The sequence below is a fragment of the Saccharothrix sp. DSM 118769 genome, from assembly GCF_052936295.1.
Genome location: NZ_CP193627.1, coordinates 3,935,973 through 4,050,803 on the forward strand (window position 1 = coordinate 3,935,973; position 114,831 = coordinate 4,050,803).

Annotated in this window: 98 protein-coding genes, 1 pseudogene and 1 riboswitch (2 of these 100 running past the window's edge); of the genes and pseudogenes, 59 read left to right on the forward strand and 40 right to left on the reverse strand. The window is 74.9% G+C overall.

The features are described from left to right. Together ACRAKJ_RS17150 and ACRAKJ_RS17155 are read right to left on the reverse strand one after the other, a co-directional pair. On the reverse strand, positions 1-1,436 hold the 5' portion of the coding sequence (locus ACRAKJ_RS17150; protein WP_438926801.1) for a family 43 glycosylhydrolase. The gene continues 10 nt to the left of window position 1, outside the view; only the first 1,436 of its 1,446 coding nucleotides appear in the window; the start codon lies at positions 1,434-1,436; its stop codon lies beyond the left edge, outside the window. 156 nt (positions 1,437-1,592) lie between these two features. Further along, complete coding sequence (locus tag ACRAKJ_RS17155) at positions 1,593-2,426, reverse strand: PaaX family transcriptional regulator C-terminal domain-containing protein (RefSeq protein ID WP_438926800.1); 834 nt, start codon at positions 2,424-2,426, stop codon at positions 1,593-1,595. A gap of 75 nt (positions 2,427-2,501) precedes the next feature. Here ACRAKJ_RS17155 and ACRAKJ_RS17160 point away from each other — a divergent pair, with 75 nt between their 5' ends. The 8 genes from ACRAKJ_RS17160 (at position 2,502) to ACRAKJ_RS17195 (ending at position 11,193) form a co-directional block, all read left to right on the forward strand. Next, on the forward strand, positions 2,502-3,824 hold the full coding sequence (locus ACRAKJ_RS17160) for an MFS transporter (protein WP_438926799.1): 1,323 nt from the start codon (positions 2,502-2,504) through the stop codon (positions 3,822-3,824). Positions 3,825-3,950: 126 nt separating this feature from the next. Then, positions 3,951-5,078, forward strand: a complete 1,128-nt coding sequence (locus ACRAKJ_RS17165; protein WP_438926798.1) for an endo-1,4-beta-xylanase — start codon at positions 3,951-3,953, stop codon at positions 5,076-5,078. A 164-nt stretch (positions 5,079-5,242) separates the two neighbouring features. Continuing rightward, positions 5,243-5,941 (forward strand): polysaccharide deacetylase family protein, encoded by a 699-nt coding sequence (locus tag ACRAKJ_RS17170; RefSeq protein WP_438926797.1) that lies wholly within the window; start codon positions 5,243-5,245, stop codon positions 5,939-5,941. 13 nt (positions 5,942-5,954) lie between these two features. Further along, positions 5,955-7,208 carry an SGNH/GDSL hydrolase family protein gene (locus ACRAKJ_RS17175; protein WP_447009035.1) on the forward strand — a complete coding sequence of 418 codons (1,254 nt, stop codon included), beginning with the start codon at positions 5,955-5,957 and terminating at the stop codon, positions 7,206-7,208. Positions 7,209-7,557: 349 nt separating this feature from the next. After that, positions 7,558-8,346: an SDR family oxidoreductase gene (locus ACRAKJ_RS17180; RefSeq protein ID WP_438919659.1), complete on the forward strand. Its 789-nt coding sequence runs from the start codon at positions 7,558-7,560 to the stop codon at positions 8,344-8,346. Further along, the gene (locus ACRAKJ_RS17185) at positions 8,346-9,593 is read left to right on the forward strand and encodes an aminotransferase class I/II-fold pyridoxal phosphate-dependent enzyme (RefSeq protein ID WP_438919660.1); all 1,248 of its coding nucleotides are present in this window, start codon (positions 8,346-8,348) and stop codon (positions 9,591-9,593) included. Before ACRAKJ_RS17180 ends, ACRAKJ_RS17185 begins: the two co-directional genes overlap by 1 nt. Further along, positions 9,590-10,522, forward strand: a complete 933-nt coding sequence (locus ACRAKJ_RS17190; protein ID WP_438919661.1) for a diiron oxygenase — start codon at positions 9,590-9,592, stop codon at positions 10,520-10,522. Before ACRAKJ_RS17185 ends, ACRAKJ_RS17190 begins: the two co-directional genes overlap by 4 nt. Positions 10,523-10,533: 11 nt before the next feature. Then, the gene (locus ACRAKJ_RS17195; protein WP_438919662.1) at positions 10,534-11,193 is read left to right on the forward strand and encodes a tryptophan 2,3-dioxygenase family protein; all 660 of its coding nucleotides are present in this window, start codon (positions 10,534-10,536) and stop codon (positions 11,191-11,193) included. A 125-nt stretch (positions 11,194-11,318) separates the two neighbouring features. On the opposite strand, the gene ACRAKJ_RS17200 is transcribed toward ACRAKJ_RS17195, so the two are convergent. Further along, on the reverse strand, positions 11,319-13,118 hold the full coding sequence (locus ACRAKJ_RS17200; protein WP_438919663.1) for a bifunctional sugar phosphate isomerase/epimerase/4-hydroxyphenylpyruvate dioxygenase family protein: 1,800 nt from the start codon (positions 13,116-13,118) through the stop codon (positions 11,319-11,321). Then, a complete protein-coding gene (locus ACRAKJ_RS17205; RefSeq protein WP_438919664.1) occupies positions 13,108-13,974 on the reverse strand; it encodes a shikimate dehydrogenase in 867 nt (288 codons plus the stop codon). Before ACRAKJ_RS17205 ends, ACRAKJ_RS17200 begins: the two co-directional genes overlap by 11 nt. 126 nt (positions 13,975-14,100) lie before the next feature. Between ACRAKJ_RS17205 and ACRAKJ_RS17210 the strand changes: the two genes are divergently transcribed. Next, a complete protein-coding gene (locus ACRAKJ_RS17210; RefSeq protein WP_438919665.1) occupies positions 14,101-14,754 on the forward strand; it encodes a TetR family transcriptional regulator in 654 nt (217 codons plus the stop codon). A 134-nt stretch (positions 14,755-14,888) separates the two neighbouring features. Next, positions 14,889-16,214 (forward strand): MFS transporter, encoded by a 1,326-nt coding sequence (locus ACRAKJ_RS17215; RefSeq protein ID WP_438919666.1) that lies wholly within the window; start codon positions 14,889-14,891, stop codon positions 16,212-16,214. Here ACRAKJ_RS17215 and ACRAKJ_RS17220 read toward each other — a convergent pair. Then, a complete protein-coding gene (locus ACRAKJ_RS17220; RefSeq protein ID WP_438919667.1) occupies positions 16,211-19,024 on the reverse strand; it encodes a BTAD domain-containing putative transcriptional regulator in 2,814 nt (937 codons plus the stop codon). The genes ACRAKJ_RS17215 and ACRAKJ_RS17220 overlap by 4 nt on opposite strands. 125 nt (positions 19,025-19,149) lie before the next feature. Here ACRAKJ_RS17220 and ACRAKJ_RS17225 point away from each other — a divergent pair, with 125 nt between their 5' ends. The 5 genes from ACRAKJ_RS17225 (at position 19,150) to ACRAKJ_RS17245 (ending at position 22,981) form a co-directional block, all read left to right on the forward strand. Further along, positions 19,150-19,929: an MOSC domain-containing protein gene (locus tag ACRAKJ_RS17225; protein ID WP_438919668.1), complete on the forward strand. Its 780-nt coding sequence runs from the start codon at positions 19,150-19,152 to the stop codon at positions 19,927-19,929. Continuing rightward, positions 19,922-20,842, forward strand: a complete 921-nt coding sequence (locus tag ACRAKJ_RS17230) for a 2Fe-2S iron-sulfur cluster-binding protein (protein WP_438919669.1) — start codon at positions 19,922-19,924, stop codon at positions 20,840-20,842. Before ACRAKJ_RS17225 ends, ACRAKJ_RS17230 begins: the two co-directional genes overlap by 8 nt. Positions 20,843-20,915: 73 nt before the next feature. Further along, positions 20,916-21,065, forward strand: coding sequence for a hypothetical protein (locus tag ACRAKJ_RS17235; RefSeq protein ID WP_438919670.1), 150 nt, complete (start codon positions 20,916-20,918; stop codon positions 21,063-21,065). Between the two features lie 66 nt (positions 21,066-21,131). Then, a complete protein-coding gene (locus tag ACRAKJ_RS17240; protein WP_438919671.1) occupies positions 21,132-21,779 on the forward strand; it encodes a hypothetical protein in 648 nt (215 codons plus the stop codon). A 32-nt stretch (positions 21,780-21,811) separates the two neighbouring features. Beyond that, the gene (locus tag ACRAKJ_RS17245) at positions 21,812-22,981 is read left to right on the forward strand and encodes an RtcB family protein (RefSeq protein WP_438919672.1); all 1,170 of its coding nucleotides are present in this window, start codon (positions 21,812-21,814) and stop codon (positions 22,979-22,981) included. On the opposite strand, the gene ACRAKJ_RS17250 is transcribed toward ACRAKJ_RS17245, so the two are convergent. The 4 genes from ACRAKJ_RS17250 to ACRAKJ_RS17265 form a co-directional block, all read right to left on the reverse strand. After that, the gene (locus ACRAKJ_RS17250) at positions 22,968-23,438 is read right to left on the reverse strand and encodes a MarR family transcriptional regulator (RefSeq protein ID WP_438919673.1); all 471 of its coding nucleotides are present in this window, start codon (positions 23,436-23,438) and stop codon (positions 22,968-22,970) included. The genes ACRAKJ_RS17245 and ACRAKJ_RS17250 overlap by 14 nt on opposite strands. Continuing rightward, complete coding sequence (locus tag ACRAKJ_RS17255) at positions 23,435-24,328, reverse strand: DODA-type extradiol aromatic ring-opening family dioxygenase (protein ID WP_438919674.1); 894 nt, start codon at positions 24,326-24,328, stop codon at positions 23,435-23,437. Before ACRAKJ_RS17255 ends, ACRAKJ_RS17250 begins: the two co-directional genes overlap by 4 nt. After that, the gene (locus tag ACRAKJ_RS17260; protein WP_438919675.1) at positions 24,325-25,023 is read right to left on the reverse strand and encodes a GTP cyclohydrolase II RibA; all 699 of its coding nucleotides are present in this window, start codon (positions 25,021-25,023) and stop codon (positions 24,325-24,327) included. Before ACRAKJ_RS17260 ends, ACRAKJ_RS17255 begins: the two co-directional genes overlap by 4 nt. 143 nt (positions 25,024-25,166) lie before the next feature. Further along, entirely contained in the window at positions 25,167-25,910 is a 744-nt protein-coding gene (locus ACRAKJ_RS17265) for a DUF3800 domain-containing protein (RefSeq protein WP_438919676.1), read from the reverse strand. 120 nt (positions 25,911-26,030) lie between these two features. Here ACRAKJ_RS17265 and ACRAKJ_RS17270 point away from each other — a divergent pair, with 120 nt between their 5' ends. Continuing rightward, positions 26,031-26,270, forward strand: coding sequence for a hypothetical protein (locus tag ACRAKJ_RS17270; RefSeq protein ID WP_438919677.1), 240 nt, complete (start codon positions 26,031-26,033; stop codon positions 26,268-26,270). A gap of 5 nt (positions 26,271-26,275) precedes the next feature. On the opposite strand, the gene ACRAKJ_RS17275 is transcribed toward ACRAKJ_RS17270, so the two are convergent. Genes ACRAKJ_RS17275 through ACRAKJ_RS17285 form a run of 3 tightly spaced genes read right to left on the reverse strand, consistent with a single transcriptional unit; the run spans position 26,276 to position 28,926 of the window. After that, positions 26,276-27,031 carry an inositol monophosphatase family protein gene (locus ACRAKJ_RS17275; RefSeq protein WP_438919678.1) on the reverse strand — a complete coding sequence of 252 codons (756 nt, stop codon included), beginning with the start codon at positions 27,029-27,031 and terminating at the stop codon, positions 26,276-26,278. Between the two features lie 3 nt (positions 27,032-27,034). Further along, positions 27,035-27,688 (reverse strand): HAD-IA family hydrolase, encoded by a 654-nt coding sequence (locus tag ACRAKJ_RS17280; protein ID WP_438919679.1) that lies wholly within the window; start codon positions 27,686-27,688, stop codon positions 27,035-27,037. Positions 27,689-27,729: 41 nt separating this feature from the next. After that, a complete protein-coding gene (locus ACRAKJ_RS17285) occupies positions 27,730-28,926 on the reverse strand; it encodes an MFS transporter (RefSeq protein WP_438919680.1) in 1,197 nt (398 codons plus the stop codon). A 321-nt stretch (positions 28,927-29,247) separates the two neighbouring features. Here ACRAKJ_RS17285 and ACRAKJ_RS17290 point away from each other — a divergent pair, with 321 nt between their 5' ends. From ACRAKJ_RS17290 to ACRAKJ_RS17360, 15 genes and pseudogenes are all read left to right on the forward strand, one after another. Next, complete coding sequence (locus tag ACRAKJ_RS17290; RefSeq protein ID WP_438919681.1) at positions 29,248-32,097, forward strand: LuxR C-terminal-related transcriptional regulator; 2,850 nt, start codon at positions 29,248-29,250, stop codon at positions 32,095-32,097. 286 nt (positions 32,098-32,383) lie between these two features. Then, entirely contained in the window at positions 32,384-33,646 is a 1,263-nt protein-coding gene (locus tag ACRAKJ_RS17295; RefSeq protein WP_438919682.1) for an aspartate kinase, read from the forward strand. A gap of 26 nt (positions 33,647-33,672) precedes the next feature. Further along, the gene (locus ACRAKJ_RS17300) at positions 33,673-34,461 is read left to right on the forward strand and encodes a 2-amino-3,7-dideoxy-D-threo-hept-6-ulosonate synthase (RefSeq protein WP_438919683.1); all 789 of its coding nucleotides are present in this window, start codon (positions 33,673-33,675) and stop codon (positions 34,459-34,461) included. A 40-nt stretch (positions 34,462-34,501) separates the two neighbouring features. After that, positions 34,502-35,407, forward strand: coding sequence for a family 3 encapsulin nanocompartment shell protein (locus tag ACRAKJ_RS17305; protein WP_438919684.1), 906 nt, complete (start codon positions 34,502-34,504; stop codon positions 35,405-35,407). After that, positions 35,404-36,324 (forward strand): sulfotransferase, encoded by a 921-nt coding sequence (locus tag ACRAKJ_RS17310; RefSeq protein ID WP_438919685.1) that lies wholly within the window; start codon positions 35,404-35,406, stop codon positions 36,322-36,324. Before ACRAKJ_RS17305 ends, ACRAKJ_RS17310 begins: the two co-directional genes overlap by 4 nt. Then, on the forward strand, positions 36,324-37,082 hold the full coding sequence (locus ACRAKJ_RS17315; protein ID WP_438919686.1) for an SDR family oxidoreductase: 759 nt from the start codon (positions 36,324-36,326) through the stop codon (positions 37,080-37,082). Before ACRAKJ_RS17310 ends, ACRAKJ_RS17315 begins: the two co-directional genes overlap by 1 nt. A 32-nt stretch (positions 37,083-37,114) precedes the next feature. Further along, positions 37,115-38,770 (forward strand): AMP-binding protein, encoded by a 1,656-nt coding sequence (locus ACRAKJ_RS17320; protein WP_438919687.1) that lies wholly within the window; start codon positions 37,115-37,117, stop codon positions 38,768-38,770. 12 nt (positions 38,771-38,782) lie between these two features. Further along, positions 38,783-39,928, forward strand: coding sequence for an acyl-CoA dehydrogenase family protein (locus ACRAKJ_RS17325; RefSeq protein ID WP_438919688.1), 1,146 nt, complete (start codon positions 38,783-38,785; stop codon positions 39,926-39,928). 42 nt (positions 39,929-39,970) lie between these two features. Beyond that, positions 39,971-40,537: pseudogene (gene cysC / locus ACRAKJ_RS17330) on the forward strand (adenylyl-sulfate kinase); the annotation flags it as partial. After that, positions 40,534-41,448 carry a sulfate adenylyltransferase subunit CysD gene (gene cysD, locus ACRAKJ_RS17335; RefSeq protein WP_438919689.1) on the forward strand — a complete coding sequence of 305 codons (915 nt, stop codon included), beginning with the start codon at positions 40,534-40,536 and terminating at the stop codon, positions 41,446-41,448. The pseudogene cysC and the gene cysD, both read left to right, overlap by 4 nt. After that, positions 41,448-42,737, forward strand: coding sequence for a GTP-binding protein (locus ACRAKJ_RS17340; RefSeq protein WP_438919690.1), 1,290 nt, complete (start codon positions 41,448-41,450; stop codon positions 42,735-42,737). Before cysD ends, ACRAKJ_RS17340 begins: the two co-directional genes overlap by 1 nt. Before the next feature lie 7 nt (positions 42,738-42,744). Then, a complete protein-coding gene (locus ACRAKJ_RS17345) occupies positions 42,745-44,142 on the forward strand; it encodes an FAD/NAD(P)-binding protein (RefSeq protein ID WP_438919691.1) in 1,398 nt (465 codons plus the stop codon). Beyond that, entirely contained in the window at positions 44,139-45,725 is a 1,587-nt protein-coding gene (locus tag ACRAKJ_RS17350; RefSeq protein ID WP_438919692.1) for an aldehyde dehydrogenase family protein, read from the forward strand. Before ACRAKJ_RS17345 ends, ACRAKJ_RS17350 begins: the two co-directional genes overlap by 4 nt. Further along, positions 45,722-46,189, forward strand: a complete 468-nt coding sequence (locus tag ACRAKJ_RS17355) for an SRPBCC family protein (RefSeq protein ID WP_438919693.1) — start codon at positions 45,722-45,724, stop codon at positions 46,187-46,189. Before ACRAKJ_RS17350 ends, ACRAKJ_RS17355 begins: the two co-directional genes overlap by 4 nt. Before the next feature lie 91 nt (positions 46,190-46,280). After that, a complete protein-coding gene (locus ACRAKJ_RS17360; RefSeq protein ID WP_438919694.1) occupies positions 46,281-47,171 on the forward strand; it encodes an alpha/beta fold hydrolase in 891 nt (296 codons plus the stop codon). Positions 47,172-47,224: 53 nt separating this feature from the next. On the opposite strand, the gene ACRAKJ_RS17365 is transcribed toward ACRAKJ_RS17360, so the two are convergent. Beyond that, positions 47,225-47,683 carry a hotdog domain-containing protein gene (locus ACRAKJ_RS17365; RefSeq protein WP_438919695.1) on the reverse strand — a complete coding sequence of 153 codons (459 nt, stop codon included), beginning with the start codon at positions 47,681-47,683 and terminating at the stop codon, positions 47,225-47,227. A 145-nt stretch (positions 47,684-47,828) separates the two neighbouring features. Between ACRAKJ_RS17365 and ACRAKJ_RS17370 the strand changes: the two genes are divergently transcribed. Continuing rightward, on the forward strand, positions 47,829-48,071 hold the full coding sequence (locus ACRAKJ_RS17370; RefSeq protein ID WP_438919696.1) for an acyl carrier protein: 243 nt from the start codon (positions 47,829-47,831) through the stop codon (positions 48,069-48,071). 51 nt (positions 48,072-48,122) lie between these two features. Here ACRAKJ_RS17370 and ACRAKJ_RS17375 read toward each other — a convergent pair whose 3' ends face one another. Further along, on the reverse strand, positions 48,123-48,530 hold the full coding sequence (locus ACRAKJ_RS17375) for a hypothetical protein (protein WP_438919697.1): 408 nt from the start codon (positions 48,528-48,530) through the stop codon (positions 48,123-48,125). Between the two features lie 71 nt (positions 48,531-48,601). Between ACRAKJ_RS17375 and ACRAKJ_RS17380 the strand changes: the two genes are divergently transcribed. Beyond that, positions 48,602-49,636: an AsnC family transcriptional regulator gene (locus ACRAKJ_RS17380; protein ID WP_438919698.1), complete on the forward strand. Its 1,035-nt coding sequence runs from the start codon at positions 48,602-48,604 to the stop codon at positions 49,634-49,636. A gap of 133 nt (positions 49,637-49,769) precedes the next feature. Here the strand turns inward: ACRAKJ_RS17380 and ACRAKJ_RS17385 are convergent, their stop codons facing one another. Next, complete coding sequence (locus ACRAKJ_RS17385) at positions 49,770-51,152, reverse strand: cellulase family glycosylhydrolase (RefSeq protein WP_438919699.1); 1,383 nt, start codon at positions 51,150-51,152, stop codon at positions 49,770-49,772. A 130-nt stretch (positions 51,153-51,282) separates the two neighbouring features. On the opposite strand from ACRAKJ_RS17385, the gene ACRAKJ_RS17390 reads away from it, so the two are divergent. The 7 genes from ACRAKJ_RS17390 to ACRAKJ_RS17420 all read left to right on the forward strand — a co-directional run bounded on the left by ACRAKJ_RS17390 (position 51,283) and on the right by ACRAKJ_RS17420 (position 61,699). Beyond that, a complete protein-coding gene (locus tag ACRAKJ_RS17390) occupies positions 51,283-52,188 on the forward strand; it encodes an ABC transporter permease subunit (RefSeq protein ID WP_438919700.1) in 906 nt (301 codons plus the stop codon). Positions 52,189-52,228: 40 nt separating this feature from the next. Further along, positions 52,229-53,065, forward strand: coding sequence for an ABC transporter permease subunit (locus tag ACRAKJ_RS17395; RefSeq protein ID WP_438919701.1), 837 nt, complete (start codon positions 52,229-52,231; stop codon positions 53,063-53,065). A gap of 10 nt (positions 53,066-53,075) precedes the next feature. Next, positions 53,076-54,353 (forward strand): extracellular solute-binding protein, encoded by a 1,278-nt coding sequence (locus ACRAKJ_RS17400; protein WP_438919702.1) that lies wholly within the window; start codon positions 53,076-53,078, stop codon positions 54,351-54,353. A 7-nt stretch (positions 54,354-54,360) separates the two neighbouring features. After that, the gene (locus ACRAKJ_RS17405) at positions 54,361-56,376 is read left to right on the forward strand and encodes a hypothetical protein (RefSeq protein WP_438919703.1); all 2,016 of its coding nucleotides are present in this window, start codon (positions 54,361-54,363) and stop codon (positions 56,374-56,376) included. A gap of 11 nt (positions 56,377-56,387) precedes the next feature. Next, positions 56,388-57,788: a Gfo/Idh/MocA family oxidoreductase gene (locus tag ACRAKJ_RS17410; protein ID WP_438919704.1), complete on the forward strand. Its 1,401-nt coding sequence runs from the start codon at positions 56,388-56,390 to the stop codon at positions 57,786-57,788. Positions 57,789-58,015: 227 nt separating this feature from the next. Beyond that, positions 58,016-58,816 (forward strand): hypothetical protein, encoded by an 801-nt coding sequence (locus ACRAKJ_RS17415; RefSeq protein WP_438919705.1) that lies wholly within the window; start codon positions 58,016-58,018, stop codon positions 58,814-58,816. 60 nt (positions 58,817-58,876) lie between these two features. Beyond that, the gene (locus ACRAKJ_RS17420; protein WP_438919706.1) at positions 58,877-61,699 is read left to right on the forward strand and encodes a BTAD domain-containing putative transcriptional regulator; all 2,823 of its coding nucleotides are present in this window, start codon (positions 58,877-58,879) and stop codon (positions 61,697-61,699) included. Here the strand turns inward: ACRAKJ_RS17420 and ACRAKJ_RS17425 are convergent. Beyond that, complete coding sequence (locus tag ACRAKJ_RS17425; protein WP_438919707.1) at positions 61,647-63,035, reverse strand: FAD-dependent monooxygenase; 1,389 nt, start codon at positions 63,033-63,035, stop codon at positions 61,647-61,649. The genes ACRAKJ_RS17420 and ACRAKJ_RS17425 overlap by 53 nt on opposite strands. 251 nt (positions 63,036-63,286) lie before the next feature. Beyond that, positions 63,287-63,351: riboswitch (guanidine-III (ykkC-III) riboswitch) on the forward strand. 10 nt (positions 63,352-63,361) lie between these two features. Here ACRAKJ_RS17425 and ACRAKJ_RS17430 point away from each other — a divergent pair. The 3 genes from ACRAKJ_RS17430 to ACRAKJ_RS17440 are packed head-to-tail and all read left to right on the forward strand — an operon-like array spanning position 63,362 to position 65,348. Beyond that, complete coding sequence (locus ACRAKJ_RS17430; protein ID WP_438919708.1) at positions 63,362-63,676, forward strand: SMR family transporter; 315 nt, start codon at positions 63,362-63,364, stop codon at positions 63,674-63,676. Between the two features lie 47 nt (positions 63,677-63,723). Next, complete coding sequence (locus ACRAKJ_RS17435) at positions 63,724-64,803, forward strand: DNA polymerase III subunit beta family protein (RefSeq protein WP_438919709.1); 1,080 nt, start codon at positions 63,724-63,726, stop codon at positions 64,801-64,803. Beyond that, positions 64,800-65,348, forward strand: a complete 549-nt coding sequence (locus ACRAKJ_RS17440; protein ID WP_438919710.1) for a hypothetical protein — start codon at positions 64,800-64,802, stop codon at positions 65,346-65,348. The genes ACRAKJ_RS17435 and ACRAKJ_RS17440 overlap by 4 nt, the downstream gene beginning before the upstream one ends. Positions 65,349-65,384: 36 nt before the next feature. Here the strand turns inward: ACRAKJ_RS17440 and ACRAKJ_RS17445 are convergent, their stop codons facing one another. After that, positions 65,385-70,580: an NACHT domain-containing protein gene (locus ACRAKJ_RS17445; protein WP_438919711.1), complete on the reverse strand. Its 5,196-nt coding sequence runs from the start codon at positions 70,578-70,580 to the stop codon at positions 65,385-65,387. Positions 70,581-70,720: 140 nt separating this feature from the next. Beyond that, complete coding sequence (locus ACRAKJ_RS17450; RefSeq protein ID WP_438919712.1) at positions 70,721-71,419, reverse strand: phosphatase PAP2 family protein; 699 nt, start codon at positions 71,417-71,419, stop codon at positions 70,721-70,723. A gap of 290 nt (positions 71,420-71,709) precedes the next feature. Here ACRAKJ_RS17450 and ACRAKJ_RS17455 point away from each other — a divergent pair, with 290 nt between their 5' ends. The 3 genes from ACRAKJ_RS17455 to ACRAKJ_RS17465 are packed head-to-tail and all read left to right on the forward strand — an operon-like array spanning position 71,710 to position 80,869. Further along, positions 71,710-79,482 carry an RHS repeat-associated core domain-containing protein gene (locus ACRAKJ_RS17455; RefSeq protein ID WP_438919713.1) on the forward strand — a complete coding sequence of 2,591 codons (7,773 nt, stop codon included), beginning with the start codon at positions 71,710-71,712 and terminating at the stop codon, positions 79,480-79,482. After that, positions 79,479-79,958 (forward strand): Imm26 family immunity protein, encoded by a 480-nt coding sequence (locus ACRAKJ_RS17460; RefSeq protein ID WP_438919714.1) that lies wholly within the window; start codon positions 79,479-79,481, stop codon positions 79,956-79,958. Before ACRAKJ_RS17455 ends, ACRAKJ_RS17460 begins: the two co-directional genes overlap by 4 nt. Beyond that, positions 79,955-80,869: a Dyp-type peroxidase gene (locus ACRAKJ_RS17465; RefSeq protein WP_438919715.1), complete on the forward strand. Its 915-nt coding sequence runs from the start codon at positions 79,955-79,957 to the stop codon at positions 80,867-80,869. The genes ACRAKJ_RS17460 and ACRAKJ_RS17465 overlap by 4 nt, the downstream gene beginning before the upstream one ends. Here the strand turns inward: ACRAKJ_RS17465 and ACRAKJ_RS17470 are convergent. The 7 genes from ACRAKJ_RS17470 to ACRAKJ_RS17500 all read right to left on the reverse strand — a co-directional run bounded on the left by ACRAKJ_RS17470 (position 80,842) and on the right by ACRAKJ_RS17500 (position 87,925). After that, the gene (locus ACRAKJ_RS17470; RefSeq protein WP_438919716.1) at positions 80,842-81,576 is read right to left on the reverse strand and encodes a TetR/AcrR family transcriptional regulator C-terminal ligand-binding domain-containing protein; all 735 of its coding nucleotides are present in this window, start codon (positions 81,574-81,576) and stop codon (positions 80,842-80,844) included. The two genes, ACRAKJ_RS17465 and ACRAKJ_RS17470, sit on opposite strands and share 28 nt — an antisense overlap. Further along, complete coding sequence (locus ACRAKJ_RS17475; RefSeq protein WP_438919717.1) at positions 81,573-82,400, reverse strand: NAD(P)H-binding protein; 828 nt, start codon at positions 82,398-82,400, stop codon at positions 81,573-81,575. The genes ACRAKJ_RS17470 and ACRAKJ_RS17475 overlap by 4 nt, the downstream gene beginning before the upstream one ends. Continuing rightward, positions 82,397-82,804, reverse strand: coding sequence for a nuclear transport factor 2 family protein (locus ACRAKJ_RS17480; RefSeq protein WP_438919718.1), 408 nt, complete (start codon positions 82,802-82,804; stop codon positions 82,397-82,399). Before ACRAKJ_RS17480 ends, ACRAKJ_RS17475 begins: the two co-directional genes overlap by 4 nt. A 126-nt stretch (positions 82,805-82,930) precedes the next feature. Next, on the reverse strand, positions 82,931-83,119 hold the full coding sequence (locus ACRAKJ_RS17485) for a hypothetical protein (RefSeq protein WP_438919719.1): 189 nt from the start codon (positions 83,117-83,119) through the stop codon (positions 82,931-82,933). A gap of 113 nt (positions 83,120-83,232) precedes the next feature. Then, positions 83,233-85,428, reverse strand: a complete 2,196-nt coding sequence (helR, locus tag ACRAKJ_RS17490) for an RNA polymerase recycling motor ATPase HelR (protein WP_438919720.1) — start codon at positions 85,426-85,428, stop codon at positions 83,233-83,235. 103 nt (positions 85,429-85,531) lie between these two features. After that, on the reverse strand, positions 85,532-86,770 hold the full coding sequence (locus ACRAKJ_RS17495; protein WP_438919721.1) for a nucleotide disphospho-sugar-binding domain-containing protein: 1,239 nt from the start codon (positions 86,768-86,770) through the stop codon (positions 85,532-85,534). Between the two features lie 168 nt (positions 86,771-86,938). Then, positions 86,939-87,925, reverse strand: coding sequence for an EamA family transporter (locus ACRAKJ_RS17500; protein ID WP_438919722.1), 987 nt, complete (start codon positions 87,923-87,925; stop codon positions 86,939-86,941). Between the two features lie 28 nt (positions 87,926-87,953). On the opposite strand from ACRAKJ_RS17500, the gene pdxR reads away from it, so the two are divergent. After that, the gene (gene pdxR / locus ACRAKJ_RS17505) at positions 87,954-89,468 is read left to right on the forward strand and encodes a MocR-like pyridoxine biosynthesis transcription factor PdxR (RefSeq protein ID WP_438919723.1); all 1,515 of its coding nucleotides are present in this window, start codon (positions 87,954-87,956) and stop codon (positions 89,466-89,468) included. A gap of 10 nt (positions 89,469-89,478) precedes the next feature. Here pdxR and ACRAKJ_RS17510 read toward each other — a convergent pair whose 3' ends face one another. Beyond that, positions 89,479-90,009: a CGNR zinc finger domain-containing protein gene (locus ACRAKJ_RS17510; RefSeq protein ID WP_438919724.1), complete on the reverse strand. Its 531-nt coding sequence runs from the start codon at positions 90,007-90,009 to the stop codon at positions 89,479-89,481. Between the two features lie 39 nt (positions 90,010-90,048). On the opposite strand from ACRAKJ_RS17510, the gene ACRAKJ_RS17515 reads away from it, so the two are divergent. Beyond that, the gene (locus tag ACRAKJ_RS17515; protein WP_438919725.1) at positions 90,049-90,981 is read left to right on the forward strand and encodes an EamA family transporter; all 933 of its coding nucleotides are present in this window, start codon (positions 90,049-90,051) and stop codon (positions 90,979-90,981) included. Between the two features lie 38 nt (positions 90,982-91,019). On the opposite strand, the gene ACRAKJ_RS17520 is transcribed toward ACRAKJ_RS17515, so the two are convergent. Further along, complete coding sequence (locus ACRAKJ_RS17520) at positions 91,020-91,406, reverse strand: STAS domain-containing protein (RefSeq protein WP_438919726.1); 387 nt, start codon at positions 91,404-91,406, stop codon at positions 91,020-91,022. Positions 91,407-91,491: 85 nt separating this feature from the next. After that, a complete protein-coding gene (locus ACRAKJ_RS17525; protein WP_438919727.1) occupies positions 91,492-91,956 on the reverse strand; it encodes an ATP-binding protein in 465 nt (154 codons plus the stop codon). A 295-nt stretch (positions 91,957-92,251) separates the two neighbouring features. Between ACRAKJ_RS17525 and ACRAKJ_RS17530 the strand changes: the two genes are divergently transcribed. Together ACRAKJ_RS17530 and ACRAKJ_RS17535 are read left to right on the forward strand one after the other, a co-directional pair. Next, positions 92,252-92,620 carry a hypothetical protein gene (locus ACRAKJ_RS17530; protein WP_438919728.1) on the forward strand — a complete coding sequence of 123 codons (369 nt, stop codon included), beginning with the start codon at positions 92,252-92,254 and terminating at the stop codon, positions 92,618-92,620. Further along, complete coding sequence (locus ACRAKJ_RS17535; RefSeq protein ID WP_438919729.1) at positions 92,617-93,030, forward strand: roadblock/LC7 domain-containing protein; 414 nt, start codon at positions 92,617-92,619, stop codon at positions 93,028-93,030. The genes ACRAKJ_RS17530 and ACRAKJ_RS17535 overlap by 4 nt, the downstream gene beginning before the upstream one ends. Before the next feature lie 63 nt (positions 93,031-93,093). Here the strand turns inward: ACRAKJ_RS17535 and ACRAKJ_RS17540 are convergent, their stop codons facing one another. Genes ACRAKJ_RS17540 through ACRAKJ_RS17565 form a run of 6 tightly spaced genes read right to left on the reverse strand, consistent with a single transcriptional unit; the run spans position 93,094 to position 98,636 of the window. Beyond that, the gene (locus tag ACRAKJ_RS17540) at positions 93,094-96,210 is read right to left on the reverse strand and encodes a S8 family serine peptidase (protein WP_438919730.1); all 3,117 of its coding nucleotides are present in this window, start codon (positions 96,208-96,210) and stop codon (positions 93,094-93,096) included. 36 nt (positions 96,211-96,246) lie between these two features. Further along, positions 96,247-96,789, reverse strand: a complete 543-nt coding sequence (locus ACRAKJ_RS17545; protein WP_438919731.1) for a hypothetical protein — start codon at positions 96,787-96,789, stop codon at positions 96,247-96,249. Positions 96,790-96,807: 18 nt separating this feature from the next. Next, positions 96,808-96,930 (reverse strand): hypothetical protein, encoded by a 123-nt coding sequence (locus tag ACRAKJ_RS17550; RefSeq protein ID WP_438919732.1) that lies wholly within the window; start codon positions 96,928-96,930, stop codon positions 96,808-96,810. Beyond that, entirely contained in the window at positions 96,930-97,475 is a 546-nt protein-coding gene (locus ACRAKJ_RS17555) for a hypothetical protein (protein ID WP_438919733.1), read from the reverse strand. The genes ACRAKJ_RS17550 and ACRAKJ_RS17555 overlap by 1 nt, the downstream gene beginning before the upstream one ends. Next, positions 97,450-97,926, reverse strand: coding sequence for a hypothetical protein (locus ACRAKJ_RS17560; RefSeq protein WP_438919734.1), 477 nt, complete (start codon positions 97,924-97,926; stop codon positions 97,450-97,452). Before ACRAKJ_RS17560 ends, ACRAKJ_RS17555 begins: the two co-directional genes overlap by 26 nt. Continuing rightward, complete coding sequence (locus tag ACRAKJ_RS17565; protein ID WP_438919735.1) at positions 97,923-98,636, reverse strand: hypothetical protein; 714 nt, start codon at positions 98,634-98,636, stop codon at positions 97,923-97,925. Before ACRAKJ_RS17565 ends, ACRAKJ_RS17560 begins: the two co-directional genes overlap by 4 nt. A 300-nt stretch (positions 98,637-98,936) precedes the next feature. On the opposite strand from ACRAKJ_RS17565, the gene ACRAKJ_RS17570 reads away from it, so the two are divergent. Continuing rightward, a complete protein-coding gene (locus tag ACRAKJ_RS17570; RefSeq protein WP_438919736.1) occupies positions 98,937-99,584 on the forward strand; it encodes a superoxide dismutase family protein in 648 nt (215 codons plus the stop codon). 106 nt (positions 99,585-99,690) lie between these two features. After that, positions 99,691-100,425, forward strand: coding sequence for a VOC family protein (locus ACRAKJ_RS17575; protein ID WP_438919737.1), 735 nt, complete (start codon positions 99,691-99,693; stop codon positions 100,423-100,425). Between the two features lie 54 nt (positions 100,426-100,479). Here the strand turns inward: ACRAKJ_RS17575 and ACRAKJ_RS17580 are convergent, their stop codons facing one another. From ACRAKJ_RS17580 to ACRAKJ_RS17590, 3 genes are all read right to left on the reverse strand, one after another. Then, positions 100,480-101,706, reverse strand: a complete 1,227-nt coding sequence (locus ACRAKJ_RS17580) for a GDSL-type esterase/lipase family protein (protein WP_438919738.1) — start codon at positions 101,704-101,706, stop codon at positions 100,480-100,482. A 180-nt stretch (positions 101,707-101,886) separates the two neighbouring features. Then, on the reverse strand, positions 101,887-102,666 hold the full coding sequence (locus ACRAKJ_RS17585) for a hypothetical protein (protein WP_438919739.1): 780 nt from the start codon (positions 102,664-102,666) through the stop codon (positions 101,887-101,889). A gap of 11 nt (positions 102,667-102,677) precedes the next feature. Continuing rightward, positions 102,678-103,730 (reverse strand): PA2928 family protein, encoded by a 1,053-nt coding sequence (locus tag ACRAKJ_RS17590; protein WP_438919740.1) that lies wholly within the window; start codon positions 103,728-103,730, stop codon positions 102,678-102,680. 82 nt (positions 103,731-103,812) lie between these two features. Here ACRAKJ_RS17590 and ACRAKJ_RS17595 point away from each other — a divergent pair, with 82 nt between their 5' ends. The 4 genes from ACRAKJ_RS17595 to ACRAKJ_RS17610 are packed head-to-tail and all read left to right on the forward strand — an operon-like array spanning position 103,813 to position 109,239. Then, the gene (locus ACRAKJ_RS17595; protein ID WP_438919741.1) at positions 103,813-105,066 is read left to right on the forward strand and encodes a hypothetical protein; all 1,254 of its coding nucleotides are present in this window, start codon (positions 103,813-103,815) and stop codon (positions 105,064-105,066) included. After that, the gene (locus ACRAKJ_RS17600) at positions 105,063-106,052 is read left to right on the forward strand and encodes a hypothetical protein (protein WP_438919742.1); all 990 of its coding nucleotides are present in this window, start codon (positions 105,063-105,065) and stop codon (positions 106,050-106,052) included. The genes ACRAKJ_RS17595 and ACRAKJ_RS17600 overlap by 4 nt, the downstream gene beginning before the upstream one ends. Next, positions 106,049-108,100, forward strand: coding sequence for a hypothetical protein (locus ACRAKJ_RS17605; RefSeq protein ID WP_438919743.1), 2,052 nt, complete (start codon positions 106,049-106,051; stop codon positions 108,098-108,100). The genes ACRAKJ_RS17600 and ACRAKJ_RS17605 overlap by 4 nt, the downstream gene beginning before the upstream one ends. Continuing rightward, positions 108,094-109,239: a CHAT domain-containing protein gene (locus tag ACRAKJ_RS17610; RefSeq protein ID WP_438919744.1), complete on the forward strand. Its 1,146-nt coding sequence runs from the start codon at positions 108,094-108,096 to the stop codon at positions 109,237-109,239. The genes ACRAKJ_RS17605 and ACRAKJ_RS17610 overlap by 7 nt, the downstream gene beginning before the upstream one ends. 9 nt (positions 109,240-109,248) lie before the next feature. On the opposite strand, the gene ACRAKJ_RS17615 is transcribed toward ACRAKJ_RS17610, so the two are convergent. Beyond that, on the reverse strand, positions 109,249-110,031 hold the full coding sequence (locus ACRAKJ_RS17615; RefSeq protein WP_438919745.1) for an alpha/beta fold hydrolase: 783 nt from the start codon (positions 110,029-110,031) through the stop codon (positions 109,249-109,251). 255 nt (positions 110,032-110,286) lie between these two features. Here ACRAKJ_RS17615 and ACRAKJ_RS17620 point away from each other — a divergent pair, with 255 nt between their 5' ends. The 3 genes from ACRAKJ_RS17620 to ACRAKJ_RS17630 all read left to right on the forward strand — a co-directional run bounded on the left by ACRAKJ_RS17620 (position 110,287) and on the right by ACRAKJ_RS17630 (position 113,311). Next, positions 110,287-111,597, forward strand: a complete 1,311-nt coding sequence (locus ACRAKJ_RS17620) for a histidine kinase (RefSeq protein ID WP_438919746.1) — start codon at positions 110,287-110,289, stop codon at positions 111,595-111,597. Beyond that, positions 111,594-112,286, forward strand: a complete 693-nt coding sequence (locus ACRAKJ_RS17625; protein WP_438919747.1) for a response regulator — start codon at positions 111,594-111,596, stop codon at positions 112,284-112,286. The genes ACRAKJ_RS17620 and ACRAKJ_RS17625 overlap by 4 nt, the downstream gene beginning before the upstream one ends. Positions 112,287-112,348: 62 nt before the next feature. Further along, the gene (locus ACRAKJ_RS17630; protein WP_438919748.1) at positions 112,349-113,311 is read left to right on the forward strand and encodes an alpha/beta hydrolase fold domain-containing protein; all 963 of its coding nucleotides are present in this window, start codon (positions 112,349-112,351) and stop codon (positions 113,309-113,311) included. Here ACRAKJ_RS17630 and ACRAKJ_RS17635 read toward each other — a convergent pair. Then, positions 113,300-114,517 (reverse strand): amidohydrolase family protein, encoded by a 1,218-nt coding sequence (locus ACRAKJ_RS17635; protein ID WP_438919749.1) that lies wholly within the window; start codon positions 114,515-114,517, stop codon positions 113,300-113,302. The genes ACRAKJ_RS17630 and ACRAKJ_RS17635 overlap by 12 nt on opposite strands. Then, positions 114,514-114,831, reverse strand: the 3' portion of a protein-coding gene (locus tag ACRAKJ_RS17640; protein WP_438919750.1) for a GAF domain-containing protein. It continues 126 nt past the right edge of the window; the window shows 318 of its 444 coding nt (coding positions 127-444); its start codon lies off the right edge, out of view; the stop codon is at positions 114,514-114,516. Before ACRAKJ_RS17640 ends, ACRAKJ_RS17635 begins: the two co-directional genes overlap by 4 nt.

The following is a 114,831-nucleotide window of genomic DNA, read 5'->3' on the forward strand; positions in this document are numbered from 1 at the left end:
ACGAAGGTGGCGTCGGCGCGCCCGAGCGCGTCGGACACCTGGTTGAGCACGACCCGCGAGTTCGCGTGCCGCAGGTAGTGGCCGGGGTGGTTCTGCGCCTCGAACGACACGGCCGCGCCGTTCGCCAGGCCCGCCCGGCGGGTGAAGCTCGCGTCGCCCCGGAACGACGCCGAGCCGTCGTTGCGCTCCACGTGCACCTGGAAGTCGCGGTGCCGCAGGTAGTACCCCGGGAAGTTCGCGGACTCCAGCGACACCGTGCCCGACCCGGCCAGGCCGGTCACGAGCCGGAACTGCGAGTCCGCCAACGGCGACACGTTCGCGTCCAACCGGGCCGCGTAGTCGTAGTGCCGGACGAACGCGTCGGCCACGTTGGACGCCTTGAGCCGCACGGGCGTCGGGCCGTCCGCGACCGGGATGCCGAAGTCCGGCGTGCCGTCGGCCCTCCAGTAGACCTTCTGCACGCGGGTGCGGCGGTTGGGGTCGTTCAGCGGGTCGCCGGAGATGTCCCGGTAGCTCCGGTCGTGGTAGACCATGATGTCGCTCTGGCCGTCCTCGGACACCGTGAACGAGTTGTGCCCGGGGCCGTACTGGCTCGTCGCCGCGTTGCTCTGGAACACCGGGTTGGCGCTCTTGGTCCACGACGCCGGGTCGAGCAGGTTCGCCGACGCCGACGCGCTGAGCATCCCCAGGCAGTAGTTGGCGTCCGTCGCGCTCGCCGAGTAGGTGAGGAACACCCGCCCGCCGCGCTGCACCACGGCCGGTCCCTCGGCGACCTTGTGCCCGCGGGTCTCCCAGGCGAGGGTCGGCACGACCAGCCGCGCGACGGTGCCGGTGACCTGCCACGGGTTCGCGCCCATCCGGGCGAGGTAGACGTTGGAGTTGGTGGAGATCCCCGGTTCGGCCTGCGCCCAGGTCAGGTAGCGCGTGCCGTTGACCGCGAAGGTGGACATGTCCAGGGAGAAGGTGTCCCACGGGACGTTGACCCTGCCGCGCTCGGTCCACGTTCCGGTGAGCGGGTTGGCGCTGCTGTTCTCCAGCACGTAGGGCCGGATGCGCCACACGTCGTCGGTGCGGCCGGCGGCGAAGTAGACGTACCACCTGCCGTTGACGTGGTGGATCTCCGGCGCCCAGATGTGCGCCCCCATCTCGCCGCCGGAGTGCTTGCGCCAGATCACCGACTCGGGCGCGGAGGCCAGGCCCTGGAGGGTTGTGGCGCGGCGCAGCACGATCCGGTCGTACTCGGGCGCGGTGGCGGTGAAGTAGTAGTAGCCGTCGGTGTGCTTGAAGACGTGCGGGTCGGCGCGGTTGTTCGCCACCGGGTTGGTGAACTGCGTCGCGGGTGACGCCGACGCGGCGGGCGTGCCGACCGCGACCAGCGCGGCGAGCAGGACCACGACGGCGGTCAGGGCACGGGTGAGCTGCGGGCGAGTGGGCACCATTGCCTCCTCTGGACAAGCCGGTCTGTTAACGCTAACAGCGACGTTTGCTCTGCTCAACCACTGTTCGTCGGAGAAATTGCCCCTTGACGCCGCCTGCTTGTTAGCGATAACAGGCTTGTTCCGGCTGGCCTTCGACGGGCGTTCAGCGGGCGTTCAGCGGGCGGCGGGGACCTCGTCCACCACGTCGGCCGCGATCGAGGCCGCCGCGTCCCCGTAGCGGGCGTCGAGGTCGTGGAACAGCTCCTCGGCGCGGATCGCGGGCCAGTCCTCGTCCAGGAGCTCGGCCGGCAGGTGCGGGTCCCGGCGCACCAGCCCGAGCCAGTCGGTGTGCAGGACGAGCTGGCGGGCCAGGTCATCGGGCAGCGCGGGCAGCGGGTCGGCTCGGCCCCAGCGGGCGATGAAGGCGCGGTAGCGGTCCGCGATGGACCCGGTGTCGAACACGCGGTGCACCAGGTCGGTCGAGTCGGTCGGCTTGGCGTGCCGCGCGCTGAACACGGTGACGTGGTCCGCGAGGCCGAGGCGGTCGACGATGCCGGCGGCGTCGCGCGCGCCCGAGGCGATCCACAGGCCGTTCTGGAGCATCCCGAACCCGGCCCACAGCAGGTGCGAGCGCAGCTCGTGCCGGTCGCCGCGGCGGCTGTCGGGCAGCGAGAAGCCGACCAGCGTCCAGGTTCCGTCCCAGGCCCGGTCGACCGCGCCGGTCTCCCGGACCCGCCGCCTGCCGTCGCGCAGCACCTCGGTGGCGTGGTCGGTGAGGCCGAAGTAGACGCGCCTGCCGTGCCGCTGCCGGGTGAGCAGGCCGCGCGCGGCCATCCTGGTGAGCGTCGAGCGCACCGCCTCCTCGGAGACGCCGACCCGGGAGAACACGTCGATGACGCCGCCGGAGTACACCGCCGTGCCGCGGTCGAGCACGTAGAGGCCGAGGAAGGCCAGCATCAGCGACTGCGGGCGCGCGGGCGGCGGCGCGTCCCCGGGGCTCACGGTCACGGGGTCCAGGGTAATCGGGGGCAATTACGTTGGGCAGCGTCTAGACGGCCGTCACGAAACTGCCGTAGCTTCGGCGTGCGCCATGAACCGGAACTACGCCTGGACGCGAGGTCCGCCGTGCCGAACACCCAACTCCGCCGCGCCGTCGCGTCGAGCTTCGTCGGCAGCGTGATCGAGTACTACGACTTCCTCCTCTACGCCACCGCGTCCGCCGTGGTGTTCAACAAGGTGTTCTTCTCCTCGCTCGACCCGCTGGTCGGCACGATCGCCAGCTTCGGCACGTTCGCCACCGGCTACCTCGCCCGCCCGCTGGGCGGCGTCCTGTTCGGGCACTTCGGCGACCTGTTCGGCCGCAAGCGGGTCCTGGTGCTGACCATGGTGCTGATGGGCGTGTCGAGCACCCTGATCGGCCTGCTGCCCACCTACGCCCAGGCGGGCTGGCTCGCGCCGGCCGGGCTGGTCCTGCTGCGCGTGCTCCAGGGCGTCGCCGTCGGCGGCGAGTGGGGCGGGGCGGTGCTGATGTCGGCCGAGCACGCCACGAGCAGGCGGGGCCTGTGGGCGTCGTTCACCAACGCGGGCGCGCCCTGCGGCATGGTGCTGTCCACCGCCGCGCTCACCGCGACCGGCGCGGTCGTCGGCGAACGCGCGCTGCTCGACTGGGGCTGGCGCGTCCCGTTCCTGCTCAGCGTCGTGCTGCTGGGCGTGGGCCTGTTCATCCGCCACCGGGTCGAGGAGACGCCGGCGTTCCGGGCGCTGGACGCCCCGCGCCGCCGCGTGCCGCTGCTGGAGGTGCTCCGCGACCGACCGCGCGTGCTGCTGCTGGGCATCGGCCTCGGCCTGGCCGCGTTCGTCGTGCAGTCGACGCTGACGACGTTCGTGCTGGCGCACGGCGTGCAGGTCGGTCACGCCCGGCAGACCGTGCTCAACGCGCTGACGCTGTCCTCGGCGTGCGCCGTCGTCGGCATCCTGTCCTGGGCCGCGGTGTCCGACCGGTTCGGCCGGCGGCCCGTGCTGCTGGCGGGCGCGGCGTCGCTGGGGGTCTTCGGCTTCGCGCTGTTCCCGATGGTCGACGCCCGCGACACGACCCTGCTGGTGATCGCGCTGGTGCTGGGCCAGGGCGTGCTGCACCCCATGCTCTACGGGCCGCTCGCCGCGGTCTACAGCGAACTGTTCAGCACCGGGAACCGCTACACGGGGGCGTCGCTCGTCTACCAGGTGGCCGGCCTGGGCGCGGGGTTCGCGCCGCTGCTGTTCGCGGAGGTGCAGCGCGCCACCGGGGGGCGCGGCCTGGTGCTCGTCTCGTCCGTCATCGCCGCGTTCTGCCTGCTGAGCACGGGGTGCGCGCTGGCGCTGCGGGAGACCGGAACGCGCGAACTCCACCCGGCCGCCGTCGCCTGACGCGGCCGACCCGCTCTTGACGTTGGCGTGACTGCCATTTTAGGGTCCGGCATCTCGAAAACTTTCATCAAGGCTTTCGAAAGTTTCGGATACCCCACGCCGTCGTGAGGAAGCGAGACCTCCCTGATGAAGCCGACCCGCCTGGCCACCGCGGCACTCGCCGCCGTGGCCCTGTCGGTCCCGTTGGCGCTCGTGGCCTCGGCCGCGCCGAGCGTCGACCACCGGCCCCCCGGCCACGCCAAGAAGGACACCCTGCGCGAGGCCGCGCCCAAGGGGTTCCGCATCGGCACCGCCGTCGCCGGTGGCGGTCACCACGAGGACCAGCCGTACCCCGACCCCTTCTCCTCGGACCAGCCCTACCGCAAGGTCCTCGCCGCCGAGTTCAGCTCCGTCTCGGCCGAGAACCAGATGAAGTGGGAGTACGTCCACCCGGAGCGCGACCGCTACGACTTCGGCGCCGCGGACGCGATCGTCAGGTTCGCCAAGCGCAACGGCCAGGTCGTGCGCGGCCACACCCTGCTGTGGCACAGCCAGAACCCGGAGTGGCTGGAGCAGGGGAACTTCTCGAAGGAGGAGCTGCGCGCCATCCTGCGCGACCACGTCAAGACCGTCGTGGGCCGCTACCGGGGCGACATCCAGCAGTGGGACGTGGCCAACGAGATCTTCACCGAGACCGGTGAGCTGCGCACCACCGACAACATCTGGATCAGGGAGCTGGGCCCCGGCATCATCGCCGACGCGTTCCGCTGGGCGCACCAGGCCGACCCGAAGGCCAAGCTGTTCTTCAACGACTACGGCGTGGAGGGCGTGAACGCCAAGAGCGACGCCTACCTCGCGCTGATCAAGCAGCTCAAGGCGCAGCGCGTGCCCGTGCACGGCTTCTCCGCGCAGGCCCACCTGAGCACCCGCTACGGCTTCCCCGGTGACCTGGAGGCCAACCTGGACCGGTTCTCCGCGCTGGGCCTGGAGACCGCCATCACCGAGCTGGACGTGCGGATGGACCTGCCCGAGAGCGGCGTGCCGACCGAGGCTCAGCTCGCGCAGCAGGCCGACTACTACAACCGCACGCTCGTCGCCTGCCTGAACGTGGACGGCTGCGACTCGTTCACGATCTGGGGCTTCACCGACAAGTACTCCTGGGTCCCGGTGTTCTTCGAGGGCGAGGGCGCCGCGACGGTGATGTGGGACGACTTCTCCCGCAAGCCCGCGTACCACGCCCTGCGCGACACGCTCGCCAAGGCGGGCCGTCGCTGACCGTCCCCTGTGGACGCGCGGGGGCCGGTCGCCGACCGTCCCCCGCTCCGTCGTGCCCGGCCCCGGCCCAGTTGAGACCCGAAACATCCGCGAAACCCTTGGCCCGGGGGTGAACCCGGCAGATAGTTGTCGCCGCGCCCGCCGTCGGACGAAGGGGTTTCACGATGAGGTGGAGAACGGTGCTCCTGACCACCGGCCTGGTCCTGGGCCTGGCCGTGCCGGGCCAGGCCGCCGCCGGTCCGGTCGACAGCGGCCGGCCCGGCGTCGAGCCGACCATCGTCGACTCGACCCGGCACGGCGGGCGGACGGTGTCGTTCACGTTCGACGACGGCCCCAACCCGGTCGACACGCCGCGCCTGCTGCGGGTGCTGCGCAAGCACCACGTGAAGGCCGTGTTCTGCCTGTGGGGCGACCAGGTCGAGGCCAACCCGCGGCTGGTCCGCGCGATCGTCGCCGGCGGGCACACCCTGTGCAACCACGGCATGCACCACGACGACATGGGCACGTGGACGCCCGAGCAGGTCGAGGCCGACCTGAGGCAGACCGGCGCCGCGATCCGCCGCGCCGCCCCCGGCGCGCCCATCCGCTACTTCCGCGCGCCCTACGGCAGTTGGGGGCAGACGCCCGGCGTCGCCGCGAAGCTCGGCATGGTCCCGCTCGGCTGGCGGCTGGCCATCGCCGACTGGGAGCCGCCGGGCACCGACGTGCTGGTCCAGCGCCTGCTCGACGGCGTCACCGAGGGTGCCGTGGTGCTGATGCACGACGGGCCGAACGACCGCGCCCAGACGGTGGACGCCGTCGACCGGGTCGTCCCGCTGCTGCGCGCCGACGGCTGGCGCTTCGACCGCCCCGCCCGCGGCTGACCCGGAGGTACCCGTGCTGAAGCGTTCCCTCGGGGCGGTCGCGACCGCCCTGCTGCTCCTGGGCACGCCCCAGGCGTCCGCCGCGCCGCGCCCGACGTGGGTGGGGGCGTGGGCCACCTCGCCGACCACCGTGCCCGCGTCGGACACCACGTCGTTCGAGGACCAGACCCTGCGCCAGGTCGTGCGCCTGTCGGTCGGCGGGGGCGGCGTGCGGGTGCGGCTGTCCAACGAGTTCGGCACGCAGCCGCTCGTCATCGGCGAGGCGCACGTGGCGCGGCGGGCCGGGACGGGCGCGGCGATCGACCCGCGCAGCGACCGGCGGCTCACGTTCGGCGGGCGCACCTCGGTCACCGTGCCGCCGGGCGCGCCGCTGCTCAGCGACCCGGTGGCGCTGCCCGTGGCCGCCGACACCGACCTGGTGGTCAGCGTCCACCTGCCCCGGCGCACGCCCGCGACCACCGTGCACGCCTTCCCGTACCAGGACGGGTACGTGCTGGCGGGCAACGCCACCGGCCACGCCGACCCCGCGTCGACCGCCGTGCTGGGCAAGTGGCATTTCCTCACCGGCGTCGGCGTCACCGGTCCGCGCGGCGGCACCGTGGTGGCGTTCGGCGACTCGATCACCGACGGCGCGGAGACCACGCGCGGCGCGAACCGGCGCTGGCCCGACGTGCTGGCCCGGCGGTTCCAGGCCGACCGCGGCCTGCGGCACCTCGGCGTGGTCAACGCGGGCATCAGCGGCAACCGCCTGCTGCACGACCCGAACCCGCCCGCCGGCCACCCGGCGGAGGGCTACGCGAACTACTTCGGCCAGGCCGCCCTGCGCCGCTTCGACCGGGACGTGCTCGCCCAGCCCGGTGCCCGGCACGTCGTCGTGCTCCTCGGCGTGAACGACCTCGGCCACCCGGGCACCAGCGCCCCGCTGTCGGAGAAGGTGACCGCGCGGGACATCATCGACGCGCACCGCCGGCTCATCGCCCGTGCCCACGCGCAGGGGCTGCGCGCCTACGGCGGCACGATCACGCCGTTCAAGAACGACACGTTCGGCTTCTTCAGCCCGGAGAACGAGGCCGCGCGCCAGACCGTGAACCGGTGGATCAGGACCGGCGGCGAGTACGACGGTGTGGTCGACTTCGACCGCGCGGTCCGCGACCCGCGCGACCCGGAACGCCTGCTGCCCGTCTACGACAGCGGCGACCACCTGCACCCGAACGACGCCGGCATGGCCGCGATGGCCGACGCCGTGCCGCTGCGCCTGTTCCGCTGACGACCCGTTCCGGGACCCGGGGCCGCCCACGACGTCGTGGGCGGCCCCTTCGCCGTCCGCCCGATGTCCGTCCGACGCCCGTCCGCCGCCCCTTCGCCGTCCGCTCGGCCCCGTCCGGTGCGCCCGTTCGGTTCTTCGGCTCACCGAAGGGTCTCGCGCCGCCGTCCGGCCACCGCGCTTACCCGCGGCGACCGGCGGTTATCCGGGGACGGGCCGGTCCACCCGCGACCGTCCACCGCGGCACCGCGGTGTTGGCGCGCCGGCGGCGGGGTCAGCAAGATCACGACGTGCCGCGCGCCCACCACCACCGCCGTCCCGCGCGGCGCGCCACCCGGAGAGGACTTCGCCCATGCGCACAGTGCTGATCACAGGAGGGTCCGACGGCATCGGCCGCGCCGCGGTCGCGCGGTTCGCCGCCGCGGGCGACCGGGTGTGGTTCACCTACCGCTCCGGCCGCGAACGGGCCGAGAAGATCGTCGCCGAGCACGACGGGGCCGACGTCGCCGCGTTCCCGTTCGACCAGGGCGACCGGCCCTCGCACGAACGGCTGTTATCGGCGCTGCCCGGGCCGGTGGACGTCCTCGTCAACAACGCCGCCGTGGGCTCGCGCACCGTCGAGTGGCAGGTCGAGGGCGGTGACGCGGAGCGCGCGGAGGCGTTCCTGCGCATCAACTGCGTCGGACCGCTGTGGCTGGTCCAGCAGCTGCTGCCCGACATGCGCCGGCGCGGCGGTGTCGTGGTCAACGTGTCGAGCGTGGGCGGCGGGGTGGCGTTGTTCCCCGACTTCCACGTCGCCGACGGCATGAGCAAGGCCGCCCTGGCCTACATGACCCGGCACCTGGCCGCGGAGCTGGCGCACGAGCCGGTGCGCGTGATCGCGGTCTGCCCCGGCGCGGTGGACACCACGATGTTCCGCGCCAGCACCCTGTCCGCCCTGGACGACCACGCGCGGTCGGGCCTGGTCGCCGGGCTGCCGGGCGGCAGGCTGATCGAGGCCGACGAGGTCGCCGAGCTGGTCCACTGGCTGACCCTGCCCGCGGCCGAACTGCTGCACGGCGCGGTCATCGACGCCTCGATGGGCCTGGGCGTGCACCCCGCCCTGCTGGGCGGTCACCCGCAGCCGCAGGGCGTGGCCTGATGGTGTCGCGCACCGCCGCCCGGCTCGCCGCCGACGTCCCGGTGATCGCCGCCGCGCACTTCGCGGCCGAGGCCGACCCCTTCCACCCGGTCGACAACCCGCGCGGCTACGTCAACCTGGGCACCGCCGAGAACCACCTGCTGTGGGACCTCGTCGGCCCGGTGCTGTCCGGGGTGCGCCCCCGACGCGCCGCGGACTCGCACTACGGCCCGCCGCACGGCGCGCCCGCCCTGCGCGAGGCCGTCGCCGCCCTGCTCGGCCGCACCTGGCGCACCGCCGTCGACCCGGAGGACCTGGTCGTGGTCGCCGGCGCGACCGCCGCGCTGGACGTCGCGGCCACCGTCCTGTGCGACCCGGGCGACGTCGTGCTGGTGCCCACGCCGTACTACTCGGCGTTCGACACGGACCTGACCGGCCGCTCCGGCGCCCGGCTGGTGCCCGTGCCGCCCGGTGACGGCTTCGCCCTCGACCCGGACGCGGTCGCCCGCGCGGCGGTGTCCCTGCGCGCCGACGGCGTGCCGGTGCGGGCGGTGGCCATCACCTCGCCCGCGAACCCGCACGGCACCACGCACCCCGCCGAGGTGCTGCGCGACCTGCTGCGGGTCGCCGCCGAGCACGACCTCGACCTGATCTCCGACGAGGTGTACGCGCACTCGGCGTTCGGCCCGGAGGGGTTCACCGGCGTGCTCGACCCGGACGTGCTGGGCGCGGTGCCCGAGGCCGACCCGGACCGCGTGCACGTCGTCTGGGGGTTCGCCAAGGACTTCGGGCTCTCCGGGCTCAAGGTGGGCGTCCTGCGCACGTCGGGACCGACCCGCGCCGCCGCCCGCGCGCTGGCCTACTTCGCGACCGTGTCCACCGACACGCAGGCGCTGCTGGTGGACCTGCTGGCCGACCGGGCGCGCGTCGACCTGCTGCTGGCCGAGAACCAGCGGCGGCTGCTGCGGTCCTACGCGCACGTGGCGGCCAGGCTCGACGAGCGCGGCGTCCCGCACCTGCCGGCCACCGCCGGGTTCAGCGTGTGGCTCGACCTGCGCGAGCGCCTGGCCGCGCCGGACTTCGCCGCCGAGCGGCGGCTGTGGCGGCACGTCCTGGACGCGGGCCGCGTCAACGTCCTGCCCGGCGGCGCGTTCGCCTCGCCCGAACCGGGCTGGTTCCGGCTGTGCCACGCCGTGGAACCCGGGCTGGTCGCCGTCGGCGTCGACCGGCTCGCCGAGGTCACCGCACCCGCGGGGGGCGACCGGTGAGCGAGGCGTTCCGCGGCTGGTACGAGACGTCCGGGGTGCGGTCCGGGCCGCGCAGGCTGTTCCACGACGAGACCGACCAGGGCAAGGTGTTCTACCCGGCCGACCAGGTGCCGGTGCTGGGGCACGAGGCCGTGCTGGCGCTGCCCGACCGGGCGCGGCGCGACGTGACGATCCGCCACCTGTACCAGTTCCTGCTCTCCACCGCGCACCTGGAGACCCGGGTGGTGAACCGGGCGTCCGAGCTGATCGCCAACGGGCGCTCGGGCGTGGACCTGCCCGGCTCGGCGAAGCTGGACGCGTTCAAGGTCTACTGCGACGAGGGCTACCACTCCCTCTACAGCCTCGACCTGGCGCAGCAGATCGCCGCGGAGACCGGCGTCCCCGTGCCGGACGTCGACTACGGCGGGTTCGTGGACGCCCTGGAGTCGGCCGCCGCCCGGCTGCTGCCGGACTCGCCCGCGCTCGTGCCGCTGCTGCAGGCCGTGGTGTTCGAGACGCTGGTGACGGCGGTGCTCAACGAGATCCCCAACGACCCGACCGTGCTCACCGTGGTGCGCGACCTGACCCGTGACCACGCCAAGGACGAGGGGCACCACCACCGGTTCTTCGCGGACTTCTTCCACCGGCTGTGGGCGCAGCTCGACCCGGGGCTGCGCGGACCGGTCGCCCACGCGCTGCCCGAACTGGTGCTGGCGTGCCTGAACTGGGACGTGGCGCCGATCGTGGGCTCGCTGGAGCTGGCGGGGCTGAGCCGGGACGCGGCGCGCGGCGTCGTGGCCGACACCTACGGCGGTGACGCCGGGGCCGACCGGGTCGCGCACATCTGCCGCGCCACCGTGCGGGTGTTCCGCTCGGCCGGCGTGCTCGACGTGCCGGGCGCGGAGGAGGTCTTCGCGAGACACCGCCTGCTGCCCGCCACCTCCTCCTGAAGGGACCAGCGATGAACCCCGTCGTCGACGAGGACCTGGACTACCGGCGGTACCTGGAGCTGGACGCGCTGCTGTCGTTGCAGCGGCCCAGGGTCGCGGGCCGGGAGACCGACCGGGTGCGCCTGGCGGAGCACTTCTTCATCGTCGTGCACCAGACCAGCGAGCTGTGGCTGCGGCAGCTCCTGCTCGACCTGGACCTGGGGGTCGACGCGCTGCGCGCCGCCCGGCCGCGCCTGGCCGCCGAGCACCTGCTGCGCGTCGGCCGCGTGTTCGACCTGCTGCGCTCGCACATCGACGTGCTGGACCGGCTGCCCGCCGACTGCTTCGCCCGCTTCCGCCCCTACCTGGGCACGGCCAGCGGCGCGCAGTCCGAGCAGTTCGCCGACGTGGAGCGCGCGCTGGGCTTCGGCCGGGGCCCGGCGCCGGTCCTGGAGGCCCTGCACGCCGCCACCGCCGGCACCACCCTCGCCGAAGCGTGCCGCCGCGACCCCGCCTACCGCCAGGTGGTCGACGCCCTGCACGACATCGCCGCCTGCTACCGGCGCTGGAAGACCGCCCACCTGGAGTGCGTGCACCGCCTGGTGGGCGCCCACCGCGGCACCGGCGGCACCACGGGCGCGGACTACCTGGCCGCCCGCGTCCGCTCCCCGTTCCCCGACCTCCCCACCTGACCGCGAGTCATGCCCTCCCACCCCGCGTGTCATGCCCTCCCACCCCGCGTGTCATGCGTTCCCGACCCGAGAGTCCAACGTCCAGACCCCGAGAGTCCAACGCCCAGGACCCCTGAGTTCTACGTTCAGGCGTCGGATGCGCTGGTCGCGGCCAGCCTGAGCCTGCGGTGCGCGGCCATCCGGACCGGGGCCACCGCCTCACCGCACGCCGCGTACCCGCCGACCCGCTGCACGACCGCGAAGAACACCCGACCGCCGAACACCTCGGTGCACAGCAGGTAGCAGTCGCCGTGCTCGTCGCGGTCGTGCAGCACGCCGTGCTCCCGCATCCGCGCCACCAGCTCCGGCCCCACCCCGAGCCGCGCGTCGAGGTCCTCGTAGTAGTTGTCCGGGTAGGTCGGCACGACGACCCCCTCGCGCCGCAACGCCGCCGCGGCGGCGAACACGTCGTCCGTCGAGAACGCCACGCACTGCGGGTCGGGCACGCCGGGCGCCCAGTCGCCCCGGCGCAGCAGCGACGACGACAGCACGACCCGCGCCGTGCCGTCCGAAGTGGACATCACGCGGCTGCGCACCAGGCCGTACGGCGCGGCGTACTCCGTCGAGCGGTCGATGTCCACGCCCAGCACGGCGCGGTGGAACAGGGTGGCCTCGTCGAACCGGTCGAACGGCTGCGTCAGCGCCACGTGGTCCACGCCCGTGAGGTGGTCGTCCACCGCCGTCGCCCCGGTCGGCAGGAAGTCCGCCAGCCACCCGGCCCCCGCGTCGCAGAACAGCACGGAGGTGCCGTCGGGGGCGCTCACCGACGGCAGGTCGGCCTCACCCTCACCGCGGGCACGGGGCAGCACGGGCGCGTGCAACGCCTCCGCGTGCGCCGCCGACGCCACCGGGTCGGTGCTGACCAGCCCGATCCCGCTCACCGACGCGCCCGGCCCGGTCACCGCCGAGTTCACCACGACCCGCGCCCGCCCCTGCTGCCACAGCTGCACGGGCTTGGAGCGGTGCTGCCCGGTGTGCGCGAACCCCATGGCGGCCAGCGCGCCCGCCAGCCGCGGCCCGGCCTCGCCGTCCGCCGAGATCTCGGTGAACGCGTGGCCGAGCAGCGGGGGAGCGGTCGGGTCGACCAGGTGGCGCAGCGAGCGCACGGCGTCCACGGCCGTCCGCGCCGGGTCGGACTGCCGGAACACGTCGTTGAACACCTCCAGCGACAGCGGGCCGGTGTACCCGGCGGCCCGCACGTGCCCGAGGAACGCGGTGAGGTCGAACGAGCCCTGCCCGGGGAACAGCCGGTGGTGCCTGCTCCACGGCAGCACCTCCATGCCGAGGTCCAGCGCGTCGGCCAGTTGCAGGAAGAACAGCTTCTCGCCCGGGATGTCGCGGATGCCCGCCGGGTCCGAGCCGACCGACAGGACGTGGAAGCTGTCGAGGCACACGCCGAGCGCCGGGTGGTCGGCGCGCCGCACGACCTCCCACGAGTGCTGGTAGGTGCGCACGAACCGGCCCCACGCCAACGCCTCGTAGGCGACCCGAACCCCGTGCTCGGCGGCCAGGTCGGCCAGCCGGCGCAGCTGGTCGGCGGCCAGGCCGTCGTCGTCCACGGCGTGCGGCGACACCGACGAGCACACCAGCACGGTGTCCGCGCCCAACCGCCGCACCACGTCGAACTTCCGCCCGGCGCGGCGCAGGTTGGCTCGCAGCACCTCCTCGGGCACCGCCTCGAAGTCGCGGAACGGCTGGTACAGGTCGATCGCCAGGCCCAGGTCGGCGCAGCGCGCGCGGACGTCCTCCGGGCTCGACGCGGACGCGACCAGGTCGTTCTCGAACAGCTCCACGCCGTCGAAGCCCGCGGCCGCGGCGGCGTCCAGCTTCTCCTCCAGCGTCCCGGACAGGCACACGGTCGCGATCGCGGTCCGCTCAGCCGACATCGGCGGTCACCCCCACCAGTTCCGTGAAGTGTCTCGTCATCCGGTCGGCGTCGGGTTCGACGCCGGTGAACAGGGCGAACGCGTCGACGGCCTGGAACACGGCCATGCCGCCGCCGTCGAGCACCCGGCAGCCGCGCGCCCGTGCCGCGCGGACGAGGCCGGTGGCCAGCGGGCGGTACACCAGGTCCGCCACCCACAGGTCGGGTCGCAGCAGGTCGGCGGGGACGGGCAGCCCGGGGTGCCCGGCCATGCCGGTGGGCGTGGCGTGCACGAGGCCGTCCGCGCCGCGCAGCCGCGCCTCCAGCTCGTCGACGCCGCCCGCGACGGCCCGGCCCGCGCCGAACCGGTCCGCGAGCGCCGCCGCGAGGTCCGCCGCGCGCCCCGGGTCGACGTCGAGCACGTCCACCCGCCCCGCGCCCAGGGTGAGCAGCGCGTGGCCGACCGCCGCGCCCGCGCCGCCCGCGCCCACCAGCACCGCGGAACCCAGCGCGGCGTCGGGCAGGCCGCGGCGCAGGCTGCGGGCGAACCCGGACCAGTCGGTGTTGTGGCCGACCGCCCGGCCGTCGCGCAGCACCACGGTGTTGACCGCGCCGATCGCCTCCGCGTCGGGGGACAGCGCGTCGAGGTGGGGGAGGACGAGCTGCTTGCACGGGTGGGTGAGGTTGAGGCCGTCGTAGCCCGCGAGCCGCGCGGCGTCGAGGAGCCGGCCGACGTCGCGCGCGGGCACGCCGAGCACGTCGAGGTCCCACCGCCGGTACAGGTAGCGCAGGCCCAGCTCGTCGGCTTCGCGCTCGTGCATCGCGGGGCTGAGCGACGGCCCTATGCCGGAGCCGATCAACCCGATCAGGTGGCCCACCCCGCCATCACCTCCGCAATGTATGAACTAGATAGTTACTTATACCCGCCGGGCCGCGCGGGTGGAAGGCGCGCCACCCGCCGCCCGCCTAGAGTTGGACGGTCGTCAGCCGGTGAAGGGGAGTCCATGACCGCGTCGCAGCCCGCCGACCCGTCGCCCGAACGGCAGCGCGACGCGGAGCGGACGCGGGCGGAGATCCTCCGCATCGCCACCGAGGAGTTCGCCGACCGCGGTTACGCGGGGGCGCGGGTCGACGAGATCGCCGCGCGCACCAGCACCACCAAGCGGATGATCTACTACTACTTCGGGAGCAAGCAGCAGCTCTACGTCGCCGTGCTGGAGCAGGCGTACGCCACCATCCGGGCCGTCGAGCAGCAGGTCGACGTCGACCACCTCGACCCGGTGGAGGCGCTGCGCGCGCTCGCCGAGCTGACGTTCGACCACCACGAGTCGCACCCGGCGTTCATCCGGCTGGTCAGCATCGAGAACATCCACCGCGCCGAGCACCTGGCGACGTCGCAGGTGCTCTCCGGGCTGGCCGACCCGGTGCTGGGCGTGCTGACCCGCATCCTGGCCCGCGGCGAGGCGGCCGGCGTGTTCCGCCCCGGCGTCGACCCGCTCGACGTGCACATGCTGATCAGCTCGTTCTGCGTGTTCCGCACCGCGAACCGGTACACGTTCGACGCGATCTTCCGCCGCGACATGCTCGACCCGGCCCGGCGCGAGCACTACCGCCGCATGCTCGGCGACGTCCTGGTGGACCACCTCACCGCGCGCTGACCCGGTCCCGGCGAACCGCTTGACAGGCGTGGCGCAGCTCACCCACCATCTCGTACTAACCAGTTAGTACATACTGCTGGCCACCCCATCCCGCCCCACTGCGCGGCGACGACGCAGCCGCAGAGGAGTGCCCGATGACCCGCACCCCGCCCCCCGACGCCGTCGAGGCACGCCCCGCCAAGGCCGCGCTGGCCGCCTGGATCGGCAGCGCGCTGGAGTACTACGACTTCTTCATCTACGGCACCGCCGCCGCGCTCGTGTTCGGCAAGGTGTTCTTCCCCGCCTCCGAACCCGCCGCGGGCACGCTGCTCGCGCTGGCCACGTTCGGCGTCGGCTACCTCGCCCGACCGGTCGGCGCGCTGGTGCTCGGGCACGTCGGCGACCGCTTCGGCCGCCGCACCGTGCTGGTGTTCACGATCGTCCTGATGGGGGTCTCGACGTTCCTGGTGGGCTGCCTGCCCGACCACGCGACGGCCGGCGTGCTGGCACCCGTGCTGCTGGTCGTGCTGCGCCTCGCGCAGGGCTTCTCCGCGGGCGGCGAGCAGGCCGGGGCGAACTCGATGACGCTGGAGCACGCGCCCGCCCACCGGCGCGGCTTCTTCACCAGCTTCACGTTGAGCGGCACGCAGGCCGGGCAGATCCTGGCCACCGCGATCTTCCTGCCGGTGGCCGCGCTGCCCGAGGAGCAGCTGCTGTCGTGGGGCTGGCGGGTGCCGTTCTGGCTCAGCGCCGTCGTCGTGGTGGTGGGCCTGTGGATCAGGCGGTCGGTCGACGAGACGCCCGTGTTCCGCCGCGAGGAGGTCCAGGGCGGCACGGCCAAGCTCCCGCTCGCCGTGCTGCTCCGCGACCACTGGGCCGACGTGCTGCGGGTGGTGTTCGCCGCGTTCGTCGCCGTGGTCAGCACGATCTTCGGCGTGTGGGCGCTGAGCTTCGCGGTCAACACGGTCGGGATGGGGCGCAGCGGGATGCTGTGGGTGGCCGTGCTGGCCAACGTGGTGGCGCTGGCCGCGATCCCGCTGTGGGCGGTGCTGTCGGACCGGGTTGGCCGCAAACCCGTGTTCATCGCGGGCACGCTCGGCAGCGGGCTGCTGATGTTCGCCTACCTGTGGGCGATCTCCGAGGGGAGCTTCGCCCTCGTGATGGCGGTCGGCATCCTCATGTCGGGCGTGGTCTACAGCGCCGCCAACGGCGTGTGGCCGTCGTTCTACGGCGAGATGTTCAGCACCCGCGTGCGCCTGTCCGGCATGGCGCTGGGCACGCAGATCGGGTTCGCCTTCGCCGGCTTCTCGCCGACGATCGCCGCCGCCGCGGCCGGCCCGGGCCGTGGCGGGTGGCTGCCGGTGGCGGTGTTCGTGCTGGCCTGCTGCGTCGTCTCGGCGGTCGCCGCGCTCACCGCGCGCGAGACGTTCCGGACCCCGATGGACCGCCTGGGCACCGGGGCGGCGCCGGTGAAGGGCTAGCGCCGGTCCGGGTCCGGTGACCGGTCCAGGCCCGGTGACCGGTCGAGGTCGTCGACCCGCCGCCGCACGCGGCGGGCCGCCTCGTCCCGCTGCTGCGCCCGGTACAGCGCCAGCGCCTCCCGCCACGCCACGCGCGCCTCCTCGACCTCGCCGAGCGCCAGGTGCGGGTGCCCCAGGTAGTCCAGCGTCTCGGCCGCCATGTAGAGGTCGCCCAGGTCGTGGAACAGGGCCAGGGCCTCCCGGTAGTGCCGCACCGACCGCGCGTGGTGGCCGGTGTGGTGGTCGATGTAGCCCAGGCTGTCCAGGGTGGTCGCCTGGCAGTCGGGGTCGTGGTGCTCGCGGGCCAGCGCCAGCGCGGCCAGGCAGTGCTCGCGGGCCCGCTCGTGGTCGCCGAGCCGGGCGGTGAGCCAGCCGACCTGGTTGAGCAGGTGGCCCTCCCACACCGGGTCGTCGAGCACGCGGCAGACGTCCAGCGCGCGCGTGGCGTGGTCGAGCGCGCGGCGGTCGTCCCCGTGCTGGGTCCAGGCGTTGGACAGCGCCCGGTGGACCTGGAACCCGGCTCCCGGGTCACCGGTCTGCTCGGTCAGCGCCAGGGCGCGCCGCAGGTGGTCGAGCGCCTCCTCGTGCCGCCCCAGGGGCGCGTAGGCGGCACCGAGGTTGCGGTGCGCCTCGATGTGCACGGCGGGGTCGTCCAGCTGGTCGGCGGAAGCCAGCACCGCCCGCCACATCGCGACCGCGTCGCGGAACCTGCCCTGCCCGCGGTAGTAGGTCGTCAGGGTCGCGGCGAGGTGCCACGCCGCCCGGTGCCCACCGCATTCGGCGGCGGTCCGCTGCGCGGCCCGCAGGCAGGCGTGCTCGGCGTCGAACCAGGTCAGCGCCGCGGTGTGGTCGGCGAGCCCGTCGAGCCGGTGGTCGGGTTCGGCGGTCGTGCCGTTGACGGACGGCTCGTGGTGCGGGCGCAGCAACCGGTCCGCGGTGTGCGCGGTGTGCAGGTAGAAGTCCACCACCCGCCGGAGCGCGGCCTCCCGGACGTCCTCGGCGAGGTCGCGGTGGGCCGTCTCGGTGGCGTACCGGCGGACCAGGTCGTGCATCCGGTACCGGCCGGCCGGGTCCCGCTCCAGCAGCGACGCCTGCTCCAGCCCGCGCAGCACCGCCCTGGTCCGGACCGGGGTCAGGCCGGTCAGGTTGACGGCGGCGGCCAGGCTCGTGTCCGGGCCCGGCGCGACCGCCAGCAGGCCGAACGCGGTCGCCTGCTCGTCGGTCAGCGCGTGGCACGACCAGGACAGCACGGTGGGCAGGCTCGCCGCCGGGTCGTCGTCGTCCAGCCCGTCGAGCCCCGACTCGTGCAGCTCGGCGACGACCTCGGCCAACGGCGCCTCACCGCGCGCCGCGACGATGCTCAGCGCCAGCGGCACCCCGCCGCACAGGCCGACCAGCTCGTCCACCGCCGCCCGCTCCGCCTCGACCCGGTCCTCGCCGAGCCGACCCGCCAGCAGGTCGCGGGCCTCGGCGTCGGTCAGCACGTCGAGGTCCAGCCGCCGGGCGCCGTACCCGGTGACCAGGCCGGCCAGCCGGTTGCGGCTGGTCACCACGACCGCGCACCCCTCGCCGCCGGGCAGCAGCGGGACGACCTGGTCGGTGTCGACCGCGTTGTCCAGCACCACCAGCATCCGCTTGCCCGCGGTGAGGCTGCGGAACAGCGCGGCCTGGGCGTGCGGGTCGGCCGGGATCGAACCGGGCTCCACGCCCAGGGTGGACAGGAACCCGCGCAGCGCCGTGGCCGGGGCCATCGGCGCGCTGTCCGGGCTGAACCCGCGCAGGTCGGCGAACAGCTGGCCGTCCGGGTAGCGGTCCAGCCGGGTGTTCGCCCAGTGCAGCGCCAGCCAGGTCTTGCCGATGCCGCCCGCGCCCGCGATGGCCGAGATGACCACGGTGCCGCCCGCGTCGAACGTGCCGTCCAGGCGGTCCAGCTCGTCGCGGCGGCCGACGAAGGCCGTGCGGGGGACGGGCAGCTGCCGGGGCACCACCACCCGGTCGGTCCCGCGCCCCGCGACGTGCGCCGGGCGGCCCGCCAACGTCGGGTCGTCGGCCAGCACCTGCCGGTGCAGGTGCCGCAGCGCCGCGCCCGGGTCCGTGCCCAGCTCGTCGGCGAGCCGCTCGCGGACGACCCGGAAGTGCTCCAGCGCCTCCGCCGAACGCCCGGCCCGGTGCAGGGCGAGCAGGTACTGGGCGGCGACGCGCTCGTCGAGCGGGTGCTCGGCGGTCCGCGCCACCAGCTCCGCCACCAGGTCGTCGCCGTGCCCCAGGCGCAGCCGCGCGTCGACGAGGTCGCAGGCGGTGTCCAGGCGTTCCCGTCGCAACCGGTCGCGCTCGGCCGCCGCCCACTCGCTGTCCGGGCCGGTCAACGCCTCGCCGCGCCACAGCCCCAGCGCCCCGGTCAGCAGCTCCGCCGCGCGGTGGTCGTCGTCGGTGCTCGCCCGCGCCAGCGCGCGCAGCTCGCGGAACCGGCAGAGGTCGACCGCGGACTCGTCCGCCTGCAGCAGGTAACCGCCCGAACGCCTGGCCAGGCTCACCGCGTCGTCCTCCGGCAGCGCCTGGCGCAGGCGCGACAGGTAGGTCGTCAGGATCGCCCTGGCGCGTAGCGGCGGGTTCCCGCCCCACACCCGCTCAGACAGCCGCTCGACCGGCACCACGCGGTTGACGTCCACCGCCAGCGCGGCCCACACGCACCGCTGCCGCGCCGGCCCGAGGTCCACCGGACGCCCGTCGACGTGCACCGCCACCTCGCCCAGCAGGCGGAGTTCGACCACCCCCGTCACCTCCCCCGCGGACCTGGATAGCGGCGTCGCCGACCCGGTCAGGGGCGTTCCGGACCACATTCACACGAATGGATGTACAGGCGTAGGCGCCCCGCCCAAGATCTACCGTTGTGCGCATGGAACTCCACGAGACCGCGCGGGTGGCGGAGCTGTACGTCTACCCGATCAAGGGGCTGAGCCCCCAACCGCTCACGCACGTCCCGCTGCGCCGCGGCGAGGGCTTCCCGCACGACCGGGAGTTCGCGCTCGCGCGCCCCGGCGGCAAGTACAGACCGGGGCTGCGCGAGGGACTGCGCAAGACGGAGTTCTACGCGCTGGTCAGCGACCACCGCCTGGCCGGGCTGCACACGCACCTCGACGTGGGCACCGGCGAGCTCACCGTCCGCGTCGCCGGGCACGAGGTGCTGACCGCGCACCTGGAGGAGGACCGGGAGGAGCTGCTGGCGTTCTTCGCGCGGGTCCTCGACCTGCCCGAGGGCGTGCTGCCGGTGCCCGCCGCGGAGGAGGGCAGGCGGTTCACCGACGTCGCGTCCGCAGGCGACGGGCCCATGCACTGGGTCTCGCTGCTCAACCTGGCCTCGGTGCGCGACTTCGCCGAGCGGACCGGGGCGGAGGTCGACCCGCGGCGGTTCCGCGCCAACGTGCTGCTGGACGGGCTGCCGCCGTTCGGCGAGCTGGACCTGCTCGACCGGGAGTTCACGCTGGGCGGCGTGCGGATGATCGGCAGGTACCGGACGGGCCGGTGCGCGGCCACCGAGGTCGACCCGGTGTCCGGGCGGCGGGACCTGCCGGTGCTGCGGCTGCTCGACCGGACCTACGGTCACCAGGAACTGGGCATCTACGCCGAGGTGCTGTCCGACGGCGTGCTGAGCGTGGGGGGTGGGTTGGGTGTCTGACCTCAAGCTGGTGGTGGCGTCGCGGACGGCCCTGACGCCGTCGGTGGCCCGGGTCGTGCTGCGGGACCAAGAGGGCGGTGCGCTGCCGGGGTACGAGCCCGGCGCGCACATCACGCTGAGCACGCCGGACGGGCACCGGCGCAGCTACAGCCTCGTCGAGCCGGGCGGGAGCGCGCCGCGCGAGTACGTGGTGTGCGTGCGCCGGGAGGACGGCGGGCGCGGCGGGTCGGTGAGCGTGCACGCCCTCGCCGAGGGCACCGTCCTCGCCGTCGCCCCGCCCCGCAACCGGTTCCCGCTGCACCCCGCCCGCCACTACCTGTTCATCGCGGGCGGCATCGGCATCACGCCGATCCGGTCGATGGTGGCGCGGCTGCGCGCCGAGGGCCACCCGTCGGTCCGCGTGCTGTACCTGTCGCGGTCGGCGGCGGACACGCCGTTCCTGGAGGAGTTCGCCGGGGACATCGTGCACCACAGCGAGGAGCGGGGCAGGCTCGACCTGTGGCCGTACCTGGCCGTGCCGGACGACGACACCCGCGTGTACTGCTGCGGCCCGCTGCCGCTGATCCGCGCGGTCCAGGAGCGCACCGCCCACTGGCGGCCGAGCCGGGTCCACGTCGAGGAGTTCACCGCCCCCGACGACGGCTACACCGGCCCGTTCGAGGCCGTGTGGGCCCCGACGGGCCTGCGCGTCGAGGTCCCGGCCCACCGATCCCTGCTGTCCGCCCTGCGCCGCGAGGGCATCGAGGTGGAGTCGTCGTGCGAGGCGGGCACGTGCGGCACGTGCCGGCTGACCCTCCTGGCGGGCGAGGCCGACCACCGCGACGTGGTGCTGGAGGAGTCCGAGCGCGAGACCTCGGTGATGGCCTGCGTGTCGCGCGCGGTGTCGGAGGAGATCACCGTGGGTCCGGCATGACCGCGCGGCGGGGACTCGCGGAGGTGCGTGCCGGGACGGGCGTGCGTCGGCCGCCGGGGGAGTGGAGTGGTTGGTGACCGAGCGCTCGGCCACCAACCGCGGACCGCAGCGGCGGGAGCAGGTGGAGGCGGGGCTCGGACGGAGGCGGGTGCTGTGGCGCGAACAACCCCCGGATCACCCGGGGTGCGGGAGCGGCGGCACCGCGCGGTGGGCGACGGCGTGAGCAGTGGCGGCGGCGCGCGGCGGGATGGCGGGGCGTGGTGGGTGGCGGGCGTGGTGGGGTGACGGCGTGAGCGGAGGTGGTGGCGCGTGTCGGGGTGACGGGGCGTGGTCGGGCAAGGGCGGCCGGGCGGGTCGTCGTCGTGCCCGTTCGGCGCTCGTGGCGTGGGCGCTGGCGGCACTCGTGCTGCCGGCGGCCGGGTGCGTCAACTCGCGGGTCGAGCGAGTGGTGTGGGGGCCGGGACCGATCGCCGGGCTCTCGGCGGGCGATGCGGTCGTGGCGGCCACCGAGTCCGCACCGCCGGCGGAGCCGGGGGTCGGGCTGCCCGGCCTGCCCGGCCTGCCCGTGCTGGAGGCGAAGCGGGGGCCGCTGCCGGCGCGGGCCGCGCCGATGCCGTGGCGGCGGATGGTCGACGGCACGGACCGCCTCGTCGTCCGCTACCAGGAGCGGTTCGCCTGCTACGCGCCTCTCGGGTTCTTCGTCGAGTACACCGCGACCTCGGTCGTGCTCGCCGCCGTCGCCGAGGACCGCCGGGACTCCGGGACCTGCCCCCTGGACCAGCCGGTGCCGCGGCTGGTCGAGGTCCGGTTGCCCGAAGCGGTCGGTGGTCGGGTGCTCCTGGCCCCGCCGCTGGCGGAGGAGTTCACGGCCGTCCTCGACCAGCCCGTCGTCCTGCCGCGCCACCGGTGGTATTCGGGTCGCGTTCGCGCTCGATGACGCATAACTTCAGCATCGAGCAGAGGAGAACCGTGGAGCAGATCAGCAAGCGCCTCATGAACTGGGCGTCCATCCTGGACCCCGGCACGCGCGAGCAGGCCGAGAAGACGGCGCGGATGCCGTTCATCTTCCCGCACCTGGCGCTCATGCCGGACGCGCACCTCGGCAAGGGCGCCACGGTCGGCAGCGTGATCCCCACCCTGGGCGCGATCATCCCGGCCGCCGTCGGGGTCGACATCGGCTGCGGCATGATCGCGGTGCGCACCCAGTTCACCGGGGACGACTTCCGCTCCCGCCCGCTCACCCCGCTGCGCGAGGCCGTGGAGAAGGCCGTCCCGCTGTCGGCGGGCAAGTACAACACCGCCCTCACCGACACGGCGCGCGAGCGCGTCGAGGTGCTCGGCGCCCGCGCGGAGGAGGCCGGGTTCGACCCCGCCTCGTACGCCGGGAACTGGCGGCTCCAGCTCGGCACCCTGGGCAGCGGCAACCACTTCATCGAGATCACGGTCGACGAGACCGACCGGGTGTGGCTGTTCCTGCACAGCGGCAGCCGGGGCGTCGGCAACAAGATCGCGCAGAAGCACATCCGCATCGCCCAGGAGCAGTGCCGTCGTCGCTGGGTCGACCTGCCCGACCCGGACCTGGCCTACCTGGTGGAGGGCGAGGACGAGTTCTGGCGCTACGTGAAGGAGATGCGCTGGGCGCAGGAGTTCGCGTGGCTCAACCGCGAGGAGATGATGGACCGGCTCGTGCGGTGCGTGGCCGAGTGGACCGGCCGTGACGTGGAGCGGACCGAGACGACGAACTGCCACCACAACTACACCGAGCAGGAGACCCACTTCGGCAAGCGCGTGTGGCTGTCCCGCAAGGGCGCCATCAACGCCGAGGAGGGCCGGCCCGGCCTGATCCCCGGCTCGATGGGCACCGCGTCGTACGTGGTGGTGGGCAAGGGGAACCGCCTCGCGCTGAACTCCTCGCCGCACGGGGCGGGCCGCGAGTACTCGCGCTCGGCCGCGCGGCGGGCCTTCAACCGCGAGGACCTGCGCAAGGCGATGGTCGGCATCGAGTACCGCGACACGGACGCGTTCATCGACGAGATCCCGGCCGCCTACAAGGACATCGACGTCGTGATGCAGGACGCGCGGGACCTGGTGGAGGTGCGCCACACGCTGCGGCAGGTCGTCAACGTCAAGGGTGACTGAGGCCGGCGGCGATCTTGTCGGCGACGGCCTTCAGCCGGGCGACGTCCTGCGCGGTGAGGTGGTCGAAGACGAGCCGGCGGACCTCGGCGACGTGGCCCGGGGCCGCGGCGTCGAGGACCGCCGCACCGGTGTCGGTGAGCCGGGCGACCTGGCCGCGCCGGTCGGTCGGGCACGCCCGGCGTTCGACCCAGCCGCGTTCTTCGAGGCCGGCGACGGCGTGGGACAGCCTGCTCGGCGTGGTCCCGGTGGCCCGGGCCAGGTCGGTCATGCGCACGGACCGGTCGGGCTGGTCGCTCAGCATCGCCAGCACCTGGTAGTAGGCGTGCGGGACGCCCGTGTCCTGGCGCAGCTGGCGGTCGAGGGCGGCGGGCAGCAGGAGCAGCACCCGGGTCAGGCTCATCCAGGTGTCCAGCTCCGGCCCGGTGAGCCACCGGGGAGCCTGGTCGGTGCCGCTCACGACGTCTGGAACGATCGCCGGGCCAGGCCCATCATGTACCCCTCGATCGTGGTGGTGACGGGGGCGGCGGGGTCGGCGGCGGCGCCGAGGGTGACGAACAGCGGCGTGAAGTGCTCGACCGTGGGGTGCGCGTAGGGCATCCCCGGCGCGCGGTCGCGGAAGGCGGCCAGCTCGTCGACGTCACCGCGGGCCAGGGCGTCGGCGGCCCAGGCGTCGAAGTCGGCCGACCAGCCGGGGACGGCGTTGTCGACGACCATGTCGCGGGTGAGGAACGGCAGGCCGTGCGTCATGAACCCGGAGCCGACGACCAGCACGCCGTGGTCGCGCAGGGGGCGCAGCCGCTCGCCGAGGGCCAGCAGCCGGGACGGGTCGTGGGTCGGGATGCTGAGCTGGAGCACCGGGACGTCCGCCTCCGGGTACATGACCTTGAGCGGCACCCAGGCGCCGTGGTCGAGGCCCCGGCCGCGGTGCTCGTGCACCGCGTCGGGCAGGAGCGAGGCGACCTGGCGGGCGAGGTCGCCGGCGTCGGGCGTGTCGTAGCGCATCCGGTGGTAGAGCGGGTCGAAGCCGCCGAAGTCGTACACCAGCCCGGTGCCCGCCTCGGTGCCGCTGATCGCCAGGGGCGCGGACTCCCAGTGCGCGCTGACGATGAGCACGGCGCGGGGCCGGGGCAGGTCCCCGGCCCAGGAGTGCAGCTCGGTCATCCACGGCCCGTCCTCGAACAGCGGCGGCGCGCCGTGGCTGAGGTAGAGGGCGGGCAGCGGCCCGTCGGCGGGCGTCCACGGCCGGTGCGCGTCGGCGGGGGCGAGGGCGACGCGGTCGAGGTGCTGCCGGAACGGGTGCGAGGCGGGCACGAGGGCGTCCGCGCGCGCCGTGGTCGTCGTGGTCATGGGGTGCGCTCCGGGGTCGGTCGGCCCGAGACGGGCAGGTCGAGGGTGTGGTGGGTGTGCGCGACCTTCGCGGCCAGGTAGCGGGCGTTGGTCGGGGAGAGGTGGACGCCGGTCGGGACCCGTTCGGCGACGTGCACGCCGAGCGCGTCGAGCTGGGCCGCCTTGTCGGGGTTGTTGCTCAGCAGCGCGACCCGGTCGACGCCCAGCGCGTGCAGCATCTGGGCGGCCGGGGTGTAGTCCCGCTCGTCCTCGCCGCGGCCGAGGGCGGTGTTGGCCTGGTAGGTGTCCAGGCCGGTGTCCTGGAGCGCGTAGGCGTCGAGCTTGGCGTACAGGCCGATGCCGCGCCCCTCCTGCCGCAGGTACAGCAGGAACCCGCCGGCGTCGGCGATCCGCTCGACCGCCTCGCGCAGCTGGGGGCCGCAGTCGCAGCGCAGGCTGCCGAACACGTCGCCGGTCAGGCACTCGCTGTGCGGCCGGACCAGTGGGGCGTCGAGGGGGCGGTCGACGGCGGCGCGCCAGTCGCCCAGGCCGAGGGCGAGGTGCTCGCGGCCGTCCGCCAGGCCGGTGAAGGTGAACACCTCGGCCGCGGTGCTGTAGCCGTCGGCGAACTCCAGGGGCACGACGACCCTGGTGCGCACGGACGCGGGTGCGGGCCTGCTCGGCCGGGTCGCCGGGTCCACCGCTGTGCTCGTCATCCCGACCTCCGGAGGTGAAGTTCCGAGGACAGCCTGCGCCCAAAAACTTGAAACTTCAACAACCTGGGATGTGGTCTGCGTCATGCCGCCGTTCGTCCCGAAAGGACGGACCAGTGGTCCCGATTTGCGTGGTTACTTCAGTGTTAACTGAAACAAGTCCTCGACGGGCGCACCGGGTCGGATCGGGCGGCGAACGGCGGGTGCTGCTCGGGACGGGGGTGGCGGAGGTCGCCGAAGAGGTAGGGGCGCAGCAGGGCGATGACCTCGTCGTCGCGCCTGCCGTGCAGCTCCTCCTCGGCGGTGCGGCGGGCGATGCCGGCGAGGAAGTCGGCGACCTGGACGCGGGCGTCGGCGCGGGAGTCGACGAGGGTGAGGCGCCGCAGGCCCGGTGCGCTCTGCTGGAGCTTCCTGATCCGGGCGGCGGTGAGGGAGGGGTGGTGGTCGTGCAGCACGTCGACGTCGCCGCCCCAGTGGGCGACGGCGCGCACGATGGCCGGGAACAGCGGGTCGAGGGCTCCCCGGGGGCCGCGGGCGCGCAGGGCGTCGTTGTAGGGGCCGAGTTCGCCGGTGGGTGGGTGGCCGTAGGCGGCGGTGACGCGTTCGGCGAGGAAGAGGCGCTTGTCGACGAGCTGCACGTGGCCGTGGCCGAGGAGGGGGCCGTCGGGGCCGAGCAGCCAGACGAGGGCGGTCCGGTTGCGGGTGCGCAGGACGTGGTTGGCCTTGTACTCCTCGGCGGGGGAGCGGATGCGGTCGCGCAGTTCGCGGACGCAGGCTTCGGCGGTGGCGAGGTCGAGGCGGACGGCGGCGTGGGTGAACACGGCGGTGACCCCGCCGACGAGCTTCTCGCCCTCGGAGCCGGATTCGTCGCACGCGATCTCCACCGTCATCCCGTGGTCAACGTACAAGCGGTGGGGGTGTTCTACCAGCGTTTTCCGGGGTGGTGGTCGGGGGTGGGGTTCGGTCGATCGGCCCAAGCCGAAGCGTGCGGGGGCGGGGATCATGGGGGCATGCTGGAGTTCAACGAGGACAACGGGGCCTACGAGTGGTGGGTCTCGGCGAACCCCGGTCAGTTCGTGATCGACGCGGAGCGGTCGTTGGAGCCGGGGACGATGGTGCTGCACCGGGCCGGCTGCCGCAGTATCGGCGCGGTGACGGGGTTGGGCGAGCACATCAGGATCTGCGGTACGCGGCGTGAGCTGGAGGCCCGGTACACCTCGGTGCGCCCGTGCGGTGACTGCGTGCGCTGACCGCGTCAGGCCGCGGTGCGGTCGCGGGCGGTGGAGAGGGCGGTCAGCAGGGTGGTGGCGAGTTCGGGGCGGCAGACGAGCAGGTCGGGGATGCTCGCGTCGGGGGTGCCGTAGACGAGGGGTGAGCCGTCGATGCGGGAGGTGTGGGCGCCCGCGGCGGCGGCGACGGCGGCGGGTGCGGCGCTGTCCCACTCGTACTGGCCGCCGGCGTGGACGTAGGCGTCGGCGTCGCCGGTGCACACGGCGGCGGTCTTGACGCCGGCGGAGCCGAGGGGGACGAGGTCGACGTCGAGGACGTCGGCGAGCGCGTCGACGAGGGCGGGTCGGTGGCTGCGGCTGACGACGACGCGGGGGCGGGTGCGTCGGGTGGGCGGGGGGAGCGGGGTGGGGGTGTCGGTGGCGTGGGTGCGGCCGGAGGAGAGGGCGACCGCGCCGGCGACGAGGGTGCCGCCGTCGGCGAGGGCGACGTGGACGGCCCAGTCGCCGCGGTCGCGGTCGCAGTACTCGCGGGTGCCGTCGAGGGGGTCGATGATCCACAGCCGGCCGGCGCGGCGGTCCTCGGGGGCGGTGCCGCCCTCTTCGGAGAGGACGGGGTCGCCGGGGCGGTGGCGGGCGAGGGCGGCGACCAGCTGGTCGTGCGCCAGCCGGTCGCCCTCGTCGCCCAGGTCGGTGCCGTGCAGGTCGGTGCGTTCGGCGCGCAGGCGGAGCAGGAGGTCGCGCGCGGAGTCGGCGAGGCTGCGGGCGAGGGTGTGGTCGTCCACGGGTCAGCTCCTGGCCGCTGTGTCGGGCGCCGCTGTGTCGGGCACGGTGACCGCGATGCGGTCGCCGACGACCTCGAAGCGGACGTGGGAGAGGTCGGGGACGACGACGTCGGCGTCGAGGTCGTGGCCGATGCCGAGGGTGGTGCAGCCGGCGGCGCGGCCGGCGGCGAGGCCGGGTTCGGTGTCCTCGACGGCGAGGCAGCGGCGGGGGTCGAGGCCGAGCTTCTCGGCGCCGACGAGGTAGGGCACGGGTTCGGGTTTGCCGCGGTCGACGTCGTCGGCGGTGACGAGGACGTCGGTGACGGGGAGGTCGGCGGCGGCGGTGCGGGCCTCGGTGACGTCGCGGGTGCAGGAGGTGACGATGGCCTTGTGGTCGCCGACGGCGTGGATGGCCTCGACGGCGCCGGGGAGGACGACGACGCCCTCCAGGTCGTGGGTGGCGATGTGGGAGTAGTGGGCGAGGCCCTCCTCGTGCCGCTCGGGCGGCAGGAGGGCGGCGACGATGTCCTTGGCGGGTTTGCCCTTGGTGCCGGCGAGGAGTTCGGGGTCGACGCCCTCCTCCTCGGCCCAGCGCTCCCAGGCTCGGCGGACGGCGGCGGTCGAGTCGATCAGGGTGCCGTCGAGGTCGAAGAGCACCGCGTCGAATTCCAGTCGCATGGTGGTCCTTCCGTTGGCGGGTGTGGGTGTGGGGTCGGTGGTCAGTGGTCGGCGGTGGCGGAGTGGTGCTCGTGCCGCGGCTCGGCGGTGTCGCGGCGGGCGACGTGGCGGGTGAGCAGGAAGACCAGGCCGAGGGCGGCGATGCCGGCGACGGAGCCGAGGACGGCGACGCCGGGCAGCCCGGCCTGGTCGAGGGCGATGCCGCCGAAGCCCGCGCCGGCGACGATGCCGATGTTGAACGCCGAGACGGCGAAGGACACGGCGAGTTCGCCGCCTTCGCCGGCGGCCCGGAACAGCGCGGCCTGCACGGCGGGCACGAAGGACCAGGCGGCGAGCTGCCAGACGGTGACCAGCACGATGGCGGGCACGACGGCGGTGGAGAGGGGGAGGACGGCGAGCAGGGCGGCGGCGGTTACACCGGAGGTGATCAGCAGGGTGAGGCGGGAGTTCCGGTCGGCGCCCTTGCCGCCGATCATGTTGCCGGCGACGGCGCAGAGGCCGGCGATGAACAGCACGATGATGACGAGGGTGCCGTTCATGCCCGCGCGCTGCTCCAGCAGCGGCACGAGGTAGGTGTAGACGGTGAACGAGGCGCCCCAGAACACGGTGATGGCGGCGAGGCCGACGATCACGGGTCGGGTGCGCAGGGCGCGCATGCGGTCGCCGAGGCCGGGACCCTCGTCGTCGGCGCCGACGGGGGGCAGGGCGGTGGCGATGAAGGCCATGGCGAGCAGGGCCATGCCGCCGATGACGAGCATCGGGACGCGCCAGCCCATGTGCTGGCCGAGCAGGGTGCTGAACGGCACGCCGAGGGCGGTGGCGGTGCTGACGCCGGCCTGGATGGTGGCCATGGTGGACGCGCGGCGGTCCTCGTTGGCGAGGCGGGCGGCGGCGCCGAGGGCGGTGCCGAGGTAGAGGCCCATCATGGCGCCGGAGAGGATGCGCGACCCGAGCAGGACGGGGTAGTTGGGCGCGAGCCCGGCGGTGAGGTGCCCGAGCGCGAAGACGGTCAGGCAGCCGAAGAGGACCTTGCGGCGGTCCACGCGGTGGAAGACCGCGGCCAGCACGGGTGCGCTGATGGCGAAGGCCACGGCGTTGAGCGTCACGAGTTGTCCCGCGACGGCTTCGGAAACCCGTAAGTCGCGGGCGATCTGGGGCAGCAGGCCGACTACCGCGAATTCGGTGCACGACACCGCGAACGCCCCGGCGAACAACGCCCAGATCCAGATCTTCTTCACAGCACCCTCCAACGGGGGCGGATGGGGGGAGGAGTCGGTTCGAGGGTTGACGCTCCGGGCGGTGGTTACGCAAAGGGCTCGGCGGGTGGGTGGTGGGTGACTGCCGGGTGAATCCGCGAAATGCCTGTAAACGGGTGTGGGCGGCGCGGTCGCGGGGTGGTGGGCGCGGGTGTGGATTCACCGGATCGGAGCAGTGTCGCGGAGGGTGAAGCAGCCGTTCGGAGGACCGCGGGCGGTGTACCGGCGGGTACCACGGGGGGAGCAATCGGCGAGCCCTGGGGGCCCGTGCACGAGTGTCCGCGACGGCGAGGAGGAATTCGCGTGCTCGAGGAAGGCGTCGAGCCGATCACACCACCACCGACGAGGCGATTAGCGGGGGACGGGGCCGCGGAGGCGGTCGAGGCGGCGCTCGCCGCGCTGGAGAGGGGGGAGGGCGGGGTCCTGGTGGTCGAGCAGTCCGGGCTGCTCGGTCGGCGGACCGTCGTGGAACGGGTGCGCGCGGAGGCGGCGGCGCGGGGCGTGCCGGTCGTGCACGGCCGCGCCACCCGGTTGGACCGGGTGGCGCCGTTGTCGACGCTGGTCGTGGCGCTGGGGGCGCGCCAGGCGGGGTTGGGTGAGCTGGACGGCGACCGGATGGCCGTGTTGGAGCAGTTGCGGGCCCGGTTGGTGCGGTTGTCGGACGGGTGCGGCCTGCTGGTGAGCCTGGACGACTTCCACCACGCGGACGAGTTCACCGCGTTGGCGCTGCGGGTGCTGGTGCCGGCGTTGGCGTCGACGCCGGTGCTGTGGTTGTTGTCTTTGCGCCCGCCGTTGGCGTCGGTACCGGTGTGGGGTGTGGTGGACGCGCTGCTGGAGGGGGGTGGGCGGCGGGTGCCGCCGGAGCGGCTCACCGAGGAGGGTGTGCGGCGGTTGTGCGAGGAGGCGTTGGGCGCGGAGGCCGACGCGGAGGTGCTCGGGCTGGCCGCGGTGGCCGACGGGCACCCGGACCTGGTGCGCCGGGTGGTGCGGGCGTTGCACGCGGCGGGGCACGTGCGGGTGCGCGCGGGTCGTGCGGAGGTGGTCGCGGGGGCGGAGGGGTTGCCGCTGCCGGACTGGTTGGTCGCCGAGGTGCGGTCGTTGCTGGTGGACCTGCCGGAGCCGGTCACCGCGCTGCTGGAGGCGGGTGCGGTGCTGGGGAGGCCGTTCACGGTGCACGAGGTGGCGGGGTTGACCCGTCGTCCGGTCAGCGAGCTGGTGTCGGCCGCGGGCGAGGCGGTCGAGACGGGTGTGCTGGTGCCGGGTCCGCGGGGGTTGGGTTTCCGCAGCGACCTGGTGCGGGGGGTGGTGTACGCGGGGTTGGCGGAGCCGGTGCGGATGGCGTTGCACCGGGAGGCTGCGGACGTGGTGGCCGAGGAGGGGCACAGCCCCGACGAGGTGGTGCACCACGTGGAGCGCGGTGGGCGGCGTGGGTCGCCCGCGGTGGTGGAGGCGTTGCGGCGGGTGGTGCGGGCGCGTGCGGCGACGGCGCCGGACGCGGCGGCCGACCTGGCGCTGCGGCTGCTGGACCTGCTGGGGGACGGGCACCCGAGCGCGGCGGGGGTGACGGTGGAGGCGGTGCGGCTGCTCGCGGCGGGTGACCGGGGCCGGGAGGCGTGGGACCTCGCGGTGCGGGCGCTGCACCGGGACCTCGACGCCGAGGCGGAGACGCGCCTGGTGTGCGCGTTGGCGGCGTTGACCGACCCGGCGCACGCGCGGGGGGACGAGCACGCGGTGGTCGAGTACGCCCGTCGCGCGCTGGCCAGGCCGGACCTGACCGAGCAGCACCGGGCCGAGCTGGGTGCGGTGCAGGCGTACCGGTTGGCGGCGATCGGGCACACGTCGGCGGCCGAGCGGGCGGCGGAGGAGCACCAGGTCACGGGGTTGGGCCGGGGTGAGGCGTTGATGCTGGGGTCGGCCGCGCAGGGGTTGGTGGCGCTGCACCACGGCGAGTTCACCCGGGCGTTGGAGCTGACGCGGGCGGCGGTGCGCGAGGCGGACCGGATCGGGCCGGTGGGGTGGCGTCGGCACCCGCGGTTGTGGTTGTGCCCGCCGCTGGTGGCGCTGGACCGGTTCGACGAGGTGGATTCGACGTTGGAGGTGGTGGAGCGGGAGTCGCGGCGGTTGGGCACGCCGTGGGTGGAGCCGGAGTGGCGGTACCACCGGGCCCGGGTGCGGGTCGCGCGGGGCGCGCTGCCCGACGCGGAGGTGGACGCGGAGGCGGCGGTGCGGGCGGCGCGGGAGCGTGCGGCGGGTCCGCTGCTGGGCAAGGCGCTGCGGTTGTTGGCGGAGGTGCGCACGGCTCGCGGGGACCTGGCCGCGGCGCAGGCCAACCTGAGCGAGGTGGAGCAGCTGGGCGGTCGTGACGTGGACCCGGCGCAGCTGACGTGGCGGCGCGTGCTGTGGTTGTGCGCGGCGGGTCGGGAGGACGAGGCGGCGGAGGTCGCCGAGGGTGTCCTGGCGGCGGCCGACCTGTTGACGTTCGAGGCGACGTCGACGTCGCCGATCGCGCCGGTGCTGCTGCGGTTGGTGCGGCGCCGGGGTGACCGGCGGCGGGCGGAGCAGGTCGTGCGGGCCGCGCAGGAGTTGAGCGACCACAACCCGGGGGTGCCGTGGGTGGCGGCGACGGCGGCCCACGTGCGGGGCCTGGACAGGGGTGACCTGGCCGAGGTGGTGTCGGCGGCGGAGCTGCACCGGATGACCGAGCGGCGGCCCGCGATGGCGCGGGCGCTGGCGGACGCGGCCGAGCTGGCGCACCGGGCGGGTGACCGGGCGCGGGCGCGGGAGCTGATGGCGGAGGCGGAGCGCACGTGGGTGGCGTGCGACGCGCGGCCGGCGGCCCGGCAGGCGGCGCGGTACCTGGCCCGCTTGGCCGAACGGGGCGGTGGTGGTGAGGTCGCGGTGGAGGACGAGGTGGTGCCGCCGCCGGCGCCGGAGCAGTGGGCCAGCCTCACGGAGACGGAGGTGCGGGTGGCCCGGCTGGTGGCGCGCGGGTTGACGAACAAGGCCATCGCCAGCCGGTTGACGCTGTCGCCGAACACGATCGGCACGCACGTGCGCAACGCGTTCACGAAGTTGCGTGTGACCAATCGCGTCGAATTGGCGTTGCGGGTCATCGCGCAGGGGCGTCAGGGGTCGGGCGCGCACCGCGGATAACGGTGTGACCGTTGTGGCGCCCGTCGGCGGTCCGCCGGCGGGCGCCTTTTCGTGCGGCCATTCGTCCTCACCCATTCACGTGAGGCGGCGGTGACGCGGGCGCGGCCGGTGCGGCGGTAGTTCACGTGTTTGCGCGAGCGTGGGCATCACCCCGGTGTGGGAACTCCTTTTGCGTACGGAATCGAGCCCATGGACGTGTCGGGGCGCTCGAACCGCTCTGGGGATCGCTCGACGGATCGCTCCGCGGGATCGCGCGGCGCGGTCGACTCCACGTGAACGGAGTGGCATGGACATCAGCATCCAGAAGTACGGCGGCAGCTCGTTGGCCGACGACGCCCAGGTCGCCGCCATCGCGCGGCGGGTCCAGCGGGTGCGCGCCGACGGCACCGCCGTGGTGGTCGTGGTGTCCGCCCGCGGTGACACCACCGACCACCTGGTCCGCGCGGCGACGGCGGTGAGCCCGGCGCCGGACCCGAGGGAGACCGACAAGCTGCTCGCGACCGGCGAGCTGGCCTCGGCGGCGTTGCTGGCCATCGCGCTGCGCGAGCTGGGTGTGCCCGCGGTGTCGCTGTCGGGGCCCGACGCGGGGCTGAGGGCCGTGGGCAGGCCGGGTGCGGGCGTCATCGCCTCCATCGAGGTCGAGCACGTCCGCTTCTGGCTCGACCGGGGCCACGTCGTGGTCGTCGCCGGGTTCCAGGCCGTCGACCGCAACGGCGAGCTGGTCACGCTCGGTCGCGGCGGGTCGGACACCTCGGCGGTCGCGCTGGCGGTGGCCCACGGCGCGCCGGTGTGCGAGATCTACACCGACGTCGAGGGCGTGCGGCGGGCCGACCCGCGGGTGGTGCCCGACGCGGGGCTGCTGCACCGGCTGCCCGCCGAGGTGATGGCCGAGATGGCGTTCTCCGGTGCGCGCGTGCTGCACCCGCGGTCGGTCGAGCTGGCCGCCGCGCACGGCGTCGACATCGTGGTCCGCGACGCGTCCGGGCGCGGTGAGGGAAGCACGATAACCGGAAGGGGAGCAGCGATGCTCGACTCGGACGTCCTGGAAGGACGGGCCGGCGTGGTCGCGGTGACGCACGACGAGAAGGTGACGCAGGTCGTGGTCACCGCCGAGTGCGACCTGGTCGGCGGCGGCGCCCGCGTGCTGGAGGCATTGGCGCGGCAGGAGATCACGGTCGACTCGGCGATCTGGTGGTCGCAGCCGGGCACGGCGCTGCACGTGGCGCTGTGCGTGGCGGACGACGCGGTGGAGGCCGCGGTCGTCGCGATCGAGGAGGAGCTGGCCGCGCACGAGTGCGTCGTCACCCTGCGCGAGGAGCTGGGCCGGGTCGCGGTCGTGGGCACCGGTCTGCTGAGCAGGCCCGGTCTGACGGCGCTGGCGCTGTCGTCGCTGGCGACGGAGGGCATCCCGGCCGAGTGCGTGTCGTGCAGCCAGGCCAGGACCACGTTCCTGGTGCCGCGGCACCGCGTCCACGACGCCGTGCGCACGCTCTACCACCGCTTCGGCCTGGAGCACGCGGACGCCGAGGCGCCCGCCGTACCCGCCTGAGACCCACCACCACGAAGGGAGTTCCCGTGAGCCAGCCCCAGTCCTTCGGCGCCCGCCTGCGCCTGGACCGCATCGACCGCAACGGCGACGGGAGGCTGATGATCGTCCCGTTGGACCACTCGGTGGCGGACGGTCCGGTCACCCCGGACGACTCGCTGGACGACCTGGTCGCTGAGCTGGCCGCCGCGCGGGTGGACGCCGTGGTGCTGCACAAGGGCACCGTGCGGCACCTGAACCCGAAGAACTTCGTGAACACCTCGCTGATCGTGCACCTGAGCGCCAGCACGTCGCACGCGCCGGACCCGGACGCCAAGTACCTGGTGACCAGCGTGGAGGCGGCGTTGCGGCTGGGCGCGGACGCGGTGAGCGTGCACGTCAACATGGGGTCGCAGCAGGAGGCGGCGCAGATCGCGGACCTGTCGCGCACCGCGGAGGAGACCGACCGGTGGGGCATCCCGCTGATGGCGATGATGTACGCGCGCGGTCCGGAGATCGAGGATTCGACCGACCCGGAACTGGTCACCCACTCGGCGACGCTCGCCGCGGACCTGGGCGCGGACGTCGTCAAGGTCAGCTACCCGGGGTCGGCGGCCGCGATGGCCGACGTCGTCGCGGCGTGCCCCATCCCGGTCGTGGTGGCCGGCGGTCCGCCGGTGGACGAGAAGCGGGTCCTGCTGGAGCGGGTCGCGTCCACCGTGCGCGCCGGCGCGGCCGGGGTGGCCATGGGCCGCAACATCTTCCGGCACCCCAACCCGGGCCGGTTGGCCCGCGAGATCGGCGACGTCGTGCACGGCCGCATGGCGATCGCCGCGTGAGCGCGGACCACCCGCCGCAGAGCCGACGAGGAAGGCAGTGATGACAGCACAGACCAGCTCCCCCCTCAACCAGACGCGGCAGCTGCTGGCCGATCCGGCGATGACCGAGAGCACACCGGGCTCGGAGTTCGCGCAGGCCGCGGCGCTCGGCAACGGCGACGAGGACGTCACGGTGACGTTCCGGGCGTACCTGCCCACCGCGTTCCCGCTGTTCGCCGAACGCCCCCGCTACACGGTGCGCCAGCTGATGAAGATGGCGACCATCCGCGACGGCGCGGTCAACTTCGTCTACGAGCCGCAGCCCGACGAGCAGCAGGGCAAGGCGTCGGGCACCACGTTCGACACCACCCCCGAGTCGGCGTTCAAGCCCACGCTGGGCCAGGCGCCGCTGACCGACATCGGCGTGACGCTGCCGGTGCCGCCGGGGCTGCTCGACCACCCGCGGCTGCTGGCCTCGTTCATCGACTTCCGGCTGCTGGTGCGGTTCGGCACCACGGAGAACCAGGTGCTGCTGCGCGGCAGCGACGACGGCGCCGTGCCGGGCCTGCTGGAGCTGCCCGACGCGCGCCGCGTGGAGGTCGACCGCAAGCCGGTGGAGGTGCTCACCGAGGCCGCCGCGCTGGTGGAGGAGACCGGTGGCTCGTGCGACGGGATCGTGGCGCACACCGCCGTGTACTGGGAGGCCGTGCAGTCCGGTCTGCTGGGCAGGCTCGCCGAGGCGGGCGTGCGGATCTCGCGGACCCGGATGATCCCGCGCCACCAGGTGCTGCTGGGCGACTTCCGGGCCGCGACGACGTTCCTCGACCCCGGCGTGGCCTACCTCAAGCTGCACCGCGGCGGCGCCCCGGACGGCGGCGACCTGCTGGAGGCCAACAGCCGGATGGGCCTGGCCGTGCACCTGCCGCAGCACTTCGTCCTGCTGGAGCAGAAGGGGGGCGGCTCGTGAAGGTCCTCTACATCACCGGCATGATGCGCTGCGGCAGCACCATGATCGGCAACGTGCTGGGCGAGGTGCCGGGCACCCTGCACGTCGGCGAGCTGCACTACCTGTGGCGCAACGGCGTGCTGCGCAACGGCACGAACTCCGACTGCGGCTGCGGCGAGCCGGTCGCGCTCTGCCCGCTGTGGTCGGGGGTGCTGGGCACCGGCGTCGCCGCCGACCCGCACGCCGCCGCGGCGGTCGAGGCGGTGCAGAGCGCCCGGCTGCGCGCCCGCCACACCCCGGCCCGGCTCGCCGAGTCCCTCGGCCTGCGCCGCACCCCGGCGGACGTCGCGTGGCTGACCGGCGTGACGACCGAGCTGTACCGGGCCGCCGCGTCCGCCTCGGGCTCCGAGGTGCTGGTGGACGGCTCGAAGTACCCGGCCGAGGCCGCCGCGCTGCTGGGGCGCCGGGAGCTGGACGTGCGCGTGCTGCACGTCGTGCGCGACGCTCGCGCCACCGCGTACTCCTACCGCAAGGACAAGAGCTACGTGGAGCGGATGAGCGCGGGCCGCAGCACCGGCATCTGGGCGGGCGTCAACGCCGCCTCGGACCTGCTCGCGCTGGCCGGCCGCGACCGCTACCTGCGGGTGCGGCACGAGGACTTCTCCGCCCGGCCGCGCGAGGTCGTCGAGCGGGTCATGGCGTTCGCGGGCATCACCGGGCCCAACCCGGTCGACGCCGACGGCACGGTCGAGCTGGGCGTCAACCACACCGTCACCGGCAACCCGGACCGCTTCCACCACGGCCGGGTGCCCATCCGGGCCGACCGGCGCTGGCGGACCGAACTGGACTGGAAGCCGAAGGCGCTGGCCACCGCCGCGGCCGGGCCGCAGCTGCTGCGCTACGGCTACCGCGTGCGCGCGGGGGAGGGGAAGGGCTGATGGACCTGGGACTGGACGGCAAGGTCGCGATGGTCGCCTGCGCGAGCAGCGGCCTGGGCCTGGGCGTGGCGACGGCACTGGCCGCCGAGGGCGCCGACGTGTCGATCTGCGCCCGCGACGCCGACCGGCTCGCCGAGGCGCACGGCAAGCTGGAGGCCGCCGGCGGCGGCCGGGTGCGCAGCCAGGTCGTCGACGTCGCCGACACCGCCGCCGTGCGGCGGTGGGTGGACGACACCGCGGCCGAGTTCGGCGGGATCGACATCGCCGTCGGCCACACCGGCGGCGTCGTGCAGGGCCCCGTCGACGACTTCGGCCCCGACGACTACCGCGCGGCGGTCGACACCGCGCTCATCCCGCACGTCGCGCTCGTCACCGCGGCCACGCCGCACCTCAAGCGCGGCGGCTGGGGCCGGGTGCTGCTGATCACCTCCGAGGCGGTGCGCCAGCCCATGCCGCACAACGTGCTCTCCGGCGTCGCCCGCCAGGGCGTGCTGTCCTACGCGCGCAACCTGGTGCACTCCTTCGGCGACAGCGGCGTGACCGTCAACGTCCTCGCGCCCGGCTACCACGACACGCCGGCGCTGCGCGGCCCCACCGGCGAGGACGCCGCCGCCGCGGCCGCCGAGGTGCCGCTGCGCAGGGTCGGCGACCCCGACGACTTCGGCGCGCTCGTCGCGTTCCTCGCCTCGCGCCAGGCCGCCTTCGTCACCGGCGCCCTGCTGCTGGTCGACGGCGGCAACACGCGGGGCGTCGTCTGACCGACCACCACGACACGATCACGGGAGAGCTGATGTCCGCGGAACTCAAGGACAAGTACCTCGCCGAGGGGTGGTGGCGAGCCGAGGAGACGCTGGTCGACGACCTGCGCCGCGCGGCCCGCGAGCACCCGGAGCGGCGTGCGGTCGTGGTGTGGCACACCGACGGCCGCGACAAGGAGACCCTCACCTACGCCGAGCTGGAGGCCCGCGTCGAGCGGATCGCCGCCGGCCTGGCCGGCCTGGGCGTGCGGCACGGCGACGTGGTCACCCTCCAGCTGCCCAACTCCTGGCAGCTGCTCGCCACGACGCTGGCGTGCTCCCGGATCGGCGCGGTCGCCGGCCCCGTGCTGCCGATCATGCGCAAGCGCGAGCTGACGTTCATGACGGGCCTGACCGAGAGCAGCGTCTACATCGGACCGGTCAGCCACCGCGGGTTCTCGCACGCCGAGCTGAGCGAGGAGGTCGCCCGCGAGGTCGGCACCGTCGAGCACCGCGTGCTCGTCGGCGCGGCGGACGAACCCGAGGGCACCCCGGGCCTGGCGGGCGCGCTGGACTTCGACACCGCCCTGCTCGGCGAACCGGGCACCGAGGGCGCCGTCTTCGGCGACACCGAGGGCCGCGAGGCGCGCCCCGACGACACGGCGTACCTGATGTTCACCTCCGGCACCACCGGCGAGCCCAAGGGCGTGGTGCACAGCCACAACACGCTGCACGCCACCAACCGCATGCAGATCGACGCGCTGCACCTGACCGGCGACGAGATCACCGCGATGGGCTCGCCCACCACCCACAACGCCGGCTGGACGTGGAACTTCACCATGCCGCTGCTGCTGGGCGCCACGTGCGTGCACATCGACAACTGGGACGCCGCGCTGATGCTGCGCGTCCTGGAGGAGGAGAAGGTCACCTTCTTCATGGGCGCCCCGCCGTTCCTGGTCGACCTCATCGACCAGCAGCAGGAGCAGCGGCGCGACCTGTCGAACCTCACGACCTTCGCCACGGGCAGCGCGCCCATCCCGCCGGTGCTCGTCGAGCAGGCCCGCGACGTGCTGGGCTGCCGGCTCTACGCCCTGTGGGGCATGACGGAGAACGGCGCGCCCACCATCACCCGCCCCGAGGACCCGGAGATGCGCGCCTCCGAGAGCGACGGCTCGGCCGTGCCCGGCATGGAGGTGCGCATCGTCGACGAGGAAACGGGGAACCCGGTGACCGACGGCGGCACCGGCCGGCTCCAGGTGCGCGGTGCGACGCAGTGCCTGGGCTACTTCCGCCGGCCCGACGTCTACGCCGGGAACGTCACCGACGACGGCTGGTTCGACACCGGCGACCTCGCCCGCGACGACGGCCACGGCGGCATCCGCATCGCCGGCCGCGACAAGGACGTCATCTCCCGCGGCGGCGAGAAGGTCCCCGTCGTGGAGGTCGAGGCGGCGCTGCGCCGCCACCCGGCGATCAAGGACGTCGCGGTCGTCGGCTACCCGGACGACCGGCTCGGCGAGAAGGCGTGCGCGGTGATCGTGGCGCAGGGCGACAAGCCCGAGCTGCCCGACCTGCGCGAGCACCTCGACGGGCTGGGCATGGCCAAGCAGTACTGGCCCGAGCGCGTCGAGTACGCGGGCGAGCTGCCCACGACGCCCAGCGGCAAGGTCCAGAAGTTCAAGCTGCGCGAGCAGCTGGTCGACAGCTGAGGAGGTGGGGACGTGGACTTCGGTTTCACCGACGAGCAGCGCGCGCTGGCCGAGAAGGTGCGGGCGTTCGCCGAGGAGAGGATCGCGCCCGGCGCGGCCCGGCACGACCGCGACGGCACGTTCATGCCCGGCTTCTTCGCCGAGCTGGGACGGGCGGGCCTGACCGGTCTGGGCATCCCGGAGGAGCACGGCGGGCGCGGCCTGGGCGCGGTCGAGGTCGGCATCGCCGTGGAGGAGCTGGCCAGGGCGGAGGTGACCGCCTGCTACCCGGTGCTCAACGCCGCGCTCATCGGCGGCATCATCGCCCGCAGCGGCACCGAGGAGCAGAAGGCGGCCTGGCTGCCGCCCGTGGCCGAGGGCCAGTCGGTGGTCGCGCTGGTGCTCACCGAGCCCGAGCACGGCACCGACGCCGCCGCCATCGAGCTGCGCGCCGACCGCGAGGACGACGGCTGGGTGCTCACCGGCACCAAGACGTCGATCATGCTGGGCGCCCACGCCACCCACGGCCTGGTCTTCGCCCGCACCGGCGAGGACGGCGCGCGCGGCGTCACCGCGTTCTACCTGCCGCTGGACCGCACCGGCGTGACCCGGGAGCGGCTGCACGACCTCGGCGCCCGCGCCGGCGGTCGCGCCACCCTGGAGTTCGACCACGTCGCGGCCGCCGACGACGAGGTCGTCGGCAGCGTGGGGGAGGGCTTCGTCGGCGTCATGCGCGGCTTCGACCACTCCCGCGCCCTCATCGCCGTCATGGCCGCCTCCTCCGCGCAGGCCGCGCTGGACGACGCGATGGCGTTCGCCCGCGAGCGCACCACGTTCGGCAAGCCCATCGGGCAGCACCAGGGCGTGGCGTTCCCGCTCGTCGAGCACGCCACCCGGGTGCACGCCGCGCGCCTGCTGGCCTACGAGGCGCTGTGGCGCAAGGACGCGGGCCTGGACCACCGGGTCGAGGCCAACATGGCCAAGTGGTGGGCGCCGCGCGTCGGCGTCGAGGCCACCCACCAGGCGCTGCTCACCTTCGGCCACCGCGGCTGGAACGACGAGCACCCGATCAGCCGCCGGATGCGCGACGCCATCGGGCCCGAGATCGCCGACGGCACCGAGAACGCCACCAAGCTCGTGGTGGCCCGACAGCTGCTGGGCCGGGAGCACGCGCCCTAGGCACGCCCGGAGAACACGACGACGGAGGAGAAGGAGGAAAGACCTGTGGCCACCACGCTGTGGTTGACCGGGCTGCCCAGTTCCGGCAAGTCCACGCTCGGCCGGGAACTGGTCGCCCGGTTCCGCGACCGGCGGCACGTCCAGCACCTGGACGGCGACGAGATCCGCAAGGAGTTCTTCCCCGAACTGGGGTTCACCAAGGAGGACCGGACCGAGAACGTCCGGCGCATCGGCAAGCTGGCCGCGATGCTCGCCGAGCACGACGTGCTCACCGTCGTGTCCGTCATCGCGCCGTTCCGCTCCGCCCGCGCCGAGGTCCGCGCCGCCCACGAGGACGCCGGCCTCAACTTCGTCGAGGTGCACGTCCACGCCCCGGTCGAGGTGTGCGCGGACCGCGACGTCAAGGGCCTGTACGCCAAGGCCGACCGCGGCGAGGTGGACGGCATGACCGGTGTCAGCGACGTCTACGAGGCACCCGCCTCGCCGGAGGTCCGCGTGGACACCGCCGAGCACGGCATCGAGGAGAGCCTGGACATGATCGAACGCGCCCTGGAGCGCTGCGAGCAGGAAAGCCGGGAACCGGACACGAGGGAGGCGGTGCTGCGATGAGCGCTCCGACGAAGGAGAGGGCGGTCACCGGCGTCGCCACGCTGGAGGCCGAGGCCATCCACATCCTGCGCGAGGTCGCGGGCGAGTTCGACAAGCCCGCGCTGCTGTTCTCCGGCGGCAAGGACTCCACCGCCCTGGTGCACCTGGCGGTGCGGGCCTTCGCGCCGCTGCCGCCACCGTTCACCCTGGTCCACGTCGACACCGGCCACAACTTCCCCGAGGTGCTGAAGTTCCGCGACGACATCGTCGAGCGGTTCGGCCTCTCGCTGCACGTGGCCGAGGTGCAGGACTGGATCGACCGGGGCAAGGTCGAGGAGCGGCCCGACGGCCTGCGCAACCCGCTGCAGACCACGCCGCTGCTGGACACCATCACCGAGCAGGGCTTCGACGCCGTCATCGGCGGCGGTCGCCGCGACGAGGAGCGCTCCCGCGCCAAGGAGCGGATCTTCAGCATCCGCGACAACTTCGGCCGGTGGGACCCGCGCCGCCAGCGCGTCGAGCTGTGGAACCTCTACAACGGCATGCACAAGCCCGGCGAGCACGTCCGCGTCTTCCCGATCTCCAACTGGACCGAGCTGGACGTGTGGCGCTACGTCGACGAGCGCGGCATCGAACTGCCCCCGCTGTACTTCGCGCACGAGCGCGACGTGTACCTGCGGGACGGCATGTGGCTGACCTCCGGCCAGTGGGGCGGCCCGGCCGAGGACGAGGAGGTCGTGCGGAAGGTCGTGCGCTACCGCACGGTCGGCGACGGCTCGTGCACCGGCGCGGTCGAGTCCGACGCGGCCACCGTCGCCGACATCATCGAGGAGATCAAGGCCAGCAGGCTCACCGAGCGCGGCGCGAGCCGGGCCGACGACCGGATCTCCGAGGCAGCCATGGAAGACCGCAAGCGGGAGGGGTACTTCTGATGACGTCCGACCTGTTGCGGCTGGTCACGGCGGGCAGCGTGGACGACGGGAAGTCCACCCTCGTCGGCCGGCTGCTCTACGACACCAAGTCCGTGCTCAGCGACCAGATCGACGCCGTGATCTCCAGCAGCGAGGAGCGCGGCCTGGACAACCCCGACCTGTCGCTGCTCGTGGACGGCCTGCGGGCCGAGCGCGAGCAGGGCATCACCATCGACGTGGCCTACCGCTACTTCGCCACGGCCAGGCGCACGTTCGTGCTGGCCGACACCCCCGGGCACGTCCAGTACCTGCGCAACACCGTCACCGGCGCCTCCACCTCCGACCACGCGGTGCTGCTCACCGACGCCCGCAAGGGCGTGCTGCCGCAGACCCGCAGGCACCTGGCCGTGATGGCGATGCTCGGCGTCCCCGGCATCACGCTCGCGGTCAACAAGCTCGACCTGGTCGACTTCGACCGCGACACCCACGAGAAGATCCGCGAGGAGTTCGTCGCGCACGCCGTCTCGCTGGGCTACCGCGAGGACCAGGTCACCACCATCCCGCTGTCCGCGCTGACCGGCGACAACGTGGTGACCCGCTCGGAGAACACCCCGTGGTACGACGGGCCGACGCTGCTGGAGCACCTGGAGGAGGTCTCACCCGACCGGCGCGGCTGCGACGTCGGGTTCCGGATGCCGGTGCAGTACGTGCTGCGCTCCGACGGCAACGACTACCGCGCCTACGCGGGGCAGGTCGTGGCGGGCCGGGTCGCGCCCGGCGACGAGGTCGTGGTGCTGCCCGCGGGCACCGTCACCACGGTCACCGAGGTCGGCACCCCGGACGGGCCGGTCGACTCCGCCGACGAGGGGCAGCCGGTGACGCTGGTGCTGGCCGACGACCTGGCCGTCACCCGCGGCGACCTCATCGCCTCCGCCGAGCGCAGGCCCAAGGTCGAGGAGGAGTTCGACGCCACGGTGTGCTGGCTGGCCGAGGAACCGCTGCGGCCCGGCGCGAAGGTGCTGCTGCGGCACGGCACGCAGACCACGCAGTGCCGCGTGCCCAGCCTGCCCGCCCGCTTCGACGAGCAGGAGCTGGCCATCGAGCAGGACCCGGAGGAGCTGGCGCTCAACGAGATCGGGCAGGTCCGGCTCCAGGTCGCCGACGCGCTGCCGTTCGACGACTACGCCGAGTGCGTGGCCACCGGCGCGTTCCTGCTGATCGACCCCAACGGCGGCAACACGCTGGCCGCCGGCCTGCTGGGCGACTCGCTGTCGGTGGTCGCCGCCGACCGCCGCGGGCAGGACGGCTGATCGCGGCATGGCCGACAGCATGAAGGTGGTCGTCGTCGGCGTCGGCGCCAGCGGGGCGCTGGCGGCGATCCACCTGCTGCGCGCCGCCGCCGACGCCGCCGGGGGTGGCACCCCCGGCGGCGCGCGGCTGGAGCTGGTCCTGGTCGACCGCAGCGGCGAGTTCGGCCCCGGCCGGGCCTACCGCACGGCCGACCCGGACCACCTGCTCAACACCCCCGCCGGGAAGATGAGCGCCCTCGCCGACGACCCCGACCACTTCGTGCGCTGGAGCCGGGACCGCGGCCGCGACGCCGACGGCACGACGTTCCTGCCGCGCGGGGACTACGGCCGCTACCTCGTCGAGGCGCTGCTGGCCGAGGAGCGGCGCGCCGGCCGCGCGGCGGTGGTCGACCGGGTCGCCGACACCGCGACCGGCCTGTCGGCCGACGAGCGCGGCGTCACCGTCGAGCTGGCCCGGCGCGGCCCGGTGCGGGCGGACCTCGCCGTGCTGGCCCCCGGCGTCGGCGGCGGCGACCCGCTGGCCGCCGTGCTGCCCACCGGGTCGCCGCGCTACGTGCGCGACCCGTGGGCCGGGCCGCTCGCCGCCACCGACGGCTCGCCGGTCCTGGTCATCGGCACCGGGCTGTCCATGATGGACCTGGCCACGACGGTCACCCGCGCCCACCCGGACGCGGTCGTGCACGCCGTGTCGCGGCACGGCCTGCTGCCCCGCGCCCACCGGGCGGGCCGCGCGCCCGCCGGTCGGGTGCCCGAGCCGCCCGACCGGATCGCCTCGCTCGGCGACCTGCTGGGCTTCGCGCGGCGCTGCGTCAAGGCCGACCCGGACCGCTGGCGCGAGTTCGTCGACCGGATGCGCCCGCACGCGCCCCGGCTGTGGCAGCAGCTCGACGTGGACGACCGGCGGCGCTTCCTGGACCGCGTCAACAGGTACTGGGACGTGCACCGCCACCGCGCCGCGCCCGCCACCCACCGGCGGGTCCGGGCGCTGGTCGGCGCCGGCCGGCTGCACGTGCACCGGGGCCGGGTCGCCCGCGTGCGCGAGGTCGACGACGGGTTCGACGTCGACCTGGCCACCCCCGGCGGCACGCGGTCGCTGCGCGTCGGGTGGCTGGTCAACACCACCGGGTTCCGGCAGGACGTCGGCGACCCGCTGCTGCACGACCTGGTGGCCGGCGGCACCGCCCGCCCCGACCCGGTGGGCCTGGGCGTGGCGACCGGCGGCGACGGCCGGGTGCTCGACCGGCGCGGCGCGCCCCGCCGCATCTTCACCCTCGGCGCGCTGCGGCGGGGTGAGCTGTTCGAGAGCACCGCCGTCCCGGAGATCCGCAACCAGGCGGCGACGATCGCCGCGGCCGCGATGGGCGCCGTCGCGGTGGACGCCGCCGCGCGAGAGGTGAGGACATGACCAACGACCTGCTGATGTACCCGGCCTACATCGACGGCAAGGACGTCGAGCACCCCGAGGGCCGCTACGTGCACACCGTCGCCGCCCGCGCGGTGCTGGAGGACACCATCGCCGCGCAGGCCCTCAAGCGGGACCTCGACGCGGGCCGGGTCGACCCCCGTTCCGCGGGCCCGTCCGTCGCCGGCGGCTGCGCGCTGGCCGACGACCGGATGGCCCGGTACGCGCTGGAGTCGGCCGCGCGCGCCGCGCCGGAGTGGGCGCGCGTCCCGCTGCACGAGCGGGTGGCGCTCGGCCTGCGCATCGGGGAGCGGCTGCGCGAGAAGCGCGACGACCTCGTGGACCTGCTCGTCGCCGAGGGGCAGCCCGTCGACCTGGCCGGACCCACCCTGGACGAGTACTGGCGCGCCGACTTCAGCAGCGAGACGCTGCACTGGTGCGCCACCCAGATGGAGACCACCAAGCACCACGGCTCCGGGTACGCCACCGTCCGCCGCGTGCCCGACGGCGTGGTGTGCGTCAACCCGCCGCAGAACGCCTCCACGCCCAACGCGCTGTTCGGCGCGTCCGCGCTGCTCGCGGGCAACGCCGTGGTGGTGCGCGCGCCGCGCGGCGTGCCGCTGGCCACCACGCACGCCCTGCGCGAGGTCGTCATCCCCGTGCTGGAGGAGGCCGGCGCGCCCGCCGGGGTGTTCAACGTCCTGTGCGGGCCGCCGATGACCGACCTGTGGCTGGAGAGCCCGCACGTCGACGACGTCGTCTACGTCGGCGGCAGCGCCAAGGGCCTGGAGTTCGAGCGCGCCGCCGTGGCCGCGGGCAAGAAACCCGTGCTGGAGCTGGCGGGCAACGACTGCGTGGTGGTGTGGGCCGACGCCGACCTCGACGCCGCCGCCCGCTCCATCACCGAGAACTTCCGGCAGTCCGGCCAGATCTGCAACATCCCCAACCACGTCATCGCCCACCCGGCCGTCGCCGACGAGCTGCTGTCCCGCCTGGTCGCGATCGCCGCCGACACCCGCCCCGGCTACCCCGACGAGCCCGGCGTGGTGCTCACCCCCGTGCTCATGGCCCGCGCGCACTTCGCCAACGTCGCCGACGCCCTCGGCCGGGGCGCGCGGCTGCTGCACGGCGGGCGCCGCCTGGAGGTGGACGGCACGCCGTCGGACACCGGCCTGTTCGTGGAACCCACCGTGCTGCGGGTCGACGGCCTGCGCGCCGCCCGCGAGACGCCCGCCGTGCGCGAGGAGACCTTCTCCCCGCTGCTGCCCGTCGTCGTGCCCGACGCCGCGGAGGCCGCCTCCGACGACGCCCTGTTCGACGAGGTGCTGCGGTTCGTCAACGACAACGCCTACGGCCTGCGCAACTCGTTCTGGGTGCGCGACGACCGGCTGGTCGACCGGATCGCCACCGGCGTGACCAACGGGGGAGTGGTGAACGTCAACGACTCCCACTCGGCGTTCCGGCCGTTCCTGCCGACGCACGGCGGCACCGGCCTGACCGGAGGGGTCTTCGGCGAGGCCAACTACCTGATGCTGAGGACGTCCCACCTGCAGGGCGTCAACGTGACGCGCGGAGGAAGCCGATGAACGAGCACAGCGTGGTCCTGTCCACCCCCAGGACCCCGGACGAGGTGTTCGCCGTCCTGCGGCGCCAGGAGCGCTTCGCCGAGACGGCGGACGACCTCGAATCGGTCGAGGTCCTCGCCGGGGGCGAGCACCGCTACGCCCTGCGCTTCCGGGGCGGGGTGGCGCGCTGGACCCAGCGCACCGAGGTCGACGTCGACGCCCGCACCCTGCGGTTCGAGCAGGTCGAGGGCGACTTCGTGGACTTCGGCGGCACCTGGGAGGTCCGGTCGACCGACGGCGGCAGCCGGGTCGTGCACCGGGTGTCGTTCCGCACCGGCGTCCCGCACCTGGCCGGCGCGATCGACCCGATGATCGCCCGCGTGCTGCTGCGCGCGGCCACGTCCGTGGTGTCCCGGGCGGCGGGACCGGCGGAGGTCGTGGAGGGCGAATCGGCCCTGCGCGACGAGGTGTTCAGCACCACGTGACCAGTCGATGTTGCGGTGCGTGATCACACCGGCGTGGGAATTCGCCCGAACGGTAGGTGTTTGATCAGCTCGTGGTGCGAAACCCCGAAGCATGACTTCGTCGCACGAGCCGGCCACCGTCACGCACCGCACCCTCGACGTCGACGGCATCGAGACCTTCGTCCGCGAAGCCGGACCCGCCGACGCGCCGGTGGTGCTGCTGCCGCACGGGTACCCCTGCTCGTCCTTCCAGTTCCGCAACCTCATGCCCGCCCTCGGCGACCGGTGGCGGCTGATCGCCCCGGACTACCCGGGCTTCGGCTACAGCGCCACCCCCGACGACTTCCCCTACACCTTCGCCGGCTACTCCGACTTCCTGCGCCGCTTCACCGAGACCCTCGGCCTGGACCGCTACGCCATCTGGCTGCACGACTACGGCACCCAGTTCGGCCTGCGCCTGGCCATGTCGGCCCCCGAGCGCGTCACCGCGCTGATCATCCAGAACGGCGACATCTACGAGGACCAGCACGGCCCCAAGTACAAGCCGCTCAAGGAGTACTGGGCCAACCCCACCGAGGAGGGCCGCGAGGAGCTGGCCGCCAACGTGACCGAGGACGGGTTCCGCGACGAGTTCGTCGGCGAGGTCGCCGACCACCTCGCCGCCCGGGTCAGCCCCGACCTGTGGCACCTGCACTGGTCCCTGACCACGCCCGAGCGGCGCGCCAACCTCGTCAACCTGATCGCCGACCAGGCGTGCACCCTCGACTGGTTCGCCGACGAGCAGGCGTACCTGCGCGAGCACCGGCCGCCCACGCTCATCGTGTGGGGACCGGAGGACGGCTACATGCCCGAGGGCGCCGCCCGCGCCTACCTGCGCGACCTGCCCGACGCCGAGCTGCACCTGCTGGAGGGCGGGCACTGGGCGCTGGAGACCAACCTCACCGAGGTGGTCCCCCTCGTCCGCGACTTCCTCACCAGGACACTGCCCGGCCGCACCCCGTAGCACCCCCTCGACCCGGTGCCGCCCAGCCGGTGCCGTCCAGTCGCCGGGACCGTTCAGCTCGCGGGCCGGGGCCGCCACCGCTTCCACAGGGCGGTCGCCTCGGCCCGCGGCTTGCCGTCCCACACCAGCGAGACGTCCACGGTCATCTGCGCCTCGGACGCCTCCCGCACCACCGCCCGCAGCTCCACCGGCTCGTGCAGCGGCGACGGCCGCAGGTAGCGCACGTCCAACCCGGCCGTCACGTAGGGCAACGCCGCCCCCGGCAGGGGAGGCCACCCCCGCCGCTCGGCCTCCAGCACGACCGCCGCCGCGCTGTGGCAGTCCAGGACGGTGCAGACCACACCGCCGTTGAGGAAACCGAGCCCGTTGTCGTGCTCCGGCCAGGGCGTGAACGCGGCGGTCACCACGCCGTCGTCGCCCGGGTAGCTGCGCAGCCGCAGCCCCTTCGGGTTGCCGTGGCCGCAGCCGAAGCAGGGCAGGTCGGGATAGAGGCGCTCCTGGATGCTGATCACCGCGTCCACAGTAGAGGGACCCCCGGCCGTGCGCGCGACACCCGTCCGGACGCAATCCCGTCGGGTGAGGTTGAGCGGCGGCGGACGGGGTAACAGGAGCACGCCAAGGGACACCGCAGTCCGGGTGAGACACCGAGGAGGAACGATGGCCACCGGTGAGACCGGTTTCGACGACGTCAGCTACGACCTCATCTCCGTGCAGTACCACTCGCTCAAGGCCGGGCACGACTACGGCCAGTACGTCCGCGACGCCGAGAACGCCGGTCGGCAGGACATCGCCGACTTCTTCCGGCGCGTGATGGAGGAGGACTCGGCGCGCGCCAAGCAGTGCCACGAGTTCCTCAAGGACATGGCGGCCAGCGACAAGTCCGGCCCCGCCGTGAGCTGAGCCGCCCACCGACGGCGGGGTCCGCCCCCGAACGGACCCCGCCGCCACGGCTCACAACTCCCCGACCGGGTGGCCGCCGTCGCCCCCGCCATCCCCGGAGAGCAGCGCGAGCACGAGCACCAGCGCGAGGCAGGCGACGGCGACGAGCACGAGCAGCGGTGCGGCGACCAGGGCCGCCGCCGCTCCCGGCGGCACCACCGCCCAGCGGTTGGCCGAGGTGAAGCCCCTGGTCAGCGCCGCCTCCAGGGCGAGCAGCGCGGCGAGCCCGAGCAGGACGAGGGCGGCCTGCGCGCCCAGCCCCCACAGCGTGGCGAGGTCGCCGACGAGGCCGAGCAGCCCGGTGCCGGGCTCGACCAGGGCGGTGCACAGGGCGTAGACGGGTGCGCCGAGGCCGGCGACGGTCAGGCCGGCCCAGCCGGCGGTGCGGGTGGTTCGCGGGTTCTCGCGGTTCGCGTCCATGCCCCGACTGTCGGGGATCGGGTCTACGCTGAGCCCGGAATCCCCCGAAACCGCCACGTGAGGGGCCTCCGGTGCAGGATCGGGTCACAGCGGCTCCCGCCGCCACCTCCGTGCCCGACCTCGACGTCGGCCTCGACGAGACCGACCGGGCCCTGGTCAACGTCGTCCAGCTCGCCCCGCGCGCCTCGTGGGCCGAGATCGGCGCGGCGCTCGACGTCAACCCGGCCACGGCCGCCCGCCGCTGGAACCGCCTGGCCGCGGCCGGGGTGGTCCGGGTGGTCGCCTACCCGCGCCTGACCGGCTGGGCGAGGCACCGCTGCCTCGCGTTCGTCGAGGTCGACTGCGAGCCGGCGACCCGTGAACGGGTGATCGCCGAGCTGGTCCGGGTGCCGCAGATCGCGTCCGTGACGATCGCCAGCAGCGGCCGCGACCTGTACCTGACCGTCCTCACGCCGACCCTCGCGGCGCTGTCCGCGCTGGTGCTGGGCCTGACCGGGGTCCGCGCCACCCGGACGCACCTGGTGACGCGCATGGTCACCGAGGGCGGCGCGTGGCAGTTCGACTCGCTGACCGGCGGGCAGCGCGCCGGCCTGCACCGCCCACCGCCCACCGCGGGCGTCCTGGCCGACGCCGACCGCGACCTGCTCCTGGCACTCGCCCCGGACGGGCGGTGCAGCGTCGCCGACCTCGCCGAGCGCACCGGCACCAGCGCCTCCACCGCGCGCAGGCGACTGGCCCGGGCCGTGCGGGAGGGCACCCTGTCGTTCCGCTGCGAGACCGCGCAACCCGTCACCGGGTGGCCGGTGTCGGCGAGCTTCTGGACCCGCGTGCCGCCGCACGAGCTGCGTGCCGCGGTGGAGGGGCTCGCGACGCTGCCGGAGGTCCGCATGTGCGCGGCCGTGACGGGAGCGGACAACCTCGTGATCAGCCTGTGGCTGCGCTCGTTGGCCGACAGCCAGCGGTTCGAGGAGCAGCTGTCCACGCGCTTCCCGACCCTGGTCGTGACCGACCGCACCATCGAGCTGCGCGCGGTCAAGCGGATGGGCTGCCTGCTGACCCCGGACGGCCGCAGCACCGACGTCCTCCCCGTCGACCCGTGGGCCTGACCCGCGAGTCATGCGCTCATGACCGGCGAGTCATGCGCTCATGACCCATGAGTCCGACATTCGGCTCTCTCCGAGCGCATGACACGAGGGTCGCGAGCGCATGACTCGCGGGTCGCGAGCGCATGACTCGCGGTCAGGGGCGGGAGTGGAGGAGGGTGGTCAGGGGGGTGCGGGGGAGGCAGTTGGCGAAGGCGAAGTCGTCGGCCAGGGACTCGGCCTCCTCCGGTGACACGCCGGTGAAGCAGCGGCCGAACTCGCCGACCAGGGGTTCGGCCAGCAGGATGTTGCGCACCAGCGTGGTCAGCCAGGGGCGGCGGCCCCAGGGGAACGGGTCGAAGTCCGGGAACTCGCGCTCGAACAGCTCCTCCACCGGGTCGAGCACGTGCCGCACGCCCCGGTCGTCACCGCCCCACGCGTCCGCGCCCAGCCGCGCCTTCTTCGCCAGCACCGGCGCGATCCGCCGCAGGTAGCCGCAGTCCGGCCGGGTGCGCACCAGGCCCTGGACCCCGATGTCCTTGTACGTCCACAGGCTCCAGCTCGCGCCGTTCTCGTGGTACAGGTCGAGCTGGTCGCGCAGCAACGCGCACCGCTCCGCGTCGACCTCGGCGTCACCGGTGAAGACCGGCCCGAACTCGCCGATCCACACGGGCGTCCCGGTGCGCCGCATGAACTCGGTGCGCCGCAGGAACGCCCGCTCCAGCGCGCCCCGGTCGAAGTGCTCGCCGCGCGTTACGCCGGGGTAGCGGCCGTCGCGCGCGATGCCCGGCAGCGCGTAGTCGTGCGCGCTGTGCACCGAGTTCGCGAATGGCTCGTCGAACACGGAGAAGTCGGTGGAGTAGCGGTTGCCGTCGAGGAACAGCACGTGCCGCGGGTCCACCGCGCGGATCGCCCGCTCCAGCCGCCGGTAGAACGGGCCGATCACCTCGCCCGAGGCGTCGGCCGGCTCGTTGACCGGGTTGTAGCCCGCCACCTCCGGCCGGTCGGCGTAGCGGTCGGCGATCACCTCCCACAGGTGCACGACCCGGTCCTGGAAGTGGCGGTGCGCCCAGAACTGCGCCCAGTGCGTGGGGTTGTCGCTGTGCCAGTGCTGGTTCTGGCAGCCGGGCAGGGCGTGCAGGTCCAGGATCGTGTAGATCCCCTGCTCGGCACACCGGTCGATCAACCGGTCCAGCGGTGCGAACCCCTCCTCGATGATCTCGAACGGGCGGTCGTCGGACTCGAAGTGCCGGTAGTTCAACGGCACGCGCAGCGCGTTGAGCCCCAGCGAGGCGAGGAACCGGGCGTCGTCCTCGCCGAAGAACACGTCCAGGAACCGGTCGAAGAACCGCCGGTACCCCTCCTCGCCCAACGCGCGGCGCAGTGCCTTGCGCTGCAACGACTCCGTGCTCGGGAACCCGGTGATGAAGTTCTCCATGTTCATCCACCCGCCGAGCCCGTAACCGGTGAGCAGCACCGCGCCGCCGGAGCCGTCGACCAGCCGGTCGCCGTCGACCCGAATCGGTGAAAGGTCCGCCATCTCGTCTCCCGCAAGGAATTCGGGGGTTTTCGCAAGTTCTCGAAGCTGTTCGGGGTGGTGCTCCCCGGATGGTAGACAGGAAATCGGGCAAGCGGTTTCCCGAACGCCCCGACGACGCCGAGGAGGTCGTGTGGCGAGGACCCCCGGGCGCGCCGGAGCCCTGCGCCGCCGCGACGGCAGGGCCGCGTACCTGTTCCTGGCGCCGTGGCTCGTCGGCATGGTCACGATCACCCTCGGCCCGGTCCTCGCCTCGCTGTACCTGTCGTTCACGGACTACTCGCTGCTGCGGCCCCCGCGGTGGACCGGCCTGGACAACTACGCCCGGATGCTCGGCGACGACCGGCTCCTCACCTCGCTCGGCGTCACGTTCCGGTACGTCTTCGTCTCCGTGCCGCTCCAGCTCGCGGCGGCCCTGGCGCTGGCCCTGCTGCTCGACCGCGGCGTGCGCGGCCTGGCGTTCTACCGCTCGGTCTACTACCTGCCGTCGCTGCTCGCGGGCAGCGTGTCGGTCGCGATCCTGTGGCGGCAGATGTTCGGCACCGACGGCCTGGTCAACGACCTGCTCGCGCTGGTCGGCGTGCGCGGCGTCGGCTGGGTCTCGCACCCGGACTGGGCGCTGGGCACGCTGGTCGTGCTCAACGTGTGGACGTTCGGCGCGCCCATGGTGATCTTCCTGGCCGGTCTGCGGCAGATCCCGGTGGCGCACTACGAGGCGGCCACCGTGGACGGCGCGGGGCGCTGGGCCCGGTTCCGGCACATCACGCTGCCGCTGCTCACCCCGGTCACCTTCTTCAACCTGGTCCTCCAGCTCATCGACGCCTTCCAGAACTTCACCCAGGCGTTCGTGGTGAGCGGCGGCACGGGCGGGCCGTCGGACCGGACGTTGTTCTTCACGCTCTACCTCTACGAACGCGGCTTCGGCTCGTTCCAGATGGGCTACGCCTCGGCGTTGGCCTGGCTCCTGCTGCTGATCGTCGCGGCGCTCACCGCGCTCAACTTCCTGCTGGCCAGGCGTTGGGTGTTCTACGGTGACTGACCAACCACCCGGAGAACGCCAACCACCCGGGGAGCGCGGGATGCCCGGGGAACGCCGGATGCCCGCCCCGCTGCGGCACGCCCTGCTGGTCGTGCTCGGCCTGGTCATGGTCTACCCGCTGCTGTGGCTGCTCTCCAGCTCCTTCAAGCCGACCGACACCCTCTTCCGCGACCCGTCGTTGTGGCCCACCGGGTTCACGCTCGACAACTACGCCGAGGGCTGGACGGCCCTGGGCGCGCCGTTCCAGCGGTACCTGTGGAACTCGGCGGTGATCGCGGTGGCCTCGGTCGTGGGCAACCTGCTGACCTGCTCGATGGCGGCCTACGCGTTCGCCCGCTTGGAGTTCCGCGGCAAGCGGGTGCTGTTCGCCCTCACCCTGGTCACCGTCATGCTGCCGGTGCACGTGCTGATCGTGCCTCGCTACGTGCTGTTCTCCCAGCTGGACTGGATCAACACCTACCTGCCGCTGGTCGTGCCGAAGTTCCTCGCCACGGACGCGTTCTTCATCTTCCTGATGGTGCAGTTCATCCGCTCGCTGCCCACCGAGCTGGACGAGGCGGCGCGCATCGACGGCTGCGGCCACTGGCGGATCTACTGGCGGATCGTCATGCCGCTGTGCGCGCCCGCGCTGGCCACCACCGCGATCTTCACGTTCATCTGGACCTGGAACGACTTCTTCAGCCAGTTGATCTTCCTGACCGACCGGGACCTCCACACCGTCCCGGTGGCGCTGCGCACCTTCGTGGACGGCCAGGGCCGCAGCTCCTGGGGGCCGCTGTTCGCCATGTCGGTGGTCGGCCTGGCCCCGGTCTTCGGGTTCTTCCTGGCCGGGCAGCGCTACCTGACGCAGGGGATCGCGACCACGGGCATCAAGTGAGGAGAGCGACATGAGCAGGACCGTGCTGTGCTTGGTCGGCGTCGCGGCGCTGGCCCTGTCCGGGTGCTGGTCCGGGTCGGGCGGCGACGGCGGACCGGTCGAGCTGCGCTTCTCGTGGTGGGGCAACGAACAGCGCGCCCAGTCCACGCAGGAGGCCGTCGACGCCTTCCGGGCCGCGAACCCCGGCATCGCGGTCGAGGGCGAGTACGCCGACTTCAGCGCCTACTTCGACCGGATCGCCACCCAGGTCGCGGCGGGCGACGCGCCGGACGTGATCACCATGGGCGGGGTCTACCCGCGCGAGTACGGCGGTCGCGGCGCGCTGCTCGACCTCGCCGGGGTGGCCGGTGAGCTGAACCTCGCCGACCTCGACCAGGCGGCCGTCGCCAACGGGAGGTTCGACGGCGTCCAGTACGGCGTGCCGACCGGAGTGAACACCTACGGGGTCGTGGCCAACCCGGCGGTGTTCGGGGCGGCGGGCGTGCCGCTGCCCGACGACGACACCTGGACGTGGGACGACTTCGAGCGGATCGCGGGCGAGGTCGCCGACCGCGCGCCGGCGGGCACGGTCGGCGTGGAGGACCCGACCTCGCCGGAGGCGCTGGAGATCTTCTCCAAGCAGCGCGGTGAAGGGCTCTACACCGCGGACGGGAAGGTCGGCATCAGCACCGGCAGCGTCGAGGACTGGTTCCGGATGACGACCCGGCTGCGCGACGCGGGTACCACGCCGCAGGCCACCGTGACGATCGAGCAGGTGTCCGTGTCCGCGCCCGAGCAGACGCTGGTGGGCCGGGGCCTCGCGGGCATGAGGTTCGACTGGAGCAACCGGCTCACCGCCCTGCGCACCTCGTCCGGCGCGCCGCTGGTGATGCTGCGCGCGCCGGGGGAGTCCACCGGGGAGCAGGTGGGCATGTGGTTGCAGGCGTCCCAGCTCTACACCGTCAACGCCCGCAGCGAGCACCCGAGGGAGGCGGCGAAGCTCATCGCGTTCCTGGTCGGCGACCCGGCGGCCGGCGCGGCCATCGGCACCGACCGGGGCATCCCGGCGAACCCCCGGATCCGCGACGTCGTCGCCGGGTCGCTGACCGAGGACCAGGAGGCCGAGGTCGCGTTCATCGACGAGGTGAGCGGCAAGACCACCCCGGCGCTGGTGCAGGGCCCGGTCGGCTCGACCGACACCCTCCAGATCCTCCAGCGCGTCCACTCCGACGTGCTGTTCGACCGGGTCGGCCCGCCCGGGGCGGCGCGGCGGTTCGTCGACGAGGTCGCGGCGGCGATCGGCGGGTGAGCCGCGGGTGATCGAGCGACGCGCGCTGGTCGACCGGCACGCCGTCGAGGTGACCGGCCTCGACCCGCGCTCGCCCCTGTCGGTGGGCAACGGGGAGCTGTGCTGCACGGTCGACGTGACCGGGTTGCAGACCTTCCCCCGCGCCCACCCGGTGGGCGGCGGCACGCTGCTGGGCACCATGGCCCAGTGGGCGTGGCACAGCACGCCCCCGCCCTCCCCGCCGCCGGTCCTCGCCGACAGCGTGCGCCGGTACGACACGCCCCGGGGCCCCGTGCCGTACGTGGACCTGGCCGACTTCGACGCGGCCACGCCGGGGCAGGAGTGGCTGCGGGCCAACCCGCACCGGCTCGACCTGGCCCGGATCGGCCTGCTGGTCGACGGCGCGCCACCGGACCCCGGGCGGCTGGAGGGGGCGCGGCAGCGGCTGGACCTGTGGCGCGGGACCATCACCAGCGCCGTCGTGCTGGCTGGCGTGCCGGTGCGGGTGGTGACGTGCTGCCACCCGGACCGGGACGTGCTCGGCTTCCGGGTGGCCTCGCCCGCGCAGGCCCGGCTCGGGGTCCGGTTCGCCTTCCCCCGCGGCTCGGAGAGCTGGCACGACGCCGCCGACTGGGACCACCCCGACCGGCACCGCAGCACGCTCCGCCGGCTGCCGGGCGGGTTCGCCGTCGACCGCGAGCTGGACGGGACGCGGCTGTCGGTGCGCGTCCACGCGCCGGGCGCGGCCGTGCGGCGGACCGGACCGCACGAGTTCGTCGTCTCCACCGACCGGGAGGTGCTGGAGCTGACCGCGGGGTTCGGCGCCGGGGTACCCGACGCGGGACCGGTCCCGTTCGCCGAGGTGCTGGCGGCGGCCGAACGCGCGTGGCCCCGGTTCTGGTCCTCCGGCGGCGCGGTCGAGCTGGACTCCGACGACGGGCGCGCCCCCGAGCTGCAACGGCGCGTCGTGCTGTCGCAGTACCTCACCGCGGTGCACTGCGCGGGCTCCCTGCCGCCCGCCGAGACCGGGCTGCTGTGCAACAGCTGGCGCGGCCGGTTCCACCTGGAGATGCACTGGTGGCACGGCGCGCACTTCCCGCTGTGGGGCCGGCCCGAGCTGCTGACCCGGAGCCTCGACTGGTACCCGCGCGTCCTGGACGCCGCCCGCGCGACCGCCCGCGCCCAGGGGTGCGGGGGAGCGCGGTGGCCCAAGCAGGTCGGCCCGGACGGGCGGGAGAGCCCGAGCCCGATCGGGCCGTTCCTGGTGTGGCAGCAGCCGCACCCGGTCCACCTCGCCGAGCTGGTGCGCCGGGCCGGTGTCCCGGACGCGCTGGAGCGCTACGGTGAGTGCGTGCTGGAGACGGCGGCGTTCATGGCGGACTTCGCCGTCGCCACCGACGCCGGTCACGCGCTGGGGCCGCCGCTCGTGCCCGCGCAGGAGACCTACTACCGCGACCGCGCCACGACCGCGAACCCCGCGTTCGAACTGGCCTACTGGGCGTGGGGGCTGCGGGTCGCGCAGCGGTGGCGGGTCCTGCTGGGCCTGCCCGAGGAGCCCCGGTGGACCGCGGTGGCCGACCACCTGGTCCGGCCGGTCGTGCGCGACGGCCGGTACGCCGCAGTCGGCACGCCGCCGTGGACGCGGCGCGACGACCACCCGTCGGTGCTGTACGCGCTCGGCGTCGTCCCGGACACCGGCCTGGTCGACCACCGGGTGCTGCGCGCGACCCTGCGCGACGTGCTGGCCGACTGGGACTGGGGCAGTACGTGGGGCTGGGACTTCCCGGCGGTGGCGATGACCGCGACCCGGCTCGGCGAACCGCGCACGGCGGTGGACGCCCTGCTGATGGACACGCCCAAGAACCACCACCTGCCCAACGGGCACAACCGGCAGGGCGACCTGCTGCCCGCCTACCTGCCGGGCAACGGCGGGCTGCTCGCCGCCGTGGCCCTGATGGCCGCCGGGTGGGACGGCTCACCGCCCCGCCCCGGCTTCCCCGCCGACTGGACCGTCCGGCACGAAGGACTCCACCCCGCGCCGTGAGGAGAGCTCACTTGTCCGCCGACACCACCGGTTCCCGCCGCCGCTACGCCGTGGTCGGCGTGGGCCACCGCGCCGCCCTGTACGTCGAGGCCCTCGCGTCCGAGTACGCCGACGACGGCGAGGTGGTGGCGTGGTGCGACCCGAGCCCGACCCGCATGGCGTACTACGACGCCGTCCTCGGCCACGCGCCGGCGCGCTACGCGCCCGAGCGGTTCGACGACCTGCTGCGCGAACGGCGGCCGGACGCGGTGGTCGTCACCTCGCCGGACGCCACCCACCACCGCTACGCCGTCGCCGCGCTGCGGGCCGGGTGCGACGTCGTGGTGGAGAAGCCGCTGACCACCACCGCCGAGGGCGCGCGGGCCATCGCCGACGCCGCCCGCGACTCGGCCGGCCGGCTGGTCGTGACGTTCAACTACCGGTACTCGCCGCGCAACGCCGAACTGCGCCGGCTGATCGCGGGCGGCGCGATCGGCGAGGTCACCTCCGTGCACTTCGAGTGGGTGCTCGACACCGTGCACGGCGCGGACTACTTCAGGCGCTGGCACAGGGAAAAGCGGCATTCCGGCGGCCTGCTCGTGCACAAAGCCGCGCACCACTTCGATCTTGTAAATTGGTGGCTCGGGGACGTGCCGCGGACCGTGTTCGCGCTGGGCGGCCTGCGGTTCTACGGCGCCGACAACGCCGCCCGCCGCGGCCTCGGCCCCCGCCCGGAGCGCTCCACGGGCGCGCCCGGCGTCGAGCACGACCCGTTCGGCCTGGACCTGCGCGCCGACGACGTGCTGCGCCGGCTCTACCTGGAGGCCGAACCGGACGACGGCTACCTGCGCGACCGCGACGTGTTCAGCGCCGGCATCACCGCGGAGGACAACCTCTCGGTGGTCGTCGGCTACCGCTCGGGGGCGTCGATGAGCTACTCGCTCAACGCCCACTCGCCGTGGGAGGGCTACCGGGTCGCGGTCAACGGCACGCAGGGCCGGCTGGAGCTGGACGTGGTGGAACGCGGGCACGTGCCGCCCGCCGGGGCCGCGGGCGTGGTCGGCCGCCCGCCCGCCGACCCCACTGCCGTGGACCCCGGTGCCGCCGACCCCGGTGTCGTGGGGACCGGTGCCGCGCCGCACGGGCCGACCGCGCCGGACCCCCGCCCGGCCGGCGAACGCCTCCTGTGGCAACCCCACTGGTCCCCGGCCGAGGAGGTCCCCCTGCCGCGGGGCGACGGTGCCCACGGCGGCGGCGACGCCCACCTGCTCGCCGACGTGTTCCGCCCCTCGCCGACCCCGGACCCCCTGCGCCGCCGCGCGGGACTGCGCGACGGCCTGCTCAGCGTCGGCGTGGGCATCGCGGCCAACCGCTCCCTGGACACCGGGCAGGTGGTCCACCTCGCCGACCTCGGCCTGTTCCCGGAGGGCTGAGCGCGGAAATCCCGTCGCGGGACGGCGCGCCGCCCCGCTAGCGTGCACCCACCCGAACGAGGAGGGCCGACATGTCGCGCGAGTCCACCGATGTGGTCACCACCGCCCGGACGCCCGAGCGCACCGAGGTCTGACCCCCGTTCCGCGGGCGTCGTCCGACGACCCGGTGCCCCGTCTCGCGTCCGGCGGTTCCCCCGCCCACCACGTCGAGCACGAGGAGCACGAGCATGTCTTCCGCAACGTCCCCCGAACCGCTGACAGCGGCCGAGGGAGGTCCCAGCCACGTCGTCCGGTCCGGTCGGACCACCAGGCGCCCCGCCGGGCCGTGGACCCCGACCGTCCACGCCCTGCTGCGCCACCTGGAGCGCGTCGGTTTCGCCGGCGCGCCCCGGGTAGTCGGCGACGGCGTCGACGTCGACGGCAACGAGGTCCTGACGTACTACGACGGTGTCATCGCCCACCCGCACGGGTGGTCGGACGAGGCCGTCCACGAGGTCGGCGCGCTGCTGCGCGGGCTGCACGACGCCACGGCGGACTTCGTGCCGCCGACCGGCGCGGGGTGGAAGCCGTGGTGGATGCACCACGAAGGCCCCGGCAGCGTCATCGGGCACCGCGACGCGGGGCCGTGGCACACGGTGTCGCGCGACGGCCGGCCGGTGGCGTTCATCGACTGGACCCTGGCCGGTCCGGTCGACCGCCTCGACGAGGTCGTCTCGGCCGCCTGGTGGCACGCCCGCCTGCACGGCGCCGACGTCGACCGCCGCCACGGCCTGCCCGACCCGCCCGCCCGCGCCCGGCAGTTCGGGCTGTTCCTCGACGGCTACCGCCTGGCGGTGGCCGAACGGGACGGGCTGGTCACCAGGATGATCGAGTTCGCGATCCGCGACTGCGCCGCCGAGGCGGCCCGGGCCCGGATCACCCCGGACTCGACCGACCCGGGACCGCTCTGGGCACTGGCGTGGCGAGCCCGTGCCGCGGACTGGATGATCCGCCACCGGGTGCTGCTGGAACGCGCCGCGTCGGCGTAGCGGGCCACCGGGGCCGGGTGCGGCGACGTGCCCGGCCCCTCCGGCGGGGAGAATGGCCGCGTGCGGATCAGGGTGCTCGGCCAGCTGGAGGTCCTCGGGCCGGACGGCGCGCCCACCGCGCTCGGCGGCACGATGCTGCGCACCCTCCTGCTCAGGCTGGTCGTGGACGTCGGCCGGGTGGTCACCACCGACCGGCTGGTCGCCGACCTGTGGCCCGGGGACGAGCCGGCCGACCCCGTGGCGGCGTTGCAGTCGCTGGTCGCCAGGCTGCGCCGGGCGCTCGGGCGCGACGCCATCGGCTCGCACCCCGCCGGCTACCGGCTCGACGTCCCGCCGGACGAGGTCGACGCCGAGGTGTTCGCCCGCGCCGCGGCCGAGGGGCGGCCCCGGGACGCCCTGGCGCTGTGGCGGGGCGAGCCGTTCGCGGACGCCGGGGACGCCGCGTTCACCACCGCCCCCGCCGCCCGCCTCGCCGGGCTGCGCGCGAGCGCCGTCGAGGCGCGGATCGACCTCGACCTCGCCGCCGGCCCCACGCCCGCGCTCATCGCCGAGATCGAGGAGCTGATCACCGCCGCACCCCTGCGCGAGGCGCTGCACGCGCGGCTGGTGCGCGCCCACACCGCCCTCGGCCACCGCGCCGACGCCCTCGCCGCCCACGAGCGCGCCCGGTCCGCGCTGGCCGACCAGCTCGGCGCCGACCCCGGCCGCGAACTGCGCGACGCCCACCTGCACGCCCTGCGCGCCACCGCCGCGCGCTCCACCCTGCCGGCCCGGCTGACCAGCTTCGTCGGGCGGGAACGGGAGCTGGAGCAGGTCGTCGCCGCACTCGGCCCGGCCCGGCTGGTCACGATCACCGGCACCGGCGGCGCGGGCAAGACGCGGTTGGCCGTCGAGGCCGCCGAACGCCTCCGGGACGGCGTGCCGGACGGCGTCTGGCTCGTCGACCTCGTGCCCGTCACGTCCGGCGAGGGCGTCACGGCCGCCGTGCGCGCCGCCGTCGACACCGCCGACGACCCCCGCGACTTCCTCGCCGACCGCGCCGCCCTGCTGCTGCTGGACAACTGCGAGCACCTGCTGGACGACATCGCCGGGTTCACCGCCGACCTGCTCGCCCGCTGCCCCCGGCTGCGCGTGCTGGCGACCAGCCGGGAACCGCTCGGCATCACCGGCGAGACCCTGCGGCCCCTCGCGCCGCTGGCCGAGGACCCGGCGGTCGCCCTGTTCACCGACCGGGCCCGCGCCGTGCGACCGGGCTTCACCGCCGACGCGTCCACCGCGGACGTCTGCCGCGCGCTCGACGGCCTCCCGCTGGCCATCGAGCTGGCCGCGGCCCGGCTGCGCTCGCTCACCCCCGACCAGCTCGTGCGGCGGCTCGGCGACCGGCTCGGGCTGCTCGACCGCGGCGTGCGCGCGGCCCCGGCCCGGCACCGCACGTTGCGCGCCGTCCTCGACTGGAGCTGGGACCTGCTCGACGAGCCCGGGCGCGCCCTGCTCGCCGCCCTCTCGGTCTTCGCGGGCGGCGCGACCGCCGACGCCGTCGAGGACGTCACCGGCGCCTCGCTGGACGAGCTGTCGTCGCTGGTGGACAAGTCGCTCGTGGTCGAGGTGGACGGCCGCTACCGGCTGCTGGAGACCGTCCGCGAGTACGCGGCCGGCAAGCCCGGCGTCGTGCCCGGCGGCGAGTCCGGCGTCGTGCCCGACCGGGGGCACGAGGTCCGCCGGCGGCACGCGGCCCACTACGCGGACCTCGCCGAGCGCGCCGAACCACTGCTGCGCGGCCCCGCGCAGGAGGTGTGGGGCGAGCGCCTCACCGCCGAGGGCGCGAACCTCGACCTGGCGATGTCCCGCCCGCCGTTCGCCACCCGGCTGTTCGCGGCCAGGCTCTGGTACTGGCTGGTGCGCGGCCGGCTCGACGAGGCCCGGCGGTGGGCGGCCCGGGTGGACGGCGACCTGGCGCGCGCCCTGACCGACCCGACCCCCGGGCTGCTGGACGACCTCGCCCGCCGCGACGAGCCCGCCGCCCTGCTCGCCGCGTGCGTCGGCGACCACACCGACCACGCCCGGCTGACCGCGATCGCCGACCGGCTCACCGCCTCGACCGACGCGTGGCGGCGCGCGGCGGGGGAGCTGGTGCACGGGTACGCCGCCTCGGAGATCAGCGAGGGCGGCGGGGCGCGGGCCGAGCGGCACTACGCCGCGGCGGCGCGGGGTTTCCGCGAGGTCGGCGACCACACCGGCCTGGCCTGCTCGCTGATGTTCCTGTCGACCCTCCAGGCCAACCGGGGCGACGTCCTCGCGGCGCTCGGCTCGGTGAGCGAGGCGACGAGGCACGTGCCCGCCGCCTCGGCGATCATGCGCGCGCAGACCGCCCAGCTGCGCGCCCGCACCGGTGACCTCGACGGCGCGCGCGCCGTCCTGGAGCGCGCCGAGCGCGAGGCCGTACGCGACGACGACCCGCTCGCCCTCGCCCGCGTGCACAACGGCCTGGCCGAGGTGGCGCGGCTGGCCGGGGACACCGCGACCGCGCTGCGCCGGCACCACCTGGCGCTGGCCGTCGACCCCGCCGCGGCCTCGCCGCAGTTCCTGGCCATGGCGCACGACAACCACGCCCGCACCCTCACCGCGCTCGGCGACCTCGACGCGGCGGGGGAGCAGCACGCCCTCGCCGTCGAGCACGCGCACCGGGCCCCGGACGGCCCGGTGCGCGCCACCGCCCTGGAGGGCCGCGCCGCCTGGTGCGCGGCGACCGGCGACCAGGAGGGCGCGCTCGCCCTCCTCGACCTCGCCCGGCGGGCCCGGGGCACCGACAACCCCGCCCTGCGGGCCGAGATCACCGGCTCCAGCGCGCCAGGTACGGCGCGACGTCCTCCGCCCGGTCGGTGAACAACCCGATGTGGCCGTCCGGGCGGACCACCGCGAGCGCGTCCCCGCGCACGTCGTAGGCCGGCGCGTCGGTCACCACGTGCGCCCCGTCGCAGCGGGCGTCCCCGAAGGCCAGCACCGCGAACCCCGGCCCGGCCAGCACCTCGTGCACCCGCCGCCCGCCGCACAGCCCGTCCGGGGCCCGGTCGCCCGCCCGCACCGCGCCGGGGCGGGCCCGGCGCTCCTCGGACAACGCGCTGTGCCGGTAGTGCACGCCGAGCTGCGTGAGCGCCGGATCACCGCGGTCCACCGCGGCCACCCCGCCCCGCACCGCCCGGTCGAACAGCTCGCTGCTGATGCCCAGCACGCCGGCGGCCACCGGGAGCCGCTCCTGTTCGTAGGTGTCGAGCAGCTCGTCGTCGCCGGTGGCCAGCTTCCAGCCCAGGTTGTAGGCGTCCTGCACCCCCGTGTTCAGCCCCTGGCCGCCGGCCGGCGTGTGCACGTGCGCGGCGTCCCCCGCGAGGAACACCCGCCCCACCCGGTACCGGTCCACCATCCGCACGTTCGGCCGCCACGAGCTCCACCAGACCAGGCCCTCCACCACCAGGTCGTCCCGCCCGGACGCCCGCGTCAGCAGCTCCTGGACGCCCTCGACCGACGCCTCCTCCAGGAACGAGGTCGTCACCTGGAACGTGTCGGTGCCCGCCAGGGGGCAGGCCCCCAGCAGCGGCGTGCCCGGCGCGTCCGGCGCACCCCAGAAGTGCCAGTGGTCGCGGTCCAGCCCGGAGATCCGCACGTCCGCGACGAGCTGGCGGAAGTCCTCGTCGGTCTGCCCGGCGAACCCGACGCCCATGCCCCCGCGCACGGTGCTGCGCCCGCCGTCCGCGCCGACCAGGTACGCCGCCCGCACCCGCTCGTCGCCCAGGTGGACCGTCACCCCGTCCGCGTCCTGCTCGAACCCGGTGAACTCCACGCCGGTGCGGACCTCGCCGCCCAGCTCGGCCAGCCGCTCGCGCAGCAGCAGGCACGTCCGCCACTGCGGCAGCATCACGCCGTTCGGGTGGGGCACGTCGGGGCGCGGCGGCGACACCTCCGCCATGTGCCGCTCCCACACCACCTCGTGCCCGAGGTAGGCCCGCACGGGCGGGTACGGCCCGCCGTGCGCGAGCACGCCGTCCACCACGCCGAGGTCGGCGAACACCTCCAGCGTCCGGGGCTGCAACCCCTTGCCCCGCGACCCGACGAACGCGCCCGGGTCGCGGTCGACGACCCGGTGCGGCACCCCGCGCCGGGCGAGGTCGCACGCCAGGGTCAAACCGGTCGGACCCGCGCCGACGATCACCACTGCCTCATCCATGCCGATCACCCTGTCCGGCCGCGCTGCCGGCGCACCGACAGGCCGCTGCCGGCGCGCTGCCGCGTCCGCGCTTTGTCGTTCGTCCCCGGACCCCCGATCCCGGACAACCGATCCGCAGTACAACGGCGTGGGGTGACCGGAGGGGGGAACGTGATGAGGGTGGTGGCGGCGGTCATCGTCATCGTGGTGGCCTTCACGGTGGCCGTGGTGGAGGACTCGGCACGCGCCGCGCCGGCGTGTGGGAAGGTGGGGACGAGCCCGGAACGGGTTCCCGGACGAGCGGCGCCGTACCCGGTCAGCGACAAGACGGCGTTCCGGGAGTCGTCGTGCACTGGGTCGTCCTCGTCCTCTCCGCCGTGCTGGAAGCCGTGTGGGCCACCGCCCTGAGCAGGTCGGAGGGGTTCTCCAAGCTCTGGCCGACGGTCGTCTTCGCCCTCGCCGCGACCGGCAGCGTGGCCGGTCTCGCGTACGCCATGCGCGGCCTGCCCGTGGGCACGGCGTACGCGGTGTGGGTCGGCATCGGCGCGGCCCTGACCGCCGGCTACGCCATGTGGTCGGGGGCGGAACCGGTGTCGCCGGTCAGGGCCCTGTTGCTGGCGGGGGTCGTGGGCTGCGTGATCGGCCTCAAGCTCACCCACTGACGGCGCGCGGTTGACCTTCGGGTTACCCGAAGCCCGATGATGGCCGGGTGCCCGACCCCGAACTCCTCACCATCGGCGCCTTCGCCCGCTCCAGCGGGTTGACGGCCGGCGCGCTGCGCTTCTACGCCGACTCGGGCCTGTTGCCGCCGGCCAGCGTGGACGACTCGTCCGGGTACCGCTACTACACCCGCGACCAGGCGGAACGCGCCGCGGCGATCCGCCGCCTGCGCGAGGTCGACATGCCGCTGGAGCTGATCGCCGAGGTCCTCGCACCTGGCTCCCGCGACGCCGCCCGGATCATCGACGAGTACGTGGCGCGCCTCGCGCACCGCACCCGCCGGGCCCGGGAGACGGCCGCGGCGGTCAAGGCCGCGCTCGGTCTCGTGCCGCCGGCGCCGGAGGTACGCCTCAACGGCCCGGTGTTCACCGCCGCCGTCGAGCAGGTCCTCACCGCCACCGCGCAGGAACCGGAGCTGCCCGTGCTCAACGGGGTGCGCGTCGAGGTGTCCGCCGACGGTGTCGTGCTCACCGCCACCGACCGGTACCGCCTGTCGACCCGCGCCCTCGTCCCCACCGCGCCGAGCGAGGCGGACTGGGCGGTCACCGTCGACGCCGACGACCTGAGGTTGGCGCTGCCGTGGACGCGCCGCCGCCACGACCTGCGGGTGAGCGCCCGAGCCGGCCGCGTCCATCTCCGGGGCGACGACGACGCGGACGCCCGCGAGTGCCGCGCCCTGCCCGGACCGTTCCCCGACCACCGGCTGCTGCTGGCGTCCCTGCCGGAGGTGCGCACCCGCGTCCTGGTCCCCCGCAACGCCCTGCTGCGGGACCTGGAGGCGCAGCGCGACCACCGCGTCCGGCTCGACGTGCGCGGTTCGGGGGTCGTCGTCTCGTCCGCGGGCACCCCGCCCGCGCCACCGGTCGCCGCCGTCGTCACCGGCCCGGCGATCGCGATCGGGTTCGCCACCACCACCCTGCACCCGGCGATCAGCACGGCGGTCGGCCCGGACGTGATGCTCGACCTCGCCGGACCGCACGACCCCGTCGTCGTCCGCTCCGCCGACGACGGCGACCTCACCACCCTCGTCATGCCCCTCCGAGCAGAACCCGAAGGACAGCCAGGATGACCGCGACCGACACCCCCGCCCCCAGCACCTCCACCTCCACCACGGCCGACACCCCCGACCCGATCATGGCCGAGATCACCGCCGCCGTGACCCTCGGCCACCAGGGCGACCCCGCCACCGCCCGCACCCGGCTGCTCGACCTCTGGCACCGCATCGGCCCGACCGGCGACCCGTTCCACCGCTGCGTCCTGGCCCACTACGCCGCCGACCTCCACGACGACGCCGCGGAAGCCCTGATCTGGGACGTCCGCGCCCTGGACGCCGCCGACGCCCTCACCGACGACCGCGTCCAACGCCACCACGACAGCCTGCGCATCGAGGCGTTCCGCCCCTCCCTGCACCTCAACCTCGCCGACGACCTCCGCCGCCTGTCCTCCTTCGCCGCCGCCCGGCACCACCTCGCCGCCGCCCGCCGCCACCAGCACACCCTCGGCGACGACGGCTACGGCACGATGATCCGCCGCGCGCTCGACGAGGTCGCGGAAGCGGTCGACCGGCGGTCCACCGAGAGGCGCGCGAGCGCACCGGGGCCGAACGCCGGGTAGCCGCGCGACCGACAGCGGCGGCGGCGCTCCACGCGGTCAGCCACGCCCCGCCACGTCGATCGACCGGATCACCGCACGGGCCTCCTCCCGGCACACCTCGCTCCACCGGGCCAGGAAACAGGCCGCACGCCGTCGGACGTGCCGGGGAACGCCTACGTCCGACGCCACCTCTCGGACCACCACCGAGGCCCCGTCCCGGCACGCCCTCCACAGCCGCACGGCTCCCTGCGCGCACCACACCCGCGCCACCGGCCCGTGCCGCTCGTCCCGGGCCATGACGAGAAGTTCCAACGCCGCCTCGTCCGGGCGCGTCTCGCCGATCGCGAGGAGGACCAGTCGGCGGAGCAGCGGCTCGTCCGTGACGAGCAGGTCGCGCAGCAACCCCGACACCTCGCCGCCCGTGTTGGGCGAGACCTCGCGCAGCGTCGCCGCCGCCCGAGCCCGCGCGCCCACCGGCAGCGTCGAGTCCCGGGCGATGGTCCGCAGCAGTTCGACCGCGCGGTCCCTGCCTACCAGACCACGAGCCGCCAGGTCCCGGGCCGCGCGCCACCTGAGGGCGGGCCGTTCGTCGCGGTCGGCCGCGAGCGCCTCGAACACCCCGGCGGCGGCGGTCCAGTCCTCGGGTTGGTACTCGGTCAATTCATGCGCCGCTTGCCGGCGGACGGGTGAGGGGGTTCGGGGATCGTCCCGCAGCGCCCGCAAGTCACCGAGACCGTCGAACGGCCCCAGGTCCAACAGGGCTTCGACGCGGTGCTTCCCCGAGGCGTTCGGTCTGTTGACGACCCGACGGAGTTCCTCGGTCAGCGACTGCCGAGGTCCGAGCGTCGTCGCCCGCAGGATCGCGAGGGCGGTCGCTCGTCGGCGCGGGGTGACCGACGGGTCCTGAGCGGTGCGTTCGAGGTCGCGCCGCACCTCTCGGCCGCGCGGGGTGCCGAGCAGGATCAGTGCCTGCTTCGCCCGGGTCGACACCGGCGAGTCGGCGGGTACCCCTTCCAGGTAGGCGGTCATCTCCGGGACGGTGCGGATATCCAGCTTTGCCAGTTTCAACGCCGCGTCGATCCGCTCTCTCGGGAGAAACTCGGGCGCGGTGAGGACCTCACGGGCGGATGCTGTGCTCTCACCCGCCAGCGGCAGGTCACCCCAGATGTCGGCATCCGGCATCCGTTCCCGGATCGGCAGTACGCGATCATCGAGCAAGGTGCGTTCGACCTGTGTGCGAAGTCCCCGCGGTAGTGCGACGAAGAGCGCCCTGCGTTGCGCGCCCGCCTTGGCCTCCGCAGCGGCGACCGCCAGGAGTCGGGGACGTGGCACGACGGGTTGTGATCCCAATTGCAGCATGTGACGTACGGCTTGGGCACGTTCGACCAGGCTCAGCCTCGGGTCGTCCGCCAGGCGTTCGAGGAGCGCGAGTGCGCCGGGGGCGGCGTACCGGTCCACCTGCGCCTGCGAAACCGCGCTCTTGCACCGTGCGATGACCCGCAGGCGTTCATCTCCGACCAGAGCCGCTATGCCCTCTACAACCCGTGCCAGTTCGGTGGGATCGGTCTGGGCCAATTCGCGCAACGCGTCCGACTGGACGGTTGGCTGCAGGTGAGCGTTCGCCAACTGCCGCCGCAGCGCGGCCAGCGCCTCCTCACGATGTTCGGGGAACGACGTGGCGAGGTGCAGCGCGGCCATCCAACTCACCCGGCGGTCCACGTCGGGGTGGGTGAGCAGGGCACGCAGCATCGGTGCCACCTCCACGCCGAGAGCGGACAGATGGGCAATGGCGTGCTGCCACGCGTCGACGGTCTCGATGCCCCTCGGGCTCAGGAGGTGGTCCGCCACAGCGGGTGCTGAACCCGGATCGAGGGAAAGCAGCATCTCCCGTGCGTCGAGGCGGCTGAGTGCGTCGTTCGTGTGGTCGATCACCGCGCGCAGGGCGATTCGGGCTGTCGACGTGTCCGCGAAACCGATCACCTCCAGAGCGAGGAGGATGGCGTGAACGCGGTCCGTGTCCGTCCTCGGGTCGCCCATCAACTCCACCAGCACCTGGGCGACGTCCTCGCGAAGACCGATCCCCAAACCACGCGCCACCGTCGCGGCGTACCGGAAGTCGAAGTACATCGTCTTCACGCCGCGCAAGAGCGCGCACAGCGAGTCGGCCGTGCGGCGGTGGAAGCGCGGCCCCAACCCGACCAGACCGTGCAAAGCCGGGAACCGCTCCCGGTAGGTCCTGTCGGGATCGTCGATCACCACGCTCATCGCGTCGGCGATGAGGTCGCTGTCCGCTTCGCTCGACGCGAAGACGTGCATCGGGATGAACCGAACGACGGGTTCCGGTTTCACGAGCCGGGTCGTGTGGAGCAGCGCGTCGAGCGCGCGGGCATGGAACTGCGGTCCGAGTTTCACCAGTTCGCGCCACGCATCGATGACGGCGATCGGATCGGCCTGCACCTCGGCGATGGACAGCAGGTGGCGGGCGACCTTCGCGTGCACCTCAGGTCCGGTGTCGATCAGCCGGGACGCGGCGCGGCACCGACTTGTTGCCGGAGCGCCACCGTCGGCCAAGTGGGCCAGCAGGCGCTCGACCGCGGCCGTCCGGTGCGGTTCACCGAGATCCGCGAGGTGGCCGAGCAGGGTCGTGAACAAGTCGTGGTCCGGCCTGACCTCGTCGAGCAGGTCCCACAGCCGCCGGGCCACCTCGGGCAGGTGTTCCGCCCCGAGGTGGCCCAACGCGTCGAGCGCCGCGACCACGTGGTGGGTGTCGGTGCCGGGATCGGCGATGGTCGCGAGCAACCGGTACTCGGCCTCAGCGCGGAACGCCGGGCCGAAACCGGCTAACCGAGAGACGCAGTAGTGGCGGTCGAACGCGGTGACGTCCGGTTCCGCGAGCATCGCCAACACGCTCTCACCGGCCGCCTGGCGGTGGTCCTGGCCCAACCTGCCCAGCACCTCGGCCGCCGATACGCGGTGCACCCTCGTCCGCCGTCGATCCTTCACCACAGCGGTCAGGGCGGTGACGGCCTCCTCGACGCCGTCGGGCCCGAGCGATGCCATGCCCAGGGCCGCGTCACCGCGCGCCACTTCGCTGTGCACCCGGTCGTGCAGCACGAGCCGGAAGGCTTCGGCCGCCCGCGCGTGGAACTCGGAGCCGATCTCGACCAGGCCGGTGGCCGCCTCGACCACGATCTCCGGCGCGGTGTCGCGGTCGTCCAGCAGGCGGGTCAGCGCGGTTACCGCGAAGTCACGCGCGTCCCCCTCGAACGAGGCCAGGACCACGGCGGCCGCGCGGCGGTCGGCACCGGACCCCGCGTCGTCGTCGAGCACGGACCGCAGTCCGCGTTCGGCGGCGGCGCGCTCGGCCGTCCCGCTGTCCGACAGCGCCTCGGCCGCGGCCAGGCGCACGTCGACCGGGGCACCCGCGTCGTCGACCAGCGCGTGGAGGAACCGGGTGGCCTCCGCGAGGTGCTCGCCGCGCAGCCGGACCGACAACGCCGCCGCGGCCTTGCACCGCGTCGACAGGGGCGCACCTCCCTCCCGCATCAACCCCACCAGCCACACGGCCAGGCCGGGGTGCTGGGTGGTGCGGCAGGCGTGGTCGAGGATGTCGCCCGCCAGGTAGTGGGTCGTGGTCGCCCAACCGCGAACGGTGTCGAGGAACGCGTCCACGGTGGGCGTGCCCGCGGGCACGCGCTTGGACAGCAGGCGCGCGGCCAGCAGGTGCTGTTCGGCGCTGCCCGCGTGCAGGGACCTCAGCAGCGGGTCCGCCTGGTCCGGGCGCAGGCGCGTGTAGTGCAGCGCCACCGACCGGGCGTAGCGCCCGCGCTCCTCGGGACGGGCGGCGTGCAGGAGGTGGGCGAAGTCCTCCTGGTCGGCGGCGAACGTCTCGGGCAGCAGGCTCGCGGTGGCGGTCGCGGCGAGGTGCTCCGCGAAGCTGTGGTGCAGGAACGCCAAGTCGCCGTCGCCCCGGACGACCAGGGGACCCGCGTTGACCAGGAACGCGGTCAGCGCCTCCGGCCAGCCCGCCGGAAGCCGCTCCGGGGAGACGTGGTCGCGGACCCAGTCGCGCGCGGCGGAGACCAGGGACGTGTCGGTCCGCACCCGGACGAGCCCGAGGTGCTCCAGCAGGCGTGCCCGGTGCGGTTCGAACGGGCTGTCCGCGGGCCGGACCGTGCGCAGGAAGGAGAAGTACTCCTCGTACAGCTCGTACTGGTTGTCCGGCAGGGGCAGGTCGGTGCGCTGCTGGAAGACGATGGCCGCGATGGTGGCCAGGAGCGGCACGCGGACCAGGTCGTCCAGGTGCGCGGCGCGGATCTGGCGCAGGAAGCGGTCGGCCGGGTCCGGTCCCTCGTCGGCGAACCAGTTCTCCGCGAAGCGGCGCAGCGTCTCGTCGTCGAACGCCTGGAGCTCGTAGCGCACCGCGCCCTTCCGGTACAGCGGTGCGAGGAGTGCTCCCTCGATCGGCCGGGTGGTCAGCACGACGCGGTAGTGCGGGTCCGCGGCGCACGAGGCGAGGACCTTGACCAGCCGGTACCGGTCCTCGCTGTCCGCCACCTCGTCCAGCCCGTCGACGAGCAGCAGCCACCGGCGACCATCGAACCGCTCGGCCAGCACGTCGGCGGACACCGGCTTCCGCAGGAACGCCCCGTAATCGGCGCGCACGCTGTCCGCCAGGGCCTCCGGGAACGGCAGGTCCAACCGGGCGGCCAACTCGCGCGCGGTCAGCCGCAGGGGCAGGACCGACTCGCCCATCGGCTCCGCACCGCCGTGGAGACGGCTCGCGGCGACCTCGGCGGCGAGCCGGAGGGACAGCGTGGACTTGCCCTGCCCCGCCCCGCCCGTGACGACCAGGTGGTCGGCACCGTCGAGCGCGTCGCGCACGGTGCGCACCGGCGGTCGCACGGCGACCCTGACCACCGGCGGGCCCGGCACCTCGACGAGCTGGCCGTGGCCGTCGAGGATCGGGGTCGGCCGCGACGGCTCGGGCACGGTGTCCTCGACGGCGCTGCCGAGGTCCTGGCGCACGTAGACGTCGGTCAGCGCGGGGTGCCGCGCACCGGGCAGCAGGCGCGGCAGCTCCTGGGCCGCCTGCACCTGGGCGCGCAGCAGCGAGACGACCTCGTCCGAGGCCGTCCCGGCCGCCGGTGCGGCGAAGTGCACGCCACCGTGGATCACCCCGGCCTGCACGCTCGGCCCGAGCACCTGTCCTTCCACGTGGTTGGACGCGGTCACCCGGTCAGCACGCGCCACAGGCCCTCCTCGTCACGTCCTCCAAGGAGGCATGGTCCCACGACTGCCTGTCGTCCAGCGTCAGGGGAACATCCCGCAGTAGTGCGGAAAACCCGGTCGGACGGTCGTGATCGCGGCGGGCGGCGGTCGGCGGGCGGTGGTCAGCGCACGCGCGGCAGGCGGTGGGTCGCGTCGTCGCCGGGTGGGGTGGGGCGGGGGATGCGTTCCGTGACGTCCAGCGCGCCGACGACGACCGTGTCCGCGTCCGCCGTCGGGGAGGGGAGCAGGCGCGGGCGGAAGCGGTCGATCAGGGAGGTGGCGACCGGTACGAACGCCAGGGCCAGCAGGGGGGCGGCGAGGACGCCCAGCAGGTAGCCGACGGCCACGTCGTGCGGGTAGTGCACGCCGACGAACACGCGCGACAGCGCCATGACCGCGGCCAGCGGGAGGACGAGGGGCGCCAGCTTCCGCCACGCCAGGACCAGGGCGCCCGCGCTCGCGGCGGCGATCGTGGCGTGGTTGCTGGGGAACGACCAGTCGCCCACGGGCGGGCACTCGGCCAGGGGGAGCGCGCCCACCACCGCCCGGCACGGGCGCTCCTCCTCGATGAGCGACTTGGCCGTCTCGCTGATCGCGTACGCGCCCACGGTGGCGAACGGGGCCAGCAGGGCCGGGGCCAGCACCCGGGACGGCGCCCGCCGGAGCCGCCAGGCGGCCAGCAGGAACAGCACGGCGAACACGACCAGCCCGCCGTCGGTGCCCCACTCGGCGAAGTCCTGGAACCACGACGGTGTGCCGGCGGCGAACTCGGTGATCGCGCGGTAGAGGTCGGCGCTGGTCTCGAACACTGCGGTGATCACGACGCCCAGGTTATTCACCTGCGCGTGGGCGAGTCGCAAGCTGGTCGTCACCTGCCCGACCGGGCTGTGGTGTAAGAGCGCCCGCGCCGACCGCGCGCCTCCCGCTCTGCGGCACCCCGAAGGACGGTGTTTCGGGCTCTGGACCTGCCCTGATGTGCCGAAACGGACAGTCCGGACGAACGCGAGTGATCATCATGCTTCGGCTTTCGCGCGCCCCCTGTAATGAACCCGGCACGCCTCGCGAAACGCCGAGCGCAGCGACCCCGCTCGCCCCGGTCCGAGGAGACGCCGTGCCGCGTTCGACCAGACGCCTCGCCACCCTGTCCCTGGCGCTCCTCACCGTCGCCGGCACGGCCTCGGGGTACTCCACCGCCCAGCCGCGACCGCCGCAGGCCGCCGTCCACCAGCCACAACAGGTCCAGCAGGTCCAGCAGGTCGCCGAGCCGCCGCCCGGCCCCGCGTCCTTCGCCTACGACGCCCTGGGCCGGCTCACCGGCGTCGTCGCCGCCGACGGCTCGGTCGTCCGCTACGGCTACGACGCGGCGGGCAACACCACCGGCGTCGAACGGCTCGGCACGCCCCCCGTCGCGGTCCTGTCGGCCGTGCCCAGCCGGGTCCGGCCCGGCGACACCGTCACGGTCACCGGCAAGGGCTTCACCGCCACCGGCACCGGCGCCCGCTTCAACGGCACGGCCGCCACCGTCACGTCCGCCGCGCCGGACAAGCTCGTCGTGACCGTCCCCGAGGGGGCCACCAGCGGCCCGCTGTCGGTCACCTCGCCCCACGGCACGGCCGCGCTCGACGGCGTCGTCGTCATCGGCGACGACCGGCCCGCCCTCACCGACTTCTCGCCGAGGACCGCCACCACCGGCGCGTCCGTCACGCTCACCGTCACCGGCACCGACCCCGAGTTCGCCAACAACCTGGTGCGGGTCAACGGCCTGCTCGCCCCGGTCACCGCCCGCACCGCGACCAGCCTCGTGGTCACCGTCCCGCCCGGCTCCGCGTCCGGCCCGATCTCGTTCAGCACGCCCGCCGGCACCGCGACCAGCGCCGCCGTGCTCGTCGTGCCGCCCGCCGGCGTCGCCCCGGAGAACATCGACTCGACCGCCGCCATCCCCGTCGACACCGCCACCCAGGTCGCGGTCCCCGCCGGGAAGCACGCCCTGCGGCACTTCCCGGCCGCCGACGGCGAGCGGTTCGCGGTGACCCTGACCGGCGGCACGTTCGGCTCGTGCGGCCTCGAAGCCCGCGCCTACGACGAGCGCAACCGGCAGACCGGCTCGGCGTCGTGCCCCGGCACGAGCGGCTGGATCGAGACCGGTCCCGCCACCGGGGCCGGCCTGCGGACGGTCGTGCTGCGCAACACCTCGGCCAACGCGGGCACGATCTCGGTGACCGTGCACAGGGTCCCCGCCGACCTCGACGCGGGCGTCCAGCCGCTCGACGGCACGCCGAAGCCCGTGACCACGACCCACCCCGGCCGCAACGCCTTCACCGCGTTCGCGGGCACCGCCGGGCAACGGGTGCTGGTCCAGACGAGCGCCACGTCCGGTTCGTTCGGGTGCTGCGACCTGGACTGGTGGCTGATCGCCCCGGACGGCACGCGGGTCGGCAACGCCAAGTACGGCAACAACACCCTCGACACGATCGCCCTGCCGCAGACCGGCACCTACCGCATCTGGCTCGACCCGGCCCGCGGCCTCACCGGCGGCACGACGATCAGCGCGTGGGACGTCCCCGCCGACCTCGACGCGGGCGTCCAGGCGCTCGACGGCACCCCGACCACCGTCACCGTCGCCCACCCCGGCCGCAACGCCTTCACGACGTTCGCCGGCACCACCGGTCAGCGCGTGATCGTGCAGACCACCGGCACGTCGGCGTCGTTCGGCTGCTGCGACCTGGACTGGTGGTTGGCCGCGCCGGACGGCACGCGGGTCGGCAACGCCAAGTACAACAACAACACCCTCGACACGATCGCGCTGCCGCAGACCGGCACCTACCGCCTGGTCGTCAACCCGGCCGCCGCCCTCGTCGGCGGCACGACGGTCAAGGCGTGGACCGTGCCCGACGACCTGGACGCCGGCGCGCAGCCGACGGACGGCACGGCCAAGGCGGTCACGATCGCCAACCCGGGCCAGAACGCCTACACGACGTTCGCCGGTACGACGGGTCAGCGCATCCTGGTCCAGACGAGCGCGACATCGGCGTCCTTCGGGTGCTGCGACCTGGACTGGCAGGTGATCGCGCCGGACGGCACGCGGGTCGGCAACGCCAAGTACAACAACAACACCCTCGACACGATCGCCCTGCCGCAGACCGGCACGTACCGGGTGTACATCAACCCGGCGAGCACGCTGGTCGGCGGCACGACGGTCAAGGTCTGGACGGTACCGGCGGACCTGGACGCGGGCACCCAGCCGACGGACGGCACGGCGAAGACCGTCACCGTCGCCAACCCCGGTCAGAACGCCTACACGACGTTCGCCGGCACGACGGGCCAGCGCATCCTGGTCCAGACGAGCGCGACGTCGGCGTCCTTCGGGTGCTGCGACCTGGACTGGCAGGTGATCGCGCCGGACGGCACGCGGGTGGGGAACGCGAAGTACGGCAACAACACCCTCGACACGATCGCCCTGCCGCAGGACGGCACGTACCGGGTGTACTTCAACCCCGCCGCCGCGCTCACCGGCGGCACCACCGCCAAGGTGTGGACCGTCCCCGCCGACCTGGACGCGGGCACCCAGCCGACCGACGGCACCGCGAAGACCGTCACCGTCGCCAACCCCGGCCAGAACGCCTACACCACCTTCACCGGCACCACGGGCCAGCGGGTGCTGATCCAGACCAGCGGCACGTCGGCGTCGTTCGGGTGCTGCGACCTGGACTGGCAGTTGACCGCGCCGAACGGCACGCGGGTGGGCAGCACGAAGTACGGCAACAACACCCTCGACACGATCGCCCTGCCGCAGGACGGCACCTACCGGATCGACGTGAACCCGGCCGCCGCGCTCATCGGCGGCACGACGGTCAAGACCTGGACCGTGCCCGCCGACTTCGACGGCGGCGCGCAACCGCTCGACGGCACCGCGAAGACGCTGACCTTCGCCAACCCGGGCCAGAACGGCTACACCACGTTCACCGGCACCACGGGTCAGCGGGTGCTGGTCCAGACCAGCGGCACGTCGGCGTCGTTCGGGTGCTGCGACCTGGACTGGCAGTTGACCGCGCCGAACGGCACGCGGGTGGGCACCGCGAAGTACGGCAACAACACCCTCGACACCATCGCCCTCCCGCAGGACGGCACCTACCGGATCGACGTGAACCCGGCCGCCGCCCTGACCGGCAGCACGACGGTCAAGACCTGGACCGTGCCGAACGACCTCGACTTCGGCCCGCTCCCGCTCAACGGCACCGCGAGGACGCCGACCTTCACCAACCCCGGCCAGGACGGCTACGCGACGTTCACCGGCGCCGCGAACCAGCGCGTGGTGATCACCTCCGCGGGCACGTCGTCGTCCTTCGGCTGCTGCGACCTGAACTGGCAGCTCAACGGCCCCACCGGCGCCCGGATCGGCGCGGCCAGGTACGGCAACGCCACGCTCGACGTCACGCTGCCCTCGGTCGGCACCTACCGGCTCGTCGTGGCGCCCGCGGCGGCGCTGCTCGGCTCCGTCACGTTCACCGCCACCCTGCCCGCCGGCGCGGCCACCGCCCGGACCGAGGTGACCGACACCGCCGAACCGCAGGCCCCGGTCCGCCACCCGCGACCCCGCAAGCCCGACGACGCGCCGCACGTCGAGGACCCGAGGCCCGCGAAGGCCCAGCCGGGCCGCGTGCCCGCCGACCCGCGCTCGTCGAGCGCGGCCACCCCGGACCCGGAGCCCGAACCCGACCTCGCCCCCGCCTGGTCACCGGACCAGGGCAACCTCGACGGCGTCGACTGGTCGACCCGCCGCGCCGACCCCGTGCCCGTGGGGGACCTCGTGGCACCGCCCGGCACGACCGCGGTCAGCGGCCACGTCCGCGACCTCGACGGCGCGCCGCTCGCGGGCATCCCCGTGCGCGTCGACTCGGTGCGCACGACGACCGACGCGCAGGGCCGCTTCCTGCTCGCCGACGTCCGCGAGAACGCCACGACCGTCGTGGTCGACGGGTACGCGGCCGGGAAGGTCAAGCACGGCACGTTCCGCATCCGCGCCAAGGTCGCCAAGGGCGTCACCACCCCGCTGGACGCGACGGTGTGGCTGCCGCGCCTGGACATGCGCAACACGGTGGCGATCGACGCGCCCACCAAGGCCGAGACCGTGCTGACCACCCCCGACGTGCCCGGCCTGGAGGTGCGCGTCCCGGCCGGGTCCGTGGTGCGCGACCAGGACGGCAACGTCGTGCGGGAGCTGGGCATCACCGCGATCCCGGTCGACCGGCCGCCGTACCCGCTGCCGCGCAACGGGATCGTGCCCACCTACTTCACCGTGCAGCCCGGCGGCACGTCGATCTTCCCCGACGGCGCGTCGGTGGTGTACCCGAACTACACCGACCTGCCGCCCGGCACCGAGGTCGACTTCTGGAACTACGACCCGACCGACGAGGGCTGGTACGTCTACGGCAAGGGCCGCGTCGACGACGACGGCACCCGCGTGGTGCCGGACGACAAGACCCGCCTGTGGACGCTCGACGGCGCGATGTTCAACACGCCCGGCAACCCGAAGCCGGACAAGCCGTGGTGGCAGGACCTGGTCGACAAGCTGTCCGGCGACCCGGTCGACCTGTCCACCGGCCTGCTCACCGACGCCCACACCGACCTCGGCCTCAACGACACGCTGCCGATCTCGCTGACCCGCCAGTACTGGCAGGGCGACGGCAAGGTCCGCGAGTTCGGCCTGAACTCCGGCGCCGACTTCAACATGTTCCTGGCCTCCGAGCAGCAGTACCAGGAGGTCGACCTCTACACGCCCGGCGGCGGGCGGGCGCACTACGCGCGGACCTCGCCCGGCACCGGCTACAACGACGCCGTGTTCGGCGCGGTCGGCTCGCCCGGCCGGTTCACCGGCTCGACCATCGCCCAGGCCAACGGCGACTGGGTGCTGACCCTGCGCGACGGCACCAAGTACTTCTTCCCCTGGTACGCCCGGCCGCGCGCGATGCAGGACCGCAACGGCAACCAGGTGACGTTCACCCGCACCGGCGGCGCGAACGGCGAGGTCACCCGGATCACCTCGCCCAACGGCCGCTGGATCTCCCTGGAGTACGACGCCACCAACCGGGTCAGCCGGGCGCGCGACAACATCGGCCGCACCACGTCCTACACCTACGACGCGGCGGGCCGGCTCGCCACCGTCACCGACGTGGCGGGCAAGGTCACCACCTACGCCTACGACACCGCGAACCGCGTCACCCGGATCACCGACGCCAGGGGAGTGGCCTACCTCGACGTCGCCTACGACGCGAACGGCCGGGTGCGGCGGCAGGACCTCGCCGACGGCGGCAGCTACGAGTTCGACTACACCCTGGACGCGGCGGGCGCGATCACCGAGACGCGGGTGACCCAGCCCAACGGGTCCGTGCGCCGGGTCGTCTTCGACGCCAACCGCATGGTGGCGTCCGACACCGCCGCGCACGGCACGCCGCTGGCCCGCACCACGACCTACGTGCGCGGACCGGACAACCGGGTCGACGCCGTGGTCGACCCGTACGGCAGGCGCACCGGCTACACCTACGATGCCGGCGGGCGGGTCACCGCGATCACCGGGCTCGCGGGCACCGGTGACGCGTTCACCAGCGGCGGCGCGACCTACGGGGCGTTCGACCGGCCGACGTCCACCACGGACGCCGACGGCGCGACCACCACCTACACCTACGACGCCAAGGGCAACCCGCTCACCGCCACCGACCCGGCGGGCCGCGTCACGACCACGACGTGGACCTCCTCCGGGCAGGTCGCGACGGTGACCGACCCCGGCGGCGCGGTCACGAGGTTCGCCTACGAGGCGGGCGGCGCGGTGTCGGCCACCGACGCGCTGGGCCGCACCGCGAGGCACTTCGCGGACGCGGCGGGGCGGCTCGTGCAGGAGACCGACCCGTCCGGCGCGGCCACGCTGACCGCCTACGACGTGCTCGACCAGCCGGTCACCGTCACCGACGCGCTGGGCGGCGTGAGCCGGTTCGGCCACGACGACGGCGGCAACCTCACGTCGTACACCGACCAGCGCGGCAAGGTCACCCGGTGGTCCTACGACGGCCAGGACCGGCCGGTGTCCACCACCGACCCGCTCGGCCGCACCGCCACCACCGCCTACGACCCGGCGGGCCGGCCCACGGCCTCGGTCACCCGCTCCGGCAAGCGCACCGAGACCACCTACGACGCGCTCGACCGGCCGACGAGGACCCGGTTCGGCGTCACGGGGGCGTCCGCGCAGGAGTCCCGGCTCACCTACACCTACGACGCGCTCGACCGGTTGGCCGTGCTGGAGGACAGCGCGGGCGGCACGCTCACCCACGCCTACGACGTGCGCGACCGGCTCACCTCGGTCACCGGCCCCAACGGCGCGGTCGGCCGCGGCTACGACGCGGCGGGCAGGCAGGCGTCCACCACCGTGACCGGGCTGCCCACCACCACCTACGCCTACGACGCGTCCGGCGCGTTCACCGGCGTCACCCGCGGCGGCGACAGCACCACCGCCACCAGGGACGCGGCGGGCCGGGTGGCCGTGCTGACCCTGCCCGGCGGGTGGACCCAGACCTACACCCACGACGCCGCGGGCCAGGTCACCGGCATCGCCTACGCCCACCAGGGCACGCCGAAGGGCGACCTCGGCTACACCTACGACGCCGCCGGCCGCCGCACGTCGGTCACCGGCAGCCTCGCCGGCGTCGCCCTCCCGGCGGCGCGGACCGGCCTGGCCCACGACGACGCCAACCGCCTCACCTCGGCGGGCGGCGCGGCGCTGTCCCACGACGCCGACGGCAACCTGACCGGCGACGGCACCACCACCTACTCGTGGAACGCGCGGGGCCAGTTGACCGGCACCAGCCGGGTCGGGCTCACCGGCGCGTTCGCCTACGACGCGGCGGGCACCCGCACCACCCGCGTGGTCGGCGGCACGACCACGCGGTTCGTCACCGACGGCGCGAACGCGGTCGCCGAACTGGACGCGGCGGGCCAGGTCACCGGGTCGCTGCTGTCCGCCGGCACGGACCAGTGGTTCGCGCGCACCGCGGCGGGCGTCACCGACACGACCCTGACCGACGTGCTCGGCTCGCCGGTCGCGCTGGGCCGCGCGGACGGCACCACGGCGGCCACCACCGCCTACGACCCGTTCGGCGTGCCCGCCACGACCGGCGACCGGCGGGGCTCGGACCTTGCGTTCACCGGGCGGCAGGACGACGGCACCGGCCTGAGCCACCACCGGGCGCGCTACTACAGCCCGGCGTTGCAGCGGTTCGTCTCCGAGGACCCGATCGGCATCGCGGGCGGCACGAACCTCTACGCCTACGCGGCGAACTCGCCCACCAACCTCACCGACCCGTCCGGCCACAACCCGCTGCTGGTGGGCTGCCTGGTCGGCGGCCTGCTCGAAGGCGGCATGAACTACGCGGGCCAGCGCCTGTCCGGCCGCAAGGTCGACTGGGGCTGGGGCGGCGTGGGCGGCGCGGCGGCGGGCGGGTGCGCGATGGGCGCGCTCGGCGGCGCGCTGGGCGGGCTGGGCAAGGCGTCCAAGGCGATGCCGCCGTTCCCGAACGCGCTGACCCAGGGCCGCAACGCCGAGGCGGGCGTGGACGTCTACCGGGGCATCCGCAACGGCGACTCGGTGTACTCGGGGATCACCAACAACGTCTCCCGCCGCGCCGGCGAGCACGCCGGCAAGGCGTTCGACCACCTGGAGACGGTGACCCGCAACGGTTCGGTGACCCGGGGCGAGGCGCGTGCCATCGAGCAGGCGCTGATCAACCGCAACCGGGGCGAGAACGTCCGCAACAGCATCAGCCCGAAGCACCCCTACTACGATCAGGCCGTGAAGTGGGGAGAGGCGTGGTTGGGCCGCAACGGGTACCCCCGGTGAACCTGGTCGCGGGGCCGGGTTCGCGCAAGGCGGTGCGCGCGGGCGACGTGTTCGCGCTGCACCTGGTCGACGGCAGGCGCCTGTTCGGCCGGGTGGTGGCGGCGGACCTGCCGCGCGAGCGCGCGCCGATGCCCGGCGCGAACCTGGTCTACGTCTACGGGCCGCCGTCGGACGGGGCCGTGCCGGACCCCGCGCGGCTGCGCCCGGACGCCCTGCTGGTCCCGCCCCTGTTCATCAACCGGCTGCCGTGGTCGAAGGGCTACTTCCGCCCGGTGGCGCACCACGACCTGACCGGGGACGACCTGCTGGCGCGCCACTGCTTCCGCACCGCGGACGGGCAGCACGTCGACGAGCGGGGCGCGCCGGTCGCGCACCGCACCGAACCGTGCGGCACGTGGGGCCTGGCGGGGTACGCGACGGTGGACCGCGAGGTCGGCCGGGCGCTGGGCCTGCCCGCCGAGGGCCACGCCGGATGAGCCCGACCCGGCGCGCCTTCCTGGCCGGAGCCGTCCTCACCGCCCTGACCGGCTGCTCCACCGCGCCCGCCGCCGCGGTGGAGCACCCCGCCCTGCGGCGACCGGCGCGGGCGGGCGCGGTGGCGTTCCTGCGCACGGGCGCGGCCGGTCCGCTGCGCGAGCTGCGCGGCGAGCCGGACGTCCTGGTCGGCCTCGGCCCGCGCCTGTCGCCCGGCACGCCCGGCCTGACCGCGATGCCCCCGTTCCCGGGCGAGGTGCTGCTGCCCGAGCGCGCGAACACCGACGCGTTCCTCCAGGTGGAGGGCGACGACGAGGCCGCGTGCGCGGACCGCCTGACCGGGCTGTGCGAGGCCCTGCCGGACACCCGGGTCACCTGGCGGACCGCGGTCCGGCGCGACACCGTGGACGACTCGCTCCAGCGCAACCCGTTCGGCTTCGTCGAGGGCCACACCAACGACCGGTCGGTCCTGCTGCCGACCGGCGAGGCCCTGCTGGCGGTCCGCGTCATCCGCCTGGCGCACCGGCTGTGGGACCACGACAGCGAGGAGCGGCAGAGCCGGGTCATCGGCCGCCGGCGGGACGGCACGTGGCTCGACGGCACCCCGGCGCACGCCGTCCCCGACCTCGCCGCCGACCCCACCGGCGCGGCGGTCCCGCTGGACTCGCACGTCCGGGCGATGAACCCGCGCACGCCGGGCGCGGCGTCGCCCCGGATGCTCCGCCGGTCCTGGTCCTACCAGGCCCCGCCGACACCGCAGGGCACGCCGGACGAGGGCGTGCTGTTCATGGCGTTCCAGGACGACTTCGCCACCGGGTTCGCCCTCGCCCAGTCCCGGATGCCGGCGGACGCGCTCGGCCCCTACCTGCTCGCGGTCGGCGGCGGCTACTTCGCCGTGCCGCCCCCGGCCTGATCCGCCGTGCCGGCCCCGGCCTGATCCGCCGTGCCGGCCCCGGCCTGATCCGCCGTGCCGGCCCCGGCCTGATCCGCCGTGCCGCCCTCGGGCCGATCCGCCGTGCCGCCTCCGGGCGGACGGGCGCCCAGCGCGCGCAGCACGTGCTCGGCCAGGCGCTCCAGGTAGTCCGGCCCCAGCTCCACCCGGCGCACGGCCAGCCGCCAGTACAGCGGCGCGCCGACGAGGTCGAGGGCGAGTTCCACGTCCAGGTCGGCGGGCAGCTCGCCGCGCTCGACCGCGCGGCGCAGGGTGGCCGCGCCCAGGGCGCGCCGGGGTTCGCCGATCGTGGTCCGCACCGCCTCGGCGAGCACCGGGTTGCGCCCGGCCTCGGCGGTGAGGTCGGGCAGTATCGCGGCGAAGCGCGGGTGGGTCAGCCAGTCGCGCATCGCGTGCAGCGTGGCCACCAGGTCGCCGCGCAGCGACCCGGTGTCCGCGACCTCGGCGAGGGGGACGCTGAACTCGGAGAGCACCGCGACCACCATGTCCGGCTTGGCCGGCCAGCGGCGGTACAGCGCGCTCTTGCCCACACCGGCGCGCTTGGCCACCGCCTCCATCGACAGCCGGCCGTAGCCGTGCTCGGCCAGCTCGTCCAGCACGGCCTCGGTGATGGCGGAGGTGATCTGCGGCTGGAGGACGGCCGCGCCGGACGGCGTGCGCCTGGTCACGCGGCGAACACCTCCCGGTGGGCCGCCACGTGCTCGGCGAACGAGCGGGGCGGCCGGCCGGTCACCCGGGCCACGGTGTCGGTGACCCGGTCCTCGGCGCCGCGCCCGATGTCCTCGTCCAGGCCGGCGAGCACGGCGGCGAAGGTGCGGGGGAGGCCCGCCGCGGCCAGCCGGTCGACCAGGGTGGGCACGTCGACCGACCGGTGCCGGACGGGCAGCCCGGTGACCCGGGCGATCGTCGCGGCGGCGTCGGCGTAGCTCAACGCCTCCGGGCCGGTGATCACGTGCTCCGCGTCGTGCGGCTCGGGGTCGGTGAGCGCGCGGAACGCGACCGCGGCGATGTCGTCGGCGTCCACGAACGCCACCCGGCCGTCGCCGGTGGCGGTGACCACCTCGCGGTCGGCGCGCAGGGAGTGCGCGACGGCGTGGTCACCGGTGAAGTTCTGCATGAACCACGACGGGCGCAGCACCGCCCACTCCGGGACGGCGGAGCGGACCAGCCGGTAGAGCGCGCCCATGCCGGTGCCGCCCTCCTCGATCGCGGAGGAGCCGAGCAGCACGACGCGGCGCACGCCCGCGTCCGCCGCCGCGGCGAGGAACGGTTCGACCAGCGGCGCCGGCTCGGCCACCCCGATCGGCGCGACGAGGTAGACGCGGTCCACGCCGTCCAGCGCGGGCGCGTGCGTGGCGGGGTCGGTCCAGTCGAAGGGCACCCGGTCCACGCCCGGGCGGCGACTGGCGACGCGCACCGGGGTGGTCGGGCGCAGCAGGGCGGCGACGCGGCTGCCGGTCGTGCCGGTGCCGCCGGTGACCAGGGCCGTCATGCCGCGAAGCCCATGTCTTCGGCGGCCTTCGGGCTCCAGTAGTCGCGGTAGTGGGTGATCGCCCCGTCGACGACGGTGATCACCGCGATGTAGGCCATCCGGTAGTCCGCGCCCGTGGGCACGGCCACGCCCTCCACCTCGAACTCGACCACGACGGTCGTCGGGTCGGTGGTCTCGTGCAGGGTCAGCGCGGTGACCGCCCTCGGCGCGACCAGGTCGTTGTAGCCGCGCAGGTAGTCGTGCACGGCGGCCCGGCCCTCCAGGCGGCGCGGCGAACCGGCGGCGGCGAACGGGAACTCCAGGACGCCGTCCTCGGCCCACAGGTCGGCGAAACCGGGCATGTCGTGGGCCAGGAGCAGGCGCATCGCCTCGTCGACGACCTGGCGCGGTGCGGTGGTGGACACGGGACTCCTCAATCGGACGGAACGGTATCGTCCCGTCCAACATACGTCGGACGGGACCGTATCGTCCATTCCGTCGAGGAGGTGCCGGTCACACCACCGCGCCGACGTTCCGGTCCGCCGCACCGCTCAACGGGCGTGCCGCACCGGCGGGGCCGCGCTGTCCCACCACTGCTGGAGGGGGCTGGGCAGCGGCTGCCGCTGCTCGTGCGCGCGGTGCTGGACGACCTCGGGGCAGGCGCCCGGTGCGGTGGTCGTCCGGTGGGCGGGACCGAAGTGGGCCTCGAACAGCGCGTCGAAGATAGGAGTGGTGCTCATGGCGCACCATGGTCCGAACGTCGGGCGGGGAGCGGCGCGGGACATGCGTCCACATCCGGGTGAGAACGGTTTAAACACCCCGATAGGGCGAATCCCGCGCCGGTCCCCGACGACTACCCCCGGTCCCCGGCCCGCGCCGGCGTCCCGACGTCGACCAGCCCGGCCAGCGCCGCCGGCAACGGCTCCCGGTGCAGGACACCGAGGCGCTGGGTGGCCCGGGTGAGGGCGACGTACAGCTCGGCCGCGCCGCGTGGGCCGTCGGCGAGGATGCGCTCCGGTTCCACGACCAGCACGGCGTCGAACTCCAGGCCCTTCGTCTCCGACGCCGCCACCGCGCCCGGCACGTCCGGCGGCCCGATCACGACGCTGGTGCCCTCCCGACCGGCCTCCTCCCGCGCGAACTCCGCGACGGCGGCGGCCAGCCCGTCCCCGTCGACCCGCCTCGACCACGGCCGCACGCCGCACGCGCGGACCGAGTCCGGCGGCCGGACGTCCGGCGCGAAGTCGGCGAGCACCGCGGCGGCGACCGTCATGATCTCCGCGGGCGTGCGGTAGTTCACGGTCAGCGACCGGTAGACCCAGCGGTCGGGCACGTACGGCTCCAGCACCGCCTCCCACGACGTCGCGCCGGCCGGCGACCGGCGTTGCGCGAGGTCGCCCACCACCGTGAAGGACCGGCCCGGGCAGCGCCGCATCAGCACCCGCCAGTCCATCTCGGACAGCTCCTGCGCCTCGTCGACCACGACGTGCCGGTAGGTCCAGTCCCGGTCCGCGGCGGCCCGCTCGACGAGCTCGCGGGTGTCCTGCTCGACGAAGCGCTCCGCCAGGTCCTCGGCGTAGAGCAGGTCCGTGGCGAACAGGTGGTCCTCGTCGTCCATCGAGTCCTGGCGGCCGACGAAGCTGTCCAGCACCTCGGCGGCGTGCGCGGTCGCCGCCCGCCGCTGCCGCTCGGCCTCCCGGTCGACCGCCTCGTCGCGGCCCAGCAGGTCCACCAGCTCGTCGAGCAGCGGCACGTCCGACACCGTCCAGGCGTCGCCGACCGCGCGCCACAGCACCGGGTCGCCGCCCGCCGCCCGCAGCCGTTCGCGGGAGGAGAGGAGCGTCGCCAGCACGTCCTCCGGCGTCAGCACCGGCCACAGCTCGTCCAGCGCGGCGGCGAACTCGTCGCTCTCCGCCAGCTCCTTGCGCAGCTCGACCCGCAGGCGCTCCCAGGACGTGCGGTCCTCCCGGGTCAGCCAGCCCTTGCCGATCCGGGGGATGGCCCGCTCGGTGAGCACGTACGTGACGATCTCGGCGAACACCGCGCGCGCCTCGTTGTGCGGCAGCCCGCTCGCGCGCGCCTCCTCCCGGGCCCACTCCGCGGTCTCGGCGTCGATCCGCGCCGGGACGCCGCCCAGTTCGAGCGGCAACGGCTCCTCCGGCAGGCACTGGCGGTCGGCGACCGCCGCCGCCAGCACGTCCAGGACCTTCAGCGACCCCTTGAGCCGCGCCGCGTCCGGGGCGTCCTCGGCGGTGACCCGCAGGCCGGGCACGAGGCCGCCGGTGGTCGTGAACACCACGTCGGACTCGCCCAGCGACGGCAGCACGCGGCCGATGTGGTGGAGGAACGCCGGGTTCGGCCCGACCACGAGCACGCCGTGCCGCTCCATCCGCTCGCGCTGGGTGTAGAGCAGGTACGCGACGCGGTGCAGCGCCACCACGGTCTTCCCGGTGCCCGGCCCGCCCTCGATCACCAGCACGCCGGGGTGGTCGAGGCGGATGATCTCGTCCTGCTCGGCCTGGATCGTCGCCACGATGTCGCGCATGCCCTCGCCGCGCGGCGCGTTGACCGCCGCGAGCAGCGCCGCGTCCTCGCCCTCGTCACCGCTGGGGCGGCCGAGCGCCTCGTCGGTGAAGCCGACCACCCGGCGCCCGCGCGCGTGGAACTGGCGGCGGCGGCGCATGCCCTCCGGGTTCGCCCCGGTGGCGACGTAGAACGCGCGCGACGCCGGCGCCCGCCAGTCGAGCAGCACCGGGTCGTAGTCCCCGCCCTCGTCGAACAGGCCGATCCGGCCGATGTACCGGCGCTCGCCCGACACCGCGTCCAGCCGGCCGAAGCACAGCCCGTTGTCGGCCACGGCCAGCCGCTTCGCCTCCTTGACCAGCGCGCGCACCTCGGAATCCCGTTCCACCGGGGTGCCGTCGCGCCCCCGCAGCGCCGCGTCGTACGCGTTCTTCACCCGCGCGCGCTCGGCGTCCAGCCGCGCGTAGAGCCCGGCCACGTAGTCCCGTTCGGACCGCAGCTCTTCTTCATAACCCTGAGTTGACACGTGCTCCCCGCAACGGCTAATCTCGTAGTAGATTCGGCAGGCTGTTCACCCCTCGGTGAAGAGCAGGCCGATTTTTCATTCTCCGCCCCCTGTCAAATCACGCTCAGGCCCCTCCCGGTCGGTGGCGTCGGGCAGCGGGCCCGTCGAGCAGCAGCCTCGCGGCCACCGCCGCGCCGTCCACGCGGACCTCGTCGGCCACGGCGGCGGCCCGGGCGCGGGTGGCGGGGGACAGGGCCGTCGCGAGCGCGGCCGACAGCGAACCCGCGGTCGGGGTCGGGCCGTCGTGCGCCGCGCCGATGCCCAGCGCGGCCACCCGACCGGCCCAGTACGGCTGGTCCACCGCCTGGGGCACCACCACCTGTGGCGCGCCGGCGCGGGCCGCCGTCGTCGTCGTGCCCGCCCCGCCGTGGTGCACGACGGCGGCCACCCGGCCGAACAGCGCCCGGTGGTCGACCTCGCCGACGGTGAAGCAGTCGTCGGCGTCGTCCACCGGGGCCAGCCCGGCCCAGCCGCGGGAGAGCACCGTGCGGCGGCCCTGCGCCCGGACCGCCTCCACCGCCGCGCGGGCGGCGTCCGGGGAGCCGTGCATCGGCATGCTGCCGAAGCCCACGTAGACCGGCGGGTCGCCGGCGTCCAGGAACGCCACCAGCTCGTCCGGCAGCGGCCGGGACCCGGGCGCGAACCACGCGCCGGTCTGCACGACGTCCAGCTCCGGCGCCCCGCGCCACGGGTCCAGGACGGGGTCCGTCGCCAGCCACGGCCGGTCGCCGACGACGTAGTCGCGGACGCGGTCCACCGGCGGCAGGCCGGCCGACACCCGGCTCGCGTTGAGCGCCTCGCCGAACAGCGCGTCGATGCTCCGCGCGTCCAGGTCCCAGAGCGCCCCGTTGTCGGTGACGCCCTCCGGGAACGGCCGGCCCGGGTACGCCAGCGGCGGGCGGTGCGGCGACGGCAGCGTGAGCTGCTGGAAGGTCACCGACACCGCCCGGACGCCCAGGCGCTCGGCCACCGACAGCGCGCCCGCCGCGGCCGGCAGCGCGCCGGTCGCCACCACCGCGTCGCACCCCTCGGCCGCCGCGGTGACCTGCCCGAACAGGCTCGTGATCAACTCGGCCGCCCGCCGCGGCAGGGACGACGGCGCCGGGGCCGCGGTCGTCAGCGCGCTCGCCGACGGCCCGACCGGCACCAGCGCCACGCCGATCCCGGCCAGCCGGCGCACGAAGTCCTCGTCCGGCGGCGCGCACACCCGCACCTCGGCGCCGGCTTCCCGCAACCGCACCGCGAGACCGACCAGTGGTTCGACGTCCCCCCGCGACCCGTAGGTCGACAACAGCACACGCACTTCGCGACACCCATTTCCGCAGGTTCCGGTGGTGAGCGGCGATTCTGCGGCATCACCGGGCCCTTGCCGCAAGCCCCGGGGTGCGCTATAAGTTGAGAGTGGAGAGGAGTGGTCCTCCTCCTTCTCCCACCTCACCGGCCGGTCGGGCGGGGAAACGCCCGCGTCGCCTCACGCCGGTTCACCGGCCCGTTCCCGCAGGTCCGGACCGTGCGAACCCTGATCGTGCGAACCCGGACGGCGCAGGTCCGGACCGCGCAGGTTCGAGCCGCGCAGGTTCGAACCGCGCAGGCCGAGGGCGAGCCCCAGCACCACCACGGCCATCCCGGCCCACACCAGCGGTCCCGGCGCGCGGCTGCCCACCGCGATCCCGGCCAGCGCGGCGGCGACCGGTGCGACGCCCGTGAGCAGGCCGACCGGCCCCGAGCCGAGCGCGGCGACCGTGGAGTACCACAGCACGAACGCGACCGCCGTGACCAGCACGGCCAGGTAGGCGACCGCCGCCCACTCCGCCGCCGTCACCGAGGCCACCGCGCCCGCGCCCTCCGCCACCAGCGCCAGCGCGCCGAACATCACCGCGCCCAACCAGACCGAGTGCAGCGAGACGCCCCACGCGCCGTGCCGCGCCAGCACCGGGATCGCCAGCAGCGTGAACGCCGCCTCGCACGCCATCGCGACCGCGGCCCACGCCACGCCCTCCGCGTCCGCCCGCCCGGCGCCCTCGACCAGCGCGGCGCCCGCCGTGACCACGACGGCCGCGACCAGCACCGGTCCCTGCGGCGTCCGCCGCTCCAGCAGCGGGCCGACGACCCCGATCACCACCGGCACGCACGCCACGGCGACCGCGACGACCGCCGGTTCGGCGTGCGCGACCCCGCGCACCACGGCCACGTTGAACAGCACCAGCCCGGTGGCCGCGATGCCCGCCAGCCACCACCACTCCCGGCCGCGCGGTCGCACCACCGGCACCCCGAGGAGCCTGGCGACCAGCGCGAGGACGGCGATCGCGGCGGTGTAGCGGACCGCCTGGGTGGTGAACAGCGGTGCGTCGACGAGCGTGCGGGAGACCCCGACGCTGCCGCCGACCAGGGCCATCGCGGTGATGCCGGCGGCGACGGCGCGCGCCGGTGACCGGGTGGGGGTGGTGAGTGCCTGCATGCCCTCAGCCTCCCGGCACAATGGTCCGGTGAGCAGGTCCAAAGAAGATCCAGTCGGCAGGTCCAAAACCGGCAGGTCCGAAACCGGCGGGCCCGCGACCGGGGGGCTCGCGACCGGCGCGGACTTCCTCCAGCTGGACCTCGCCGACGCGCCGGTCGGCGGCCTCGCGGACTGGCTCACCCGGCAGCTGCGGCGGGCCATCGCGGACGGCAGGCTGCCGGTCGGCGGCAGGCTCCCGCCGACCAGGGCGCTGGCCGCGGAGCTGCGCGTGTCGCGCGGCGTGGTCACCGAGGCGTACCAGCGGCTGACCGAGGACGGGCAGGTCGCCGGTCGCGGTCGCGCCGGGACGGTCGTGCTCGCCGCCCCGGTCACCCCCGCGCCGCCGCCCGGACCGCCCGCGCCGCCGCCCGAGCCGGTGTTCAGCGCGGGTGCCGCGGCCTTCGAGGCGCTGCGCGCGGTGCCCGCGCGGATCGACCTCTCGCCCGGCGTGCCCGACCTGGCCGCGTTCCCGCGCGCCGCGTGGCTGCGCGCCGAGCGGTCCGTGCTGGCCGACCTGTCACCGGCCGACTTCGGCTACGGCGACCCGCGCGGCGCGCCGCCGTTCCGCGCCGCGGTGGCCGCCTGGCTCGCCCGCAACCGGGGCATCCGCGCCGACCCCGACGACGTGCTGGTCGTCGCCGGGGTCGCGCAGGCGTTCGCCCTGCTCGCCCGCGTGCTGCGGGACGACGGCGTCACCGCGGTCGCGGTGGAGGACCCGGGCTCGCTGGGCGCCCGGCAGCAGCTGGGCAACTGGGGCCTGGCCACCCCGCCGGTCCCCGTCGACGGGCACGGCGTCCGCGTCGACGACCTCGTGGCCACCGGCGCGCCCGCCGTCCTGCTCACGCCCGCGCACCAGTTCCCGACCGGGGTGGTCCTCGACGGGCGGCGGCGGCGCGAGCTGATGCGGTGGGTGGACGCCGGCGGCCTGGTGATCGAGGACGACTACGACGCCGAGCACCGCTACGACCGGCCGCCCGTGCCCGCGCTGCGGTCCCTGCGCGCCGACGGCGTCTGCTACGCGGGCAGCGTGTCGAAGTTGCTGGCACCGGCCCTGCGCACCGGCTGGCTGCTCGCGCCCGCCCGGTACCGGGACGCGGTGGTGGCGGCCAAGCGCGACACCGACCTCGGCAACGCGGTGCTGCCGCAGCTGGTCCTGGCGCGGCTGATGGGCGACGGCGACCTGGAGCGCCACCTGCGCCTGGTGCGCCGCCGCCACCGCGAGCGCCGCGACGCGATGATCGGGGCCGTCCGCCGGCACCTGCCGCGGGCGCGCGTGCACGGCGCGGCGGCCGGCCTGCACCTGATGGTCACCTTCGACGTGCCGTTCGCCGACGTGGACCTGGCCGCCGCCGCCCTGGCCCGGGGCGTGAAGGCGCACCCGCTGTCCTGGCACCGCGCCCGACCCGGCGACCCGGGCCTGGTCCTCGGCTACGCCGCGACCACGGCGGGCGACATCGCGGAGGGCGTCGCCGTCCTCGGCGAGGTGCTGCGCGACCTGGGTTGACGGGCCGGGGTCACCTGCGCCGGGCCCGGTAGGCGGCCACCGCGAGCCGGTTGCCGCACGCGGTGCTGCAGTAGCGGCGCGACCGGTTGCGGGACAGGTCGAGCACCACGCCGTCGCAGGTCTCGTCGGCGCACACGGACAGCCTGCTCATCTCGTCGGCCCGGACCACGTCGACCACGGCCATGGCCGTCTCGGCGGCGATCCGGTCGGCCAGCGGCGTGTCCGGGTGCACGACGTGCAGGTGGTAGTCGAACCCGTCGTGCCGCACCAGCCTGGGCACCGCGCGGTGGGTGGCGAGCACCTCGTTGACCAGCTCCGCCGCCGTGTCGCGGTCGCTGGTCAGCATCCGGCGCAGCGGGGCGCGCAGCGCGCGGACCGCCTCCAGGTCGCGGGCGTCGCGGGCCCGCGCGCCGGTGTAGCCGTGCTTCGCGAAGAACGCGTCGACCTGTGCCAGGCCGGTCATCGTGTCCGGCTCCACCGCCGAGTTCACGAGGTCGACCGCCGCGAGCAGGGCGGCGGTCGTGTCATGGGTGAAGACCATGTTGACAGATTACCGCCACCGTCCATAGCGTCATGGGTCATGAGCATCGTGACGCATGACAAGACGGCCGGTCGGGTCACGTCCGGGCTGGGGCTGGCCGCCGTGTCGGCATCGGCGTTCGGCCTGTCCGGGCCGCTTGGCCGGGGTCTGATGGAGGCCGGGTGGACGTCGGCGGCCGCGGTCGCGGTGCGGGTCCTGCTGGCCGGTGTCGTGCTGCTGCCGGTGGCCGTCGTCCGGCTGCGCGGGCGTTGGCACCTGGTGCGCCGCAACGCCGGACTGCTCCTCGGCTACGGCCTGGTCGCCGTCGCGGCCTGCCAGCTGGCCTTCTTCAACGCGGTGGCGCGGATGGAGGTCGGGGTCGCGCTGCTCGTGGAGTACACCGCGCCGGTGGCCGTGGTCGGCTGGCTCTGGCTGCGGCACGGGCAGCGGCCCGGTCGCCTGACCGTCCTCGGGGTGGTGCTCGCCGCCGGCGGCCTGCTGCTGGTCCTGGACCTGCTGTCCGGCGCGGAGGTGGACGCGGTCGGCGTCCTGTGGGCGCTGGGCGCGATGGTGGGGGCGGCGGTCTACTTCGTGCTCTCCGCCCGGGAGGACGACGCCCTGCCGGGCAGCGCCCTCGCCGCCGGCGGCCTGCTGCTCGGCGGGCTGGTACTGCTCCTGGCGGGCCTGGTCGGCTTCGTCCCGCTCGGCGCGACCACCGGGCCGGTGTCGTTCGACGGGGTCACCGTGCCGTGGTGGCTGCCGGTGCTCGGCCTCGGCGTGGTGACCGCGGCGCTCGGCTACGTCACCGGCATCGCCGCGACCCGCCGCCTCGGCTCGCGGCTGGCGTCGTTCGTGGCGCTCACCGAGGTGCTGATGACCCTGGTCTTCGCCTGGCTGCTGCTGGGGGAGGCGCCGCGCCCGGTCCAGCTGCTCGGCGGAGCGCTGACCCTGCTCGGCGTCGTCGTGGTCCGCCTGGGCGAACCGCGGGCGTAGCCCCGCCCAGGGGGAGGCCGGACCACGCCCGCGGGGTCTCAGCCGGCCGCACCGTCCAGGTGGGCCTCGAAGCGGACCGCGGCGAGGGCCTCGTCGGCGGTGTCGTGCAGGGGCAGGAGGCGGTCCATCGCGGTCAGCTCCAGGGAGCGCCGCACCGCTCTCGACGCGACCACGTGGACGGGGCGGCGGGGCGCGGCGTTGTGCTCACGGACCCGGCCGAGCGCGGCGATGCCGGAGGAGGCGAAGAACGTCACCTCCGAGAGGTCCACGACGAGACCCGCCGCGCCGCCGTCGAGGGCGGACGCGCAGCGGTGGAAGAGGTCGTCGCTGGTGAACATGTCGATCTCGCCGGTGACGCGGACCACCGCCGCGTCACCGGGGGTCGTGCTGGTGGTCGCCGTCGAGGGCAGCTGCGAGGAAGTCACAGATCATCCATGCCCACGAACGGGTGAAGGCAAACCTCGATCCGCGGACGGGTGCGGGTGCGGCCGGCGAGCGCCGGGGGCGGGGTCAGCCGGTGAGCGCCGGGGTCAGGACGGGAAAGGGGAGCCGGGCCCACACCACCTTCGCCTCCGCCATCCGGCGCACGCCCCAGTCCTGGCACAGCGTCAGCACCATCCGCATCCCGTTGCCGCGGTGCTCGCCCAGCGTGGAGCGGCCGACCAGCGGCAACCGGTCCGGCGTGCCGTCGCGCACCTCGACGACCAGGTGCGAGCCGGTGCCGCCGTGCTCGCTGCGCAGCACGAGGTGGCGCGGCGCGGCGGCGTGGTCGCAGGCGTTGGCGGCCAGTTCGGTCGCGACGAGCTGCACGTCCTGCACGAACTCCTCGTCCGACCCGGCGAGGACGCGGGCGATCTCGCCGCGCATCGCGGCCAGGTTGTCGGACGTGGGGGAGGCGTCCAGCGCGACCTCCCCGGTGGCGGCATGCGCGGCCGGTGTGACGACGGGGGCCCGCAGCGAGCTGTGATCCGGCATACCGCTTCCTCGTGGTGGTGGTCCAACGCCCCTGGGACAGCGCATCGGGGGCGCACCGCTGGGTTTCCCGCCCGGCGGGGCTCTACACCAGAACAGGTGAACCCGCCTGATGCGCATGACGTGGTCCTCGCCACACCGGCCCCGTCCCATCCGACTACCTCGAACGGGGCAGCACCACTCCGGTACGTAACATTCTCGCCCTATTTGCCTTGCGGGTGCGGCGACCGTCCAGCCCATCGGCGGATCACTGGGTACGGTGCGTGTCGGTTGATCGTTCGAGGTGGAGGTCCTGCGGGTGAACATCGACGAGATGTTGCGCGAGGCGATGTCGGTCGAAGGCGCGGTGGGGGTGTCGCTGGTCGACTACGACAGCGGCATGACGCTCGGCGCGCAGGGCGGCAACGCGCTGCTGGACCTCGAAACGGCGGGCGCGGGCAACACCGAGGTGGTCCGGGCCAAGCTGCGCACCATCGCGTCGCTCCAGCTCGACGACGCGATCGAGGACATCCTGATCACGCTCGCCAAGCAGTACCACATCATCCGGCCGCTGGCGGAGGACAAGGGCACCCGCCTCTTCCTCTACCTGGTCCTCGACCGCTCGCGCGCGAACCTGGCCCTGGCCCGGCTGCACCTGCGGCGCGTCGAGCAGGCGCTGATCGTATGACCGCGGACCGGGTGCAGATCCGGCTCCAGGACCCCGAGGCCCTGGGGGAACTGCTCGGCACGGTGCGGGCGGCCGTCGACGGCGTGGACGGCCTGGTGGTGACGAGCCGCGACGGCATCGTCATCGCCGCCGACCTCGGTCCCGGCATGCCCCACCCCGAGGACACCGCGGACCAGGTCGCCGCGATGGCCGCCGCGTCGGCGGGCATCGGGTACCGGTTCGTGCAGGCGTCCAACCTCGGCCGGCTCCAGGGCGTCGTGCTGGAGGGCGACCGGGGGTGCGTCGGCGTGCAGCCGTTGAGCGGCACGCTGCTGCTGGTGCTGCTCGGCGCGCCGGACACGGTGATGGGCCGGTTCACGGTCGCGGTGAAGCGCGTCCTGGCCCAGCTGCTGGCCCCGGCGACGGACTGAGCCCCGCCACCCCCGCGGGCGGGCGCCGCCGACGGCGACGCCCCCGAACACCCCGACGAGCGCCTACCGCGTCCGGTAGGCCCGGACCACCGTCTGCGACACCGAGTTCCCGGCGGCGTCGCGGGCGGTGATCCGCAGGGACGTGAAGCCCGGCGCGGCCGGGTGGGTCACCAGTGCCACGCCCGAACCGCGGCCGTCGAACGCGGTGGGCGCGGCCCGCCAGGTGGCCCCGTCGTCGGCCGACGACTCGACCTTCAGCGACACCACCCGGGAGGTCGGCGCGCCCGGCTGGTGCTGCGTGACCAGCCGCACCGGGAACACCCGCCCGGCGGGCGCGCGGCCCTGCTCGTCCACGTCGGCCGACGCGCGCACCACCATCACCGGCGCCGGCCCGCCCGACTCGCGGAACGTCCACGTCACGTCCGCCCGCGTGCCGATCACCGACCACGGCACCGAGCGCTCGGCGGTGGACCGCAGCGTGTACGTCCCCGGCGCTTCGGGGACGTCGAACACGCCCGTGCCCGGCAGGTCGCTCACGCCGAGCGACACCCCGTCGCGGAACAGCTCGGTGGTGCCCGTCGCGTTGTAGGAGATCAGGGTGAACTGGTCGGGGTCGCCGCCGGAGAGCAGGGTGACGCCCACCGACAGCCGCCCGTCGACCCGCTGCACGCCGAACCCGAGCGACGCGTCGCCGAACGCCGGGCCGAGCGGCGCGCGGTTCCAGTGCGTCGAGTACCGGCCGGGCCGGTAGGAGCGGTAGGAGACGCTGTTCTCCACGTCCTCCGCGCCCGGCGGGAACACCGCGGTCAGGTGCTGCCACGTCACGTCGTCCGACGCGGTGTAGAACTCGGTGCGGCGGCTCGGGATCGTGTGCGGGTTCGCCTCGAAGATGCCGCTGTTCGCGCCGGGGGCGTCGATCATCGCGTAGTCCGACCGCTGCGCCTCGCCGGGCGCGCCCTGGGCGTAGTAGCGGGCGTCCACCCGGGCCAGGTCGCGGTCGTGCGCGGTGAACCGGCCCGCCGGGATGGCCCCGCGCGACAGGAACGCGAGGTTGTAGGCGGTGTCCGGGGTGGTCAGCAGCACCCGGTAGGAGAAGGAGAACACGTGGTCGGTGACCGTGCCGGGGGTGGCGACCAGGTGCACGCGCTGGCCGGGCCGGGCGAACCAGCCCAGCGCGGAGGTCCGCTCGGCCGTCCCGGACACCAGCAGCAGCTCGCCCACCCGGAACTCGGCGTCGGCCCGGTCCACGGTCGTGGTGACCGGCGTGCCCGCGGTCGCGTCGAGCACCACCTCGCCGGCCCGGTCCACGGTCACGCCCGGCCGCGACAGCACGGTGACGTCGTTGCCGCCGGACAGCTCGACGGCGTTGACGTCGTAGCGCCCCCTGGGCAGCCGCACGACGCCCGTGCCGCCGACCAGCCGCACGCCGAACGCCGCGCCGGTCGCGGTGTCCACGGCCTTCACCACGGACGACGCGGTCGTGCCGGTGCGCCCGCGCAGGGTCACCCGCAGGTCGTGGCTCTCCGGTTCGAGCACCGCGGTGAGCGCGGTGCGCACTACGACACCGGGCGCGGTGCCGGTCAGCCGCGCGCCCTGCCGGCCCGACGCGCCCGCCGGGTGCGCGTGCACCACGACCGAGGCGGTGCCCCGCGCGGGCACCACGACCTGCGGCGCGGACGGCGTGAACAGCGGGGAGTCGGTGGTCAGCGAGAGCGTCACGGGCGCCGCGCCGTCGTTGCGGTAGGTCACCGCGCGGTCCTGGCGCGCGGTGTGCGGCCAGGGCAGGAACCCGAAGCCGACCCCGCCCGACGCGCTGACGCCCTGGCCGACCGCGCGGGCCACGTCCAGCCGGCCCGCGCCCTGCTCGAACACGTCGGCGGTCGGGTGCGCGGTGCTGACCAGGTGCGGCTTGAGCCGGTCCGCCGCCCAGTCGCCGTGCTGCTGCCGCAGCAGCGCGGCGGCCCCGGCGACGTGCGGCGCGGCCATCGACGTGCCGGACAGGGCCGCGTAGTGCTCGTCCACCGGCGCGGTGTCGCCGGCGGGGGTGCCGGGGACGCGCGCGGACACGATGTCGCTGCCGGGCGCGGCGATGTCGGGCTTCACCGCGTGGTCGCGCAGCCGGGGCAGGCGCGGGGAGAACGGGCTGGTCGTGTCGTCCTCCGCGACGCTGCCCACGGCGAGCGCGGCGTCGGCCGCGGCGGGGGAGGTGACCGAGGCGAGCGGGTCGGGCCCGTCGAGCGCGCGGTCGTTGCCCGCGGCGACCACGAACAGCGTGCCGTGCCGGGCGGTGAGGTCGTTCAGGGCGCGCGACACCGGGTCCGTGCCGTCGCTGGACGCCCCGCCGAGGCTCATGTTCACCACGGGGGCGCGGGTCGCGATCCACTCCATGCCCGCGATGACCGCGGAGTCGGGGCAGCCGAACGCGGTGCAGACCTTGCCGCTGACCAGGCGCGCGTCCGGCGCGACACCGCGGTGGCGCCCGCCGGACGCCGCGCCGCTGCCCGCGACGACCCCGGCGACGTGCGTGCCGTGGCCGACCTCGTCGGCGGTGCCGGAGCCGGTGAAGTCGGCCTGCTCGACGACCCGCCCGACCAGGTCGGGGTGGTCCGCGTCGACACCGGTGTCCAGGACGCCGACGGTCACGCCCGCGCCGGTGAACCCGGCGGCCCACGCCGCGGGCGCGCCGACCTGCGGCACGCTCACGTCCAGCGTCGGCTTCGACACCCCGTCCAGCCAGGCCGAGGCGTTCGAGCGGGTGAACCACGACCAGAACCCGCCGGCCGGCTCCACCGCCGCGCCGCGCACGCTCGGGAGGGCGCGCGACCGGGTCGCGGGCACGTCGCCGCCCGCGTCGGTGACGATCAGCGGCGCGGGCCGGTCGCGCGGCAGGTCCGCGACCTCGAACAGCCGGGGGTCCAGCCGGCCGGCGTCGAGCAGCGGCAGGGCGTCGGACGGCACGACCCGGTCGCCGTCGCGCAGGAACCCGATGTGCTCGCGGCCCGGCGCCGGTTCGACCCGCACCGCGAGGCCCTTCGGACCGGGCAGCAGGGTCAACCGGTCACCGGTGACCAGCGTGACCGCCGGCCCGGTCACGGCGGCGGCCCGCGCGGGCGCCGCGGCCGGCGCGGTGAGCGCGCCCGCCGCCAGCAGCGGGACGAGGAGCAGGTGGGGCGAACGCACGGTCTTTCTCCATTCGGGACGATCAGCTCGACACGATCAGCCGGTCAGGGCCGCGCCCGCCAGCGACACCAGGAACGCGCAGCCGAGCAGCACCGCGAGCCGCGCCGAGTGGCGGCTCCACAGGGCGTGCCAGTCGCCGGGGTGGCGCAGCGCGGCCGTCGTCATCAGCGCCCGGCCCAGGCCGAACCCGACGCCCGCCCACAGCGCGCCCGCCGGCGGCGCGGTGAGCAGCACCGCCAGCGCCGCCGCGTACGGCAGCCCGCTGGGCAGGTAGGTCCGCACGCCCGTGCCCATCTCCAGGCCGAACTGGAGCGGACCGAGCAGGCGGCCCAGCCGGAACACGCTCTCCGGCACCAGCCGCCGGTTCTCCGGCAGCGCGAACCGCAGCACGCGCGCCTCCCGCAGCAGCAGGGCGACGAGCGCCAGGGCCACCAGCGCCCACCGCAGCCACCCCGGCAGCGGCACGCGCAGCAGCGAGCCGACCACCAGGAGCGCGGCGGCGCTGAGCGCGCCCCCGAGGAGCAGGCCGGCGCGGAACGCCAGCGCGGGTGTGCCTCGCCAGACCGGCGAGCTCAGCACGTCGGCCGAGTTCCGGCTTCAAGTGGAGCCGGACGTGGCGAACCCGGCGGTGACGCCGAGGAACAGCCACGGCGCGAACGCCGCCCCGCCCGCCGACGCGGCGGTGAGCGCGACGGCGAGGACGACCGGGTGCCACGGCATCAGACCCTGGCCCGGCAGATCGTCAGGTACGTCTGCCCGGTCTGCCCGCCGCCCCAGTAGGTGCTGAACCCGTCGGAGCAGCGGTAGACCTTGCCGTCCGGCGTGGTCCAGCGCCAGGCGTTCTTGGCGGACAGGGTGCCGCACGTGGTGGCGACCGGCATGTGGTCGACCTGCACGTCCCCGACGGTGACCGTGCCGTACTTGTGCCAGCCCGCCTCGCAGAACTCGCTGCTGCGCCACGACCCGGCGTAGCAGGCGGCGTAGGTGTTGGTGAACTCGCCGCCGGTGTCGCCGTCCTCCGGGTAGCCGGTGGGGTAGGCGTCGCGGCAGTCCGTGCGGTCCCAGCCGGTGAGGGCGTTCGGGCCGGTCTCGGCGCGGGCGCGGCGCGGGAAGGACAGCGCGGCGGCCCCGAGGGTCAGCGCGCCCAGCGCCACGGCCTTGAGCACGGTGCGCCGCCGCGCCGGTTCCAGGTCGCGCAGGGCGGTGCTGCGGCCCGCGCCGGGGTCGGGACCGTCCAGGTCAGGGATCGAGTCGAACGCGGGCATCGCGCACCCCCCACTCGTCGAGCACGTCGTCGACCTGTTCCTCGCGCACCGGCAGCACCGTGCGCGCCACCCGCCCGTCCGGGCCGACCAGCATCAGCACGGGCGGCGCGAGGTGCGACACGACCCGCCACGCCTCGCGGTCGGACGCCACCTCCAGGCCCGCGTCCCACGCGTCCGGCGACTCGTGGGTGAGCAGCAGCGCGCGGCTCGTGCCGGTGAGCCGCCGCGCCACGGCCACGCACAGCGGGCACCCGGAGTCGGCGGCCAGCACCACGCGCCCGGCGAAGCGCGGGCCCAGCACCAGGTCCGGTTGCGCCGCGGAGAACCCGCCGGGGTCGCGGGCCACGGCCGCGCGCAGCAGCCGCACCTCCCGCAGCACGGCGGCCAGGCCCAGGAACAGCACCAGGATCGCGACCCAGGTGAGGACGGCGAACGCCGTGCCGGGGTTCACGCCGCGCTCCACGCCACGCCGATGCCGTCCAGCCAGTCGAGGCGCTCGGCGTCGGTCCGGTGCGGCGAGCCGGAGAGCTGCACCTCGGCCACGCCCGCCGCGCAGCCGAGCACGAACAGGTGGTCCGCCGCCCTGGGCGAGCCCGCCGCGCCGGGCAGCGCGACCTTCCACACCTCGCCGTGGCGCGTGGGGGCGCCCGCGTGCGCCGGGACGTGGTCGCGCGCCTGGCGCGGCCCGGGCACCGCGACCGACCCGAAGTCGCGCACCACGAGCACGAGGTGCTCGCTCATCGCGTCGAGCAGCGTCGCCGCGCGGGGGGCGACCACCATGCCCGGTACCCGGTCGTCCACGCGCAGCGAGTTGAACAGGGCGAAGACCCGTTCCCGGCGGGGCGCGGGGCCCGCGTACACGGTCATCAGCTCGTGGTAGGCGCCCATCAGCGTGGCCACCGAGGACTCGCCGTCGTGCGCCTCGGCGACCACGACCTCCCGACCGTGCACCAGGAACCGGTCGGTGGTGGTGGCGGGCGCGACGTGCGTGCAGGCGAAGTCGTGGTAGCCGCGCGGTCCGATCTGGAAGCCGGTGCCGTAGGACCCGCCCGCGAACCGCACGGCGGCGGCGACACTGCTCACCGGAGCGGTGTCCGGCAACGTCACGGTGACCCGGTCGCCGCTGGGGGCGACCAGGTCTAATCGTTGTTCGGCGGTCACGCGGGCAGACGCTAGAACACCTGCCGCGCCACCTCCACCGGCTTGCACCGGACAGCGCGCCGCCCGAAGTCATCCGGTCGGACCGGGTTTGAACCGCGCTAAGACGGGAACGGCTGCTGCTCCGCCGGTGTTGCCGGGCGATCCGGTCGCGGCACCTCCCCGGTGCGGGGTCGTGCTGCGGACGGCCGGTTCGGCGCACCGAACCGGCGTGCGACCGGCCACCCCGGCCGATGTTTCACGCGCAGTGACGAGGGTAGTCGGACGGTGACCACAGTGGGGCAGTCGAAGGGGGAAACCGCCATGCGCGTCGGCATCGTGCTGGTCGCGGCGCTGTGCACCGCGGTCGGGTGCGGCGGGGGTGACGACACGGCCGCGCCGGCGTCGGGCTCGCCGTCGTCCACGTCCGGGTCCACGTCCGGGTCCGCGCCGTCCACGTCGCCGTCCGAGGTGACCAACCGCCACGTCGGCGTGCTGGCCGAGGTCGCGTCCGCGGACACCGCGTTCACCTACGACCCGGTGGCCGCCCCGCCCGGCGCGGAGCTGGAGCTCCAGGTCGCCGAGGGCGAGGGGTCGACCACCGTGCGGCTGCTGGTGAACGGCCTCCAGCCCGACCGCGGCTACGCCGTGCACGCGCACACCGAGGCGTGCGGGAAGACGGGGGCCGACGCCGGTCCGCACTTCCAGCACGACCAGGACCCGGCCGCCGCGCCGGACAAGCCGTCCACGGACCCGGCGTACGCCAACCCGCGGAACGAGATCTGGCTCGACCTGACCACCGACGCGCAGGGCGCGGCCACCAGCGAGACCACCGTGCCGTTCGACTTCACCGACCGCGCGCCCGCGTCGGTCGTGCTGCACGAGAAGGAGGCCACGGCCACCGAACCGGGCCAGGCGGGCAGCGCCGGCGGCCGGGTCGCCTGCCTGACCGCGCCGTTCACCGGGGCCTGACCGGTCCCGTCGACCTGTCCCGCCGGACCCGTCGTCGATCGAGGACGGTGGCCGTCCTCGATCGCCCCTACCTTCGTCTTCGCCGGACCGGACGAAGGAGAACGCGATGAGCAGGGTCGACCGCAACCAACCGCTGGGCACGCCGACCTGGATCGACCTCGCGGTCGCGGACCCGGCGGGCGCGCGGGCGTTCTACGGCGCCGTGTTCGGCTGGCGGTTCGCCCCCTCCGCGATCGGGACCGACTGCCTGCTGGGCGGTCTGCCGGTCGCGGGGCTGCGCGAGGCGGACGGCGGCGGGTGGACCGTCCACCTCGCCACGGACGACTGCGACGCCACCGCGAAACGGGTCGTGGCCGCCGGCGGCGAGGTGCTCGACGGCCCGCACGACGTGGGCGACCTCGTGCGCACGGCCCTCGCCGTCGACCCGACCGGCGCGCGGTTCGGGCTCTGGCAGGGCCGGGCGCACCCCGGCTGCCGCCTGGTGAACGAGCCGGGCACGTTGGTGCGCAACGACCTGGTGACCGCCGAGCCCGAGGCCGCCCGGACCTTCTATCGGGCCGTCTTCGACTTCACCCTCGACGGCAACGACGACCTGCCGGACTGGGACTTCACCTTCCTGCGCCGCCCGGACGGTCACGAGGTCGGCGGCGTCCTCGGCCTGCCCGGCGCGCCCGCCTCGGCGTGGGCGACCTGCTTCGAGGTGGCCGACACGGACGCCACCGTCGCCGCGGTACTGGCCGCCGGTGGCACGTCCGCCGACCCGCAGGACACCCCGTACGGCCGGTCGGCGGTGCTCACCGACCCGTTCGGGACGGAGTTCTCGGTGATCGCGCGCCCGTGACGCCGGTCGGGCGGGTGGCCGGCCGCCCGCCCGGGTCCCGGCCACCCGCCCGCGTCAACGCCGGTCGAGGAGCATCGCCAGGTCCACCGCGTTCGCCATCGCCTCGGTGCCCGCGTCGTTCGGGTGCAGGTGGTCGCCGCTGTCGTAGGCCGGGTCGAGGGTGGCGTCGTCGCCCGGCGCGTGGGTCGCGGCGGCGAAGTCGACCACGCCGTCGAACTCGCCGGACGTCCTGATCCACTCGTTGAGCGCCCGCCAGGTCGCCTCGCGCTCCTCGGTCCAGACGAACGAGCCCTTGAACGGCAGGATCGTGCCGCCGTAGACCGCGACGCCCCTCGCCCGCGCCTGGGCGATCACGCTGCGGTGCCCGGCGATCAGGTCCTCGGCGGACGCGCTGTAGCCGATGTCGTTGACCGCCTCCAGGACGATCACGGCCTCGACGCCGGACTGCGAGAGCACGTCGCGCCGCACGCGCGTCACGCCCGCCACCCCGTAGTACGGCTCGCCCTCGCGGTCGGCGATGAGCCGGTTGCCGCCCAGGCCCGCGTTGACGACGGACAGCGTCCGGCCGGGCACGGCGTCCAGCCGCCGGGCCAGGAAGTCCGGCCACCGCCGGTTCGCGCCGCCGGTGGTGCTGGCGGTGTCGGTGATCGAGTCCCCGAACGCCACCACCGTCCCGGTCACCCGGCGGGCGGGCGCGACGTCCACGCCGTCCACGACCATCCAGCACGGCGTGTCGGTGAACCCGCCGGACAGCGCGCCCGTGCGGTCGCCCGCGGCCAGGTAGTTGCCCTGCGCGGTGAACGGGTGGTTGGTCAGCGGCCCGGTGGCCCCCGGCAGGTAGGCGCTCACCAGCAGCGTCGACAGCGCCTCGACCCGCAGGTCGACCGGGTCGCTGAACACCTCGCGCCCCGCCGGGACAGTGATGCCGCGCGAGCCCCGGAACGTCAGCCCCCGCAATGTGCCCGGCACGACCGCGTCGCCGTCCTGCCGCACGCCGACCGTCACCCGCCCGACCCGCAGCGGCGCGGTGCCGAACGCGTTGGTCACGCGGACCCGCACCGACCGGCCGCCGGTGCTGAGGAACACGACGTTGCGCACGGTCTGGTCGGCCAGCCCCCGCCCCGCGGGGCACGTGCTCCAGGGGATCTCCGAGCCCACCACCGGGCTCGCCGCCCACCCGGCGACCCAGTGCGGTCCGCCGTGCGCGACGGCCGCCGGTTGCAGCGCGGTGGTCGCCACGAGCGCGGCGACCACCGCCAACGTGCCTCTGTGCCCTGCCACGGAACTCTCCTCGCCAGTCGTCGTCGGCGGCGGTGGGCCGACCGTGGCAGCGGTCTTGTTAACCGGTCAAGTTCAGCGGGACGAGCGGTGCGGGAGCTGCGACGAGTGGTCTCCCCGCCGGAACGGGAGCGGGGCGGGCGAGCCCCCTGGCCCCGCCCGCCCCGCGCCCCGGTCACGCCGTCACGGCGCGAGCGTCGTCAGCACCGCCACCTCGGACTCGTCGTGCGGCAGGTACTTCACCCGCACGATCATGCCCACCTGGAGCTGCGGGACGGCGCTGGGCGGCAGGTTCTTCTCCTGCGTCAGGTCGAACGCCGACCCGTCCCGGCGGGTGACGCGCAGCGCCAGCCGGACCACGACCCGGCCGTCGCGGACCTCGCCGGTCGGGGTCATGGCCAGGACGACGGCCTGCGCGTCCAGGCCCTGCTCGGCGATGCGCAGCTGCTGCGGGGTGATGTGCCCCTTCGCCACCTGCACCAGGTCGAGGGCGCGCTGGAGCTCGTGCTGCGGCGCGTCGGTGGCCAGCGCCGCGCGGCCGTCGGGCAGGTAGCGGACCGGCAGGATCGCGCCCGGCTGCACGGCGCCCAGCTCGGTGAGGTCGACGAGCTGCTTCGCGGTGGCCTGGAACGACCGGCCGTCGGGGGTGTCGACCTGGAGCCGGATGGCGAGCTGCGGCTGGTCGTTGACGCTCATCCCGGTGCGGGCGATGCCGAGCACGGTGCCGATCCCGATCGGCGCGCCGAGGAACTCGCGGGGCACGCCGCCGCGCAGGGCCGCCAGGCTGCCGCCGACCGACCGGGAGACGGCGAACACCGTGGGCACGGCCGACACCAGCAGGGCCGGGCCGACCATCCAGCCGTTGAGCCAGGCGAACTCGTCCTCGCCGGTCAGGCCGTTGGCGACCCAGGCGCCGGTGAGCACCAGGCAGACGAGGAGGGTGGTCCAGGCGATGACCTTCACGTGAGTTCCTCTCAGGAGGGGTTGCCGAAGAAGTCGGTCGAGCCGACGTCGAGCACGGACAGGGAGCCGTCGGGGCGGGCGAGGACCACCTCGTCGCCGGTGACCACGGCGGTGCCGCCGTCCGGTCCGGTGAGGGCGCGGGCCACCGGGGAACCGGTGCCGACGGTGCCGGTGACGAGGCCGGTGGCCAGCGAGACGGCGCTGAGCGCGGTGCCCGCGTCGTTGACCGACGGCCGGTGCTGCACGAGGACGTGACCGGCCGGGGTGGCCTCGGTCACCAGCGCCGCGCCGTGGAACGCGGTGCCGCCGAGCGGCACCTCGCCGGGCAGGCGGACCAGGGCGGCGCCCACCGGCAGGTCGTGCAGCCCCACCGCCTCCTGCCCGAGGCGCACCGCGGTGGCGGTGGGCGGTGGCGGCGGCGGGGCGCTGTCCGGGGACAGCCGGCCCGCCCACGGCCCGGGTTCGGCGGGCACGGCCGCGAGGGTGTCCAGCGGCACGGCGAGCACGCCGCCGTTCGCGTCGAGGGCCATCACGCGCCGGGTCTCCGCGTCGTAGCCGTAGGCCGTGCGGGCGGTCAGGTGGGCGTCGCCCACCACCTCGGCGGCCCCCGCCACCACGGACCCGTCCGCCAGCGACACGACCACCAGCCCGGAGGTGGTGGCCAGGTAGGCGTAGCGGTCCCCGGCGGCCAGCACGGACGCCTCCCACGCCAGTTCGTCGGACAGCTGCGCGTCCCACAGCAGCTCGCCGGACGCGGTGTCGACGGCGGCCAGCCGCACCTGGAACATGTCCCGCACGACCAGCTGGAACATGCCGCGCGAACCGTGCAGGTCGTAGGGCACCAGCACCGCCGGGCGGCCCTCCACCCGGGCGAACGCCACGCCGGGGTGCACCTCGGCGTCCGGTTCCGGCATCAGCAGGTAGGTCCCGCCGAAGAACGCGAGCGCGAACAGCACCAGCGGCAACGGCAGCACGAACCGCACGACCCGCACGAGGCCGCCGCGGCGGCGGTGCGGCGTCTCGTAGGGCGCGATCGGCGAGTACTGCTCCGGCATCCCGTACATCGGGTGCTCCCTCCTCCGTGGTGGTGCCAGCGTCCGGCGCGACCCGCTCCTACCGATCACAGGAACGGCTAGGCTCGTGGCCGTGACCACCGCGAACGCCGTGACGGCGACGCTGCCGCGCGGCCTGCTGATCGCCCGGGCGTGGGCGGAGCTGGGTGACGCGGTCGCGCCGTTGAGCGGGGCCGCCGGCCGGCCGCTGGCCCGCACGGTCAAGCTGCTGCTGGACCCGCTGGTGCTGAGACCGGTGCTGAACCCGGGGTTCGCGGCGGGCGCGGTGGCCGTGGAGCACGTCGACGCCCTGCGCGCCCGCATCGCCGAGGCCGGGCCGGTGCTGGCGGCGACGGCGAGCTGGTTCCTGGTGCTGAAGAAGGAGCGCCGCCGGCTGCGCATCACCGAGGGCAACCCGCAGGACCTGTACTTCCAGCGCTGCTTCGAGCTGGCCACCGCGCACGGCGAACCGGGCCCGGACGCGGCGGCGCACGCCCGCGCCGCGCTGGCCGAGGCGCACGACCGGGAGGGGCCGACCGTCGCGGACCTGCGCGACTTCGTCACCGACGCGGCCAACGCGGGCGAGCTGACCCGGCTGCTGCACGCCACCTGGGAGGCGATGACCGCGCCGCGGCCCACCCGGCTGCCGGTGGCGACCGCCGACTTCCTCGCCACCTGCGCCGCGTCCCCGGACCGCGCCCTGTTCCGGGCCCTGGTCGAGCACGCGACGGGCACCGCGGGCGCGGCCGACCTGGGGCGGCCGGGGGTGGCGCTCGCGCACGGCCTGACCGACCGCGACCGGCCGCGGCGACCGGAGCTGGGCGCCGGCGCGTCCACCAGGACCCTGCCCAAGCCGTTCGACCGGTCGATCGTGGAACGGCTGTTCCTGCCGCTGACGAACGCCGCGTCGCGGGCCGGGCTGGACGACGTGCCCGCGCTCGTGCGGCGGGAGATCGGCCGGTCGGCGGGCGCGTGGCAGCTCGCGGACGAGGAGAGCCGGGTGGCGATGGTGCTGGGCCGGGAGGCGTCGGCCGACCTGGCGGGCGACCCGACGGGCCCACCGGGCGGCGCGGCGGCCAGGCTGCGGCTGCGCTGGGAGCGGGAGGCGTACGTGCGGCGGGCGCTGCGGGCGCCGCTGGACGTGCCGCCGGAGGTGCGCGCCGACGTGCACGCGGTGCGCGAGGCGTACCTGCGGCGGCTGTGGGTGCGGGTGCACGGGCGCGAGCTGCGGCACGACCCGGTGACCGCCGACGAGGTGTGGGACGTGCTCGACGGCGTGCTGCGGTCGGTGGTGCTGGACCAGCGCGACCGGCTGAGGTCGGTCCTGGAGCGGGGGGCCGGGGCGTGAGGGTGACGCGGGAGCGGGTCCTGGTGGTCGGCGACTGGCCGGTGCTGCCCGAGCGCACCGCGCTGGTGGAGGCGGCCGGCGCGCTGCTGGCGTGGGACGTGCTGGCGGACGGGCCGCCCGCCGCGCGGGTCGACGACCCGGGGCGTGCCGCCGACTGGCTGTGGGAGGTCTACGGCGACGCGGCCGGGGCGGTGCTCGCCGGCGCGGACGAGGTGGACGTGCCGGCGGACGGCGACTGGCGGGTCCGCGACGCGTGCCGGGTCCTCGCCCAGCTGGAGTGGGCGCGGGCGTGGTGGCCCGCGTCGCTCCCGGCCGGGGTGCCGCCGCTGGACCCGGTGCTGCTGGCCGCCGAGCGCGCCGTCGCCACCTCCGCCGTCGAGCACCTGCTGGACGACCCGGACGCGACGGCGCGGGCGGTGGCGGAGGTCGTGGGGGAGGTGCCCGACCCGGTGCTGGCGGCACGGGTCGCCGCGCTGGCCGAGGACTTCGGCGTCGTGCCCGAACCCGCGCCGACCCGCTCGTCCTACGCGCTCGCGGCGGGCGGCACCGGCTACCGGGGCGGCGTGACGGTCCTGTCCGGACTGTCCGCAGTGGACTGGATGCTGGTGCCGGCGGGGGCGGTGGACGCCGCCGCGCCCGCCGAGTGGGCCGTCGTGCGGCGGCAGGGCGGCACCTTCCTGGACGTCAGCGTCCTCGCCGCCCCCACCGGCGGTCCCGGGTCGAGGCTGGCGGCGCGGTTCGACCTGTTCGACGTGCCGCTCGACGCCACCGACGACCTGGGCCGCGTCACGGGGTCCTCGCCGGTGCCCTCCACCGCGCTGCTGCTGCCGCCCGAACGGCGGGTGCTGACCGTCTACGCACCGGACTTCGCCCAACCCGCGCCGCCCGCGCCCGACGCCGGGGAGCGCCGGGCCGCGATCCTCGCCTACGCCCGCTCCCGGCTCGGCTCGCCGACCGCGACGCTCACCGAGCGGGCCGCCCGGTGACGTCCTGGGAGGACCTGAACGACCGCGGCGTGGGGCTGGCGGCGCAGGGGGACCTGGAAGGTGCCCGCACGGCGCTCGCCGCGGCCCTCGACGCCGTCCCGCCCGACGGGCGCGCCGACGTGCTGCTCAACCTCGCCCACGTCGTGGAGGCGCTCGGCGACCCGCGGCACGCCCTCGACCTGCTGACCGAGGCCCTGGCGCGGGAACCGGGGCGGGCCGACCTGGTCGCCGCGCGCGCCGACGTCCTGCGGTCCCTGGACCGGTGGGACGAGGCGTGGCGGGACGTCGAACGGGCGCTGGCGACCGCCGACCCCGAGGGGGAAGCCGTGCTGCGCGACACCCGCGTGGTGCTGCTGGCCGCGGCCGGGCGGACGACCGAGGCGCTCCGGGAGGCGGAGGAGGCCGTGCGGCTCGCCTCCCGGCACGCGCCGCACCTGGTCGCGAACCTGTACGCCACCCTGGCGCTGCTCGCCGAGCAGGCCGGTGACGGCGCGCGGGCCGAGGAGTACCGGCGGCTGGCGGACGCCCCCGGCGCGGGGCTGACCGACGAGCGCTGGGCGCGCGCCGTCGAGCTGAACGCCCGGGGCACGGTGCTCGCCGCCTCCGGCGACGTGGCCGGGGCGATCGGGGTCTTCGAGGCCGCCTACCGCGAGACCCTGGTGTCCGACGACGCCGAAGCCCTGGTGTGCCGGGCGGGCGTGGCCGGGAACCTGGCGAACCTGACCGACCCGCACCGCTGGGCCACCGCGGCGGTGGACGCGGGCCGGGCGGCGACGGCGCTGGTCGGTGACGCCTACAGCACGTCGTCCGTCCTGGTCGGGGCGCTCGTGGCGCGGGCGCGGTGGCTGCACGGGCGGGCCAGGGCGGCGGAGGCGCTGGCCGACCTGGACGAGGCCCTGGAGCTGGGCCACCAGGAGGTGGTCGTCCGGGCCGTGCGCGCCCTCGTGCTGGCCACCGGCGGGTGGTACGCGGAGGCCGAGGCGGAGGGGCGGCGCGCCCTGGACCTCGCGTACGCGCAGGCACCGCTGTTCGCCGCGTTCACGCACCGCACCCTGGCCGAGGTCGCGAGCGGCACGGGGGACCTCGCCGGCGCGCTGGAGCACCTGACCCTGGCGCGCGAGCTGTGCGCCGCCGGCGGTGACCTCGACGGCGAGGTGACCGCGCTGGTGAGCGCCGGGCGGGTGGCCTACCTGTCCGCCGACGCCGACCGCGCGGACGCCCTGTACGGCGAGGCCGAGCAGGTGGCCGACAGCCCCCGCCTGCGCGCGGTCTGCTTGCATGGGCGGGGCGCGGTGGCACTGCTGCGCGGCCGGCCGCACGACGCGCTGGCGCTGCTCGACCGCGCCGCCGACCTGCTCGGCGCGGACGCCACGCCGCTGGAGGTGGTGGCCGTCCAGCAGGTGCGCGGCGCGGCGCTGGAGGCGCTGGGCCGGTTCGCCGAGGCCGAGTCCCGCTACGCGGAGGCCGCCGCGGTGTGCGAGTCGGCCGGGCTGTGGCACGTGGCGCTCGGCGCGGCGTGGTGGCGCGCGGACGCCCTGGTGCGCCGCGCGGCGGCCGCGGCGGGGGAGGAGCGGCGGGCGCTGGCCGGACGGGCGCTGGACCTGGCGCTGCCCGCCGCCCTGGCCGCCGAGGCCGTGCGGCAGCGCTTCCCGCACGGTCCGCTGCGCGAGCGGTGGGCGGCGCTGGCCTCCGCGCCCGCGACGAGGTCGGCGTTCCTGGCGATCCGGGCCGTCGAGGACGTGGCGCTGGCCGCCGAGTACGTCGACCACGTGGCGGGGTCGGTGTCGCTGGGCGCGTCGGGCGTGCCGGTGGAGCGCGGTGAGCTGGTCTCGCTGCCCGTGCCGCCGCCGGTCGCGGACCACCTGCCGTACGCGGCCTCCGGGTTCCCCGGTGGCGACGACCCGGCGTTCGCCCCCCTCGGCTTCGCGCTGCCGCCCAGGGTGCGGGTGGACCCGGCGACGCCGTCCGCGCTCGACCGCTGGATCGACGTGGCGGCCGAGCGGTACGGGTTCCCGGTGCGCGCGGACCGGGCGGTGGCGTCGTGGTGACCGTGCAGCTCAAGTACGTCGACGCCGACGACCTGTACCTGTCGTGGCGCTGGGAGCACCTGCCCGCCGAACCCCGCGTGCTGGTCCTGCCGCGCGAACGGGTCGCCGGCGTGCTGGCGGAGTGGGCGGCGGCCGTGCCGTCGCCGCTGCCGGGGGAGAGCGCGCTCGACGCGCTGCGCCGCGCCCTCGCCGACCTGCCGGACCGCGCCCGCGAGGCCGACCTGACCACCCGGCTCGCCGCCGCGCTGGTGCCCCGGCAGCTGGCCGACGAGCTGAACCCCCTGCTGGCGCGGGGCGTCCGGCCGCACCTGCGCGTGCGCCCGTCGCCGTCCACCGCCCTGGTGCCGTGGGAGGCGCTGCGCGTGGACGAGGGCCGCCGCGCCGTGCACGACCTCGACATCTCCGTGCTGCCGCCGGTGACGGTGGCCAACGACCCCGGCCGCGCGGTGTCCCCGTTCGACCCGGCGGGCGCGGTGGTGGAGGTCGTCGACCCGAAGGTGCCGGGCTTCCCCGACGACTCGGCCCTCGGCTCGGTGCTCGGCGCGCCCCGCGAGGTCGAGGTGGACCGCGACCGGTTGGAGGCCGCCCTCGCCACCGCCGCCCGCTTCACCTACGTCGGCCACGTCACCACCGGCGGCCACGGCCTCGACGCCCGCCTGCACCTGTCGTGCACCGCCGCGACGACCGGCCGCGCCGCGGTCCTCGGCGACCACCGGCCGCTGACCGCCGCGGACGTCGCCCTCGGCCACCGCCCCGGCCCGCCCCGGCCGTGGCGCATCCCCAACCGGGTGGCCCTGATCGCCTGCGAGAGCGGCGGCGACCTGCGCTTCGCCGAACCGTCCGGGCTGGTCACGGCGATGGTCCACGGCGGTGCCGAGCACGTCACCGCGACCCGCTGGACGCTGCCCACGGACGAGGGGCTGCGCCGCCTCGTGCCGGGCTTCCCGCCGACGCCGGTGCTGCCGCCGACCATCCGGGCGGTCGACCTGGCCCACCGCGCCGACGCCCCGGCCGCCGCGCTCAACGCGTGGCAGCGCGACCTGGCGACCCGGTGGGAGGAGACCGGCGACCCGACGTGCTCGCCCCTGCTGTGGGGCGCGTTCACCACGACCTGGGCGCCGGGACCCCGGCCGCGCTGACCCGCGCCGTCACCCGGTGAAGGCCAGCACCGCCCGCACGACCTCGGGGCCGTCCAGCAGCACCCGGTCGTTGTGGTCCGCGCCCGGCACCACGACCGCGCGCCCGCCCGCCGCCGCGGCCACCGCGCGGCTCTGCTCCGGCGGCACCACGGAGTCCGCGTCCCCGCAGAGCACGGTGACCGGGGCGGACGTGCGGGCCACGTGGTCGACCGTGCGGAACTCGTCCAGCAGCAGCCACCGCACCGGCAGGAACGGGTAGTGCCGCCGACCCACCGCCGCCAGGTCCGTGAACGGCGACCGCAGCACCACCCCGGCGGGCGGGTGCTCGACGGCCAGCTCCGCGACCACCGCCGACCCCAGGCTCTCCCCGAAGTACACCAGCGGCGCGCCGGTCGAGCGCACCAGGAAGTCCCGCGCCGCCCGCACGTCCAGCGCCAGCCCCTCCTCGGTCGGCGACCCCGGGTTGCCGCCGAAGCCCCGGTACTCCAGCAGCAGCACGGACAGGCCGCGCGCCGTCAGCGCCCGCGCCAGCGGCACCCGCAGCGACCGGTTGCCCGCGTTGCCCGGCGCGACCAGCACGGCGGCCCGCGCGTCCGCGACGGGGAAGTGCCAGGCCGTCAACCGCAGCCCGTCACCGGTGGTCAGCACCACCTCGTGCGCGCCGGTCGGCGGCCCGCCCGCCGCGCCGGACGGCAGGAACACGAGCTTGCGCTGGAACGCGAACGCGCCACCGAGGACCACGACCACGATGGTGACGACCGCGGCCGACCAGAGCAACACGCGCCTGCGCACGCCACCATCATCGCGCCCACGCCCGCCGCCGCCTGCCCCGGCCGCCGTCACCCCTGGCCGCCGTCATCCTGGCCACCGCCAGCCGCCGCCACCGCCAGCCGCCGCCTGTCCCGGCTGCCGCCACCCCTGGCCACCCCCGACCGCCGCCCGCCTTGGCCGCCGCCCGCCCTGGATACCGCCCGCCCTGGCCGCCACCGCCGCCGCCATCCCTGGCCGCCGGCCGCCCCGGGCGACACCGGTTGTTAGGTTGTGCGCATGGCAACCGCGACCGGCGGGGAGCCCCGGTGGTCCGAGTGGCGCCGCCCGCGCCCCGGCCCCGCCGAGCAGCGGCGTGACGTGTGGCTCGGGCTGGGCGTCGTGCTCGGCGGACTGGGCATGACGGTACTGGTCAGCAGCATGGGCGCGTTCGCGTTCGAGTCGCCGCCCTCGCTCGGCGAGCAGCTGCTGTGGACGGTGGCGGTCACCGCGCCGCTGGTGGTGCGCCGGCGTTACCCGCTGGTCGTGCTGCTGGTTGTCGGCGCGCTGTTCATCGCCGCCCAGGCCAGGCAGACCGCCGACAACATCGTGCCGTCCGTCGCCCTGTTCCTCGCGATCTGCACGGCGGGCGCGTGGGTGCCCGACCGGGTGGTGGCGCGCTGGTCGCGCGTGGGCGTCGTCGTGGTGATGTTCCTCTGGCTCGGGTTCTGGCTGGTGGAGTTCCTGATCGGACCGCCCCGCCCGTTCTCCGACGCGGCCGGTCCGCTGGACCCGGTGCTGGCCTCCGTGCTCTACGGCCTCGCGTTCAACCTGGTGTTCTTCGTGGGCGCCTACGTCGTGGGCGACCTGGCGTGGGTGTCCGCGCGCCGGCAGGCCGAGCTGGAGCACCGCGCCGAGCAGCTGCGGTTGTCGCAGGAGCAGAACACGCGCGGCGCGCTGATCGCCGAACGCGTGCGCATCGCCCGCGACCTGCACGACGTGGTGGCGCACCACGTGTCCGTCATGGGCATCCAGGCCGCCGCGGCGCGCCGCGTGCTCGACAAGGACCCCGACCTCGCCCGGGAGGCCCTCAAGCAGGTCGAGGAGACCGCGCGCGGGTCCATCGGCGAGCTGCGCGGCCTGCTGGGCGTGCTGCGGGCCGGTGCCGACGACGGCGCCGAGGGCGAGCGCGCCGCACCGGATCTGACCCGGCTGCCCGAGCTGGTCGCCAACGCCCGCGCCGCCGGGCTGGAGGTCGAGCACCGCACGTTCGGCGAGGTGCGGCCGGTGCCCGCCGCCGTCGCGCTCTCGGCGTACCGGGTGGTGCAGGAGGCGCTGACGAACGTGGTCAAGCACGCGCACGCCCGCGAGGTGGACGTCCGCGTCCGCTACCTGGACCGCGCCGTCGAGGTGGAGGTCGCCGACGACGGCCGCGGCGGCGGCCCCGCGAGCGGCGGGTTCGGCCTGCTGGGGATGCGCGAGCGCGTCGCCGTGCACGGGGGCCGGCTCGAAGCCGGGCCGCGCCGCGGCGCCGGGTACCTCGTCCGCGCCACCCTGCCCACGTCCGACCCCGTCCCCACCGACCCCGTCCCCGCCGAGGAGCACGCGTGACCGCCGACCCGACCACCCCGCCGCTGCGCGTCGTCCTCGCCGACGACCAGGACCTCGTCCGCGCGGGCTTCCGGGTCATCCTGGGCACGGAGGACGGCATCGAGGTCGTCGGCGAGGCCCGCGACGGCGGCGAGGCCGTGGAGCTGGTCGAACGGCTGCGCCCCGACGTGGTGCTGATGGACGTGCAGATGCCGCGCGTGGACGGGCTGGAGGCGACCCGGCGCATCCTCGCCTCCGACAGCACCGCCAAGGTCGTCATCCTGACCACGTTCGACCGGGAGGACTACCTGTTCGAGGCGCTGCGCGCCGGGGCGAGCGGGTTCCTGCTGAAGAACGCCTCGCCGGAGGACCTGGTCGAGTCGGTGCGCATCGTGGCGCGCGGCGACGCCCTGCTCTCGCCCGAGGTCACCCGCCGCGTCATCGCCCGCTTCAACGAACCCGCCGGGCCCGCCGCGCCCGGTCCCGGCCACCGGCCGGCCGAGCTGACCGACCGCGAGTACGAGGTGCTGGTGGAGCTGGCGCGCGGCGCGAGCAACGCGGAGATCGCGCGGTCGCTGCACCTGGGGGAGACCACGGTGAAGACGCACGTCTCGCGGGTGCTCAACAAGCTCGGCCTGCGCGACCGCACCCACGCCGTCGTGTACGCCTACGAGCACGGGATCGTGTCGCCGGGCCGGCACGACGCCTGACCACCTCATCGCCCGACCACCTCGTCGCGCGGGCCTCCCGGACCTGGTGCGAGAGTGGGCGCATGGCGAAGATGGATCTACGGGTGCGGCTGCTGGGGCGGGCCCTGAAGCGGACGTCCGTCACGGGCATGAGCGTCGAGCGGATCACCCGCGCCCAGGGCCGGAAGATGACCCACAACCCGGTGACCGACCTGCTCCTCGGCGCGGTGGCGCCCGGTGTCGTGCTCACCGACGGCCGGGCGGCCGGCGAGGCGGGCACCGTGGCCGTCCGCTCCTACCGGCCCGCCCGCCGCACCGCGGACCCGTTGCCGCTGGTGGTGAACTTCCACGGCGGCGGCTGGGTCTTCGGCGCGCTGGAGACCGCGGACTGGCTGTGCAGCAGCGTCGCGGCGGCCGTGGGCGCGGTCGTCGTGTCGGTCGACTACCGGCTGGCGCCCACCCACCCGTGGCCCGCGGCGGCGGAGGACTGCTACGCGGCCCTGGTCGACGTCGTGGCCCGCGCCGGGGAGTTCGGCGCGGACCCGGCGCGGGTGGCCGTGGTGGGCGACAGCGCGGGCGGGAACCTCGCCGCCGTCGTCGCCCTGATGGCCCGCGACCGCTCCGGCCCCGCCCTGGCCTTCCAGGGGCTGCTCTACCCGGCGACCGACCTGACCGGCTCCAGCCCGTCGATCGACGAGAACGCGCACGCCCCGATCCTGACCAGGGACGACGTCTTCGCCTTCCGGGACCACTACCTCGGTTCGGCGGACCCGGCGCAGCCCTACGTCTCGCCGCTGCACGCGCCGGACCACTCCGGGCTGCCCCGGGCGCTGGTGCAGGTCGCCGAGCACGACCCGATCCGCGACGACGGCCTGCGCTACGCCGCCGCCCTGGAGTCGGCCGGCGTGCCCGTGCGCGCCACGACCTACGTCGGGATGCCCCACGGCTACCTGAGCTTCCCGAACGCCTGCCGCAGCGCGCCCCAGGCCCTCGCCGAGCTGTGCGCGGAGCTGCGCTCGGCCCTGGCGGTGCCGTCAGCCGCCTGAGCCGGACACCACCACCCCCGCCTGCACGACGTGGCGGACGCCGCCGGGCTTCGCCAGCACGCCGATGTCCTCCAGTGGGTCGCCGTCGAGGACGAGGAGGTCGGCGTGCGCGCCCGGCGCCAGGGTGCCGACCTCGCCGGTCAGGCCGAGCAGGTCGGCCGCGGTGACGGTCGCCGAGCGGAGCACGTCGAGCGCGCCCTGCACCTCGCGGCGCAGGCGGAACTCGTGGGCCTGGTGCCGCTGCATCCCGCCGAGCAGGTCGCTGCCGTAGACGAGCTTCACGCCGCCGCGCGCCGCGCGCTCCAGGCCCTCCAGCCCGGCGGTGAGGACCTCGTCGACCTTGCGCCAGCTCGCCTCGGACAGGCCGAACTCCCGGCCCTCCTCCTTGAGCGCCCAGTAGGTGACGAGGGTCGGCACGAGGAACGCGTCGTGCGCGCGGAACAGCTCGACGCTGGTGTCGTCGAGCAGGTTGCCGTGCTCGACCGACCGCACGCCGACCTCCAGCGCCCGGTTGATCGCGCGGGCGGTGTAGGCGTGCGCGGCGACGTAGCGGTTGGCGGCCTCCGCCTCCTGCACGGCCGCGCGCAGCTCCTCCACGGAGTACTGGGTCGAGTCGATCCGGTCGGTCGGCGAGCTGACGCCGCCGCCGGCCATCACCTTGATGTGGTGCGCGCCCTTGCGCAGCTCGTCGCGGGCGGCGGTGCGCACCGCGTCGACGCCGTCGGCGACGCGGCCGAGCCCGGCGCAGCACTGGTGCGAGTCGTGCACGGCCGTGCCGGGACCGCGCACGTCGCCGTGGCCGCCGGTCTGGCTCAGCGCCTTGCCGCAGAACAGCAGGCGCGGCCCGCGCAGGACGCCCTCGGCCTGCGCCAGCGACAGGCCCCAGTCGGCCCCGGAGGCGTCGCGGACGGTGGTGAACCCGCGGTCGAGCATCGCAGACAGGGTGCGGGCGCTGTGCGCCGCGACGTAGGACGGCGACAGCGAGGTGAGGGCGCCGAGGTCGGCGGTGGAGGCGGTGACGTGGACGTGCGCGTCGACCAGGCCGGGCACGACCACCGCCCCGCCCGCGTCGAGCACCCGGGCACCGGGCGCGGTCAGGTTCGGCCCCGCCTCGACGACCCGGCCGTCCTCGCAGCGCAGGTCGCCCTCGGCGTACTCGCCGGTGGCCGGGTCGAGGACCAGCGCGTCGCGCACGAGCAGGCTCATCGGGCACCCCCGACGGCCTCGCGCAGCGCCGGCACGGCGAGCGGCGCCAGGGCCCGCGCGGCGGCGACCGACCCGTCGTCGTAGGCGCCCTCGGCGTCGAGGATGTTGAGCACACCGAGCACCCGCCCGTCCCGCTCGTCGACCACCGGCACGTTGACGATCGAGCCGCAGCCCAGGTCCGCGATCAGCTCGTGGTCGGCGAACACCTCGCGCACCGCGGCGGCGTCGCGGCCGAGGAACGGCTCCGCGCCCTCGACGCAGCGCTCCAGCCACGCGGCGGCGACCTCGACGGTCTTCTCCCCGCCGACGGGATA

Coding starts and splice junctions, on each gene's coding strand:
- ACRAKJ_RS17165 (WP_438926798.1), top strand. CDS start 3,951: ATGAAGCCGACCCGCCTGGCCACCGCGGCACTCGCCGCCGTGGCCCTG.
- ACRAKJ_RS17170 (WP_438926797.1), top strand. CDS start 5,243: ATGAGGTGGAGAACGGTGCTCCTGACCACCGGCCTGGTCCTGGGCCTG.
- ACRAKJ_RS17180 (WP_438919659.1), top strand. CDS start 7,558: ATGCGCACAGTGCTGATCACAGGAGGGTCCGACGGCATCGGCCGCGCC.
- ACRAKJ_RS17185 (WP_438919660.1), top strand. CDS start 8,346: ATGGTGTCGCGCACCGCCGCCCGGCTCGCCGCCGACGTCCCGGTGATC.
- ACRAKJ_RS17195 (WP_438919662.1), top strand. CDS start 10,534: ATGAACCCCGTCGTCGACGAGGACCTGGACTACCGGCGGTACCTGGAG.
- ACRAKJ_RS17200 (WP_438919663.1), bottom strand. CDS start 13,118: ATGTCGGCTGAGCGGACCGCGATCGCGACCGTGTGCCTGTCCGGGACG.
- ACRAKJ_RS17210 (WP_438919665.1), top strand. CDS start 14,101: ATGACCGCGTCGCAGCCCGCCGACCCGTCGCCCGAACGGCAGCGCGAC.
- ACRAKJ_RS17215 (WP_438919666.1), top strand. CDS start 14,889: ATGACCCGCACCCCGCCCCCCGACGCCGTCGAGGCACGCCCCGCCAAG.
- ACRAKJ_RS17225 (WP_438919668.1), top strand. CDS start 19,150: ATGGAACTCCACGAGACCGCGCGGGTGGCGGAGCTGTACGTCTACCCG.
- ACRAKJ_RS17255 (WP_438919674.1), bottom strand. CDS start 24,328: ATGACCACGACGACCACGGCGCGCGCGGACGCCCTCGTGCCCGCCTCG.
- ACRAKJ_RS17260 (WP_438919675.1), bottom strand. CDS start 25,023: ATGACGAGCACAGCGGTGGACCCGGCGACCCGGCCGAGCAGGCCCGCA.
- ACRAKJ_RS17265 (WP_438919676.1), bottom strand. CDS start 25,910: ATGACGGTGGAGATCGCGTGCGACGAATCCGGCTCCGAGGGCGAGAAG.
- ACRAKJ_RS17270 (WP_438919677.1), top strand. CDS start 26,031: ATGCTGGAGTTCAACGAGGACAACGGGGCCTACGAGTGGTGGGTCTCG.
- ACRAKJ_RS17280 (WP_438919679.1), bottom strand. CDS start 27,688: ATGCGACTGGAATTCGACGCGGTGCTCTTCGACCTCGACGGCACCCTG.
- ACRAKJ_RS17295 (WP_438919682.1), top strand. CDS start 32,384: ATGGACATCAGCATCCAGAAGTACGGCGGCAGCTCGTTGGCCGACGAC.
- ACRAKJ_RS17305 (WP_438919684.1), top strand. CDS start 34,502: ATGACAGCACAGACCAGCTCCCCCCTCAACCAGACGCGGCAGCTGCTG.
- ACRAKJ_RS17315 (WP_438919686.1), top strand. CDS start 36,324: ATGGACCTGGGACTGGACGGCAAGGTCGCGATGGTCGCCTGCGCGAGC.
- ACRAKJ_RS17320 (WP_438919687.1), top strand. CDS start 37,115: ATGTCCGCGGAACTCAAGGACAAGTACCTCGCCGAGGGGTGGTGGCGA.
- cysD (WP_438919689.1), top strand. CDS start 40,534: ATGAGCGCTCCGACGAAGGAGAGGGCGGTCACCGGCGTCGCCACGCTG.
- ACRAKJ_RS17340 (WP_438919690.1), top strand. CDS start 41,448: ATGACGTCCGACCTGTTGCGGCTGGTCACGGCGGGCAGCGTGGACGAC.
- ACRAKJ_RS17345 (WP_438919691.1), top strand. CDS start 42,745: ATGGCCGACAGCATGAAGGTGGTCGTCGTCGGCGTCGGCGCCAGCGGG.
- ACRAKJ_RS17350 (WP_438919692.1), top strand. CDS start 44,139: ATGACCAACGACCTGCTGATGTACCCGGCCTACATCGACGGCAAGGAC.
- ACRAKJ_RS17355 (WP_438919693.1), top strand. CDS start 45,722: ATGAACGAGCACAGCGTGGTCCTGTCCACCCCCAGGACCCCGGACGAG.
- ACRAKJ_RS17360 (WP_438919694.1), top strand. CDS start 46,281: ATGACTTCGTCGCACGAGCCGGCCACCGTCACGCACCGCACCCTCGAC.
- ACRAKJ_RS17370 (WP_438919696.1), top strand. CDS start 47,829: ATGGCCACCGGTGAGACCGGTTTCGACGACGTCAGCTACGACCTCATC.
- ACRAKJ_RS17375 (WP_438919697.1), bottom strand. CDS start 48,530: ATGGACGCGAACCGCGAGAACCCGCGAACCACCCGCACCGCCGGCTGG.
- ACRAKJ_RS17385 (WP_438919699.1), bottom strand. CDS start 51,152: ATGGCGGACCTTTCACCGATTCGGGTCGACGGCGACCGGCTGGTCGAC.
- ACRAKJ_RS17395 (WP_438919701.1), top strand. CDS start 52,229: ATGCCCGGGGAACGCCGGATGCCCGCCCCGCTGCGGCACGCCCTGCTG.
- ACRAKJ_RS17400 (WP_438919702.1), top strand. CDS start 53,076: ATGAGCAGGACCGTGCTGTGCTTGGTCGGCGTCGCGGCGCTGGCCCTG.
- ACRAKJ_RS17415 (WP_438919705.1), top strand. CDS start 58,016: ATGTCTTCCGCAACGTCCCCCGAACCGCTGACAGCGGCCGAGGGAGGT.
- ACRAKJ_RS17425 (WP_438919707.1), bottom strand. CDS start 63,035: ATGGATGAGGCAGTGGTGATCGTCGGCGCGGGTCCGACCGGTTTGACC.
- ACRAKJ_RS17440 (WP_438919710.1), top strand. CDS start 64,800: ATGACCGCGACCGACACCCCCGCCCCCAGCACCTCCACCTCCACCACG.
- ACRAKJ_RS17465 (WP_438919715.1), top strand. CDS start 79,955: ATGAGCCCGACCCGGCGCGCCTTCCTGGCCGGAGCCGTCCTCACCGCC.
- ACRAKJ_RS17475 (WP_438919717.1), bottom strand. CDS start 82,400: ATGACGGCCCTGGTCACCGGCGGCACCGGCACGACCGGCAGCCGCGTC.
- ACRAKJ_RS17485 (WP_438919719.1), bottom strand. CDS start 83,119: ATGAGCACCACTCCTATCTTCGACGCGCTGTTCGAGGCCCACTTCGGT.
- ACRAKJ_RS17500 (WP_438919722.1), bottom strand. CDS start 87,925: ATGCAGGCACTCACCACCCCCACCCGGTCACCGGCGCGCGCCGTCGCC.
- ACRAKJ_RS17510 (WP_438919724.1), bottom strand. CDS start 90,009: ATGGTCTTCACCCATGACACGACCGCCGCCCTGCTCGCGGCGGTCGAC.
- ACRAKJ_RS17515 (WP_438919725.1), top strand. CDS start 90,049: ATGAGCATCGTGACGCATGACAAGACGGCCGGTCGGGTCACGTCCGGG.
- ACRAKJ_RS17525 (WP_438919727.1), bottom strand. CDS start 91,956: ATGCCGGATCACAGCTCGCTGCGGGCCCCCGTCGTCACACCGGCCGCG.
- ACRAKJ_RS17535 (WP_438919729.1), top strand. CDS start 92,617: ATGACCGCGGACCGGGTGCAGATCCGGCTCCAGGACCCCGAGGCCCTG.
- ACRAKJ_RS17550 (WP_438919732.1), bottom strand. CDS start 96,930: ATGCCGTGGCACCCGGTCGTCCTCGCCGTCGCGCTCACCGCCGCGTCG.
- ACRAKJ_RS17555 (WP_438919733.1), bottom strand. CDS start 97,475: ATGCCCGCGTTCGACTCGATCCCTGACCTGGACGGTCCCGACCCCGGC.
- ACRAKJ_RS17570 (WP_438919736.1), top strand. CDS start 98,937: ATGCGCGTCGGCATCGTGCTGGTCGCGGCGCTGTGCACCGCGGTCGGG.
- ACRAKJ_RS17575 (WP_438919737.1), top strand. CDS start 99,691: ATGAGCAGGGTCGACCGCAACCAACCGCTGGGCACGCCGACCTGGATC.
- ACRAKJ_RS17590 (WP_438919740.1), bottom strand. CDS start 103,730: ATGTACGGGATGCCGGAGCAGTACTCGCCGATCGCGCCCTACGAGACG.
- ACRAKJ_RS17620 (WP_438919746.1), top strand. CDS start 110,287: ATGGCAACCGCGACCGGCGGGGAGCCCCGGTGGTCCGAGTGGCGCCGC.
- ACRAKJ_RS17630 (WP_438919748.1), top strand. CDS start 112,349: ATGGCGAAGATGGATCTACGGGTGCGGCTGCTGGGGCGGGCCCTGAAG.
- ACRAKJ_RS17635 (WP_438919749.1), bottom strand. CDS start 114,517: ATGAGCCTGCTCGTGCGCGACGCGCTGGTCCTCGACCCGGCCACCGGC.